We start from the raw sequence: 115,343 nt of genomic DNA on the forward strand, positions 1-115,343 counted from the left end.
ACCATGTCCTGAATCTCTTCCACAGACACGGTGTGACCAGCGCGCTCGCACAGCCACTCCACGCTGTGGGCGGCAAAGGCGATCTGGTCGGCGGTCAGGCGCTCGGGGGCTTCCGCCTCGTTGTTGGCGCCTTCGATGGCGCGCACGATTTTATCGATGTCAAAAGCGACTTCCGAACCGCTGCGCTTGATAATCTTCATGGCGAAATCTCCTGACCTTTGTCCTTTGCCACTTGCCTGCTGCCGGCTTACGCCGACACCGTATAACCTCTTTAGGGCATTGCCTGCCGCTCGATGCCGCCCATCGCCGCGAATCGACATGCCACACGCCAACGCCACCTGGTACCCGTACCGCGTGCCGCAGACGCTTTGCGCAAACCCCAGTTTCTCCTTTATGGAAAGTTTCCAAAAGAAAGCTTTCTGGAGTGCGCAAATATGCTGCCTGCCATGCCCAAGAGCTGCAGGCATCCTCGTCAATTGATACCGGAATGATAGCATTTAGAAACCCCGCTCCAGATAGCGGAGCAAGGTTTTTGGTGCCGTCACATAATAACCCCAAACGGGCACAAGATATTGTGTTTTCTTGCTCAAATGACCACTTTATTATGTTTGTGCAGGTCGGCACGAAAGAAAAACTTTTTTGAGGGCCGCCTACGAAAAAATACACAATGCGGCACCTGCGAAAACATAAAAAAGCGCTCCGTAAAGACTTGACTTTGCAAAAGATTTGCAAGTGTGCATACCGCAAATCATCTGGAATAAAGCATCGTTGCAGGTGGGTACGAATGGACCAAGACATAAAAAATAGGCCTGAAAGAATGACTTGCCCATCATCCCTTCAGGCCTAAAACGGTCGAGCGGCTACCTTGCGCCTATTTCGCGTTGGGGTCGGTGGTTCCGGCAAGCGCCTTCTCGCCGGGCCGCCCCAAGGGCCCCACCAGCTCATGCGCTACATACGGCTCCTCCAGATACGCAACCTCGTCTTCCGTCAGCTTCACATCCAGCGCGGCAACTGCGTCATCGACGCGCGCGGGCTTAGAACATCCCACGATGGGGGCCTCGACTCCGCGCGCCCAATGCCAGGCGAGCGCCACCTGGGCCATAGGCACGCCATGATCGGCGGCGACCTTGGCAACGCGCTCCACTATGGGCATGTCGGCCGCCTTTGCGGCGTCGTATTTGTTGCGAATCACGGCATCGGTCGTGGCGCGGGCCGTGTCGGCCTCCCACGTGGGGCGCGCCAAATGGCCCGAAGCCATGGGGCTATAGGGCATGAGCGCCATGTCGAACTGGCGGCATACGGGAATCATCTCGCGCTCGTCTTCGCGATAGAGCAGGTTGTAGTGGCACTGCATGCTGGTGAATTTCGTCCAGCCGTTTCGCTCGGCGCACACCTGCATGGAGTGGAGCTGGTAGGCGTACATCTCGCTCGCCCCCAGAGCGCGCACCTTGCCCGCGCGCACCAGCCCGTCAAGCGCCTCGAGCGTCTCCTCGATGGGCGTGTCGTAGTCAAACCGATGGATGATGTACAGGTCAAGGTAATCGGTACCCAAACGATCGAGTGTGCCGTCTATCTCGCGATTGATGGCCTCGCGCGACAGCCTTCCCTCGTTGAAGTACACCTTGCTCGCCAGCACCACCTTATCGCGCGGAATGCCCAGTTCGCGAAGCGCCCGCCCGATGAACAGCTCGCTTGTGCCTTTCGCATAGCAGTTTGCCGTGTCGATGAAATTCACGCCCAACTCCCAGGCGCGCCCGATAACCTCACGCATCTCGTCTTCGCCGATGGTCCACTGATGAAATCCCGGATCGGGCTCGCCGAAACTCATTCCGCCAGGCACAGCCTGGAAACCTCAATGCCCGAATGACCGAGCTTCGTATACTGCATGTCGTATCTCCTTCCATCAACCACCCGAAATGTGCGGCGCGGCGCTCGCATCGCGCTGCACAGCCGCTGCATCCACCGGCGCGCTACCCACGCAGAGCGCGCGACACTTAAACATCCAAATCAATAAGCCGGTACGTCTGACTTCCCAGCCCTATAGCCTCGGCGTGCTCGAGCGTATGGGCGCCGTTGCGGCTCTCCATGTGCTCGACGAGCGAGGCGCCGTCGGGCGCGGCACACACCAAATCGACGCATGCGCGGTCAAGGGCCACCGGATCCATAGAAGCCAGAATGCCGATATCCTCCATGTCGGGATCGGCAGGATGGCTGTCGCAGTCGCAATCCACCGAAAGATTGTTCATCACGTTGATGAACGCCATGTACCCGCCCATGTAGTCGTAAACCGCCTTGGTAGCCTCGGCCATAGATTCCAGAAAATCGTCCTGCGCGGGGCTGCCCCACGAGGTGGTAGAAGCGCCGGCGCTGTGGATGAGCACCTTGCCTTCGCTTGACGCAATTCCGATTGAGCAGTTTTTGACCGCGCCGCCAAAGCCGCCCATCGCGTGCCCGAGAGAATTCCGCCCGTCAGAGCCGCCGCACCCACTCCTGCGGCACCCTGCAAAAACGTCCGTCTTGTAATGGTGCTCATGCCTTCCTCGCTTTCCCGCACTTTTCTCGCAATAGTGCTCGCTTTCCCGCTCCAGCGCCGAAGCGTCGACCCTCGAGCCATTCGCCGGTGCCCGCCATGGCGGCCAAGTCCTCAGCGCTCGACCCGATGGGCGAAGATCCCGAGGTGCAGAAAGGAATCACCGTCTTGCCCGTGAAATCATTGCCGGAAACGAAATTGTCCATCACCCACGAGGCGTTGCCCCACCAGATGGGATACCCCAAAAACACGGTGTCGTACGAATCGAAGCCGTCGGGGACGATGCGCTCGAGCTCAATCGAGCGATTGGGGTCATCGCGCTCCCGGCTGGTGCGGCTGTCGGAGTTGTTGTAGCCCAGATCCTCTTCGGTGTAGGGGTCGGTCGGCTCTATGAAAAACACGTCGGCACCAAGCTCATCCGCAATTGCTTGAGCTATGCCCTCCGTATTGCCCGATGCCGAAAAGTACGCCACCAGAATTCGCCCTGACGAATCGCTCGTCTGCTCCTCGGGCGCCGCTTGCTGCTCCTGCGCAGAATCGGCCTCGCTGGAGGCGTCCTGCCCTTCCTGCCCTGTAATATCTGGCGTCCCGTTGTCGCTCGAAGCGCATGAATCTAGAAACGCCGTCATGGGAGTAAGCACCGCAAGTGCCGCCATGCCGTTTGCGAACTGCCTGCGCGTAAGTTTTCCCTGGCTCGCCATGCTTTTTGCCTCCTTCTTGAAACATCATTGCGATACGCAAGGTACATGCTGGAGCGCGCTCAAAGTCAAGAGGTAAAATGACATATTGTCAGAATCCATAGACATTAATTCAGGCTTAAAAGAATGAAGCCTAAGAGGAAGGAAGGAAGGAAGGAAGGAAGGAAGGAAGGAACGCGCGCAGCGGTGAGCGGGCCCGGCCACAACCCAAGGTGCGCAAACGCGGCGCCGAAGACGGCAAGAGGCGCCGCCGGCAGCGAACCGCAGCCCCAGGGCGCAAACGCAGCCATCGCAGCCCAAGGCGCAAACGCGGCCATCGCACCCAGGGACAGGCGGGGCACTCAGAAAAGCGAGAGCTGGCCGCCTTCTCCCTGCGAGTCGGCGCCCGCAGCACGAGCGGCGTCCAAAGACAAGCTCGGCCCCAAGCCGACGCGCACAAACCCATCGGGGCTCTCCCCCGCTTTGGTTCGCGCGGCATCGGGCGACCGTGCGGGCTCGATGCGCAAGCGCACGCCTGCACGGTTGGCGAGCACGGCATAGCCCTCGCCAAGCCACACCCCCGCCTCATGAGGCTCAAGCACAAGTGGCACGCGGTCGTGCACCGCGGCGGCGTCGGGCGTAGGCTCGCACGTGACCACCGCGAAGCGGCCGTCTTCGTAAATGCCCGCAAGCAACGTGAGATAGGCAGCGTTTGATGAAGCTCCGTCGCAAGCCGCCGCCTCAGGACGGGCATCGCGGGCCATTGCCCCAGCGTCACGCGCCGCCGCATCAGAACCGCAATCCCGGGGAACCGAGCCAAATAGATAGGGCCGTTTCACGGGTCGACCCGTTTTAGGGCTGGGCACACGCTCCTTGTCGTGATATTCGAAGAACCCCCAGGTGGGAACAATGCAGCGGCGGCGTCGAACGGACTCGCCCCACATGCCCTCCGGTTTGCCCAGCGCGCTCTCGATGCGCGCGTTGTACACAAGACCCGCTCCGCCCTGCTTCCACGGAGCGGCATATCCCCAGATCATTTCCACCGGACGAAACCACATGGAGCTCGACGGACCGGCGGGCTCCCCCAGAAGCACCAGCACCCCATCGCCGGGAACCGCCTGGGCGCGACATGACAGATCTTCGACCGCAGGCCAAATGGACCCCGACTGGGCGCCGTCGGCCTCAGAGCCAGCGGAGTTCCCCAAGGTCTTGGCAGCAGGCGCAAAACGTCCCGACTCGGACTGGACGGCCGCAGGCCACTCCGCCTGAGAGACCACAGGGGACACGGCCTCCACGAACGCAGCCGCCTGAAGCGCCTCATCCCAGGTGAGCGTAAAAAACCGTCTGCACACGGCCGGTTAGTCCTCAACCTCGAGAGCTCGCGCCAGAATCTGCATGCGCGCCTCCACGTCCTCGATGATACGGCTGCAGTCTTTGAGCTCGTCAGAGGCGTCGATCCCCTGCACCTCGTGGACGGCCTTGTATTTCAAGCTGTGCTCAAGGCTCGCCCAGAAGTCCATGGCGATGGTGCGCATCTGCACCTCGACCGGCACCATCTCTTTTTTGTCCATGAAATACACGGGGATGCGCACGATGGCATGCAGGCTGCGATACCCATTGGGCTTGGGGTTGGCGATGTAGTCTTTGACAGTCACGATCTCTAGATCGTCCTGCTTTTTCAGCGAATCCAAAAGATTGTACACGTCATGGATGTAGGAGCAGATCACGCGCACGCCCGCAATGTCGAAGAGGTTTTCCTCCATACTCTCGATGGTCACAGGGAAACCTTGCCGCTGCAGCTTCTCGAAAATACTCGCCGGCTTTTTGATGCGCGATTCTATATGGTGAATGGGGTTGCGGTTCTTCTTCAGGCTCAGGTCGCGATCGAGCACCTCGAGGCGAACCTCCATCTGGCGCATAGCCGCCTGATACTTCTGGAGCGATTCGCGCATCATCGCCTCGGCTGTGCGAAGGCGCTGCGTCTCCGACTGCGTGACAACGGAAAGCCCCGTGGACACGTTCGCGGCCGCCGCAATCACCGAAGCAATGTCTTCCGCCCCAATGGCGGGATGGTCCTGGGCCCGGACAGGAGCCGATGCAGGGGCGGAGCCAGCGCGCGGCGCGTCGATCACCTCGACGGATGCCACCGCCTTCGCGGCGCTCTTCGAACGCCGGTCTTCGGAAGACGCGTCATGCGCGGCAAGCGCAGGCTGCTCGCGCATTCCGCCATTGGCTGCCGCGCGCGCCTTGCCGCCGCCCGAAACCGCACGGCGCAGGGGCTCATACGCGGCTTTCACGAAACGCTTCGCGCTCGAACGCGCCCCTTTGCTCGATTTTTCCCGACTTTTTGCAGCTGTTTTCTTTGATTGGGAGCGAGCGGATGCCTTCCCGGCAGACGAAGCGCTCCTCTTTTTCGAAGTATCCGAACTAGACCCCGTAACGGCGGCGGAATCGCCCGTCGCATACGCGGGGCGCAACGGCTCCGGCATAGAACTCATGAAGCCTCCTAGACCATAAACGAAGACGGGGCACGCATAGAGGCACTCCATCCGCCGCAAGGCTGCGGCTTATCGTTGGGTCTATGATAGGGCACGCCCCTTTAGCCCGCCCGCCTGCATCCCAATCCGTTACCGAACGGGCATGAAGGCTTCCGAAAAACAGCAAAAGCGTGAACGCCGGATTAACACCCGCCAACCCGGCGCCCCGCATCATGCACGCAACTCCGGATGCCATAAAATGATACAAGGAGCGCGGAGCAGAAGAACCGAACAGAACAGATCCATTGCGGAGCAAGCTCGAATGCCTAAAACAGGTCGTGCGACTCCGTGCCACTAAATTTCAGAATTTTATGTATCTGAAATACACGTTTTTCTTATTTTCGTGTATCTATAATGCATGATTTTCAGAATTTCGTGTATTCTAAATACACTAATTGACGAATAGACCAAACGAGGTACTGCACATGACACTCAAAAGGACGTTCGAAGCCCTTATAGAAAAATGGGCTCTTGCACCAGCAAATCGCCCTCTTTTAGTGCGGGGAGCAAGGCGCGTAGGCAAGACGTTTGCCGTGGAAAAGGTGGGCAGGCGTCTTGCTGGTAACAACTTCGTGAAACTCGACTTCCAAACCGACCTCGATCTCATAGCGCCTCTTTTCGACGGCCCCACCGACGATGTGGATGCAACTATGAAACGTATCGCGGAGTATAAACGCGTTAAGCTCGACCGCGAGAGCGCCTTCATCCTCTTTGATGAGGTGCAGCTGTGCGAACGCGCCCTCAATTCTCTCCGCTTTTTCTCAGAATCAGGATGGCGCATAGCGGCAACAGGTAGCCAACTTGGAGTGGCCACACGCAAGCGAGACCTTCCCTTTCCCAGCGGCGTGCAACAGGAAACAATGCATCCGTTATCATTCGAGGAGTTTCTCTGGGCCATGGGCGAAGACGCGATGGCAGAGGCAATTCGCGTCCATGCCGAATCTCTCGAACCATATCCGGCGCATATCCGCGCATCGCAGCTTTTTCGATATTATCAGGTCATTGGCGGCATGCCGGGCGCTGTTGCTGCTTTTGTTGCCACAAATGACATTGATGAAACTCGCGTACAGCAACGCGAAGTAGACGGAATATACACGGCGGACATGACCGACCCCGATAACGGCATCAGCGCCCTTGCGGCGCGCAAGGTGTGGCGCAGCATTCCCGCCCAACTGCTTCGGTCGTCTACAAAAAAATTCAAATACTCCGAGGTCGAACGCGGCGGCAGACGAACCAAACTGCTTGAACCGCTTGACTGGTTGGCGGGCGCAGGCATGATTTCAATCAACGACCTCACCGAATGCACTGAAGCACCGCTTGTTCCTTACTCGGAAAAAGAAGGAAGCTTTTTCAAGGTATACCTTGCCGACACAGGGCTCATGTTTTATAAGCTGTCAGTCAATCCTCGCCTCTGGCTGGAGGCGGAATCGACCAATCTTCCTCTTTCATCGGATTTCAGAGGGGCTATCGCCGAGAATGCCGTTATGCAGGCATTCACCTCAAACAACCTCCAAACATTCTACTGGATGCCCCCGAACTCTTGGTCAGGCAAGGGAGAGCTTGACTTTCTTCTGCAGGACGACCAAATGCGCGTGATACCCGTAGAAGTGAAATCCGCGCGTAACGTGAGAGCGCGAACGTTAGAAACGTTTATGGAAAAGGCCCATTCGCCCTATGCCGTCGTACTCTCCGACCGTAATTTTGAACGAACGCAAGACGAATGCGGAAACGAAATACGTCAGCTGCCTCTTTATGCAGCGCACTGTCTCGGCGCCGACTGCGTGAAGACGAACGCGTAGCTCGCCGATTTGAGATTCAGGCTCGCAGCGTATTCAATGATGCCCTCCTGCATTGTCCTTGCCCAAGCTGCCAAAAGGATTCTTTGCGGAACAATCTGCGCATCCTAGCGCTCCGGCCATGCTGGCGGCAGAAATGCAAAAGGCCCCGGAGCAATCTCCGAGGCCTGCAAATCAGCACCTGTGCAGAACGGCGCACGCCGCGCAGTGGCCTATGCGTTCACATCGGTGAATTGTGCCAGGGGAATACGTCGAGCCTCTCGGCGCTCAGAATCGAGCTCGCGCGGCTGGGCATAGCCCGCCACCAAAATGCTCACCGGCTCAACGCCTTCCGGAATATCAAACTCGCGGCGCGCCACCTCGGGGTCGAACGCACACACCCAGCAGGTACCGAGCCCTAGGTCGGTCGCCGCCATCATCATCTGGTCGCACACGATGGAGGTGTCGATGAGCGACGAGTTCATATCGTCGTAGGAGCGCACCCATGCGTCTTCGGTCTTCGCGCACACCACAAACGCCAGCGGAGCGCCAAAGATGCTGCCGTTCTTCTCAAAACGAGGCTCGCACGCCGCCGCCTTCGCCAAAAGCTCAGGGGTGTCGCATACCACGATACGCGTGGGATGGAAGTTGTGCGCGCTTGGAGCGATGCGGCCGGCTTCGACAATCGCATCGACCTTTTCCTGCTCCACGGAGCGATCTTCATAGTGACGCACCGAGTAACGTGCATAGGCCAAATCAAGAAACGACATGGTTCCTCCTTCACTCTGACGTATTGCGCGCATGATAGCGCATACGCGGCCGACTATTCCACCGAACTGTCGCTACCATTCATATCTATACGGTGTATAGATATGTGTTTTCGCAGCTCATTGTTTAGGTACTTCATCGGTAATCATTTGCCCTGCCTGAGCTTCTTCGCTGCGCTCCGCCTCGACGGGCCGAACGGATCCGTCGTTTCCCATGTCGTGGACAGGCTCCTCGGCCACCGCGTCTTGGCCGGTCTGGCTTGAGTCCGCGTCTTGGCTGGGCTGGGCGCCTTGAGCGCCTTCGTCTGTCCGGTCGGACCACGCATCCCCGTACGCGTCCCCGCTGGCTCGGCCTGCCCATCCGGCACCCAGCGCCTCGGACAGCACGGCCACATTGCGCTCCCTAAGCGCTGCAAGACTCAAAGCGGCGGCCTCGGAAAGCTTTTTCCTCGGGAATTCGTCGATAATGCCCACATTCACGCGGGCATCGCAGATGGCGCCCAGGCCGTCCTGCATCTTCACCATGCGCTTCGCAACGGCCACGGCGCCCTCGTCCAGGAACATGCCGAAATTCTCGGCGGCGTAGCGCACCCGCTTGGCATCCTTGCGCACATCATGGGTCGCTTCGGCGTCGGCGATATCAAGCGCAAGCATGGCGCATTCAAGATCGCCCACAAGCGCCTCGAAGCGCGCTCTGACGGCCTTGCGAGCAATCCCTTCATGCGCAATCCCTTTACGCCACTCGATGCCCGTCGCATGGGCGCGGGCGTTGCCCAAAAGTCGCCTGCATTGCTTGCTACGCAGCTTTTTGGCTACGCGATCCCTCTCCTCATTGCGCAGCTGAACGATTGCCTCCACGAGCTCCAAAGACCCGCCTTCAAGCTCCGCCGCCTGACCGACAAGCACATCAAGTTCGCGCAGCCGCGACGTCCACCGCACCACCGTGCGAAGGTCGCGTTGTATGGCCTTGTTCTGCGACTCTTTTTGCCAAGGCTGGATAAACGCCACCAAGCTGCGCATCGTGCGGATGGAAACGCGCAGCTTGTGCATGGTTTCAGGATCTTGCTCGTTTTCGAAGAACGCCTTCAAGCGCATCTCCACCGTGTCGGACGCTCGTGCGATCACGTTCTCCAATGCAACGAGGTTGGCGAACCTGCCCGATTTGGGACCCTGCACGAACCACAGAAGGCGCGCCGAGGGCTTAGGGGACGCCGCCCGCCTCTCCAGGCGCAAGGCAACCGCGGCCCCCGGGAAAAACGGAAGCCGCACCCCCGTCAGCCGCGCCGTCATGTCGTCGACGAACGGGTTATGTCCCACGGCGACCACGCACGACGTATCGCTTTCCTCAAGCGCAGCAAGAAATTCCTCTTCGTCCTGGCGCCATAGAAACTCGCATTCCTTGGGTTCGCCGGCCTTGAGCGCATGCGCCACAATACGGGCCGTTTGGACGGTGCGCACCGCCGGGCTCGCCCACACCTGAACGCCGTCGCGCGCCGCGCCGCCCAAAAGCGCCAGGCTTTGCGGGACGGACTCTTCGAGCGCCCGCGTGCCACCCTCGGTCAGAGGACGCAACGCGTCATCCTCGCGCCACGTTTCGCGGGCAGCCGCCTTTCCGTGCCGCATCAAAACCAACGTCTTAGCCATGGCACAACCGCCTTTCACGTCGGGTTCAATCTCGCCTTGATTGTACCCTGTCGCAGGCGCGTTTTCCCAAGCCGTTACCGTACCGTGCATCCCCATAAAAGCGCCGCGACTCAACGATCGAACAACCAGCTCAGGCCTTTCTATTACGCCCGCCATTGTTACGTAGTTCGACATCCTTCCGGCAGCGAATGCTCGTAATCATGCGGGGTAATCGCCGTACGTCGTGCGCCTGAGCTCTATAGCGATGCAATCCTCGTCACATCCGTTCGGTTTCATCTCTTTTCTCGCTGGCGCCGGCGCCGACCTCCTCATATGGAGGAGCCGCGTGCGCACGGCAAAGCGGCACACGCCCCTCCGAAAGCGCCAACCCCGCGATGGTGAGCACGATGCCCGCCGCCATGGCGAGCGTAACCGACTCGCCCAGAATCATCGCGGAAGCCACGGCGGTAATCACCGGAACCAGATAGATATAGGCGCTCGTTTTGGCGGCGCCCAAGCGCGATACCGCCATGCCCCACGTAACAAAGCACCCCGCCGATGCTGCCAGCCCCAAAAACAGCAGATTGCCCGCATTGGCTGCATCGACAAGGCGGGAAAGATCGGGCTGCGCGCCCAGAGGGGCAAGCAGCGGCAGCATGAACAACAGCCCCCAGACAAACGTGCGCTTAGTAGACGCAATGGTCTCGTACCCCAAATCGGCGATACGCTTTACCAGCGTGGAATATACCGACCACATGAGCGCTGCCGCCAAGGCGAGCGCATCGCCCACCGAAAGCGCCTGCACGCCAGCCTCGCCCAAACACACCAAGGCAACGCCCGCAATCGCGACAACCAAACCCACCACAAAGCGCACATGCATCCTTTCGCGCCCCAGAACAAATGCGATGGCCGCCGTGGAAAGCGGCGACACCGCCACCAGCACGCCCACGGTTGAGGCATGGGCAAACGTGAGCGCGATGTTCTCAAGCAGATAATACAGCGTCACACCCGTGAGCCCCGCCGCGATGAAGAGCAGCTCGTGGGAGCGGCGCTTGAGCCGCAAGACGCGCGGTCGCAGCGCGCATAAAGCAACCAGCCCGATAACGAAACGCCCGAACAGCACCTCGATGGGCGCGAAGTCCTCAAGCAGCACCTTGGTGGAGACAAATGTGAAACCCCAGACAAACACCGTGAACAAAGCGAACGCATGCGCCGCCCCGATGGACCCTCCCCTATTCGCCGTGCTTTCAGCCGTCATACCTCGCCTTTCAGATCAAGCATGTTCCGAATATGATTGCTTCTTCCCACTTCGCCTCTCTCGCCTGCCGCATGAGCCGATTGGTCGTTTCCGCATTATGCTACATGCAGCAACCAGAAAGCTCTTGAACAAATTGCCGCGCGGCCCCCAATCGGCCGCATTATTCATTAAGCATTTTTACAGCCTTGCGGTTGCCCAATGTATTTACCTGGCGGCGCTTGACCTGAAGCTTACTCGAGGTCCTACGCTTTCGTTCGTTACCGCGCATTCCCATGCGGAGGAGGACGAAATGAACCGTGACGACGCATATGAGAACCGCCCGAGCAAATCGAAGGGCGACGCGCTAGGACGAGGACTGGAAAGCCTGATGGGCGACCAGGAATCTTGGCAGGCGCACCAGGCGGCAGACGCAAGGCCGAACCGCACCGCGTGCGAACGGCATTCAGATGACGCCGCCGATACGCAAAGCGCCCTAAGCGCATCGGCATTCAGCACGGTAGAAGGCGCGCTATTGCGCGATCGAACCGACGAAAACCAAGATGCATTCGCATCCCAAAGCTTCTCGCAAACCGCAGGCTCCGTTAGCGTTCAGAGCGCAACGCGCGCCGCTGCATCATCCGGCGAGCTGGCGGAATCCGTACGCAGCGCCTTGGAGTCGGCCCAGGTGCCCTACGCCCAAAACATCGAGGAGACGCTACAGAACCCGGAGCTGCCCGCTGGATGCGAGGCGGCATCGCTTGCGGCGGTGCTCAAGAGCATGGGATATGGCACCTCGCCGATAGACATCGTGAAGAACTACCTGACGATAGACCCCACAGCAACCTCGGAGCACGCCTTCGCGGGAAATCCCTATATCGAATACGGCGACGCCGCGTTTCCGCCCGCCATCGTGGACGCCGCCAACGCCTTCCTTGAGGAACGCGATGCCGAGGAACGCGCGCAAGACGTAAGCGGGGAGGCGTTCTCCGACATGATTGAACTGATTGAGCGCGGCTACCCCGTTGTCGTATGGAGCACCGTTGACATGGTTGACCCCGCCTTCACCGGAGCCTACCTAGGACGCTACGCCTGGTATTCGCAAGAGCATTGCGTGGTGCTCTATGGCACGCAGGACGATAGCGTGCTGGTATGCGATCCGCTCGAAGGGCTCGTCACGCGTGACGCGCAGGAGTTTGGGCGCATCTGGGAAGCCTGCGGCTCGATGGCGGTTCTGATTTCGTAGCGCAAAGCCGCCGCATGTATGCGTCTATACGCTAATATGTGCGCATGGACGACTTCGAACGAAAATGGAAACTCATCCGCGAGCAGCTCCTCGCCGAGGCAACGGGCGAGGAGCCCCATGCCATCTCAAGCGGGCGCACCCTCTTCGGCATACAAAGCGAGGTGGAGAGGAAGATGGAGCGCTTCGCCCGAGAAATCGAAGAGGAGACTCGCGCCAAACGGCTTGCCGAACGCATGCAAGGTCAGGACGAAAGGGGCTAGCCTATTCCTGACGCTTGACAATCGCAGGCGCAAACGCGCCCTTTCGCAGCCCTCCCATGGCATATAATGCATGCCCGACGCATTCAGACTCGACCCAAAGGGGGCGCGCGTGAAAAGCATCCTGATGATAGCCACCGGTGGAACCATAGCCTCCGCCGAAGACGGAAACGGCCTTGCCCCTGCTCTTTCCGGCGAGGAGCTGGCGGGGTACGTGCCCGAAATCGCCGAGGTATGCGACCTGGACATCGTCCAGCTGATGAACATAGATTCCACCAACATGCGCCCGCGCGACTGGCTGCGCATGGCTGCCTGCATCCAGGAGCATTACGACGCCTACGACGGGTTCGTGGTGCTTCACGGAACCGACACCATGGCCTATACGGCAGCCGCCCTCTCATATCTGGTGCAAGACAGCCCTAAGCCCATCGTGCTCACCGGCTCGCAACGCCCCATGGCGAACCCCTTCACCGATGCCAAGCTCAACCTGTTCCAGAGCCTGCTGTTTGCCGCAAGCGACACCGCGCACGATGTGTCGGTCGTGTTCGGCGGCGAGGCCATTGCGGGCACACGCGCCCGCAAGCAGCGTACCATGAGCGCAAATGCCTTCGTCAGCGTTAATTTTCCCTCGCTCGCGCTCATACGCAACAGCCGGATCGTTCGCGCCGGAGCCGCCCCCGCATCACCTAGCGGACCGCATTTCTTCAACACCCTCAACGAGCGCGTAATCGTGCTCAAGCTCACCCCCGAGATGAATCCCTCCATTTTTGAGCTGCTCAAGCCCGATTACGACGCCGTAATCCTGGAGACCTTTGGCATCGGGGGCATCCCCGAGTACGAAGACGCCTCCTACGAGCACGCGATCTTCGACTGGGTGGAATCGGGCAGAACGGTGGTGCTCACCACACAGGTGCCCGAGGAAGGGCTCGACCTTGGCGTGTATGAAGTCGGCCGCGCCTACGTTGACCGCCCCGGCATCCTCAAAGGCGACGACATGACCACCGAGGCGCTCGTCGCTAAAACCATGTGGGCGCTCGGGCAAACGCGCGACGCGCAAGAGCTGCGCGAGCTGTTCTACCGCCCCATCAACCACGATCGCCTGCCCGTGCTGTAGGCGCATCGCGAAAGCAAAGGAGCGAGGCGGCGGCTAACGCTGCGCGAGCTCGGTCCACATGCTCATGGTTTGAAAGCGGTTCGTCATAAACTCGTCACCGAAGTACTGGGCAAAGAACTGCCCCGCCCCCGTGGTGATGGGCAGTCCCGCCTGGCGATCAAACCAGAATGAGAAGCTTGCGAGCGTGACCACCACATCAAGCGCCAGAAACGCCGCAAGAAACGCCGTGAGCCACACGCGGGCATTCGGCGGGATGGCGGCAATGAGGCGCATCGCGAGCGGGAGCCCCACTTTGATCCACGCCATGCCGGCGATGCCCCACACGATAGCGATACCAAGACAGGTGTATCCGCCGATATTGAACGGCTGATCGATATAGCTCCATGCGACGATGCCGAAGGCGTTTTTCCAGAACCAGCCCGCCACCAGCTCGAATGCACCACCCACGAGCGCCGCGACCACAAACGACTCCCATGCCGGACGCATGCGCAGCTTATGCAGAGCCATGGTCATCAGCACCGCACCAACGCCGTAGATAGGAGAAAACGGCCCCCAAACCAAACCGGCGCGATTCTTCCACACGCCGTCGATGGGGTAGCTCACCACGGTTTCAACCACGAGCCCCAGCACGCTGCAAATCACGAAAATCCAGAACAGATTGAATAGCGTGACCGGGCTTTCGCGCAATTCGGCACGCGATGCATCAAGGACGCCCCGCGCCGATGCCGCCGCGTCGCCTTCAGGAGATGGTATGTTGGAAATCGTCCGCATTCGTACATTATCCCACCGGCTGATGAAATACGCATACCCTGCGCCAATCGGATTCCAACACGTTACTTTCCACCAAGCCGCTCCTCCGCCAGCCCTTCGCCGCCGATGTCGATTGTCGCGAGACCAACGCTGTTATTCCCCGTCTGTCGCACATCTGCGTACTGCCGCCCGCATCCTTCACGTAGCGTCTTGCTGAAAACGCATTCTCAAAAAATGCCCCTGCTGAAAAAGACGCGTTTAGCGAAAATCGGGCTCCTCGTTGTTGAAAAAGACGCGTTTAGCGAAAGTTCGCCTGTCCGAAATAAGCATGGTCTAAAGAAGGAAATCTTGAATGAGCCTTTCATCAGGCATTATAGAAAACCGCTCTATTAAAGAGCCATGAAACATCAACCCTGGGCACTGCTGGGAATCGCTAAACGCGTCTTTTTCAGCAAAGCAGCCCCCAAATCTCGCTAAACGCGTCTTTTTCAGCAGCATTGCGGTGCAGGCGTTAAGCGCGCCCTCCATCTTTGCCGCGGGCTTTTTCTCTGTCGGTCCTTTTGCCCTTTCGCACGGGAGAGCCCCCGCAACCCCTGCCCTTGCCGTTGCGCGCAGAGGCATCTATGCCACCCTTGCTCTTGCCTTTGCCTTTGCATGCAGAGGTGTCGAGGTTGCCCTTGCTTTTGCGCGGCGCACCATTGCCGTCAGCTGGGATTTTGCCCCTGCCCTTGCTCTTACCTTTGCGTGCGGAGGTGTCGACGCTGTCCTTGCGCGGCGCACCATTGCCGCCGGCTGGGCTTTTGCCCTTGCCCTTGCGCGGTCTGATCAGGCACTCGGGGCCATAGCCCACCAAATCCATTCGTCCCGCACGGCGAAGAGCCTCGAGCACCAGATCATAGTTTTTGGGGTCGCGGTACTGGATGAGCGCACGCTGCATAGCCTTTTCGTGCGCGCTTTTGGGCGCATACACCGGCCGCATGGTACGCGGGTCCACGCCCGTGTAATACATCGCGGTGCTCATGGTAGACGGCGTGGGATAGAAATCCTGCACCTGCTCAGGCATATATCCCAAATCACGACAGAATTCCGCCAGCTCGATGGCCTCTTTAAGGGTTGATCCCGGATGCGAGCTCATCAGATAAGGCACCACGTACTGCTTCTTGCCGCACGCCTTGGTCGCGCGCTCGAACATATCGCAAAAACGCTCATACACCGCGTTCTCAGGCTTGCCCATCACGCGCAGCACGGCATCCGACACGTGCTCCGGCGCCACGCGTAGCTGCCCGCTCACATGATGTTCGGCAAGCTCGCGCACGAACTCCTGCCCATGCGATTCATCCGCAAGCACGTAGTCGAATCGGATGCCGCTGCGCACGAATACCTTTTTCACGCCCGGCAGCTTGCGCAGAGCCCGCAAGACATCCAGGTAATCGGTGTGGTCGGCCTCAAGCTGGCGGCACGGCTGCGGGAACAGGCAACTTTTACGCTTGCACGCTCCGTGCTTGAGCTGCTTCTTGCACGCCGGCGCGCGAAAGTTCGCCGTAGGGCCACCCACGTCATTGATATAGCCTTTGAAATCAGGCTGGGCGCACATCGCGCGCGCCTCTTCCACAAGGGATTCCTTGCTGCGCGACGTGACGATGCGCCCCTGATGAAACGTGAGCGCGCAAAACGAGCACTCGCCGAAACAGCCGCGATTCGATGAAAGGCTGAACTTGACCTCTTTGATGGCGGGCACGCCGCCGTCTTTCTCATAGACGGGGTGATACGTGCGCGCATACGACAGCCGATATACCGCATCGAGCTCCTCGCGAGAAAGCGGCTTGGCGGGCGGATTCTGCACCACGAACACGCCGTGGGGGTATTCCTCCACCAGACGTTTGCCCGTAAACGGATCCGAATTCTCATACTGCACGTTGAAGCTTCTCGCATACTCAAGCTTGTCGGCCTGGAGCTCTTCGAACGAAGGAAGCATCACGGCATCCTCTACGCCTTCGAGCGAGCGCGTGCGATATACGGTACCGTCCACGTAAGTGATGTCGCCCACCGCGATCCCGGACGCCAGCGCATCAGCGATCTGCACTATTGAGCGTTCCCCCATCCCGTAGCTGATGATGTCGGCACCGGAATCCATGAGGATGGAGCGCTTGAGCTTGTCGGACCAATAATCGTAATGGGCGAGTCGGCGCAGGCTCGCCTCGATGCCTCCCAGAATGATGGGCGTATGCTTGTAAGTGCGCCTAATGAGGTTTCCGTATACCGCAGCGGCGTGATTGGGACGTGCGCCCGCGCGTCCTCCGGGAGAATACGCATCGGTGGAGCGGGGCAGCTTATTCACGGTGTAATGGTTCACCATGGAATCCATGTTGCCGGCCGACACAAGAAACCCCAGACGCGGCTCGCCGAATACGCACACGCTTGCCGGGTCGCGCCAATCGGGCTGCGCGATCACGCCCACACGATAGCCTGCCGCTTCAAGCACGCGCGTGATGATGGCCATGCCGAACGACGGATGGTCAACATACGCATCGCCCGACACGTAAACAAAATCCACGGCGTCCCAGCCGCGTTCACGCGCCTCATCGGCTGATATAGGCAAAAACGCCCCGTTCATGCGCGATACTCCAATCCTGCCAAGGCACCAATGCGCCCGTCCGTTCAACCCGCATCCCAAAGATACGCCTCGGTTCCTCATGCGCGAAACGCGGGTTCGAGAATGCTTTTCTCATTCGCAAAAAGGCCACCGCACGCCGGGCGCGCGATGGCCAAAAGATCATGGTTGGTAAAAAGATACGCCGTCCGACTAGGCCTGGCTGTCCTGAGCGCCGCCATCGGAGGACTGGCCATCGCCTTGGGTCTGGTCGCCGTTCTGCTGCTGGTCGCCCGTCGCGTTCTGGATGCTCTGCGCCGCTTGGCCGCCCTGCGTGTTCTGGCCGGACTGATTCGCGCCCGCGATTTCGGCAACCATGGAATCGGCCTTGGAGAGATGGTCGATGCCGCTCTGGTAGGTTTCCTGGACCTCCGCAAGAGCCGCCTCGTCGAACTCCGTGTTGGCAGAGCTTTCGCCGCTCTGCTCGGCAGAATCCGTGCTGCTCGTGCCGTTCGCAACCGAGGAATACAGCTCGATATACTGCTCGAGCGCGGTGCTCAGGTCGGACACGCCGGCCTTGTACTCCTCATGGACCTCCTTGAGAGCGTCAGGAGCCGTAAGATCGGAGATCTTTCCCAGCGTTTCAGCTGCATCATCCGCAGCGATACGCATAGCAGCCAAATCGCCCTGGCTTGCGGCCTGGCTGAATGTGGCCAGATCCTCGGAAGCCTCGTTGCTGATGCGGTTTACGCTTGACATGTACTCGCGATTCAGCTGAGCGGCATCCGTCTGCTGCTGGACGGATCCGCACGACGCGAGCAGAAGCGCCGCGAAGCATGCCGTGCAGGCAGCAACGGCGATTCGGGATACGATCTTGATGGTTCGCATGCAATGCCTTTCTGTTGCGCGCGTCGCACGGTAATGCGGAACGCGCCTATAGCGTACGGAAGACCACAGGGCCGCCCGCCGACGAACAATAATCGACTTCGCACTATAGCAAACATGAGGCGGCACCTGTGGCACCGCCTCGCATTTCCATATTCAAGTTGCCGATACGTTACGTGCGGTAGCCGTCGCTACGCGCCCGCAAACATCCGTTTCTCGCGTTGCCATACGTGCGAACGCGCAGAGCGTCCTGCCCTCCCGCGAACGCCAACGCGGCCCTAGCGGTCTCTCAGCCTGCCGATGATGTCTGCCACCTTGGCCGCGTCGTCTTCGGTGTAGCACATCACGAAGATGGTATCGTCGCCGGCGAGCGTGCCCGCAATGCCCTTGAGACGCGCGGCGTCGAGCGCCACGGCAACACCGCTCGCAATGCCGGAGGGCGTGCGCACCACGAGGAAGTTGTTCACCACGTCCACGCCTTCCACAAGCTCCCCCACCATGCGCTGGAGGCGCAGGTCCTCAGGCAGTACATAGTACCCGTCGCGGGATTTGGCGAGCCCCATGCCGGCGATATCGCGCGAAACCGTAGCCTGCGTGCAGTCATAGCCCTCGTCACGCAGCTGATCCACCAAATCGCGCTGCGTCTTTATTCCGCCGCGTCGAATGATGTCGCGAATCACGTCGTGACGCACTGCTCGCTTCGTCATGGTTTTGTACCTCCTAGAGTGGCCCGGGCGCAACACGGCCCGCATGCATCATTCATTCACGCCCGCCCCTGGCGCGGCACACGCCCGTGCGAGGCGTCTCTTCCAGACCCTCGGTCCAGCGTGTACGCGGCGGGCGTTTCGTTTGTGACAAGGATACACTTTTATGCATGAACCATCAATTGTATCCGCAGAATAATGCAGAATCGACCGTTTTGGTCTTGTGCTATTCATTTTTACGAATAAGATCCGAGGCCAGGCATCATGCGCGATTCACCCGAGGATTTCAACGATAAAGCGACGGCTTGGTGAATGCGACGCATGCCACCTCGATGGCGCGAGGCAATGCGCTACCATGTCGAGCAAAACGAATCGCGAGAGAGGCGACCCATGGATACATTCTCCGATCAACCCGCCCGCGCGCGGAACAAAGCAACAATCCGATCGATTCTCGAAAGCGGCTGCACGAGCACTTCCAAGCGCTTGGGGATAGAGCTCGAGCACATTCTCGTGGACAACACCGGCGATCCCCTATCGTACAGCCAGCCCGACGGCGTGCGCGATGTGCTGGAGGCTCTTTCGGCGCGCTATCCAAATACCACCGTGCACGACGGCGACCTTTTGGGCGTGGCGCGCCCCGGTATGAGCGTGACCATTGAGCCCGCTGCCCAGCTGGAGCTTTCCGCCGGGCCTTTTGGCTCTATCGACGAAGCGAACCGTGTGTTCAACGAGTTTGAGGCCGATGTGCATGCGGCGCTCACTCCCGTTGATGGACGCGCCCTGACCATCGGGTACGACCCGGTGAACCGCGCTGCCAATAAGGAGCTCATCCCCAAGGCGCGCTACGATTTCATGAACACATACCTCTCATCCATCTCGCCATGGGGCCCGCGCATGATGCGTGGCAGCGCTTCCACGCAGATTTCGATCGATTACGCGAGCGAAGAGGACTGCGTGACCAAGGCGCGCGTCGCATGCGTGCTTGCGCCCCTGTTCGCGCTCATGTGCGACAACGCGCCGTACTTCGAAGGAACCCGCCGCCCTCACCCGATGATGCGCACCGAAATCTGGCGCTACTGCGACCCTGATCGCTGCAACACCGTGCCCGGCATGCTCGACGACGGTTTTGGCTTCGACGCCTACGCCGACTATATTCTGGACGTACCCGCCATCGTGGTGCTAGACGAGCAGAGCGAGGCGCGCTACGACACGCGCACCTTCGGCGAAATCTATGCGCACACCCCTATGACCAGGCAAGAGGCCGAGCACGCGCTTTCCATGGTGTTTCCCGACGTGCGCTTGAAGACCTACGTGGAAATCCGCCCCGCCGATGCCATGCCCATCCCCTACGTCATGGCCTACGCGGCGCTCGTAAAGGGCCTGTTCTACTGCGAAGATTCGCTGAATGCACTCGCCGTCTCATGCGCCGGCATTCGCGAAGGCGACGTGGAGGACGCGAAGACGGCCCTTATGAAACGAGGCTATCGTGCGTTCGTGTATGACCGCGATGCCGGAGAGATGTGCGAGGAGCTCATGGAGCTCGCCCGTCGCGGGCTTCTGCAGATTGCCCCGCACGAAAAAGATTACCTCAAGCCGCTCGCCGAGCTCGTAAGAAGCCGCGCCACCCTAGCTGACCTGGCGCTGAGATAGCAGTCAAGCCGAGTAGGGGGCGCCGCAACTCCGCGGTGCCCCCTGCTCTGCCACACGTACTTTAAGAGAGCCGCTGCAGGGCTATACCGTTTTCTTATACACCACCGAAAAGCCGTCGAACAATGCTTCGCACAAACGCGATCCGTCCTCGAGATAGGTGTGCCCCTCATCCACATCGCGCTCGTCAAGCACCTCGCCCGCATCAATCGCCTTCAGGGCATTCGCCGCCTCCTTAAGCTTGACAGGCGGCGCCGTGAAATCACGATGCGAGCACATGAGATAGTCGAGACGCGGAATAAGCTCGGACATACGCTCGAACGAGGCGATGTAATCCGCCATCGAGAATTTCCCGAATTCATCGTTGTCAAAATGCGCGTACAGCGCTCCAGGATAGAACGTATCACCGGTAAACAGAAGCCGATTCTCCTCGTCGAACAACATGATGCCATCGTGGCTGTGGCCGGGCGTGTGGTATACCGTGAGTTTCCTGTCGCCCAAATCGAACACGTCGCCATCCTGCACAGGAATCATATGATACGGAGGAATTCGGAACGAATCCGGCGAGAACCCCTCCGGATATCCATAGCGAAACATGATCTCTTCCAATTGATTTCCCAGCGCCTCTTTTGGAAGGCCCTCCGCCGCCACGCGCCGAACGTACGGATCGTCAAAAGCATACACGGCCTTGAAGTTGTGATTACCGGCTATGTGATCGAAATGGAAATGGCTGTTCACCACAACCACCTCGCCGGGACATAGCTCCTCGATCAGCGGCTTCACTGGGCAGATTCCCATTCCCGTATCAAGAAGAAGCGCCCGCTCTGAACCCGGAATAAGAAAGAAATTCACCTCTTGGAACTGGTTGGGCTCGCAAATCCCCAGCACATTGCCAGGAAGCCGGTACACCTCGTACCAGTTCTGCCCGTTTTGAACAGGCACCCTCTCGTATTTCGCATAGTAAGGGCGCGGCTTGTCGTCGGTCCATTTGCTCTTCATGCGTACACCCCCTGTTACAAGGCGCGAATATGAAAAGAGACGCCGCGCAACGGCGCAAGCGCCTTCGCAGCGTCTCTTTGAGAGGCCGCTTAAGCCGGCAGGCTTAAGCGGTGATTATCGTGCCGGTCTCGCCGCGCAGTCCCGCGGCGGCGCACTCGAGCGAGGTGATGAGCGCCCTGCCCTGGGGGCGGGCCTCCACGTACTCCAGGCACGCCTCCACCTTGGGGAGCATCGAGCCGGGGGCGAACTGGCCCTCCTCGATGTACTGCCTCGCCTGGGCGGCGTCCATGACGTCGATGTCGGCCTGGTCGGGCTTCCCGAAGTTCACGGCCACCTTCTCCACGGCGGTCAGTATCACCAGCATGTCGGCGTCGAAGGTCGCGGCCATCATCGCGGCGGAGCGGTCCTTGTCGATGACGGCGGGCACGCCGGTGTAGGCGTCGTTGGCCTCGAAGACCGGGACGCCGCCGCCTCCCGTGCACACCACCACGTAGCCCGCGTCGAACAGGTCGCGGATCGCGTCGGACTCCACGATGCGGCGGGGCTTCGGGGAGGCGACCACCTGGCGCCAGCCGCGGCCGGCGTCCTCCTTGTAGGTCCAGCCGGTCTCGGCCGCCTTGGCCTTCGCCTCCTCCTCGGTCAGGAACGCGCCCACGGGCTTGGTGGGGTTCTCGAAGGCGGGGTCGTCGGGGTAGACCACGGTCTGGGTCACCACGTTGGCCGTGGAGCGCATGATGTCGCGGCGGCGCATCTCGTTGAGGATGGCCTGGGAGAGCTGGTAGCCGATGTAGCCCTGGCTCATGGCGCCCGCCTCGGGGAAGGGCATCTCGGGGGTCTTGCCGTCGTTGGCGCTCGCATAGGCGAAGGCGTTGTTGATCATGCCCACCTGGGGGCCGTTGCCGTGGGTCACGATGACGTTGATGCCCTCGGCCACCATGTCGACGATGTGGCGGGCGGTGTTCTTCACCAGCTCGAGCTGCTCCTGGGGCGTGTTGCCCAGGGCGTTGCCGCCGAGCGCGATGACGACGGACTTGCCGGATCCTTTCTGATAAGGCATAAGAAGCATCCTTTCGATAATGCGGAATAGGAACGAAACAGCGAGATTCGCCCTCGTGCCTAAGATTCGTGGGGTTTCGTCGGCGCCGCGTACTGCGTGCGCAAATCGGCGAAAGCGCGCAAAAATTTGGTGCGAGGGCGAGCCGCAACGTCGCAGCGCCTCACGCGTGCATTCCGGCGTTCGTCAGAACGCCGGAACAAAAGCTAGCGGCAGTCTTTAACTTCGACTTCCTGATTTACCAGCTTGAACAGCTTGTCCTTCTGACCGGTGAGGAAGTACACGATGTTGCGCGAAGAGAACACCTCGAGGTCGCGCAGCGAGGAAGACGAATAGAACGCGGAATGGGGCGTGATGATAACGTTGTCGCGACCCACCAGCGGATGATTGGCCAAGTCGGGCGTCTCGTCATAGAGCACGTCGGCGCCAAACGAACGAATCTGACCAGAATCCAGAGCTTCGATCAAAGCGGGCTCGTCCATGCACAGGCCGCGGCCCAGATTGATCACGATGGGCTTCTTCTTCATCTTGGCGAACTTCTCGGCGTCGAAGTAATGGTAGTTCGTCTCGTTGAGGTTCATGTGGTTGATGATGATATCAGCCTCGGCGAGCAGGGTGTCGACGTCCGCCTCCTCAACGCCGTTCTCAGCGAACAGGCCCTTATCGATGAAGGGGTCGTTGGCAATGATGCGGCCCACGATGCCCTTGGCCTTGCGCGCAGTGCACTTGCCGATCTTGCCGAAGCCGATGATGCCCAGAGTCTGGTCCTCGATACGAGGAAGTTCAGGGCCGGCAGCATAGTCCCACTTGTGCTCGACTTCGATCTGATGCTGATAGAACTTGAAGTTCTTGTTCAGCGCGAACATGTATGCGATGGCGGCCTCGGACACGTCCCACGTGCAATACTCGCCCACCGGGCACACGCCGATGTTGCGTTTGGTGGCCTCCTCCATGTCAACGTTGTCATAGCCAGTTGCATTGATGGCGATGACCTTCAGCTTGGGAGCGTGCTCCATAGCCTCTTTGTCGATCTTGGTGAAAGCGGTAAGCAGGGCGTCGGCATCCTTCAGATGCTCGTAAAACTCCTCACGCTTCTCGTCGGAATAGGCGTACACCTCGATCTCGATGTCCTCGCCCAAACCCTCTTTGAGCGTCTTGGTCTCGAGCTCATGATCGGGCATCATGGAGTCAATGTAGTCACTGATAAGGATCTTCACTGGGATTCCCTCCTCACAAGAATGGGAAACTATTACCCGCCACGTTGGGCGGTACGCAACTTTTAAGCAGCCTGCCGTAAAAGGCGCGCAGCGCCCAACGCCTCAAGTCTAAGGAGACGCCGCGAACTTCCAATGCGCGACAAAACTGTAAATAAGCTCGCATTCGCAGCAATAACAGCGAGCGGCGGCCCGGTGCCCCAGGTAGCCCCGCCGCAGCACCAAGCGTACTTCGTACGCGCCGAGTGCTGCACAAGGGGCTAGATGGGGTGCCCGGCCGCCGCGCAGCGTCGTAGCGTCTCCCGGAGAAGTGCGCCGGCCGGAAGGCCGGCGCAACGAAACTAGTAGCGCTCGATAGGCTGGGTGAGGCAGTGGGGGCCGCCACCCGCATGCAGAATCTGATCCAGCGGCACGTCGATAACGTCGATACCCAAAGCGCGCATCTTGTCGTTTATGTGCTTGTTCTTCTCGATGGCAACGACCTTGTTGTTGCCGATGCACTGCACGTTGCAGCCGTGCTTGTACATGTCCTCGCTGGCCACGGGAATCAGCTCGAACTTGCGGCGCTTCAGCATCTGCAGGAAGTTGTAAGGCAGCTGGTCAATGCAGGCAAGGGCAACCTGAGGAGCAACGATGTTGAAGATCATGTCCAGATGCAGATTGTCGGGCGGGCAGGGAGCGCCGACCACGGTGTAGCCATACTTCTCGAGCTGATGGCGAAGGCTCTCAACGCCCTGCTCGTCGGTGCGGTCGACCATGCCCCAAACCAGGGTGTGCTCGTCGATCATCCAGAAGTCGCCGCCCTCCATGCAGCCAGCGTTGACGCGAGCGACGATGGGCACACCCATCTCCTTCAGCTTGGCCTCGTAGGTGGCAGCCTCAACCTGGCGGACGGGATGACGGAAGTGGCCGATCACGGCGCCTTCCTTGATCATGCAGCCGTAGTCGCGCGCGAAGGTCATGACCTGGTACTCGGGGTTGGCCTCAACCTCGACGACCTCGATGCCGTTGTCCTTGTAGGCGTCAACGAGCATCTGCCATTCCTTGACCATGACGTCGTTCTTCTCGGTGTCGCCCTTCTTCATCCACTCGGCGGTGATGACGTTGATGCCGTTGAACGTGTAGTACGCCGGCGAGCACATCATGACCTTGTGCAGGGGGCTGGTAGCGTCGACTACGTATACCTTCTCTTCTTCAGCCATGTTTGAGTCCTTTCGCTCGAGTTTGGCCAGGGTATGGAGTGTGCGGATGCTCCGCACGGGTTCCTAAGGGGAGCTCCGACGGCCGGCGAGCCGCCGGAGCCTGAAACTGCTAGATCAGTACGAGCACTGACAGGAAGACGCAGCAAACCAAGAACAGGATGCCTACCATCGGGGCAACTTGCTTGACCCAATCGCCATAGCTCATGTGAGCGGCGGAGGTGCAGGTCATAACCACGATAGAGCACGGCGTGATCATCTTGGCGAGACCCAGAGCCATCAGGTAGATGATGACCATGATGTGCACGTCCACGTTGGCGAAGGTGGCCAGCGTGCCCATGATGCCCATGGTGGCGGCGGCGAGGCCGGTGGAGCTGGGAATCAGGCAGGCGATCAGGAAGTAGCACACCAAAGCTACGATGACGAACGCCACGGGAGGAAGCGACGCCAAGGCGCCTTCGCAGGCATGCAGAATGGACGGGGTAATCTGGCCGTTGTCCATGACGACCTGGATGCCTCGAGCCAGCGGCACGACGAACGCGGTGGAGACCAGACCGGCAGCACCCTTGAGGATGGTGTCGATGATCTCGTCGGCGTTGTAGCGCATGACCACGCCGATGAGGATGACCATGATCAGGGTGATCATAGACAGCTCGGGAAAGTACCAGTTGCCGAACGCGGTCATGTCGGTGCCGAGGATGTTGCGAATGATGGGCGTGGCGGCAACCCAGGCTACGAAGTCATCGAAGAACGTCCAGTCGGGGTTGAGCGACGTCCACGGAGTCAGGCCGATGATCATGAACACAAAGGTGAGGATGAACAGGGCCAAAGCACCCTTCTGACGACCGGTCAGGGACAGGTCCTCGTCGTCGGCGGCGGGGAACTCCAGGAGGTCCTGCTCGCGGCGGAAGAACTGAACGGACTTCTCGGGATTCTTCTTAACCCTGTTGGCATAGCGGCAGATGAGCAGGATGGCCAAGGCGTCGAAGAGCACGAACATGATGATGCGCTCAAGCATGCCCTCGCCCGGGGAGATGCCGGCGATGCCGGAGGCGATGCCCGTTGCGAACGGGTTGACGATCGAGGAGATGCAGCCTACCTGGGTTCCCAGGACCACGATCAAGATGGCGGTCACGGTATCAAGACCGAGCGCCAGGATGACCGGAACGAACATCAGGAAGTACACGATGCCTTCCTCGTAAGCGCCTTCCAAGGTGCCGAAGAACGACATGATGATCACGAGGATGGCGATCAGAACGTTCATGTTGTTCTTGTTCGCGTTGGTGATGCGCTTGATGGCGATCTTGAGGGCGCAGGTCTTGTCCATCATCTCAAGCAAGCTGCCGAACAGCAGGATGGTGAGGGAGATGGCGATTGCGCCGTCAACGGTGTCGGATCCGAGCATGCCCGTGACAGGCGCCATGAAGATATCCCACAGGCCCTGCGGGTTGGATTCGACTACATGGTAGGTGCCGGCAATGGCGTCGCCCTCTTCGGTGAGGTCATACGCGCCGCCCGGAACGAACCAGGTAAGGAGTGCGATGATGCCGATGATCACGAACAGGATCACATAGGTGTTCGGCATCTGGAACTTTTTCTTTTCTTTCTTCTTTTCAGTCTTCGCTTCCACTTGCTCTGCCATGGAAGCCCCCTTCTCTGCGTGGGCCCTAAGCCCGATTTATAGGATGGAGGCGCACACCAGGACTGGGCGCGCAAGGACGCGGCATTCCCAAGATTCGAAGGGTGCAAGAGCCTTGGGACCCCTTATGCCATCAGTTTCGGCGCCCTCGCGCGCCCTTTCTCAGAAGTGCGCGGGTCGCGTGGAGAGGGCCCGCTCGGCGGGGCCGTGGCGCGATCCAGCAGCACGCCCGGCCCGCTTCGCGGCATCCCTTTCGCTACACGCGGGGGATGTAGAGGTTGCCCAGGGTGGCGGCCATGATGGCCTTGATGGTGTGCATGCGGTTCTCCGCCTCCTCGAAGCAGACGGAGTGCTCGCTGTAGATCACGTCGTCGGTGCACTCCATGGCCTCGATGCCGTGCTCCTCCTTGATCTTGGCGGCGTACTCGGTCTCGGCGTTGTGGAAGGCCGGCAGGCAGTGCAGGAAGATCCAGTCGGGGTTCTCGATGTGGCTCACGAGCTCGGCGTTGACCTGGTAGGGGCTCATGAGGCGCACGCGCTCGGCGAACTGGGACTCCTCGCCCATGGCCGCCCACACGTTGGTGTACACGGCGTCGGCGCCGCGCACGGCGTCAACGGGGTCGTTGGTCACGCGGATGGTCGCGCCGGACTCGGCGGCGAACTTCTGCGCGAGCTCGACGATCGCCGGGTCGGGCTCGAGCTCGGCCGGGGTGGCGTTGACGTAGTTCACGCCCAGGATGGCGGAGGTGATCATGAGGGAGTTCTGCACGTTGTTGCGCCCCTGGCCGCAGTATGCGAGCGTGAGGCCCTCGAGCTTGCCGAAGTGCTCCTTGATGGTCATGAAGTCGGCGAGCATCTGGGTGGGGTGCTCGCGGTCGGTCAGGCCGTTCCACACGGGCACGCCGGAGTACTCGGCCAGCTGCTCGACATGCTCCTGCTTGAAGCCGCGGAACTCGATACCGTCGAACATGGAGCCCAGGACCTTGGCGGTGTCCTTGACGGTCTCCTTCTTGCCGAGCTGGATGTCGCCCTTGCCCAGGTACTCGGGGTGGGCGCCCAGGTCGATGCAGGCGGTGGTGAAGGCGGCGCGGGTGCGCGTGGAGGTCTTCTCGAAGAGCAGCGCGATGTTCTTGCCCTCGAGGTAGTGGTGCGGGATGTTGCGCTTCTTGAGATCCTTCAGGTGCTCGGCGAAGCCGATCAGCCACATCAGCTCGTCCTTGGTGTAGTCACGCGTGGAGAGAAGGTGGCGACCCTGAAATACCGATTCCGTCATGCGTTGCTCCTTTCGTCTGGATTATCCCGTCCTTATCCCCGACGGCATTGCCTTCAAACGAAAGGCAACCCCTCCTGGCAGGTAAGGCGTGCTCTAAACGCTTCTTCTGAAGCGATGTAGCCAACCTTGAGTGCGCCCGATGCGCTCGCCAATAGGAAGTGTTTTAAGGTGTATCGCGAAACATCGCGGTCGAGCGCTGCGCGCTCGGGTGGGCTTGGGCCCAACAGCGCTTAGTTTAGACCCCTGTTTTGGCGCCGCCTATGGATGGTCGGACAAATCGACCCGGCATGTTTTGTACGCATTTACAAAGCCTATAGCGCACCCCGCGTTTCATAAGGCGATTCTATGATTGGAGCACGCGAACCGTAGCGCAAAGTTTTTGCGATCAAAAAGGTAGAGTATGGAGAAAATCGCCCCCGAACAGGACTTTATCAAAGTAGAGCAGTGGTGCAGCAAAGCAACAGGCGACGTCCCGTCGCCCCGAGCGATGCGCATGCGGCAGTCTTAACGGACGGGGCCTTCGCCCTCGTTCTCGCGCCCCAGGAACACCAGCGTGAGAAACACCATCAGTTCGCGATCGCTCACCTCGGGCATGCCCATAAGCGCCTTGATCTTGCGCAGGCGGTAGCGCACGGTGTTGGGATGCTGGAACAGTTCGTCTGCGGCAACCTTAATGTCGCCCAACGAGTTCACGAACGCCTCCGCCGTTGCCTCGAGCTCGGAATCGTTCGCGGAGTCGTAATCGCGCAGGCGCGAGAGATATGTGGCGCTCGTGCGCACAAAGAGGCGGTCCTGCTTGGCGGCGAGCGTGAACGCATCCGACTGCGCATCGAACCACTCGAGCGACGCCACTCCCCTCTCGCGCGCCAGCTCGAGCAGAGCAAGCGCCTGGCGTACCGTCAGGTCGCCGTCGGTCAGCGGGACCTCATCGCCGAAACCGCATGAGAGCGGCCCGATAGAGGCCACCAGATCCTTGATTGCCGCCTTGGAGTTAGCGCCCAGCACGCGCGCGTCGTAGGACACGAATAGCAGCAGCACGCCGTGGTAGCGGCACGCGAACACCGAATCCACATCGGAGTGCGACCGCACGAAATCAGGCAGCGCCTGGCGAAGCGCGCCCAACGCAGCATGGAGCGAAAAGTCGTCGGCACCCTTGCCTTCCGTCGCGGTGGTCGCGATCGCCACGCATCGCACCGAAGAGCCCGTCGCGCCCGCGATATCGTACATGGCGCGGCGCACGGCCTTTCCATCGCGCCCCGCAAGCAGCTCGTCGATCGCCTCGCTCTTGTTGGACTCCTGCTCGTCGCGGCGAATCAGGTCGAGCGCCTGATAGGCCACCATCTCGTGGTAGGCGCCATCATATATGTACACAGGTACGCCGAACTCCTCGCTCGCCTTGCGCGCGCGGTCGGTGATGGGCGGGTTGTACACGGTCTTGATGGCGATGGCCGAAACGCCGCGCGTCATCATGGCGATAAGCGCCGTATCCGCCTCGTTGGAATCGCCGTTGGCAAACCCCAGGTTGGTCACGATGAACTCGCCGGGGACATACACGTTGTACCCATCGTACTCAGGAGAAACATCCATAATGCCCACGTTGTGCACCGGTCGCGACCCGGCATGGGGAATGGGCGCAAGAAGACGAATGCGGCTGAATGCAGGCAAGGCGATGATGTCGGCAACGGTGATCATAGAGGAGCATCCTTTCCAACAAAAACATGCGTGCCAAATTGTAGCATCCTCCACTCGCGTCACGGGACGCTCGTTGGGGAAAGCGACAGCCTGCGGCGATGCATGGGCGGGCCATTTATAGACATCTCCAATATGTTCATTCATGCGGTGGTATAATCAACGAATCCAGCAAACTGATCCATGCACGTGTCGCATGGCGGAAAACCATGCGTGTGTTCTCGTGCTCGCATTCGGAAGCTGGAGGTTGTCCCTTTCGGGGGCTCATTCGGCTTCCACATGCGATACTCCCGAAAGGAGAGGCGATGGAAGGCCTGGCATCTCTTTCAACCATCGACTTCGTGATTATCGCGCTGTACTTCATCGTGATTATCGTAGTCGGATTCCTCGGTGCGAAATTCGCTAAAACAAAAGAAGACTACCTGGTAGCAGGCAGGCGGCTTTCGTTCCCCATGTTCTTTGGCTGTATGGCAGCGCTCACGCTGGGAGGCGGCTCCACGCTCGGAAGCGCCGAGCTGGGTTACAACTTCGGCCTCGGCGGCATTTGGCTTAATCTAAGCATCGGCGTGGGATTGATCATCGCCGGCTTCCTCGTAACTTCCAAGCTGTCAAAGCTGCGCGCGCTGAGCGTGAACGAGGTCGTCGAGAAAAGCTACGGCCCGCTCGCCCGCATCTTCAGCGCCGTGCTCACTCTCATCTATACGCTGGTGCTAAGCGTTACGCAGGTCATCGCCATCGGCACCATCATTCACGGCGTGCTGGGAATCGACGCCACCCTGTCTATGGTGGTCGGCGGCGGCATCGTCATTCTGTACACCTTCGTGGGCGGCATGTGGTCGGTCACCATGACCGATATCGTGCAGTTCGTGGTGAAAACCATCGGCATTCTTATCCTGGCGCCCATCTTCTGCATCGCCGCAGCGGGCGGATGGGATGCGCTTGTGAGCGCGGTGCCGCAGGGGTATATGTCGCCCACCAACATGGGCTTCGATCGCAGCTTCGCCTACGTGGTGCTCTATGTTCCCGGCCTGATCATCGGCCAAGATATCTGGCAGCGCATCTTTACCGCCAAAAACGAGAAGGTCTCCAAGACCGGCACCATCTGCGCAGGCTTCTACTCCATTCTCTATGCATTGGCAACGGTGGTCATCGGCATGACCGTATTCGCCTTGCTGCCCGATTTGAGCAACCCCGAGGACGCATTCGTGATCGGCGTGGCGTCGTTCTTGCCCGAGGGCGTACGCGGCATCATCCTGGCGGCGGCGATGGCGGCGGCGATGTCGGTGTCGAGCGGCACCATCCTCGCCTCCTCTACCATCCTCTACAACGATATCTACGTGCGTTTCATCAACAAGAAGCCCACCAAGATGCACGAGGTCAACGTTACGCGCGTATGCGCTCTGATCATCGGCGTCATCGTTATGATATGCGCGCTGTGGATCAACAACGTGCTGGTAGGCATCGATATCTGCTACGGATACCTGTCCGGCGCGGTGTTCGTACCCCTGGTGGCAAGCTTTGTGCTCAAGCGCTTCAGCCCCAAGGCCGGCCTGGTTTCGCTGGCGGTGGGCGGCATCATCGTAACGGCATGCTTCATCACCATGGGCACGTCCGGCTCGACCCCCATCGTTGCCGGCATGATCGGCGGCCTGGTCTCCTACATCATCGTGAATATCATCGACAAGAAGAATCGTATCGAATCGCCCCTTGACGATGAGGAGCTCGACAGGCAGCTCGCCGAGATGGAAGCGGCCGACGCCCAAGCGCAGAAGGAGTAGCGACGGTTTCAGCCAGGGCGCGACAGGCGGAGCTTGGGTAATGTGCGGCGCCAGGCGTCTTGGCGATGCCACGCAAAGCAAAAAGCCCCGCTGTAATCGGAAGCTTCGCGGGCATCTCCAACAATAATCCCAATAGGAAGGGTCTCGCAATCGAACCGCCTCCCATTTCTTGGACGCGAGAAATGGGAGGCGTTCTTGTGACCGACGACTTGAGCTTCGGGCACCCGGAGGCTTTCCACACGAGGCGCTCATTCGAATCCGGGCAGCTTGAGGATTTCGCCGGGCAAGTCCTCTCGTGCCGCACCAGAAGGATGCCGGATAAGACGGCATACGGCCGCCTCGCCCGGAATCCGCCCCGTTGGTCAGGCGGCTGCAACCACCCCATCCGACTTCCGCACGGCTGATCATGGCGGCCTCTTAGCACGGCGCTAGACCGCCCGCATCGCCGGATGAGCGATTTACGCCCAGCGGTTAGATTGCCGCCTATTTCTCGTCTCGTCTTTCGTGAGCGATAGGTATGTTTAACGGCAATAAGACGCCCCGGGAAAGGACCACCCTATGGCACCATGCAACCCGCTCTCGGCCCATGTCCCCAGCATCGTTCGCATGCTCGCCGACACTCGCGACCACTCCACCATCCGCATGCACACGAGCGCCCCCGACCGCCTTCTCGTTCGCGCGCGAACCCCCTCCGCCGTCTTTGCGCCCATCCTCTGCCTCATAGCGCTCGCCCTAGGCACGCTGGCGCTTCCCCACGCCGCGCTTGCTATGCCCGCATTTCCCGGGCTGCAAACCGCCAGCCAGCCCGACGGATCAGAAGTGAGCTATTACATTCACGGCGACGAGAGCTTCGCGTATTTCACCGACGAGAACGGCAACCTCTTGCAGCGCGACCCCCAAACGGGCGCACTCTGCTATGTGGTCGACAACGGCGACGGCACACTCTCGCTCGGCGAGCAAGCTGGCGATGCGACGGCGCAGGCAAACAGCACCCTGCCGAGCGCAAACAACGCACGGCAGAGCGAGCACGTCTCGGCCGCCGACGGCCTTTTCTCCGCCGAAGCGCGTGAGACCTACGCGGCGCTTGCGGGCAAAACCGCCGCTAGCCGCATGACGCACGATTTCCCCCTGCTCTCGCGCAATGCCGCAGGCACGCTCTCCTTCGGGCAGAATACCGTAGCCCTGCCCGACTCCATTCCCCTGCTCACTATCGTAGTGGGCTTTTCCGACATGCCCTACCGCGACAACTACGACTGGTCAAGTCAGATTTTTACGGGAGAGTATTCCACTGCCGCCTTTTGGAGCGACGCATCCAACGGGTCGTTCACCTTTGAGCCGGCGCCCGAGTCGAGTGCCTACGGCATATCCGAAAACACCAACCAATGCGATGCCGAAAACGACGGCGTTGTGCACGTGACCCTTGACGAGGACCATGGGAATTGGGGCGGAGACCAATCGGACCCCATGCTGCTTGACTTCGTGAACATGCTGCAGCGCGCCTTCTCCGCAGCGGAGGGATTGGTTGATTTCGCCTCGTTCGACTCCAACAACGACGGCATCCTCACCACCGACGAACTTGCCGTAAACTTTGTCATCGCGGGCTACGAGAGCTCGTATTCCGGCGAGGACTATCACAGCTTCTGGGCGCATGCCTGGAATATCCAAGATATCGGGGAATGGTTCGTCGCAGACGGCATGAAGGCCTCGAACTACATAGCGATGGGCGAAGTCCAAGGATTCGCGACCGACCCCACCAAGCCCGAAGCACAGAATTCAGCTTCCACCGTCACACACGAGCTGGGCCACTACCTTGGCCTGCCCGACCTATACAACACAACGGGCGAAGAGGGCGCATAGTCAGATTACGTCGTGCACGGGCTCTCGGTGATGGCGAGCGGCGCATGGGGCTCCGACATTCCGATCACGCGCGAAAACATCGACGAGGTCACCGAAATCCCCACGCGCCTCGACCCGCTTTGCAGCTACCTCCTGGGATTTTCCACGCCCATCGAAATCACCGAGGAGGGCACCTATACCGCACAGGCATCGAAATCCGAACCAGGTTACCGGTTCTATTCGATTCAGATTCCCGGAACTGATGAGTACTATTTCATTGAAAACCGCCTGACACAGGGCTTCGACAAGGGGCTTTGCGGCATCTACAGCAAAACGGGAGACGGGACAGACGTAACGGGAGGCCTTGTGGTGTGGCACCTCGACGCCAGCACCTGGGACACCTGCCTTGAAGACAACACCGTGAACACGCCCGACCATCAGCCCGCATACATGCCCGTTTACCTCGAGTCGTATGACGCAATCGGCGAGCGCTCAGTCATGACGCGCGACCCCTTCCGCACCACGGGGCTTTACAGCGAGCTGCAGCGCGACAGCACCGCCTTCACCGATACGCTGCAATGCTTCAGAGGCACCGTCGATGACCCCAACGAGCGCACAGCAAGCGGAATAGGCGTGTTCGCCTTGGATGGGGCGCAAGATGCCGCCGATTTCAAGATGGTTCTCGCCGACATCCCGGATGACGCCGACGCAGCCGATGCGGCAACCATTCTCTTCACGAACGACGTGCACGGCGCGGGGCTCGACCCGGCATCTGAAGGACTCACCTACGCAAGCGTTGCCGCGCTCAAGCTGGAGGCACGCACGTTGGCAGGCACCAGCAATGCGACCCTCATCGATGCGGGCGACGCCGTACAGGGCAACGCGCTTGCCACGCTTTCGAAGGGATCCATCCCCGTGGATGCGATGGGCTCGGCCGACTATGATATCGCGGTGCCGGGCAATCACGAGTTCGACTATGGCGTTGGCACGCTGAAGGAGCTGGAGGACCAGGCGGCCGATTGGGGCATCGCCTATCTGGCAGCCAATGCCGACGATCTGACGCTCGAGGATCAAGGCCCCTTCAGCAGGCCGTTGTTCGATAGGCCCGGATTGGCGATGCATCGCTATATCGCAGGAGGCAAGCCCGTCACCGTGGCGTTCATCGGCATCGCCACGCCTGAGACGCTCACCAAATCGCGTCCGTCGAACTTCCAGGACGAAGAGGGCAATACGATCGTGGGCTTCTGCGAAGATGAAACCGGTCAGGCGCTCTACGAACGCGTGCAGCAAAGCGTTGATGCCGCTCGCCAAAGCGGCGCCAACTACGTGATAGCCGTGGGGCACCTGGGCAACCGAGGCGTCACGCCACGCTGGTCGAGCAAGGAGGTCATCGCCAACACATCGGGCATCGACGTGCTGATCGACGGCCACTCGCACGAGCAGGAAAATGAATATGTCGCAGACGCCCAGGGCAATGATGTGCTGCTGGTGCAAACGGGCACGCAGCTTTCGAGCATCGGAAAGATCACGCTGCGCGACGGCGGCTTTGACGTCGAGCTTGTCACGTCGGCCGACTATGCGAAAAAGGACGCCGATGTAACCGCGGCGCTTGAACGCTATCAGGACGAATTCGCCGAAATCCTGAACGAGGAAGTAGCGAAGAGCCAGGTTATCATGCCGTGGGAAACCGAAGAGGGCCTGCGCTTGGCAACCGTGGGCGAAACCAACCTGGGCGATCTGGCGGCGGATGCCTATCGAAGCGCCATGGGGGCCGACATCGGACTGATGAACGCGGGCGGCCTACGCGCCCCCATAGAAGCGGGAACGCTCACCTACGGCGATATCCTCAGCGTGCAGCCCTTCGGCAACACCATCGTGATGGCGCAGGTCACGGGCCAGCAGCTGCTTGACGCCCTGGAGATGGGCGCACGACTGCACCCCGAAAGCTGCAATGGGCTTTTGCAGGTATCGGGCTTGACGTACCAAATCGACCCATCGGTACCCTCCGGCGTGGTAACCGACGCATCGGGCGCATTCGTGCGCGTGGATGGCGAAAGGCGCGTGAAGAACGTGACCGTGGGCGAAGCGCCGATCGACCCGAACGCCACCTACACCGTAGCCTCGCACAACTTCATGTTGGTGGAAGGCGGCGACGGCATGTCGATGTTCAAAGGCTGCCCCATCATTTCCGACGAAGGCACTACCGACGTGCAGACGCTCATCGACTACATCCAGCGCGATCTGGGCGGCGAGATTGGCGAAGGCTATTTGGATCAAAACGGCGCAGGCCGCATTACCATCGCTCAGGCATCCGAGCCCGACGATGGCCACGAAGATGACTCAAGTGACTCAGGTGACGACATCGCCCCCGGAGGCACGGGCGATGCCTCGAATACCGGCGGCGAGCCTGGCGGCACCGAGCCCGACAACCACATGGAGGGCGAAGCGAGCAACGGCCTTGCCGCGACGGGAGACGGCCCCGCCCTCAAAGCTGCATGCCTTGCAAGCGCGGCGGCATTCCTCGCCGTTATCGTCATAGCCGCTCGCCGTGCCACCCTGTCGCGCAGGCGATAGGCGCCTGCGAGCGATTGAGGCGCAAAGTCATTGGCCGAAGACGGCATGCCGTGCATCAATACGGGCGGCGAAATGTGGTGAAACCCTTCGTACGCGCAACATGCCCCGGTCGCACATCGGAAATGCGATAGAATAGCGCCGTTCAAAGAAGGAGCAGCAACCCCAAGAAAGGACGTGCCCCATGGCAACGCTGGACACCGTCAAGGAAATCCTGCAGGAGAACCTGGACATCGAACCCGAGAACGTGACCGAGGATTCCACCTTTGAGTCGCTGGGCATCGACTCCCTGGATATGGTCGAGCTCATCTGCGAGATCGAGGAGAAGTGCGACGTCGAGTTCGGCGAGCCCGAAGGCCTGGAGACCGTCGGCCAGCTGGTTTCCTACATTGACTCCCTGTAATCGCGTTTCTTCGTGGAGCGCCCGCATTGGCGGGCGCTCTTCTTTTGTCTGACGGCATCAAGGCTTGAAAAGGATACAACATGGATGCAAAGCAATTCGCTCTGGAGCAGCACGAGAAGTGGCAGGGCAAGATCGAGGTCATAAGTCGCGCCGAGCTCAATACTCCCGAGGATCTGGCCGTAGCCTACACGCCCGGCGTTGCCGAGCCGTGCCTCAAGATCGCCGAGAACGTGGATCTGTCCTACACCTATACGCGCCGCAGCAACCTGGTAGCCGTGGTGACCGACGGCAGCGCAGTGCTGGGCTTGGGCAATATCGGCCCGGAGGCAGGCATACCCGTCATGGAAGGCAAATGCGCCCTGTTCAAAGCGTTTGCCGATGTGGACGCATTCCCGCTGTGCATTCGCAGCAACGATGTAGAGGAAATCGTGCACACGGTTGAGCTGTTGGCCGGCAGCTTCGGCGGCATCAATCTCGAGGACATTTCTGCCCCGCGCTGCTTTGAGATCGAGGCGCAGCTGAAGGAGCGTTGCGACATCCCCGTATTCCACGACGACCAGCACGGCACCGCCGTGGTCACGTGCGCGGCGCTGATCAATGCCTGCAAGCTCACCGGCCGCGAGCTCAAGGACATCCGCGTGGTGTTCTCGGGCGCAGGCGCCGCGGGCATCTCCATCGCCAAACTGATGCAGCGCATGGGCGTGACCGATATCATCATCTGCGACAGCAAGGGCGCCATCTATGAGGGTCGCGAGGGCATGAACCCCGAAAAGGCCCAGATTGCCACCTGGACCAACCGAGAAGGCGTCAAGGGATCGCTTGCCGATGCGGTGCGCGGCGCCGATGTGTTCGTAGGCGTTTCGGCTCCGGGAGTGCTCACGCAGGACATGGTGCGCACGATGGCGGCCAATCCGATCGTGTTCGCCTGCGCCAACCCCGTGCCCGAAATCATGCCCGATGAAGCGCTGGCCGCCGGCGCCGCCGTGGCCGCAACGGGCCGCTCCGACTTCCCCAACCAAATCAACAACGTGCTGGCGTTCCCCGGCATCTTCCGCGGCGCGCTTGACGTGCGCGCGTCTGACATCAACGACGACATGATGGAGGCAGCCGCCTACGCCATCGCCGACCTGGTAGATGATGAGCACCGTTGCGCCGAGTACGTCATTCCTGGCGCCTTCGACAAGCGCGTGGCCGCCGCCGTAGCCGCCGCCGTGGCAGAAGCCGCCCGCAAAAGCGGCGTCGCTCGCCTGTAGCAGGCCGGCCCTTCCCCCGCAACTGCTGCATGGGTTTTCCGCCGCGGGAAGAACACTCCGCAACCTGCTTAGCACAAAGGCCCGGGATTGCCTCCCGGGCCTTCTTTGTTCTCTGGGCCTAAATCGCCGATATCCAATCGGATTTCCTATGCGTCACCTTGCTGCGCGGGCGCATGAAGGATTCCCAACGAAGCCCCGTCCGCAGCGGCGCTCACGGCATAGCTCGGGCAAAAAGCATCTTCGAGGTCAAACGGCGAGGCGAACTCCTTTTTGCGACCCGTAGCCAGATCCACGATGCAGCCAGTCCAACGAACAACCGTCACGTCGTTGGCGCATGCTGCGGGTTCAGCAGCCTTTAGGCGAGCATCTCGCACGCAGGAGAACTCCGCCGTTTCCACCACGTAGGTAGGAACGAAGTCTTCCGGGGGAGCAAGGCAGGCCGGCGCCGTACCTTCATTTGCCAGCGCAACCGCAATCGCATCGAACAGCTCGCAGCCGTTGGCGTAAGGCACGGTTCCCAGCATTGGGCCGAACACGCGGGAGCTTTCCTCGTCGACATAGAACGTGCGCGCATACCTTCTGCGCTTACGGTCGCGACGGCGAGAGTCTATGAGCAAGATCGCCATCAGCACAAGCCATGCCGCGACGAACAACGAGTCATACCGTGAAGGGGCGCCGAGCATGCTCGGCACAAACCAGGCAGCAAGCGAGACCCCCGCCACCACGATAAGCAGCACAACGCGCACGAGAGTGGTACGTTTTTGGGGGGAAGTCATGAGCGACGCCCCCTTCCACGTCCACGCAGCTGGGAGTCAAGCGACGAGAGGGCGCTTCCCGCCTGCGCAGCAGCCACGTTTGCCACTACGACGCCCGCCGCCACACCGGCAAGGCCGAGCGCGCCCACCACATGAAGAGCCGTCGAGGCGGCATCAGATATGCCTTTGAGCCGGGGCTCTTCACCGGGCACGGACGGCATGGCGCCAAGCGGGGCTTCATCCTGAGCTATGGAACTTGAAACATCCGCGGATGCCTCTGGCGCCTCGCCACCAATGGCGGGCTCTATGGAATCCGCCGCGCCAGGCTGAGATGCGCCCTCGCGCGAATCGCTTGCGGCCGAGGTCGCACCTGCGGCAAGAGATTCGCCAGAAGAATCAACGGCGTTATTCGGAGCGCCAAGCGGAGAACCGTGCATGGGAGACGGGTTCGAAGTAAGGGGTTTTTCGGATTCGGCCGCACCCGCGTTATCGGGGGCCGGCGACGCAGACTCCCCGTCGTCTGGCCCGGCGGGATCATCCGGTCGGGGATCATCGGGATCAGTGCCAGAATCCGGATCGTCGGGCTGACCCGGATCGGGATCTGGCACGTCGGGATTATCTGGATCACCGGAGTCCGGCACGTCTGGGTCATCCGGATCGCCGGGATCCGGGTCCGGCTCATCGGGCTCACCGGTTCCCGGATTGTCCGGCCCATCGGGTTCATCGGGTTCGCCTGGCTCAGGAGCAATCTCCTTAGGAACAAGAAGGCCGTCTATGTGCCACATGGAATCCCATACCGAATCGGCGCTCTTAACCACGTACCACACCACGGTCTGCGTTTCGGGGTCAAACGCGATGCCGCCCCGCGCACACGCCTCGGCAATCTGCTCCTCGGTAGGAAGTGTCACAATACGTGCCTTGATGGCCTCGCCCGTCAGGTCGTAAAGCTGATTGTCGTACATATCGCCACCGAATTCGGCGAAATCGGACGCATCGAACGCTTGATCAATGTAAATGCCCGGAGAATAGACGCCCGTCAGAATCTGCTGAAGTTCTTCCTCGCTCTGCGGATACGAATCGGTTCCATCTTTGACCACAGCAACGAAAAAGCCCACGTCAACGCACGAATCACAGGTTCCACCTTGCTCAATCGGCGAGCCTTCGCTCAACGGCGCTGCATACGCCCAACCATACGGCGCCGCACAGCTAAGCGTCGCAACAAGCAACGCCGTGGCAGCAAGCGCCACCGCGCGACGCACGCTATACCACATATCAGCACCCACCCTGGCCATGATGCCTTTCGCACACCCGCCTTTATCTATCCATTTGATTTCGTGCCATGTATTGTAGCGAAGACATCGCCAATTGGCACCGGGTGCGCATAAAAGAATCCCTGAGCCTCTTCAACCCCCCAAGCTACGCACGAACGCGTCCTGCTGCGCCGTCTCCACACCTTCCGCGACCACAACAAGACCCTGGCTTTTCACCATTTCCACGACCGAGCGATACAGGGCCCGAGCCGAATCGCCCTCTACCGCAGCCGCAAGCAGCGTCCTGTCGATCTTGACCACGGAAAACGGCAAGCTCAGGATAGAATCAAGGTTCGCGAAGCCTGATCCAAAATCATCCATGCAGAACCGCGAACCGGCATCGCGCAGCGTCTTGATGGCATCGCCCGCCTCAAAACCGTAACGTGTCGAGGCGGTCTCGGTAATTTCGAACTGGAAGAGCGCAGGCGACACGCCCCAACGTTCCATAACCATGAGCGTGTTGAGCCCAAAATCGGCCTCCATAAGCTCGACCGGCGAGAGGTTGACCTTGATGGCATCGATATGCGCCGCGACAAGCTCGTCTGCATGCTCCGACGCGAAACGACATACCGCATCGAATTGCGTGCGGCCCAGCTCGGCGATAAGGCCCTCGCTCTCTGCCGCATCGATGAACTCGTCGGGCGGAATGGCACCCAGCGTAGGATGTTCCAGGCGGCTGAGCGCCTCGAAACCGCAGAACCGATTTTGCTCAAGCGAATACAGCGGCTGAGCATAGGTGCTTACCAGCCCCTCGTTAACCGCATGCGCAAGATAGCGCCGTACCTCGCGGCGGCGTCTGAATTCTTCGATGAGCCCACGCTGTTCCTCGGGCACTTCCGCACCTTCCTGAAGCTTGTCGATGAGGAAGCCCACGTACTGGGCGATATCTTCCGAGGAATCAAAGGCATCGAGCCCCGATGCGCTCGCAACCGCCACTTCGAGCCGCATGGATGTCCCGCCCAATTGCTGCGGCCTTGCGAACAGCTTGGTCAGCTCCTCGGTCACGCGTCGCGACTCGCGGCGCGAAAACGTCACGAACGCGAAAGCCGAGCCGCGCACGCGATACACCTGGCGTGTTCTGCCCGCATGAACCGCCGCCTGCGCGCACAGCTTTATCGCCTCATCGGCCACCTGCGTGCCGAGAAGCGCGTTGAGCATAGGAAGGCGACGCAACGTGATGACGACCACCGAAAACCTGCGACCGCCTTTGAGAAGCTCGGCAACATGAGCCCGAAACGCAGAAACATCGAAAGCGTGCGTAAGCGAATCGACGAATTCGAAGGGGCTGCCCGCCGTGACGAACACCGAGAGCACCGCCATGGCGAACCCAAACGATGCCAGACGAATTTGCGGGTTCAGCGTTTCCACGCATACGCATATAAGCACAAGAATCGACGCGCACCACACCGCAGCGGCATCCAGAGTGCGCAGCATCTTGCGGTAGGCGATCGCGTACACGATGCACATCGCCGGATAGAAGGCCATGCACAAGTGAACCGCGAAATGCAGCGGACCAGGAGAGAGGAAGCCGTCGGAATCGACGTAGAACACCGAATCGGTGAACAGGGAGGAGATGGTGGCGCACGTTGCGAGGATGAAGGGAATAGCCGTCAGCGCTACGCGTTCGAACCTGACATCCCTGCCTTCGCTGCAGCACAACGAGGCGGTATAGGCAAGCATGAGACACGAAGCGACGCACTGGAGCACGGTCACCGCCGCCCTAAACGGAGCAGCCGCTTGCTCAACGCCCAGGCTCATAACCACAATGCCGCGCGCCAGCCCGCACACGACCAGAAGGACGGTCGATACAAAGAGGGCAACGAATAGCTTGAATTGTCTGCCCCGCCGTCCGCGGCGGCCAAATGTGACGTAGAGGAAAACAAGCGAAAGGACCGCGATGGACGCGATATGGAAATCGGCGCTCGGACCCATCCGACCCTCTTTTCGTGTGTGGCATGTGTGGACGCGTGCAAAAAAACTAATCAGTCATTATAGGATAGTTCTCCCAGTTCGGCAGGGAAATTTATCGAAAGCGGCGCTCTCTTGGCGCCTCCAGCGCCTCCCCTAGCGCACGCGCGCAAGAATGCAGATGAGCGTTGCCACCGCGAAGACCGCGGAGCATCCGAACGCCGCATGGTATGCAGCACCGCCCGTGAGCATGGGCAGGCCTTCCACGCACATCACCATGAGGGCAGTGCCAACCGATGCCGCCGTCTGGCGCGCCGCCAACCCAAACGCGCTGCCGTCGGAGGTTTTCTTGCCGCTAAGTCCCATGAGGCTCCAAGACGTGAGCGGGCCGATCAGCGTCGACACGCCCACGGCGCGAATGCCCTGCAGAGTCATGACCAGCCACAATGGAGTCGCTTCGTCCATGAACACCATGCTCACGGCGCCCACGCTCAAAAACAATCCGCCCACCACAGCAACGGGGCGCACGCCTATCTTGTCGGTCAGATAGCCCGCAAGAGGGTTCATGATCAGCGCCGCCACGGTGCCGGGAAGCAACACCATGCCAGCCTCCAACGCCGTGCCGCCACGAAAATCCTCGATGAACAGCGGCACCAGAAGCGTAATGCCCATGAACGACGCGCAAAGGAAGCACTGCGCCCAAAAGCCCACGCGATAGGAGGAATCGCCGAAAATCGTCAAATCGATAAGCGAATCCTCTACCTTGTGCTGCCGCACTGCGAACGCGAGCAGGCAAAGCACGCCCACCACAATCGGACCCCAGATGAAGGGGCTCGTCAGCGGGTGCGACGACGCCTCGGAGCACCCCATAAGAATGCCTCCGAAGCCCAACGTGCACAGCACGAACGAAAGGAAGTCTAACGACACCGAGAGCGAAGCATCGTCATGACGTTTAATCGCGAGCACGCAAAATGCCAGAATGATCGCCGAGAGCGCGGCGAGCAGCACGAAAAAGCTGCGCCACCCGAACGCATCCACCATGGCGCCGCCGATTGTAGGCCCGATATTGGGCGAGAACCCCATCGCAATACCCGAAATGCCCATGGCGGTAGCCTTGCGCCCATCGGGAAAACGCGTCATAGCAATGGTCTGCAGGAGCGGCAGCAGGATGCCCGCAGCGATGGCCTGCACGATGCGCCCCGCAAGCAGCACAGGAAAGCTTGATGCCGCAGCCGCGATCGCAGCGCCCGCGATGAAGATAAAAATGGCGAGGACCGTAAGGTCCTTCAGGCGAAAACGCCCCATCAGATACGACGCCAGCGGCACCACGGCGCCCAGCCCAAACATGTACGCCGTCGTAAGCCACTGCCCCACCCCGGTAGCGATACCCAACTCGCCGCACACAGTGACAAGCATGGCATTGAGGCCCGTCTGGGAGAGGTTGCCCAAGGCCGACGAGAGAACCACCACCGTAAAGATGGCATATGTCCAGCTCTTTCCCGACTTGATGAGCACGCAATCCCCTCCAAAACGCCGACAAAAACGAAAAGGCCGCCCCAGGCGACCCATCAATAATACTCCATCTCCCATTTCCGAGAACTGAGCCAACGCATCTCCGCTCAAAATAGCGGCCGAGTGAAACGAAAGTCACTTACGGGAGGCTTTAAAGCGATTGCGCCCCAGCAAAACCCGGTAGAACGGGCCGACGAAAGCAACGGACGCCGATTTGCTGCAGTTTTCGCACATCTCCTGAAGTAGCCGCTTTTTGCCAGCCCTTTGACCTGGGGAAATGCGAGTATTGAAGACCGGCTAGTCCGTCCTCCTCCAAAAAACTGCAGCAAATCGGCGTCTTTTGCACCTAAGGCAGGCAACGGCAGCGAAAATGCCTAAAAACGGGCGGGCCGAAGGCGATGCCCGCCGCGCGAAGCGCGAACCGAGCGGCTGCGAGACGCCTGACGGCGCCTCAACCCAACCCCAGCCCGCAAATGGCGCGCGAGCGAAGCAAGCGCGCCCCGGCCCCGGTGGGCAATAATGCCACAACCATCCGGTGCCCCATGCGGTCCAAGGCAGTAAACACGTCAGTGGCGTGTTTACTCCCTGATTTCCGCGCGCGAGAGCGCGCCGGGGGCTCTAAAGGGGAAAGGGACTGTAACAGAAGTTCCGCAAACTGCATACTTATGCAAAACAGGACCCCGAGCAGCCGCTCGAGGCCCTGAATATGCAGAAAACCTGCATGGTTATGCGATGGAGAGGACTTTTGCTACAGCCCCTCCCCTTTTTTGAGAAGAGCTATAACTCCATGTTCTCCGAATCCCTCTGCGACTGGGCCTTCTTGGCCGTACGCAGCAAGAACTCCTGATTGTTGTTCGTCTGCTTGAGCGACTTGATGAGCATGTCCATCGCACGCTCGGTGCTGTTCATATTTGCCAGGATACGGCGCACCGCCCAGATAAGCGGCGCCTCCTGCGGATTGAGCAGCAGATCCTCGCGACGCGTGCCAGAAGCCACCGGGTCGATGGCGGGGAAAACGCGACGGTCGGCAAGGGTGCGGTCCAGCTTGAGCTCCATGTTGCCGGTGCCCTTGAATTCCTCGAAAATGACCTCATCCATCTTGGAACCGGTCTCGATCAGGGCCGATGCCAGAATAGTGAGGCTGCCGCCGCCCTCGATGTTGCGCGCGGCACCCAGGAATCGCTTGGGCGGATAGAGCGCCGTGGAATCCACGCCGCCGGAAAGGATGCGGCCGCTTGCGGGTTGCGCCAGGTTGTAAGCGCGCGCCAGGCGCGTAAGGCTGTCCAGCAACACCACTACGTCCTCGCCAAGCTCCACCAAACGCTTTGCACGCTCGATGACCAGCTCCGATACGGCGATGTGATTCTCGGTAGGCATGTCGAACGTAGACGCGATGACCTCGCCCTTGATGGAGCGCTGCATATCGGTCACTTCCTCGGGACGCTCGTCCACGAGCAGGCACATCAGATGCACCTCGGGATTGTTGGCCGTAATTGCGGCAGCGATATCTTTCAGCACGGTGGTTTTACCGGCCTTGGGCGGACTCACAATCAGGCCGCGCTGGCCCTTGCCGATGGGAGACACTAGGTCGATCACACGCGCCGTGATGGTGCTGCGCCCGTGCTCCATGGTCAGGCACTCGTCCGGGAACACTGGGGTAAGATCGCCAAAACGCACGCGCTGACCCAGCTGGTCGACCGGGATGCCGTTGACGGTGTTCACCTGCTGGAGGGCCGCATACTTCTCGTTATCGCGCTTGGGACGCGTTTGGCCGGCAACCATGTCGCCTTTGCGCAGATTATTGCGACGGATGGTGGCGAGCCCCACATACACATCGTTCTCACTGGGCAGATAGCCCTTGGTGCGCAGGAATCCGTAGCCGTCCTGCATGATGTCGAGGACGCCTTCGACCTCGATGAAGCCCTCGGCGCGCACCGATGCTTCGAACACCTTGGACACAAGTTCGGCCTTCTTCAGACCCGTGGCGTCCACGTTCAGCTCGGCGGCCTTCGCACGCAGCTCTGCCACCTTGAGCTTGGCAAGGTCGTCCATAGTGGTCTTGGGGGCAATGGGCTCACGGCCGTTGTGCTGGCGGCGCTGACGGCGCTGCGCATGCTGATCGGCATGGTTCTGCTGCTTGCCGTTCTGCTGCTTGCTTGCAGCACGGCGGTCGCGTTGGTTCTGGCGATCCTGACGGTCTTGGCGATCCTGGCGATCGGCGCGGTTGCGCTTCTCATAGCGATCGGATTTCGCATAGGAATCGCCCTTGGATTCGCGCTCTTCCCGCGAGCGGCGGGGACGCCTTTGGGCGGTCTCGCATTCCTCCGACTGCGCGCCCTCGAAAGCATCGTGCGAGGCAGGCGCATCGGACGCCTCAGCGACCTCAACCGCCTCTTCGCGCGCCGCGTGCACCGCGACGGATTTGCGCGGGCGACCGGGGCGGCGCTTGGGCTTGGCCTCGGCGGGCGCGTCGGACGCAGCGGGAGCCTCGGATGCGGCGTCGCCGGACGCAGTATCGGACTCGGAGGCTTCGGACGCCTCTACCATAGCGCGCAGCTTCGTGGAGCGGCCGGGGCGTTTGCGCGGCTCATCGGATTTGCGGGGCTCCTCGGCTGGGGCCTCCTCTGCCTCGGGTGCAGGTGCGTCCTGGGGGGGGCTTCGGCGGGAACCACCGGAGTCTCGGGCGTGGCTTTTGTCGCACTCTTGCGCGGACGACCCGGCTTGCGCTTGGGCTTGGCCTCGGCGGAGGCCTCTGCAGTGGCGGCCGCTTCAATCTGGGCCGCCGTATCGGCCGGCGCTTCCTCGGCGCGTACCTTGCGCGGGCGACCGGGGCGGCGCTTGGGCTTGGCCTCGGCGGACGCGTCGGACGCAGCGGGAGCCTCGGATGCGGCGGGGGCGGCGGAAGCCTCGGATGCCGCAGCATCAGCAGCATCGGCGGTCGATGCCTTGCGGGTGCGTCGAACCGTACGCTTCTTGGGCGTCTCTTCCGCCGGAGCGGCGGCGGGGGCGGATGCGGCAGAAGCCTGCGCCGCATCCATCTCGGAATTACTGCTCATCTCGTTGGGGCTCATGCGTTAGCGACCTTTTCCCAATCCTTCAGAAATGCCTCGAGACCGCGATCGGTCAGCGGATGCTGAACCATCTTCTTCAGCACGGCGAAGGGCACGGTGGCGATATCGGCGCCCATGAGCGCGGCCTGCGTCACGTGGTTGGCGCTGCGCACGGATGCGGCAATGATCTCGACCTGCTCGCCGTTCACGGTGTTCTCGGAGTAGTCGTAGTTGTTGATGGCGGTAACCACGTCCTCAAGCTGCGCCAGGCCATTCTCGGAAATGTCATCGAAACGGCCCACAAAGGGAGAGATGTAGCGAGCACCGGCACGTGCGGCAAGGATGGCCTGCGGCACGCTGAAGCACAGCGTCATGTTGACGCGAATGCCCTCGTCGGCGAGCTGACGGCAGGCGGCAAGACCCTCCACCATCGTGGGGATCTTCACCACGACGTTGGGGGCAATGGCGGCCAGCTCACGGCCGTCGCGCACGATCTCGTCGCGAGTCATGGCAACGCTTTCGGCGCTCACCGGACCGTCCACGATCTCGCAGATACGCGCGATATGGTTGTGGAAATCGGCCAGCTTGCCGCCGATACGTGAATACAGCGTGGGGTTGGTGGTCACGCCGGCCAGGGCGCCCCAGCTTGCCGCTTCTTTGATCTCATCAAGATCAGCGGTGTCCAGAAAGAACTTCACTTTTCCTCCTTCATACGGAAACGCCCGCAGCCGGGCACACGACACAAATATAAAATGCTTGAAAGTGCAGGAAATTCACCTTAGAACGTCCGGGACCGCGCTTGCATACACGAAAAACCCTGCGCGAGAAGCGCCCGGAAACCTAGTATGTACAAAGGGATTCGCAACAACGAACGCGGCAATAATACCACGTCGCATACAAAAGCGGCGAAAGAAATATCTTTCGCCGCATAAAACCTGGGGATATGCATGCTTCATCCGCTGCGTAGCACGCCTGGAATCACATGCGCACGGAACATCTTACGCGAAATGAGGGTCATCCTTTGCCGCCTCGATAAAGCGCGTGATGGCCTTGTCCAGCACGCGGCGCGGACATGCGATGTTCCAGCGCTCGAAGCCGGCTCCGCCCACGCCGAACATCTTGCCCTCGTCGAAGGCGATCTTGGCATTCTCGAGCGAGAACTTTTCCAGCTCGTCGGCATCGTCGAAGTAGGCACGCCAGTCGGTCCACACCAGATAGGTGCCCTCATGCTCGGACCAGCGCATCTTGGGGAACGCCTCAGACAAACGGCCGATGAGCAAATCGTAATTGCCCTTGAGGTACTCGAGCAGCTCCTCGAGCCACGGCTCACACTCGTCATAGACGCACATGGTGGCGAAACGCGCGAAATTGGTGGGGCCGTTGATGACCAGGTATCCCATCTCGGTGTTGAAGCGCTCGCGCAAACGGTCGTCCACGATCCACACGTTAGAGTTCATAAGGCCCGCAAGGTTGAAGGTCTTCGACGGCGCGGTGCACACCACGGCATTTCGGCGCAGCTCGTCAGGCAGCGTCATAACGCTCGTAAGAGGACGCTCGCCCAGAATCAAATCGCCGTGAATCTCGTCGGACACCAGCAGCACGCCATGACGTTCGCAAATCTCGGCAACGCGACGCACCTCGTCTGCCGTCCAAACGCGACCAACTGGGTTGTGAGGGTTGCAGAAAAGCAGAATACGCGTATCGGGACGCGCGCACGCCTCCTCAAGCCCATCAAAATCGATGTCGTAATGCAGACGGCCGTCCTCCGCCACGCTTTCGACCAGCGGGTTGTTCACCACCATGCGATGATGCAGCTCCGTGTAGTAGCGGAACGGATAATACACCGGCTCCTGGATAATCACGCCGTCGCCAGGCATCGAGAACGTGCGAATGCAGCCGACGAGAGCCTGGACAACGCCCTGAGCGGGCACAAGCCACTCGAACTCGGGCGTGTAGCCCTGGCGGCGCTCAAACCATCCCTGAACCGATTTGAAATAATCCTCATCGGCGTTTTGGTAGCCGAACACGCCATTTTGAGCCAGATCGGTCAGGCAGCGGCGCAGCTCGGGCGGAGCGGTGAACTCCATGTCTGCCACGCTCAAGGGCACGATGTCCTCAAGCTCGCCCTCAGTAAAGGGATTGTGCACCCATTTGGACGCGCCCGTTCCGCGGCGGTCGATGAGCGTTTCGAAATCGTACATGGAACTCCCCTTTCTGCAGAAAGCCGCCCGTATGCAAAGACGCGCGGGCGGCTCTGTTTTAAACCATGTTCGGGACGTGCGCCTTACGCGTGATGCTTCTTCCAGAACTCCGCGGAATCCTCGATGCACTGGTTGGCGGCATCGAGCATGCGGGTGTAGATGACGAATGCATGCAACACGCCATCATAGAGCTTGTATTCGCACGGCACGCCGTTGGCATTGAGCGCCTCGTACATGCACTCGCTGTCGTCGCGCAGCGGGTCGAGCTCTGCGGCAGAAAGGAACACGGCGGGCATAGAGGTCTTGAGGTCGTTGTGGAGCATATCCACATACGGTGCCGCCATCTTCTCGCGAAGCTCGGCTTCGGTTCCTTCCTTCTCGCCGAACAGCCAAATCTTGTTGTAGTACAGCAGGTCTTCTTCGCGCATGCCGTCCTCGAGCCAGCCGTACAGGCGGCGAGACTTGGAGTCGGTCAAGCCGTAGAAGCCGTAGTACAAAAGCATCGTCTTGACGAAGGAGTTGTTGCCCTCCTCGTCGCGCAGCCAAAGGTTGGCGGCAAACGAAAGCACGGCACCGCCGGAATCGCCCGCGAACGAGAGGTCGTTGCCGTCGATGCCCTTCTCGTCACCATGCTCATGCAGATACTTGGCAACCGCGACGACCTCCTGAATGTTGGTGGGATACACCGATTCAGGCGACAGATGGTAGTCGACGCTCACCACGGCGGCGCCGGTATGGGTGGCCAGCAGGCGGCACACGCGGTCATGAGTGTCCACGCTGCCCACCACGAAGCCGCCGCCATGCACGTATACGATCACAGGCAGCTTCTCGGCCTCGCCGGGATAGTAGTAGCGAACCTTGAACTCGCCCATGGGTCCCTCGAGGAACTCGTCGGACACCTTGGCCATCGCAGGGGGCTCTTCGTTCCAGTACGCGCGCTCCTTGACGTAGTTCGCGCGCATTTCCTCGAAGCCCGCGTTCGTATCGAAGGCATCGCCCGCGATTTCCTGCGACTTCACAAGCACGGCCTTCATCTGGTCATTCATGAACTTGTTCAGATCGACCTTGTTGTCCATGTTGGAACTCCTCACTCTTGCGCAGCCGCGACGAATCCCCTCGTTTTTTCGCGGCCGCAGGACGTACAAACGCTGCATATGATGCAGCGAAACGCGGACGGCACACAACCGCCCGCGTTATTTGAAACAAAACCGTTATTCGGCCTTCTCGCCCGCAGCTTCCATCTTAGCAAGGTTCTTCTTGCCGGCGCGCAGGGTGAGCGCCGCAAACAGCATACCGCCCACGCAGAAGGCAATCAGGATCATGAAGATGGTGGTGTAGGCGTCGTTGCCCTGCTGGTCCATGATCACGCCGAACCAGGTGTGTAGGAACGCATCGGGGCACAGGCCGATGATGGAAATCAGGCCGACGCCGGTGCCGAACAGATGCGGCGGAATGTGGGCCTCAGCAAGCTGGCCGGAGGCGATGCCGTACAGACCGTTGGTGGCAAACGAAAGCAGGCACACCAACACAGCGACCACCACGAGGATGGACGGGTTATGCGGCAGAAGGATAAGTGCCGCGAGGCAGACAATAGCGCCGATCATGCCGCAGAAGATGACCTTGGACGGCGAGCCGACCTTCTTGGAGATCCAGCCGAAAATCGGCGACGAGAACACGGTAATGCCATAGGAACGAACGATACTGATGATCGAAACCAACGCGACGGGCGCAGCCAGCACGCCACTCATGAACGGGGTGGAGAACGTAGCACCCACGTTGACAAAGTACACGCAGAACATGGTCAGAGCGGCAAACCAGACGGCGGGAATCTTCAATGCCTGACCGGCGGCGCGGAAATCGAACATCTTGGCGTCTGCCACGATTTCGCCCTCGAACTTGGGGATGAAGAAGAACGCCAGCGCGCCGCAAATAAGAATAAGCACACCGGAGATGATGAGCAGCGCAGTCACACCCATCTGCGCAGAGGGAAACGCCGCGACTACAGCGGCCTGAATCAGGCTCAGCACCAAGCCGATGGCGCCATAGATGCCGTAGGACAGGCCAATCTTCTGGGAATATTCTTCCTCATCGCAAATCATGCGAACGAGCTTGTAGCGCGTGCCCCACCAAATGAGAATGGAGAACACAGCGTACAGGATGAACACGACCACCAACGTGCCGTAAGAAGGCAGCGTGGCGTAGTAGAACGTAAGCAGCGCGACGCCTAGATAGCCAATCCAGGACAGCGTGCGCACACGAATCTTATCGGCGATGACGCCGGAGAAGAAGTAGAACACGACGGCTGCGATGCCGTAGATGGACACGAGCGTGTTGAGCTCGGTGTTAGTGCAGCCCAGGGCCTGCATCAGCGGATCGTAGAACACCATCTTCAGATAAATGGGACCGTAGATGACCGAGGAACCCATACTGACCAGAATCAGCAGCATCCATCGGTGGGGAGCGGAGAGGTCTTTGTAGCTTTTCTCTCCATGAGCGTTACCTGCCATGGGCAGCCCCTTTCTCGAATGCGCCCGACGGTCGTCGCTTAGCACTCCGCGGACGCCCTCATACGCTGTCGGCCGCCCCTCGCGCGCATGCAGTGCCGCATATTCGCACGCGCGTGATTCCCTTGGGCGGGACGCGACTGCATCATTGTGCGTGAGGCGGTCATAATGAGGTATCCTTAGCGAGGCATGAATTCGCACATAATGAATGCACCATTAGCGACGAATTCGATATCGCATCAAAAAAGTGATTCCACAGAATGGCGATTCCGAGTAAAATAGATAAGTTATCGTCGCGAACGCGCACCGATGCGAATGCCGATCCGATCACGCACAGGCGTCGTCATCGGAATCTGCCCAGGCGATTGAAGGCGGTAGTATGAGCACGACTGCACCCAAGAATAAAGTCGCTTCGTTTATGCCTTCAGCGCCCATCCGCATCAAGCGCGGCATTGCATCTGTCTACACTTCCCCGTATTTGAGCCTTGCCCTTATTTCCGCCTGGCACTACAGCCTCTGGTTCGTTCCCAACGCCACAGGCCTGCTTGGCATTACCTCGCTTGACGTCACCTTTGTCTGGCTGCTCACGCTAGGGTTCGCCGGGTTGTTCATGCTCGTTCTCCCGCTTGGCATAAAACGCATAGACACCGGCGAGCATCTGGGCATCGTGCCCTTGTCGGCGGGTGTTCTCTCGGCTGCCACGCTTGTGTTCTGTCTCGTGTTTCCGTTCGTGCATGGAGCGCCGTTCTATGTAATGGCAACGGTCATCGCATGCCTGTTCGGCCTTTGTCAGGCGCTGATGTGGATATTCGGCGGCGCAAGCTGCTCTCGCGCCAAGGCCACGTTTGCCGTGCGCGACGTGGCGCTTACGTTCGCGATTGTCACCGTGGCAGCCATGGCCGCAAGCATGTTGCTGCCCACCCCTGCCGCCGCCGTGCTCGCGGCCCTCTTTCCCATCGCCTCGGCGATCGCCTACCGCAGCACCATGGCCAGGTCGGGCGGATGTCCCGAGCCGGTGCTCCTGCCGCACAAGTCCAGCAAGGCGCTGCGCATGAGCGCCATCGTCATTCTCGTCACAGGCGGCATGATTTCCATGGCCGACACCTTCGCCACCTGCATCATCCCCACCGAGCTCACGGGCGTGCTGTTTCATGCGAATATTCTAGCGTGGACGCTTGCCGGCGGCGTAATCATCATCAGCGTGCTTCTTCTGCTGTACGCCTCGCGCTTCACCGACGGCGAGCCCTATTCGCTCGTCCCCTTCCTTATGGCGCTTTCCATTGTGGCGCTGGCCCTGGTCATCAAGAGCGGCGCGCTTGCCGTGGCGGCCTTTGCCCTGGGCATGGGCATCTGCGTGACCATGGAAATCCTGATGCTTACGTTTTTCGGCGCCCTTGCCACAAGAGGCTACATGGCTCCGGCCATCGCCTTTGGCGTATCGGAAGGAGTTATGCGGCTGGGCAGCGTCATCGGCAACGCATCTGCGGTGTTTCTTGAGCAGAACAACCTGGTAAACAGCAGCCTGACCACCGACACCTGCCTTTTAGGGGCATGCATTATCGGATTCCTCATCATCGCCGCCACCCGCCAGCAGCACGCCATCACCGAGCTCGCCAGCGCTCCCCTCTCCGTCGACGAGGTTGATACCGTGTGCGAGGACGCAGCGGCGGAATTCGGCCTTTCGCCGCGCGAGACGGAGGTGCTCAAGCTCCTGGCGCGCAATCATAGCATCGACTCGATTGCGAAGCGGTTCGTCATATCGCCTTACACGGTGCAAACGCACATCCAGCACATCTATCGCAAATTGCACGTGCACCGCCGTGGCGAGCTGCTGGATTATATTAATCTGCGTCGCGACGCCATCCGGGAGCGTAAAAACTGAGTTCCGGTCATTCGGCCATCCGGGAGCGTAAAAACTAAGCCCCCAAGTGAGCGCTGCTTCACGGCAACAAAAAACGCGCCCGAGCAACCCTCGGACGCGTCGTGATTCGTTCGGCGGCAACCGCCTTGCTCTCATTGTTTGGCGGAAGCGTTTGGCGAAAGCGGACTAGCCCTCGACCTCCACCAGCTCGATCTCGAACGTAAGATCCTTGCCAGCGAGCTCATGATTCATATCGAACGTAGCGTACTCAGAATCAACCTCGACAACTTTCGCCGGGAAGGGGCCCATCGGGCCATTGAAGTACACGGTCTGGCCCACAGGCAGCTGATCGGCGTTGGGAATGTTCGCCACGGGAACGCGCTGGACGGCCTGCGGGTTGTACTCGCCATACGCCTGGGCGGCGGGGATTTTCACAGTCTTCTTCTCGCCAAGGACCATATCCTTAACCGCAGCGTCAAAACCAGGAATCATCTGGCCGGCCATGCACGTGAACTCGATAGGCTCGCCGCGATCGTAGCTGCAGTCGAACTGAGTGCCGTCGTCAAGCGTACCGCGATAATGCGCCTTGACCTTCTTACCTTCGTTGCTCATGAAGGAATCCTTTCAAAGAGATTTTACGGTCGCACCACTATACCCGACTCAAGCCCTCATGGGCACCCACGGCAGGCCAACCTGACATTTTCCGTAAGATTCACCCCTGGAAGAACGGACTACCGCGGTACCGCAATCGTCTTTCTGCCCATGGGACGAAACGATGCCCCCAGAAGGATGGAACCACTGCGGTGGCGCAACGGGCGACGAACACAACCCCGATCCCATCGCCTAACCATGCGAGCGCAAGGCTACCACGCTCGAACGAACCCACAGCCTTTGCCGAGCGCGCAGCTCGCAAAGGGCGGGCCAAGAAGTTGATTAGCTCGAGGGAGGGGCGCGTAGCAAGCCGCGCGATCCAAAAGAGCGCCTAGTTCAAAAGACGCCTAGGCTAAAAGGCACCTAGTCCACCTCGATAAACTTCGGCGGAAGCGGGTCAGAGCCCGTTGCCTCCACCGCCGCCGAAATAGGCTGGATGGTGGGAGACGCAAACAGCTTGGAGGTCGCATGCGCCAAGAGCCTCCCCGATTCGTCGCGCACCTCGGCCTCGGTAAGACTGATAGTGCGTCCGTGTTTGATGACGCGGCCCTCGCACACCACTGTGCCGGCCTTCGTCGAGCGCAGATCGCTTACCGTAAGATCGATGGTGGTATAGCCCATGCCTTCCTCCACGCTGCAGTACAGCGCCCAGTAGGTCACATTGTCCAGCAGCGCTGCATAGGCACCGCCATGGATGCCGCCGAATGCGTTCAGCAAATTGCCTACGGGCATCACCGAGCGCGCGTACCCATCACGCATCTCCTCCATGCGAATGCCCATATGATTGAGAAACGGGCTCTTGTTCGCCATTTCGATAACCCGCTCCACGTGCTCGGGATTTACCTTCTTCATCGACGCACCTTTCCTCATGACACTGCGCTTCATTGTCGCATCTTAGAGTATCTCAGGCATGCATAACGCAGAACGCAAGCACAATCTGCCGCGAACCGTCAAACTCGCATCGAATGGAATGCGAGCTTGGTCGCGAGCCAGCTTCGCCGGGGAATCGGCTTTGGCTGGGAATCAGACGACAACCCCCGCATTGACTGGACATTCTCGTCTGCTTGGCTTTCCCTGTTGTCGCCACCGCCCCATTCCGTCCAGGGAACGAAACCTAGGGGTTGACGGAACTATAGGAACACCCCCCCCGCATTGACTGAACATCCCGCCTGAAAGAGCGCATAGCTAATCTCCAGCCGACCCTCCCCAATGCCACCGCTCTGTAATTGCCTCAGCCTGGAAGGGCTACCTGCCACCATCCTTTCACGGAATGCAGCCCGCTCGCCACATGCAAAAACCACCGCTTGGGCGCCGGACTCGCAACAGGCACCTCAACGGTATAATGAGGTCGCGCGCGGCAAGGGGTCCGCGCCGACGAAAGGGGATGCAATGTCCAAGACAAAGAAAATCCTTGTTGCCCTGATTGCGGCACTAACGCTGACCGCGGGACTCTCGCTTGTCGCCTGCTCTTCGGGAGAGGCGCCCGAGGATGCCATCCGAGCCGACCTTGCTGCGCAGTTCGACCCCATCAAGAACCACGACCAAGAGGTTATGGACGAACTCACTGCTAGCGTCGAGAGCGCCGGGCTCGATGAATATGGCGTCTCCAACAGCGATTTCGTCGCCTCGCTGCTTGATGGCTTCGATTATACGGTTGACTCGATAAGCGTCGCCGAGGATGGTAATACCGCCACCGCCGCCGTAACCATGACCTGCAAGACGTTTACCGACGCCACGGCACGCGCCGAGGAGCTTTCCGCCGAATTCGGAGAAAGCGACGAAGTCCTGGATATGTCCACGGAAGAAATCAATGCGAAAATCGGTGAAATCATGATGCAAGCCATTAACGAGACCGAGCCCAAAGCAACGTCGTGCGAGTTCGGCTATACGCTCGTGGACGGCACCTGGACGATCGATTCCAGCGCCGAAAGCGAGATCTACAACGCGTTCTTCGCATAAGAGTCCGCTTGAAGCTCGCCACAGTTCGTAAGCAAGGAGGCCGATGCAAAAGCCCCTTCGATTGAACAATGTAGCAGAATTCCTGCAAAACAACGCCCCGAGCAGCTGTTCGGGGCGTTGTTTTGCATATGTATGAAGCTTTTGAGGCTTCTGCTGCAGCCCCCTTTGTGGCCCATTCGTCCTCTCTGGCAGTTATCTCAAGTATGTAACCCAAATCGCTGCAGTCGATCAGCAATCAGGTCAGTTTTCTTGAGTATGTAATCCATCGCTGGTTATTTTTGGCAGCACACCTGTCCTCGCCGCCAAATAACTGGCGTCAAAAAGCGCAATCGAAGCCTAAAAACGCCTTATAAGCAGCTCGATAGCGAAAAAACGACCAGCCAATCGTCCTAAAATTCTGGCCGATGGATTACATACTCAAGAAAACTGGCAGAATGGCCTGATTTGCACGCTTAAATGGATTACATACTCAAGAAAACTGTCAAAATCACCGAGCGGCTTCCGACGCTGCCATCCGATGTGTGACTGCCGCGTTTCTGGAGCCGCTATCCAACGCATGATGGAAGCATCCCGAATGCTGGTGCACCTAAATCCGCCTCCCAAGGCGCGCTTCCGGAACCGTTATTCAACGCGTGATTACCGTATACGTTTCCGGAAACATTACCCAACGCGCGATATTGCATTCCCGAGCCCTTCATCCAAGATGTGGATTGACCCGCTTCCGGCATCGTCAACCAACGTACGCGAACGAGGGACGCTCGGGCGCAACGTTTACACGTCAGATTGCGCTTCATAGCCCTCGCGCTGCCGCCCGTCGCGTGTCACGGATGCTGAGTGACAAGCAGCATGATTGTGCCTACAACAACCACGGAGGCAAGCGACGCCAATGCCGTAACGACCCCTATCACCACCCCGCGCCCGCCTTGCACATATCGAACGGCGGGCACAAGCCGAGCGATTAGGCGTTTATCCAACAGGGCGAATGCAAACCCGCACATCATAATCATGATGCCAACGTATTCGACCACGTTGTACCACGCCGGATACGATGCCGCCTCGCCCGTAGGATGAACGATTGTCTGGTCAACGCCAACAATTCCCATGGAAATCAACATGGCTACCAGGCATGCATCCCATAGGACGCCAACCCATACGGGAACCGAATCAAGCCTCAACCGACGGTTTGCCATACGGTTGAGATGCGCCGAATGCCGCTTCGTCTGATCGAACCCCGACTCAGTCGTCTGAACGGGTGGAGCAATCGGCTGGCGCGTCGCTTTTGCAGCAGCAGGCTCAAACTTACGCCGAGCTTCTTGGACTTGCGCGTCTTGATTGGATACGAAGGCTTTTGCCTGATCGGCTAAGACCGTCGCAGCAAGAAATGCCTGCTTAAGCGCACGAACGCTCGCATAACGGTCATCGGGGTCAAACGCGGTCGCACGCAGCATGACCTCACGCACGGACTCAGGAATTCGCGAATCAGAGAACCCCTCTTCTCGCACATGGGCATCGGGCGTCTTTTCAACCAGGCAAAAATATAGCAGCATGCCAAGAGCGTACACGTCGCTTCGCACATCGGTCTGACGATAGCCGAACTGCTCGGGAGGCGCATACGCGCGCGTGCCGAAGCGCACGGTGTCGGCATCGGCATCCTCATGAAAAGCGCGGGCGATGCCAAAATCGATAATCGTCAGACTATCGTGCGAAAGAATAATGTTTCCCGGCTTGAGGTCGCGGTGGATGATGGGCGGATCAAAGCCTTCGTGCAGCTCAATGACGGCATCGCAGAGGCGGCAGAACACATCGATGGCAAGCGGCAACGAAGGATCGCATCGATACACTACGTCGGCGAGCGTTTCGCCGCGCACATACTCCATAACCACCACCAACGCATCATCGGCGTCGTAGCAATCAATTACACGAGGAATGTGCCGGAACCTACGCCCTTCGCGCTGCGCCTCGAAAATCCGCCGATATGCCGAACCCAAGCCCGCATCGCGCTTGATGTACTTGCGAACATAAGGACCCTGCTCGGACCCGTTCGCGCCCACGAAAAACACCTTCTGGGTGGTTTCAAATTGAGACTCTTTCAGCACAGAATCAACGCGGTAGCATTCATCGCGCTTAAGCGAGTTCAGATGTTCTGCCAGTTCGTCAATTTCCATAGATGGCATAGTACCAAACCAGGAAGGACTTCGTTTATTCGGAGGCACGCGGGAAGACCCTTTTTACAACCACGCGGCATGCAGGAACATGATCGCCCTCACATTCGCAGCACAGACGGAACGGAAGCGCTCTTCCATGCTGTCCTGGCGCAAAGCCAAGCAAGGCGACCATGACAACCCCTCTTTTCTTAACAACCATCCCAACGGTTTCTAGCAGATAGTTTCCTCGTTGAAACGATACAGCTCTTCATCGGTACGCTGCAGGGAGTAACCGCGGTCAAGGCAGAAAATGATGATGGCATCGCGACGATTCTTGCAGTAAAGCTCATTGACGCCAGCTGCCTGCAGCATGCGATTTGCCTCTTTGAGCGTGCAGCGCATGGCGAAAGCAATCTGCAGCACCTTGTTACGCTTGGGATGGCGCTGCCCCATGAATATTTGATAGCCGAACGTTTCGTTGAGGCCGGCGGCTCGCACTACATCGGCCCGCTCCAAACCTTTCTCATCAAGCAGCTGCTGCAAGTATGCCGAAAGCGAGCGCTGCGTGATATTGCGCGCATCGGCGAACGACGCCGGATCGGGCGCATCCAGCAATTCTGCGAGCAACTCCTCTGTCAACGGCTCCTTCACGCGGCGCTTCCTTCGCTTTCGCTTTCCTTCACCTGTTTTCATCATTGTACAAAGGCATGCATGAGAAGGAAGTCCCAGAAACGGGACTTCCTGCATACAGTTTAGATAATTCCATGCTAGGCAACGCTGAACGTCGCTTCTGCCAGAACGGTGTCATCGAACGAGATGAGCTCAGACACCTCCACAGTGATGTCGGACTGATCGTCAAGGACATATGCCAGACCATACGATGTGCCCGCCCCGGGCTTCACCTCTGCCATATACCCATCGCCCTCAATATCCTCAGACACGACGGCAGGCTCAAGCTGAACGCCATTCTGGAACACCTTGGCATTGAGCGCCACGGCCGCGCTCGTAGCCTCCTCAGAGTTATTGACCCAGCTATACGTCACAACAACGGCGGGATTGCCCTCGTAATCCTCCATCACTTCGGCGCCGTCAATGGTCACCTCGTAGTCGGAAGCAGGAGCCTCCTCAGCAGACTCCGCAGCCTCGGTGGCACCCTCGGTTTGAGCGCTCTCGTTGTCCGCAGAGGCCGCCGGCTCATCCCCGCCGCAGCCGAAAAGACCCAGGCACCCCGTCAAAGCAATCGTGCTGGCAATTGCGATAACACGTTTCTTCATCCCTAAACTCCTTTAATCAAAATCATGAATCCCGAAGCACGCCAGCTCAGACGCGCACCACGAACCGTCTTTCGTGACTCTTCAAGCTAATGCCCCGCTAAGAAAGCGCTGCGGCGAACAAGCTTTGCGTGGCAAGAACGATAACGCACGCAATGATGTTGATGATGAGCGCAGCAACAGCCAACCCTTTGCCCGTGCTTTTGCCCCGACTGGCAGCAACCGTTCCAATGATTGAAAACACCAGACCCAATACGCCCACGATGAACGATAGATTGTTAACGATGGGCACCCATGAACTGATGAGGGCGAAAATGCCTAGAACAAGCCCTACGACCGCCATTGCCGATACGCCTTTTGGCGCCTGATTAACCGCCGAATTCATCCGAATTACTCTCCTAGCCTACGCGCATTAACCTGCTCCTCGCGAGAACGCATCTAATGCTAGGGAATCGAACGGGCGATTTCATTAGCTGCCAGCTAATATCTGGCGTAAGGTTTTTGGGGATTTCCCATACATGATGAGGCGAAAGAAGCCGAAGCCGCGATTGTGCGCTACGGCTCCAACACATTCGCACGTTCGGAAAGATGGTCGAGAGCTTCTTCCTGCGTAAGAGAGCCCTCATCGACGTATTCCCGCAGCGTCTGACGATAGAGGTCCCAAGGCGTTAGACCGTCTTGATCCTGCGCCGTAATATCGGCTCCCGCAGAAAGCAGCAGGTCGATAGCCGCATCGGTATCGTCGAGAGTCGCACTGCTTTTGTCAGACCCCAAACCAAGAGTGCAAAGATCCGTGCAGGCATTGTGCAGCGGCGTCCTGCCCCATGCATCTGCCACGTTAGCATCGGCGCCATTGTCCAACAACAGTTCAACCATATCCAGCGAGCTGAACGAGATAGACGTCGCCATGATCAGGGCGTATTCGGAATCGGCTGCGTTGCCTTCTGTGTCATATCGCACAAGCGGCTCATTCAGATCGATCGTCCTGCCCTTGTCGTGCGCATCGGCAAGCACCACCTCGGCACACTCCGCATCGCCATAGGTTATCGCCGTACGAAGCAGATTTCGATACGATTCGGCGCCCTCGTCGCCCAGCTGCAAATCGGAAGCGTCGAGCGCTTGATCAAGGCGCTCTAGGTCATGGCCCACGATGGCGACCGAGCAATCGTCATAATCAGTGGTCAGGCCTGCATACGTCGCAGGAATGAATACTGCTACCGCCATAAACACCAGAATCGGAACACTGACCGCATAGAACACTATCGGGAGCGCGATGAGCCCGCCGAGCTTTTTACCTTGCGCCCGACGTTTTTTGGTACGCGCGGCGAACACGATAGTAAGCACGACGGCAGCGAGGAAAAGCGCGACAGCCGCCAAGAAGATGAACGCGAAAAATCCCATTGCGCCCAGCATAACCAACACGCTTATTCCGCCCATGTCAGCCCCGTCCATTCGTCGAATTCGTTGACCGTAGTAAACCATTATCCCACCATATAGGGCAACGCGAATCGGAATAAGCCGATTTCGTGCATGGCAAGCGTCAGCCCGTGACATATCTGCGGCATGAAGTTGGGATCATCGATGCCTATTGCCGGCAAGGCGGCGAGGCATTTTCCGGGGCTTGCGGGCGAAGCTCACCAAGGGTGTCGCACAAAAAGGGTCGACCGAATCCGGTCGACCCGTAACACGCGCATTCAGACGACACGCGCCGCGTGTGCTGTGCCGATTGCTATTCAGCCAGCTTTTTCGCCAACAGCTGGTTGATCATCTTGGGATTGCCCTGACCGCGCATCTCTTTCATGCACTGGCCCACGAAGAATCCGATGAGCTTTGCGTTGCCTTCCTTGTAGCGCGCCACCTCGTCGGGATGTGCAGCGATAACGGCATCGACCACGGCTTCGATAGCGCCGGTATCGCTCACCTGTTTCATGCCGCGCTCGTCCACGATAGCGACAGGGTCTTTATCCTCGTCGAACACGGCGGCAAGCACTTCACGACCCTGCTTGGACGAAATAGCGTCATCGGCAAGCAGGCGCACCAGCTCGATGGCCCGCTCGGGAGTGAGCGGACAATCCAGCAGGTCGAACGACGCATCGGCGTTCATGCGGGCGCTGATGTCGTTAAGCACGAGATTCGCAAGCGGTTTGGCGAGTTTCTTTGCATCTTTTCCGGCAACTCCCATTGCCTGCTCAAAGAAGCCTGCGGTCGCACGGTGCTCCACCAGATGGCGCGCATCATACGGAATGAGTCCCCAGGTCTCCTCGAATCGCTTGGCCTTTTGGTCGGGCAGCTCGGGCAGCTTGGCGCGCACGCCCTCGATGAATTCATCGGTGAGATCGTAAGGCGCCAGGTCGGGCTCAGGGAACAGGCGATAATCGTCGGCCGTCTCCTTTACGCGCATCACGATGGTGCGCTTGGCGGAAGGATCCCAATGGCGGGTTTCCTGATAAATGGTACCGCCCTCTTCAAGCACCTCAGCCTGACGGCAGATCTCATACGCCAGTCCATCGTGGAGGTTCTTGAAGCTGTTCATGTTCTTGAGCTCGGTCTTGGTGCCGAACTCCTTAGACCCGCGGCGGCGCAGGCTCACGTTGCCGTCGCAGCGTAGGCTGCCTTCCTCCATCGAGCAATCGGAAATGCCGATGGCCAGATAAATCTGACGCAGCTTCTGCATGAACAGGCGTGCTTCTTCGGGCGTACGCAAATCGGGCTCGGTCACCAGCTCGATGAGCGGCGTGCCCGCGCGGTTGTAGTCAACCAGGGAGTGCGTGGCACCTGCAATGCGGCCCTCGTCGCCGCCGATGTGCACCATTTTGCCGGCGTCTTCCTCCATATGGATGCGCGTGATGCCCACGTGCGCCACATAGCCGTCCTCGGTGCGCGTGACGTTTGCCGCCGTGGTGCCGGGCGCGCCGCTCTCACCGGGCTTGAGATTGCCCAGGTCGATGCGCTCCTTGGCACCGGGACCATCCACCTGCAAATCGAGATGGCCGCGCATGCAGAAGGCGATAGGCCCCTGCGTGGTCTGAAAGTTCTTCGCCATGTCGGGATACATGTAGTTCTTGCGGTAGAACATCGAGTGCTTTTCGATGTCGCAGTTGGTGGCAAGGCCGGCCAGCACGATGGATTCAATGGCAGCCTTGTTAGGCACCGGAAGCGCACCGGGAAGCCCCAGGCACACCGGGCAGGTGTGCGTGTTGGGCGCGGCGCCGAACTCCAGCTTGCAGCCGCAGAACATCTTGGTGGTGAGCGTGGTCAGCTCGGCATGAATCTCCAGGCCGATGACCGCTTCCCAGTCTTGCAACACATCTTCGAGCTTGCGCATAAGTACGTGCTTTCTACTCGTCCGCGGAAGGCCTCGACATCATTCAGTCGCTCAGACAGTCCTGCTCGCTCGAAAGCCACATTGAGTGGCTTTCGGCTCGTGCGGAACTCGCTTTGTGAACGACGCCGAGTCCTTCCGCTGCGTTAACAGAATCGCTTTAGCCCTCTGTCGGACAAAAGCCCGGCGCGACGGGCGCTTTGCCATAAGTGGCCTCAAGCGCCGCCGCCACGCGGAACATGTTCTCGTCTTTGAACGCGGGCGAAATAACCTGCATGCCCACGGGCAGGCCACTCTCCTCACCCAAACCGCACGGCACGCTCATGCCACCGTTGCCAGCGATGTTGATGGAGATGGTGAACATGTCCGAAAGATACATGGTTGCAGGATCGCTAATCTCGCCAAACTTGAACGCGGTGCGTGGGCTTGCTGGAGCCAGGATGGCGTCGCAACGCTCGAACGCCTGCACGTAGTCCTGCGTGATAAGCGTTCGCACCTGCTGCGCGGGATAGTAATACTGATCGTACACGCCGGCGGAAAGCAGATAGCTGCCCAGAAGGATGCGACGCTTGGCCTCCATGCCAAAGCCCGCCGCACGGCTTGCCTCGTATTGGCTGCCCAAATCCTTGTGGCCCGGGTCGGCATAGCCGTAGCGCACCGAATCGAAGCGCGCCAGATTGGAGAACGCCTCGCACGGCCCTAGCACGTAGTAGGCGCTAATGGCGGCGTTTGCATGCGGAAGCTCAACCTCCACGATTTCGGCGCCCGCGTCCTCGAGCACGTGGGCCGCCTCCTCGAGCTTTGTGCGCACCTCAGGAGCAAGACCGGGGGCATCCATGAACGCGCGAACCAGGCCGACGCGCATGCCGCGCACGCTTTCGGCGCCCTGGGCGATAGCACCCAAGAAGTCGGTTTCAACCTGCTGCGACGTGCAATCGCGCGGGTCATGCTTGCAGATGGCCTGCATGGCGAAGGCTGCGTCCTCAACACTGCGAGCAAACGGGCCCACCTGGTCGAGCGAGCTGCCGAACGCCACCACGCCGTAGCGCGAGACCATGCCGTACGTAGGCTTCACGCCCACGATGCCGCAAAAGCTGGCAGGCTGGCGGATGGATCCACCGGTATCGCTTCCCAGCGTGACGCATGCCATGCCGGCCGCCACCGCCGCCGCGCTTCCGCCCGAGCTTCCGCCTGGCACGCGCTCCAGATCCCACGGGTTGTGCGTGGGTCCGAACGCGGAGGTTTCGGTGGACGAGCCAAACGCGAACTCGTCCATATTGAGCTTGCCCAGCGGGATACCGCCGGCTTCAAGCATATCTTCTACGCATGTAGCCGTGTAGGGCGAAACGTAGTTTTCCAACATGCGCGACGAGCACGTGGTGTGAGTGCCTTTAAGATTGAGGTTGTCCTTGAACGCCACGGGCACGCCGGCAAGCGGGCCCATCTGGTCGAACGTGCCGTTTGACACGGCGGCATCAACCTGGGCCGCGGCATCGAGCGCTGCCTGCTCGGTCACTTCCAGAAACGCATGCACGCGTCCGTCTTGCGCAGCAATGTGGGCAAGCGACTCCTGCGCCAGCTCACGGGCGGAGAAATCTCCTGCTGCAAGGCCTGCGCGAATCTGGCGCACGCCCATCTCAAAAACGTTTGCCATTATGCATCGCCTCCGCCCAGAATCGCCGGAATAAGGAAGCTGCCGTCCTGTTGCTTGGGGGCGTTGGCAAGCGCCTCGTCCTGTGTGAACGAGGGCTGCTCCTCATCCTCGCGCATCACGTTGGACAAGCTTCCAATGGGGTGGAACGTGGGCTCCACGCCCTCAAGATTAAACTGCCTGATAGGCTGTAGCGTGTCGATGATGCTGTTTAAGTCCTCGGTCATCTGGACAAGTTCCCGCTCGTCCAGGCCGACGCGTGCGTAAGCGGCCATGTCACGCACGTCTTTTTCGGTTACATATTGGGTCATGAATAATCCTCCTACGCATGGGTGCGGCTCAAGCGGTAGCGCCTCGCGGAGCACATCGCGTAAACGGGCTGCACTCCCATCGTTGGGGGGCGAACGAAACATTGGTTTCACCCGCCCAGACAATAACCGCTTTATCATAGCAAAGCGAAGCGCCCGATGCGCATCCTTCGGTTAAAGTCGCGCAAACTCCGCGACAAGCGTCCCAGTGCAAAAGGCGGATGGACTATGCGGGCACTCACCATAAGATTGCTCGATGATCGACATGCAGCTCGAATGTCACACGAAACGAATGTCCAGACGCTTTCCCAGCCCCTTCGCAATGCGACCGAGAGTACGCAAGGTTGCCCCGGAGGTGCCCGTTTCAATGCGACTAATGACGCGCTGGTCAACGCCCGAGGCCTCTGCGAGCTGGCTTTGGGAAAGACGAGCGGCGAGACGCGCCTCTATGACAGCCTTTCGGGCAAGGAATTCGGGCTCACCCGCCTCCCATTCCGCGCGAAATCCTGGATCTTGCAGCTGCTTTTCTAGATAGCGTTCAAAATCGTCCATAAAGTTCTCCTCACGAGCATCCACCGCATCCATCATGCCGAGCGCAATAATCACGACGATAACGTTTAGCGCGTTCTATTTCACTGCGCGGAGTTTTTCGACTTTTCTTTTCAAACCCATGGGTGAGAACCGCGCTGCCTTCATGGAAAAAGAAATAGAGCACTCTTCCCGTATCTCCCCCAAACGTAGACCTCGGTTCGAAAATGCCATCTTCCAAATATTTGGATTCCGGCTCGCGAAGAGCATGCCCGTACGCTTTGAGAAGAGCGATGCTCCGCAACGTTTTCTCCCTGAGTTTTCGAGGCAGTCCATCCAGGTATTCTTCCACAGGAGCATTTCCGTTCACATTTTTGTAGAAGCGTATCTCCATAGCGATCACCGCTTCGACACGAACGATTTTACTATTAGATAGTAGTAAAAGCGAGACCGAACGCATAATTTGCAACTCATAATTGCCCCTTTCGCTGCCGACTCATTTTCGACTGTCCCACAAAACGTGGTTAGGGGCTTCCCAGTCATATCTATAATAACGAACATATGTTCTTATTTCAAGGCGCAATATGCCATGCCTTCGCGGCGACCGCACCGAAGCGAGCGCCTGCCACGAAGTGCCGCCCGCTGCTTCATGGTTGACGGAAATGACGAAATTACCCGACAATCGCACGAGCTGAATCGTATTAGGCGCAGAAGCGCAAAGGAGAAAACCTGGCCAGTCGCACCGACATAACGGACATCTATCGCCGCCACGTAAAGATGGTGTATCGGCTTGCGTACTCGTACCTGGGCTCGACGGCCGACGCGGAAGACGCTACGCAGAGCGTGTTCATGAAGCTGATAAACGCACCGCGAAGCTTTCAGAGCGTCGAGCATGAGAAGGCGTGGCTCATTCGATGCACGTCCAACCTGTGCAAAGACATGCTGAAAAGCGCTCGCGTCAAGCGCCGCGACGAGATGCCGGCAGACATGCCCGACGGCAACATTCGTGACGCGCACGAGTTCGACGACGTGACGCAGGCCGTGCTCTCCCTACCCGAGCGATACAAGGACTGCGTATACCTGCATTATTACGAAGGGTACAAAACCGACGAAATCGCACGCATCACGGACACGCCGCCTTCCACAGTGCGCAACCGGTTGCGTGACGCCCGCGGAATGCTCAAAAGAACGCTAACGAAAGAAGGGAGGGATGCGCTATGACCGGACGGTTCGACGACAAGAAACGCCGAGCGGAAGATGCGATGGAACGCGATCGCGCCTTAAGCGACGCCCCCCTGAACGCGCGCGTGCGCGAGGCCTACGAAAGAATGACGCCCAGCGTTCAGGCAGAAGAGCGCATGCTCGCCGCTTTGATCGCAGCGCAAGAGATGCAGGCGGAAAAGAGCGAAGAGGACGCGCGGAGCGCCGCAAATCACCAGCAAGCTCGCTTCGCCGACACGCAAGTCAACGCCGGATACAAAACGAACGGAGCAGCCGCGCATCGCAGGATCCACGCCCAAGTGCGCCCCGCGCGAACGAAAGCCCAGCGAGCGGCGATTGCCCTCGCGGCATGCCTTGCAGCGGCTTTCATCGGCATCGGCGTGCTCGTGACCATGGGCCAGCCTTCCAGCATGCTAGGCGCAAGCGCCGGTTCGAGCCAGTCGGCAGCATCTTCGGCCGAAAACGAGAATCTGGAAGCGGCGCTGGACGGTTCGGCGAACGAGGAAGCAAGCGCACCCGATTCCTCCGATTCAGCCAGCAGCTCGACGAACGCCGAAAGCGGCGAGCCCAACAGCACACTTCTCTCCTCCGACCAGGACGTTCGTTATCCCCATATTGCGCTTGATTCGGGTATCGAGCTTGAAATCGCGCATGACGAGTACGGCGTCGCAATTGCCGCCGCGCAAAGCGATATCGCAAGCAAACCACAAACGGCCACGGCTTCAAACGATCTGGGCGAGACCGCCGAATGCCACGTATACGAAAGTACAAGCGAAAGCCCCTACCCCTACGTGGTGTCTTTCGATGATTCAAGCCAGCTGTTTTTCGCGCAACCCGCATAGCCGATCAAACCCAAACCTCGGAGAAGGGCTGTGGCAGAGCAGCGACCGCCCCAAACCCTGAACAGGCGCTGCGACAAAGAAACAAAACTTAATTCCTGCCCCTCTCGCCCGACAAAATCGCACGCTCAATCGTATTCCCCATAAAGCGGTCAACGCGAAAGGGGATGCCATGAAGTCCGAGAATACGCCCGTCAAATCCCATCGCAGCATAAAAGCCCTCGCCATAGCCGCATGCACGCTGCTTGCTGCAGGCGCTCTTATCTGGCTTGGGTGCTCGGCGCTCACCAGTAGCACCTCCGCGAACGACTCGCTGCTAGGCGCCCCCTTGGGTGATTCCGCCTCCACATCGGGAGGCTCATCGAGCGCTACGGCCAGTGCGACCGAAAGCTATTACGCACCCGAACCCTACACGCCTTTCAACACCGAAGAATACGCCTACCGTGACGAGCCGGGGTTCATCTCGGTTGCCGCACAGCCGCTCTCCACGCTTTCCGCCGATGTGGATACGGCGTCGTATTGCAATCTGCGGCGCATGGTGACCGATGGAGCAACGTGCGATATGGTCCCCGCCGGGGCCATCCGCACCGAAGAGATGCTGAACTATTTCGATTACGACTACGCCTCGCCCACAGACGACAACCTTTTCAGCGTCACGGCGCGTGCAGGCGTGTGCCCCTGGAACCCAGAAACGCTGTTGCTCGTGATGGGCTTTTCCACCGAGGCACGCGAGGCGGCCGACCCGCAAGGCACCAACCTGGTGTTCCTTATCGACACATCGGGATCGATGGATAGCTACGATAAGCTTCCCCTGCTTCAGGAAGCGCTTGGCAAGCTGGTGGAGCAGCTCGACGAACGTGACCGCGTGTCTATCGTCACGTATTCGGGCGATGAAAGCATTGTGCTGGAAGGCGCGTCAGGCGCCGATCAACATGCCATCATGCACACCGTATACGGTTTGGTTGCCTATGGCTCCACCAATGGCGAGGCGGGGCTAGCAACCGCCTACGAAGTAGCGGAACGCAATTTCATCGAAGGCGGCGTGAACCGCATCGTCATGGCGTCGGACGGCGACCTGAACGTGGGTATAACTTCGGAAAGCGATCTGCATGACTTCGTGGAGCAGAAACGCGAAAGCGGCGTATACCTTTCCGTACTGGGATTTGGCAGCGGCAACTACAAAGACACCAAGATGGAGGTCCTAGCTGATCACGGCAACGGCACGTACCACTACATCGATTGCTTGGACGAAGCCAAACGCGTGTTCGGCGAGGACCTGCGGAGCAACTTTGTTCCGCTTGCCGACGACGTGAAGGTGCAGGTGGAGTTCAACCCCGCGCAAGTAAAGGCGTATAGGCTGATAGGGTATGAAAACCGCACGCTCGCGGCGGAAGATTTCACCGACGATGCCGCAGATGCGGGAGAAGTGGGCGCGGGCCACCAGTTCACCGTGGCGTACGAGGTGGTGCCCGCGGGTTCGTCGTTCGAGATAGATGAACCCGCCCTCAAATACGGCGGCATGAGCGGCAAAGACGGCGCGAGCGGCAGCAGCGGCAGCTGGCGCGATGCGAATCCGGAAGCTGCGGCAACCGAAACCGCATTTGCCACCGAAGTCGAGCCCGATTCATCCGCCGCGGCCCGATCTGCCGCCCTGACGCCCAAGGCGGGGCAGGAAAACGCCGAAGCCGCCGGTATCCTTATCGACGGCTCGCTCGAAAGCGAATGGCTCACCTGTTCGGTGCGCTACAAACCCGCCGGTCGAAATGAATCCGTACAGCAGCAAGCCGTAGTGGATGCATCCGCTTTTTCGACCAGCCCCGGCACCGACTGGCAATTTGCCGCAGCCGTCATCGAGTGCAGCATGGTGCTGCGCAATTCCGACTACATGGGCACCGCCACGCTCGACGGCGCTCTTCAGCTCGCGCAAGAATCTGCCAGCGGAGCATTTGCCGAAGAGCGCCAAGGATTTGCCGCCCTCATCGAGCGGATCCACGACAATGCCGCACGGCTCGACGACACGTATCCTTCCTGGTAAGGGATCAAAAGACGGCGCAACGAGTGCATCGTGCGCGACATGAATTTCGGCAGGCAGCACGCATGATGCGCCCTTACGCCTCCTGCAGGAAAGCGGCAATCTCCTCCATGAACGTCTCACCATACCGGGCAAGCTTGGTTTCGCCCACGCCGTTTACCTGGAGGAACTCGAGGCGATCTTTGGGACGGCGCACGCACATGTCGCGCAGCGTACGGTCCGAGAACACCACATAAGGCGGGATGCCGTTGGTGTCGGCGATACGCTTGCGCAGTGCGCGCAAACGCTCGAACAGCGCGTCATCGCCCGCCGAGAACCCTGCCGAGCCGAATGCGTGGCCCCCAAAACGCGCCCCGACCTCGCCCATCGCACGGGAGTCAGGGCTTTTCGCCTTCATGCGTTTCATGGTGAATTCAAAATCATCGGCATCTGCCTCAAAGCAGCGGGGGCCTAAGCCAACCACAGGATACGTGCCATCGGATACCTGAAGCAGCCTCTCCGCCGCAAGCAGCTCTATCACCTCTTTGACCTGCGATATCGAATCGCTCACCGTACCGTAGGAGTCCAGACGGTCAAGCCCAAGCTCAAGCAGGCGCGCCGCCTTGGAGCCGCGCACGATATCTGCCACCATGCTCTTGCCGAACGAACCATTGACCTCGCGCACGCACTGCACGCACCGCCGCGCCGTTTCGGTCACGTCCACCGAGTCGAATTCGCCCAGGCAATTGGAGCAGTTGCCGCACCCGATTGGCGACGGGGCGGAAGAGGCTCCATGCTCAAACAGTCCTGACTCGCACGAACGCCCCACTGGGGCGTTCGGCTCGTGCGGAACTGCGCGTGGAGCCCCCTCCGCCCCGTCGCAGGCCGATGTATCACCCTCATCCCCAAAGTAGTTCAGAATATACCGGCGCAGACACCCCGTGGTATGGCAGTACCCCACCATTGCTTCCAGCATGCGGCGCTGGCCCGCGCGCACACGTTCCGCCTCCTCATCGGTTAGCTCCCCATTGCCCGCGCCTTCCTCAATGAAATAACGGCACGTGTTCACATCTCCGTCGCTCCAAAGCAGCAAGCACTCGCTAGGCTCGCCGTCTCGCCCGGCTCGACCCGCCTCTTGATAGTACGCCTCAATGCTCTTGGGCATGTTGTAGTGAATCACGTAACGCACATTGGATTTATCGATACCCATGCCAAACGCGTTGGTGGCCACCATGACCAGCGCGTCATCATCAATAAAGCGCTGCTGGCTTGCGCGGCGATCATCGGACGCCATCCCGGCATGGTAGCGCGCCACCGAAATGCCCTGCCCGGCGAGCCACGCCGTCAGCTCTTCAACCGCCTTGCGTGTGGAACAGTAGATGATGCCGCTTTCGCTCGAGTGCTCGGCGATGTACCCCGCAATGCGCGAGCGCTTTTGCTTAGGGCTCAGCTTTTCCACGCAAAACCGCAGGTTGGGACGATCGTAACCGGTGATGACCGTCTCCGGATCGCGCAGGCCCAAAAGCTCTGCGATATCGTCGCGCACATTGTCGGTCGCCGTGGCCGTAAGCGCGATAACCGGCGGACGTTGAGGCAGCCCATTGATGAAATCCCGAATCATCAGGTACGAAGGGCGAAAATCCTGGCCCCACTGCGACACGCAATGAGCCTCGTCGATGGCAATCAGAGGAACGGTGATACGAGATGCGAATTCGCGAAACAGCGGGTCAGATAAGCGTTCCGGAGCCACATACATGATTTTATATGTGCCTTCTTCGGCGCGATGCATCACCGTGCGCTGCTGTCCCGGCGTAAGCGTGGAGTTGAGATACGAGCCGCGCACGCCAACGTCTATGAGCGCGCGAACCTGATCGCCCATAAGCGATACAAGAGGAGAGATGACCAGCGCCAATCCGGGCAGCACGATGCCGGGAATCTGATAGCACAGCGATTTGCCGGCGCCCGTGGGCATGATCCCCAACGCGTCGCGCCCCTCAAGCACCGCCTGGATGAGCGTTGCCTGGCCGGGGCGAAACTCGGAATAGCCGTAGAATCTGCCCAGAGCCCCGAGAGCATCATCCATTGTCGCTTTCGCATGCACGCTCACATCCGAAGCGCTTAAACAAGCAGAAAGCTCCATGGATACGTACTCCTTTATTCGAGACAACCGTGACAGATGCTGAACGCGCACCTCACCTTGACGCGCGTCGGAGAGTGTAGCGCAACGACGATGGCCCGTCATCCCGCACGCCACTTTGCAGCACGATGCGACATAAAGAGCAGACGCAAAACGGAATCAGCCGAGTGTCGCAACGAAAGCAATTGCGCCTATCAAAGCTCCATTACATCCTCCATGGAGCAATGCAAAGCACGAGCAAGACGCAACAATGTGGAGCCTTGCGCCTTGTTGATATCTTTCTGGCGCTGCTCATACATCTGGATGGAGCGAAGGCCCACGCCACTTGCCTCCGACAGCTGCGCCTGCGAAAAGCCGGCTGCTACACGAATGCGTTTGAGATTTGAAGCAACCGATGCCTGCGCCATAACACTCTCGCACACACCAATGAATTTGCGCTCGTCTGCCTCGTGAAGAGGGTAATACATTGATTTGATTCGATCGTAGGGCAAGACCTCGAAAATGCTCTTGTACGTCCTGCCTGAAGAAAGCTGATACCATGCGACATTCCACCCGACCCAGTAATCGGACGTTCGCGACAAACGATAGGGCACCTCGTCATCAAGAAGCGTTTCGATTTCGGAATCCATGTGGCGCAGCAGCTCCGCACCAGATTTGCCCGCCACATACACCGGATTGCATCGCTCGAATTGGACGGCAAGACCCGACACGATGAACAAATCTGCCACATATTGCCCAGAAAGCCCTGCTACATTGACCCCTAAATCAAATACCGCAGCCAGCGCATGCGCAGCATCATCGCGATACAAATCGGAATCTTCCAGGTGAATGAATTCGTATTCGACCCTCACAGAACAGCGCCCCTCAATAAATCGATCATGAATATGTCATCGGGCTGAACATCGCCTGAAACCACCAAGGCTTTATAGTCATTACGTGCTCTCCTGTCACGGCTCATGCGCTTCGGGTGCCATATCGACCCATCCACGCTTTCCTCGCGCACGAAAGCAAGCGCATCGAACGCGCGCGGGCTCTTGATGACGACCTGACGCCCTAATTCACCAAACCGCAACGCAGCTTCAAGCTGTCTCAACGAAATCCTGTTGTCCAAAAAAGCACGAGCAAATGAGAAATACGAATCATCCGCACGATAGCCCGTGACCACATCCGCCTCATCGACGCAAATCGCATAACGCTCCAGCATGAAATCCCTTGCTCGAGCCATAACGGGTGTAGTGATATCGAATTTTCTATGAGCAAGCAGAACAGCTATCCAATTAAGCGAGCTGTAGTTGGGCGCATCCAGATCCAAGACCCGCAGGCCCTTCATAGGGAGGTGATATTCATTCACAAATCCGCTCAATAATTCAGGGCACGCCCACTCACGTGCCAAATCAATAAACTCAGTACAGTAGAAACCCAGGCCGTAATCATTGAACGGATTCCCTATGCCATAGCGAGGATGCCTTACCACCATGCGCGATCCATGGTACAGCGTCAACACGGAATCGCTTGACATAACGCTCATGTTGCACCTCCTTATTGCCCAGTAAATATTATATCACCCCAGTGATATAGTCAAATAAGGAAACAGCAGCATGATGCGGGTGCCGTTTGCGAAAGACGGTTTTATGTTCAACCCACGAGCTGCCCTTTGCACATGGCTCCGCCGTAACGGGAGTGCGCGGATTGACGCAAAAAGGGCGCCCGCAACGCGAACGCCCCAACAAAAGGTTTACAACACATTCTCCGAATGAATGCTGCAAACGTGGATATCAAGCCTATTCAAGCCGATGAACTCCGGGTCAAACGCTTATTATCCTATACGTTGAACTTGAAATGCATGACGTCGCCGTCTTGCACCACGTACTCCTTGCCCTCTTGGCGCAGCTTACCGGCGTCACGGCAGCCCTTCTCGCCGCCGAGCGCAACGTAATCCTCGAAACTCGCGGTTTCGGCCTTGATGAAGCCGCGCTCGAAATCGGAGTGAATCACGCCCGCCGCCTGGGGCGCCTTCGCTCCGATGGGGATGGTCCAGGCGCGCGTCTCGGTTTCGCCGCTCGTGAAGTAGCTCTGCAGCCCAAGAAGCTTGTACGCCTCGCGGATCAATCGCTCCAGACCGCTCTCGGAAAGACCCAGCTCCTCCATGAACATACTCGCCTCCTCGGGGTCGAGCTCGGAGAGGTCGGCCTCGGTCTTGGCGCAGATGGGAACAGGAATCTGCCCGTCGATTTCGGGCAGCTCGGCACCCAGCTTATCCTCATCCACATTGGCGATGTAGAGCATGGGCTTCATCGTGAGCAGGCACAAATCCTTGATGGCGGCCTTCTCTTCGTCGGAAAGCCCCAGCGTAAGCGCACGATGACCATCGTTGAGGCCGTCCAGCACCTTCTTGGCCGTTTCGAACTTGAACACGGCGTTCTTGTCGCGCTTGGACTCCTTTTCCAAACGCGGCAACGCCTTGTCGAGCGTGGCTATATCGGCAAGAATCAGCTCGGTTTTGATAGTGTCCACATCGGATTGCGGGTCGACCTTTTTGGACACGTGCTCCACGTTGGGATCGCTGAAGAAGCGAACCACCTCGCAGATGGCGTCGGTCTCGCGGATGTTGGCAAGAAACTTGTTGCCCAGGCCCTCGCCCTGGCTAGCGCCCGCCACCAGACCGGCGATGTCCACGAACTCCACCGTAGCCGGCACGATTTTGGCGGGGTGGTCAATCTTGGCCAGCTCCTGCAAGCGCGAATCGGGCACGGGCACCAGGCCAACGTTGGGCTCGATGGTTGCAAACGGGTAGTTGGCGGCGAACCCGCCCTTCTTGGTGAGCGCGGTGAACAGCGACGACTTGCCCACATTGGGCAGGCCCACAATACCGATGGAAAGCGACATTGCTATCTCCTCATGACGAACATGCCGATGAATCGTTTCAGACAAACACACGTATGATACCAGACGCGGCAGAAAACGGCAGGCCCGCCTGCGTATATCCTCTACGCAGGCGGGCCTTGTAAAAACGGTTGCCAAACCCAGGTGGCCGCATCTCAGCATGGCGCGAATCAGGCAAAGAGTGCATCCCGCCTGTTTGGCACGCTCGACGCACCCCACATGGTGCGAATCAGACGCTACTCGTCGTCCTCGTCCTCCTCGTTGGCGCGGCTCGACGTGGTGAGCCAGTCGCTGTCGGGGCGGCAAATCAGACGCGCGTTAGTGTAGGCCTGGCGCATGGTAAGAATGGTTTGCCCCTGATAGTTGCCCGACGGCATGAGCTGCACCACGAGCGCTGCATCGGCCACCTCATCATCCATCAGGCAGATCGGCAAAAGCAGGCTCATGGTGTTGCCACGCGGGTAATACGATGGGATGGCCGTCTTGAAGTTCCAGCGCACGCGCTTCTTTGCCGTTTCCACCGCCTCGTTCAAACGCGCACGCACGCGCCTGAACAGCCGATCGTCGTCCTCGAGGATGTCTCCGAGCTCTTTGTACAGGCGACGTTTTCCGGCCACATCGGCAGCACGAATCTCATCGATCAAATCCATGGCGTCGTCATCGCCCCGCAATTCCTCGGCCAAAAAGTCGAGAGGCAGGCGGCTCATATTGTCGATGAGCACGTGATCGTCATCGATGATGAGGTCTTTATCAAGGTCGTAGAGCAGATCCTCCTTGCGCGAGAAATACTCCGCCGGTTCCGGCAGCGGGTTGAACAGCTCCACAAGACGCTTTCCCAAACCGCGCCTGCCCGATGCTGTGAAGCCCGCGAACTTCCATTCCCACTCATCGATCCAGGTGCTCGAATTGCGCTCGAAACACGCATAGATGTCATCGTAGCGCTTGTTTACCAGGCCGGTATTGAACGCCGCGAAGCTTCTATCGGGCGCGATGCAAATCTTGCCTTCGGATTCCAGACGGAAGAACGTGGTGCAGATGTAGCTTTTCAGGATGGTGAAGCGAGCCTGGGCGGCGCCGAAACCACCTGCAGGCCCGCCAATCGCAGGCTGTCGAGCGCCTCCTGCTCGGGGCTCACCTCGCACCCCGACGCGTTGATGCGCACGCCCCGGCCGTCGCCATCCTCGAAATCCCACAGTTCGGGAAGAGCGATGTCGGCAAGCTCTCCCAAAAAATCGTCCCACGTACCCAGCCAGGCAAACTTCTCTAGATGCTTGCTGGGATGATTGCCGGCATACGTGTTGCGCTTGGCGTAGGTGTCGATATAGCACAGATACCACGGCTTGTTCTCGGCGTTGCCCTTGGTGGCAACCGTGATGGACGCCTCTATGGGAGACACGCCGTCGGCGCAGAACGCGTTCAGCGGGAACACCACCTTGCCCTCATAGAAGCGCAGGGCGCCTTCCTGACGCGCGGCCATCCAGCTTTCCTCCAGAAGGTAGTCCACATCGACGCCCGACGCGCTATCTTGAATAATCGCGCGCGAAGAGTACGTAGTGAATACGAAGTCAGAATAGCGATCGAGCATCTGGGCCTGGGTGTCGGGAGGAAGCGGCTGGCTGCGGTATTCCTCGGTAGACGCCATGGTGCGCGCCACGGCGAGCGCCTCCTCACTGGGCGCTTCGATCTGTACGCGCGGGCGCGACACATAGGGCGCTTTCGCGTCGACGTAGCACAGATACCACTGCTTGTGCTCCGGGTTTTCGCGCCAGGTGCGCTGGATGGATGCCTCGATGGGCGTTTTGCCATCGGACCGCATGGCGGCTATGGGGAACGTCACCTTGTCTTCAAAGGCACGGAATGCCTCCTCCGCATAGGCAGCACTCCAACTTTCCTCAAGCAGCGCGTTGATGTCGGTCGCAGGCGGCACGTTCGCTCGAAGAATATCCGCAGAAGCATAGGGCACGAACACGAAACCCCTGAAGCTGGGCTCGAGCTCGGCGCGTGTCGCCTCGTCGATGGGAGCAGCGCGGTATTTGTCGGACGCGGCCATGGATTGAGCAATCGACTGCGGCGTAGCGGCATCCGCCGCAGCCGGCGATTCGGAAGCAGGAGCCGCAGAAGCGGAAGCGGCCGGATGGGTTGACGCAGAAACAGAAGCAGCCAGGTGCGTCGGTGAAGCGGCGAAAGCGGAATGGGGCTCCGAGGAAAAGCCAGAGGCGGAAGCCCCGCCTTCCACGGAGTCGGCGCCCAGCGTCGCATTGCTCGATGCGCCATCCGCCGCCATGCCGCTTGTCGCCACGCTGCCTATGGTCGGATTCTCCGTCGACGAGTCCGCCGCTGGTTCAGATGCCGTCGTCTCACGCCCAGTCGTCTCCGCACTCGCCGACGTACCAATCATCTGTTCCACACATGCGCCAACCATCTGCCCTGCAGACGCATTAGCAGAGGAAATTCCCAGTTCGGTATCCCATTCGGGTACGCGATGCAGCACCACCCAACGCTGAGGCACGCCGCCTGCAACTCGGTCGATGAACGTCATGAATTCAGAGAAATGCTCCAGAAAGGGCTTGGGCTTGCCGTATCCGAACCGTTCTTTCATTCCCGAATGCACGAGCGCTGCCCCAACGGTACCGAATGCTATCTCTCGCTCGGTATCAAGCCTCGTAATAAGAGCCTTGTATACAGCCTTGTGATCATCGAGGGAATAAGGGTTGCCTTCGGGAATCTGCATTGGTCGCCCCACTCTCGTTTGCCTCTGTCGCACCTTACGTCTGTCGCATGCCAGAATTGCCACCTGGCCGCCGACTGTTTGTAAACGATATTGTACGACGAAGCGTCATCGCATTCGAGCAGATGCCCGTTTGGCGCAAAACGCAATCCGAGCTGCACAGTTCCGCAACCAGGCATCAGGCACTCGGATGCGCCAAGCGCAAAAGCCGTCGCACAGCGCGCGAATGTCAAGCGTCGGCCTTGAAGTGAGCCCTATCGGGATGAGAGACCCAGCACGAAAAAAGGCGCCGGGCTCAGCCGACGCCTTGACTTCAACAATTCGCATACCCCGCAATCGCGGGTACGCGCGTAGCCGCATGAGCAGGACGGCGCGCACGAAAACAGGCTTACATGCTGAACAAGCCCATGGTCTGCGCGACGTAGGCCACCAGAATAACCACCAGCACAACGGGCGCGATGTACTTGATGAACACCGTCCAGGCCTTCTCGGCCCCGAACTTGGTGGACACCTTCACCTCGTCGATGATTACCTTGGGCTTGATGATCCAACCCACCCAGATGCAGGTCATGAGCGCGGCGATAGGCATCATGACCGAGTTGGAGATAAAGTCGAGCAAGTCGAGAATGGACGAGCCCTCACCCAGCGGCTGGATGAACGAAAGCGAACTGTAGCCCAGGTTCACGATAATGCCCATGACGGTCACGAAAATCACCGTGTACAACAGTGCGCGGCGACGGAAGCAACCCGTAGCGTCCTGAATGATGGACGTGCAGGTTTCCACCAGCGAGATGGAGCTGGTGAGCGCGGCGAACAGCACCAGGATGAAGAACACGCAGCCCAGCACCGATGCCGCGGGACCCATGTTCTGGAACACTTGCGGCAGGATGATGAACATGAGCGAGGGGCCGGAGTTCTCGGCGACGGCCTGCCCGGAGCCCAACGCAGCGAACGTCGCAGGAATGATCATCATGCCGGCGAGCAGCGACACGCCGAATGTGGTCCCGGCGATCTGCACCACGCTCGAGGTGAGCTTGGTGGATTTATCCAGGTAGGAGCCATAGGTCACCATGATGCCCATGGCCAACGACAGCGTGAAGAACGTCTGGCCCAGAGCGGAGATGATCAGCTCGGGAGAGATGGCGGAGAGGTCGGGCAACAGGTAGAACGCAAGACCGTCGAGCGCGCCCGGCATGGTGAGCGCGTAGATCGCCACCGCGGCGGCCATGATGATGAGCAACGGCATCATGACCAAGTTAGCCTTCTCGATACCCTTGTTCACACCCACCGCCACGGTAAAGTAGGTCAGCGCCATGAAGATGAGCATGAACACGATGCTCTGCGGACCGTCGGCAATGAAGTTGGAGAAGAACGCGCCGCCATCGGCCAGCGCCGCAGGGCCATCGGTCACATAGCCTACCAGGTACTTAGTCACCCATCCGCCGATGACGCAGTAATACGGCACGATGATGAACGGCACTGCAGAAGTGAAAATGCCGATAAACGCGTACTTCTTTCCGAACGCCTTGAACGCACCGATAGCCGATTGGCGCGTATGGCGGCCGAGCGCGGTTTCAAGCAGGAGCAGGGCAATGCCGATGGTAAACACAAACACCAGGTACACGAAAAGGAACGTACCGCCGCCGTATTTGGCGGCCAGATACGGAAAGCGCCACATGCTGCCCAAACCCACCGCAGATGCGGCGGCGGCCAGCACGAACGCGAGCTTACCCGACCACGAGGCGCGAGCGGGCGAGGTCGTCTCTGCCATGATCAATCCTTTCGAACAAGCGAGCGCGCCTTTTCGCACGCGCAAACGAGGAATGGCCGGTTCGGTAAAAACTCGCATCCGCCTTGCGCCGCCATGCCGTCATGCAGCCCGTCGCAGAAATGCGCATAACGGCGAGCACCCTGAAGTGCGAAAAGCGGCCGCAGCGCCCTTTCCGCGTACAGATACGACGACGCATATCGTGGACGCGAACCTTTCGAAGGCTCAAACCCTACCGTAAAAAGTTGAAAGTTCATTGTATCCATGACAACCCGACGTCACGCCAGAATTTAACATGCCCGAAACAAGGGCGAAGGCAGACGGGGGCGAAGGACGCGCCATCGGCATTCCCCGCGCTTCGCCATGTCTACCCGCGCGTCCCAATGCATCGCCCTGCGGCACGAGCGCCACGCCAGCGCCCTCCGGCACCGTACTTAATATTGCACGCGCCAGAACACCAGGCCGCTTGCGGGAGCGTTTTGTCCGGCGGCCTTACGATCGCACGCCGCAAGCACCTGGCCGACCCATGCCGGCTCACGCTTGCCCCGCCCTACTTCCACAAGCGTGCCCACTATAGTGCGCACCATGGAATGGAGAAAAGCATTGCCCACCACGCGCACCGTGGCAACAGGAGTGCCCATGACGATCTCGGGATACACCTCGAGCTCCATCACGTTGCGATGCGTGGGCTTTCCCTGTGCGGAGGCCGCCATACAGAAGCTCTTGAAATCGTGTTCGCCTACTAGATATGCGGCGCCTTCGTTCATCGCCCCAAGGTCGAGCTCGACGCCCCCCAAATGCCACACAAGGGGCATGATGAGGGTCGGTCGGGCGGCCTGCGTGCAAATGTGGTAGTGATACTCACGCCAAAGCGCATCGAAACGCGCAGAGAACCCCAACGGGCGCTCTTGAAAGCCTGAAACCGAAATCGCATCATCCACCAGGGCGTTCATGGATCGCTCGAACGAACGCGGCGAGCGCGCTGCCAGCTCGTCGTCGGTTACATCGAAGCTGACAACCTGCCCACGCGCATGGACGCCCGCATCGGTCCGACCGGCGCACACCGTTGGAACCTCGCGGCGGAACAGAAGCGAAAGCGCATTCTCAAGCTCGTCTTGCACGGTTTTCACGTTGGGCTGAGGCTGGCGAGCAAAGCCCGCAAACGGCGCGCCGTTGTATTGCACGTTGAGCGAAAGCGTGTGCGCGAACCCAGCCGCGCTAACTTCCTCGGCCCGCTGGGCACGCAGCGCCGCCAGCTCTTCAGCGGTTTTCAATCCCTCAGCCATTAAGCCGCGCCCCACACCTTGCGTCCGAACAAATCCAGCATCTCCGAATACAGCAGGTTATTGCCCGTGTCCACCGTAACGGGCAGCTCCGCACGGAATTTGCGCCCGTCGGCCTGCTGCACAAACAGCACCACGGCGTCGCGGCCGGGATGACTGCCCAGAATCTGCTGCAACTGCTGCGAGGTGAACGCGTTGAAATCCGACGAGTTCAGACGAATCTCCAGCTGACTGGGGCCCATCTGGCTCTCATCGAACTCTAAACGCTCGATTTCGAACGCCATGATCTGATCGCCGCGATCGGAGTGCTCGAACTTGCCCTTCACCTTCACGATGGCATCTTCCACCAGGTCTTCCTTGAAGTCGTCGTACTTGAAGCACACGCCTTCCATATGCCCCGTAGTGTCCTCCAACGTAAAGTTGGCCATCTTGGTGCCCTTCTTGGTCATCTTCACGATGACGCTGGTCACCAGGCCCGCGAAAATGCCGTTCTTGATATCGCCCTGATGGTCGGGCAAATCGCCCAGCTGGTACTTCGTCACCTTGCGCAACGCGCGCTCGTAGGGACGCAGCGGATGATCCGAAACGTAGATCTTCAGAATCTCCTTTTCGTACGCAAGCAGCGTGCGCTTGTCCCATTCAACTCCATCGGGTTCAGGCACATCCTCTTTAAAGCCGCTGTCCTCCACATCGGCGAACATGTCGAACATGCTCACCTGGCCGGCGTCGCGGTCTTTTTGGCGCTTGGACGCGCTCTCCAAAAGCGGCGTCTCCTCGATGAAGTACATGAGCTGCTTGCGCGTGTAGTTCGTCGAATCGAACGCGCCGGCCTTGATCAGAGCTTCCAGGGTCTTGCGGTTGTACACCTTGGTGTCCAAACGGTTCACGAAATCATGCAGACTCGTGTAGGGGCCGTTCGCGTCGCGCTCAGCGATGATAGCCTCGGCAACGCTCTCGCCCACGCCGCGCACACCCGCCAAACCAAAGCGAATGCCCTCTTCAAGCGGCGTAAACTCCAGATTGGAACTGTTCACGTCGGGCGGCAGAACGGGAATGTTGCTGTGCGTGCAGCTGGCGATGTATTTGATCAGCTTGTCGGCGTTGCCCATGTAGCTGGACAACACGGCGGCCATGTACTCGTACGGGTAGTGCGCCTTGAGGTATGCGGTGCGCATAACCAGCACGGCGTATGCAGCCGAGTGCGACTTGTTGAACGCATACTTTGCGAATTCCTCTGCGTCATGCCAGATGCGCTCAGCAATCTCGAGCGAGAAGCCGTTTTCTACCGCGCCGTTGCACCAGTCGTCCTTGAGCTGCATCATGACGTCGAGCTTTTTCTTGCCCATTGCCTTACGCAGCTTGTCGGATTTACCGGCCGAGAACCCGCTCATCGCCATGGAGATCTGCATGATCTGCTCCTGGTAGACAATGGTGCCATACGTCTCTTCCAGGATGGGCTTAAGGCGGTCGTCGTAGTAGCTCACGGGCTTTTTGCCCTGACGGCGATCGACGTACAGGTCGACGAAGCCGTTCTCCAGCGGGCCCGGGCGGTTCAACGCGATTGATGCCACAATGTCGGAGAACGTGCGCGGCTTCATGCGCGCAAACAGGCTCACGTACAGGGCCGATTCCACCTGGAACAGGCCGTCCATGCTCATGCCCGTCTCGCCGCACATGAGGTCGAACGACGCCTTGTCGTCCAAGGGGATCTCGTCGGGGTTGATCTCGATTCCGTGACGCTCCTTGATGTTGCGGCACGCGCGCGAAAGCACGCCCAGCGTGCGCAGACCGAGGAAGTCCATTTTGAGCAAGCCCAGATCAGGCGTGTAATGGCCATCGTACTGGGTAATCATGCCGCCGCCCTTGGTGTCGCGCTTAACGGGCACGTGATCAACCAGCGGGTCGCGGCAGATGATGGTCGCGCACGCGTGCACGCCCTCGCCGCGCACATTGCCCTCGATGGACATGGCGGCGTCGATGATTTCCTTCGACTCGGGCTCGGTGTCGTAGATCTTCTTAAAATCGGCGTTGTCCTGCAGCGCGCCCTTGAGCGTTATGCCCAGCTCGTCGCCGAGCGTCTTGCACAGGCGGTCGCCCACACCATAAGGATGCCCCAGTACACGCGCCGCGTCGCGGATGGCGTTTTTCGCCTGCAGCTTGCCGAACGTGATCACGCCGGCGATGTGGTCGGCTCCGTAGAAATCGCGCACATGGTCGATGACCTCCTGGCGACGTTCATCCTCGAAGTCGACGTCGATATCAGGCATCTCCACACGTTCGGGAGAGAGGAAGCGTTCGAACAGCAGGCCGTTGGGCAGCGGGTCGAGGTCGGTGATGCCCATGGCATACGACACGATGGCGCCTGCCGCCGAACCACGGCCCGGCCCCACGCCGATGCCCTGGCTGCGCGCCCACTGGATATACTCCTGCACAACCAGGAAGTACGCCGGGAAGCCCTGCTGGATGATGATGCCCATCTCGTAGTCGGCGCGCTCCTGCGCCTCCTTGGGAACCGGATTGCCGTAGCGGCGCACCAGGCCTTCCTGCACCTGCTTGCGGAACCAGCTCTCCTCCGTCTCGCCCTCGGGCAGCGGGAACTTCGGCAGAATGGAATCGCGCTCGAGCACCACATCGCACTTGGCGGCCAGCTCAACCGTGTTGTCGCACGCCTCGGGAAAATCGCGCAACGCTTCGCGCATTTCCTCTTCGGTCTTCATATAGAACTGGTCGTTGGCAAAACGCATGCGGTTTTCATCGTCCACCTGCGAGCCCGTGCCGATGCACAGCATGATGTCCTGTGCGCGAGCGTCTTCCTGCGTGAGGTAGTGGAAGTCGTTGGTGGCGATGGTCTTAAGGCCCAGCTGGTTGGCGATCTTGGTGAGCTCCACGTTCATCTGGTGCTGCGTCATGCCGCCGTTGGTGGTGATGCCCTGATCCTGCAGCTCAATGTAGAAATCACCCGGCTCGTAGAGCGAAGAGAGCTTGCGCGCCCATTCAACCGCGCCATCGAAATCACGCGCATCGATGCAGCGCGGAATGATGCCGGCGATGCAGGCGGAAGACGCGATGATGCCCTCGGAGTATTTCTTCAGCATGTCGAACGTGGTACGCGGCTTGTAATAGAAGTTGTCCATATGCGACTCGGACACCAAGCGCACCAGGTTGTGATAGCCCGTGTTGTTCTTGGCCAGAAGCAGCATGTGATACAGACGCGATTTGTTCTTGGAGCCCACCTCGGGATCTTCCGTGAAGTAGATCTCGCAGCCGTAGATGGGTTTGACCTTCTTGCCGGTTTCCTTCTCCACCGCCGCGCACGCATCGCACAGCTCGGGAACGCCGCACATGACGCCGTGATCGGTGATGGCCACGGCGGGCATGTCCAAATCGGCCGCACGGCGCACCATGTCTTTGATTTTGGTGGCGCCGTCAAGCATGGAGTATTCAGTGTGATTATGCAGGTGAACAAATGCCATTGCGTGCTTTCTCCTTGTGCGTATGCCTTTGAAAAACGTATCGATTAAACGGCCACCATGATACCAGCCGCGCGGCGCTGCGGAGACGCCAAAATCATCCCCACATCGACCCCGCACGAAACCTCTGTATCATGGCAAGGCCGCCGCCGCGCAAGCTCCGCCGAAAGCTGCCGCCGCATGGTCGCCACCACTGACCGGCACGCCCCGCTGCATAACCGCCGCAGATTCGCACGCCCTGCTGCATAACCGCCGCAGAAGACCGCATGCCCCCGCTCTCGCCGAAGCGCACGCCCTTACCTCCTCAGTTTGCCCCCTTGCCGCCAACTTGCATCCCTCATCACGCACGCTTAATCCAAGAAAAGCAAAACTCGTGGACGTTTTTTCGACTTTCCCGGCAAAATCACCCTCTGCAGAAAAGCACCTCACGATGGTTTTCTCCTTGCGAAAAACTCAAGTTTGCTAGATTTGCAGCATCCCCTCTCTCACCTGGGATTATGGATGCACAAGCAAAATATGACCCAATTTCCCGCAAAGCTCGCCACCACAAAACCGCATCATTCACCTCGACCCACCCGGTAAAGTCGAAAAAACGTCCACGAAATCGATCATCTCTGGAATCATGCGCCCTAGCAAGCACCATGAACATCATCCAGCGGATGGAAGCGTGGAGCGAAACGGGGCGGAACGGGTCAGGACGGACGCATGCAAGCATGGAGCGGAGCGAGATGGGCGCGTGGACACTTCAACACTTACAGCCGCAGCGCTTTCAGAAGCTTCGTCTGTCTTTTCCAAAAATCACTTACCCTTGGGCGAATCCGATGCCCACAATAGCGAGCAACAAGCTGAGCAATCGCCCGCAAAGCCAACCGGCTTTTCGTTTGCATATTCGTCACAGTTACAACACGTATGCCTAAAAGCGCCAAATCGCTCCGTCGTTTTGCGTCGGCCGCAATGCGGCTTGGACCCGTATGCCACAGATCGCTATCGTACTCAACGCTCACGGAGCCCTTTTCCCAATACAGGTCGCATCGATAGCTCGATTTCGCCAATGGATTAGCTGTCCTGTTTCGCACCCCAACATTCACTTCACGATTCATTTCCGGCATCCCCAGTCCAAAACCGCCCAATGAACAAGGTAGCCCCAGAACCATCGCCATTTTCGTTTCCATATGCGACGCAGACCCATTCCGAATGTAGCGCAACGCCCTTCGCGCTTCCTGAATCCCCCTCATGCCCCTGCTTCCATCAATGAAGGCGGCCAATCGCGAGGTCGTGGTCACAGGCACCCGATACTCGTTGTCTCCTATCGAATATCCACCGCACAGCTCAAAGCCTAATTCAATAAGATGGTCGATCGAAAACGAAGCGGCCATCTGTATGAAACACATCTCCGGAAGGACAACGCTCAACTTGGAGTCGATTTTCACAAGCCATCTGGAGGGGTGCCCTGATGTAATCGAATGCAGCGTTAACCCTGACCTCGGAGTCTTTGCCGATTCCTGAGAAACAAGCACATGCAGCGGTTCGTTGCCATACGCTTCAAGCATACCTTCGAGCATGACGCCGACCGCAGGCGTAAGTCCCCCAATCCTTTCAGCCTCCGAAAAGACGGTGTCGGCCTTCTTGTCATGACCATCGGCGAAAGCCCAGCCTTCCTCACCGCGAAAGCCGATGCGACAATATGACCAGAAGCGCTGGATTTCGGCATCCATAGGAATATCGCCCTCACTCATTCCTTTTCGAGAATGAACAGGAACGGCATCACTGAATAGAGAGGCGATTCGCCAGTAGAGTAACGCGGATTCATGTGAGACAAGTATCATCGCGCCTCCTGCGCATTCGAGAAAAGGAAAAGGGAGACATCCTGGAAAATCGCCCCCTTCGAGCATAGCTTGCAAGCCTTGCCAAAGCCTTTCCCGAATCTTGCGTATTCCCGACGCGAATTATCTGAATTCTTCCCATCCCTCCTCGATAATCTTGCGATACCCGCTAGAAGCGCATTACCGTTTTTGTGCGTTTGCTCCCCGATTCCTGCCCAAAACCTTGCCGGAATCTTGCCCAAACCTTGCCGGCCCAAGCTTTACGTCGACTTCCGATATACTGATTTCGGATATCGAGGACGAATACATGCGCCAGTGAAGACGATTCAAGCAAATGCACAACTGAAAAAACACGCAAGACATTGAATAACTCGCGGGCGACCGGACAATACGCGAATTGCCGAAGGAAAGCAACGTGGACATTAACCTGCATTACGAAGAAACGGGAGCCGGCAAGCCCCTCATGCTACTGCACGGAAACGGTGAGGACTGCACTTATTTCAAACATCAGCTCGCATACTTTTCCGGCATTCGGCGCGTCATCGCAGTTGACACACGAGGTCACGGACGGTCTCCGCGAGGCACGGCACCGTTCACCATCCGCCAATTTGCCGATGACCTAGCCGGCTTAATGGACAGTCTCCACATCAAACGCGCCGATATTCTGGGGTTCTCCGACGGAGGAAACATCGCACTCGTCTTTGCCGCCAAATATCCTGAGCGCGTAGATAAGCTCATCGTCAACGGGGCCAATCTCTACCCTGCCGGAATGAAGGCGCATATAGCGCTCCCCGTTGTTGTTGAGCATCGGCTTTCATCGCTGCTTGCGCCCACAAGCAAATGTGCGAAAGCGCACGCGGAGCTCCTTGGTCTCATGGTGAACGATCCGAACCTTACCCCCGATGATCTCGCAGCGATTCAGGCCCCCACGCTCGTCATCGCCGGAACACGCGATATGATTCGCGAAAGCCACACGCGCCTTATTGCCCAATCGATTCCCCACGCTACGCTGTCGATTGTGAAGGGCGATCATTTCGTAGCCGCAAAGAATCCATCCGCTTTCAACACTGAAGTCGAGCGGTTCTTGCTAGGATAAGAGGATAAGAGCAAAAGGGCGCGAGGGCAAATGACCGCAAACCCAGTCATTTCCTATGCAGAAAAGGCACTGCGATTTCGCCCCCCTTGGACACACAATGCAATATACCCGCAAAAATGCTGGATTCGAAATACCAGAGCAGCCACAAGCCTACCTTGTGCAAAGCGCGCTGCCAGCAAAATCGGATTTCGTGGACGTTTTTTCGACTTTCCCGATGAATTTGGCAATCCTTTAGACAAGACGATATGCGCTCAGCGTCAGTTCGCATGAACACATTGCCAGCAACTGGTTCCAATATCTTCTCCACCTGGGGTTTCGAAGAAAGTCCCTAAAGCATTGCGCAAGAAAAGCGCATCGGCTTTGGAGAACGGAACGCGTCCGACCCGGGAAACTCGAAAAAATGTCCACGAAGAAGCTGGATTGCGTCCGCAAACGCATTGACGGGCATGCAGATGCGGCACGGCATGAGAGCAGGCGTTGCCCGAGCGCAATCCGATGGGCGCAATTCGACAACGCATTGACGGGACGCAACCGAACATAGCGCGCAGTGGGACGTAACCAGGCGTTGCGCACGAACAGGCGCGTGTGCGCAGTGCGACCCGGCGCAGCAAACGCGCGGCAAACGCCCTCCCTAGGCTCGGCGGCTAAAGTCGCGCATCAGATGCTGTCTATCCTTTTGGCCCGTCTTGCGCAGAATATTGTGCACGTGGACCTTGACGGTAGACGGCGCCAAGCTCATCCCCGAAGCGATGTTTTGGTTATCCTTGCCCGTCAGAATCTCGCGCAGCACTTCGGTCTCACGCGCGGTGAGGCCGTAGAAATGCGCATACCGCGGCAGCGTCTCGTCGATGAACGCGTCCACACGCGAACTGCCACCAATGGGAGGCGTTTTGAAATGAATCGCCAACCTTCCCCAGCAATACGACACAGCACTCACCGCGCATGCAATCATCAGCATGTTCTCGGCAATATTGCGCTCGGGTAAAAACGGCACGATGCCCGAGCGAAACACCTCGGGATCGACCAGGAACATGAGCACGATGTTCTCCGTCACGATAAGCGTATTCAGAACAAGCGCGGCGAAATACAGCGGCATGGCGCTCCGCATGCGGTCGCGCGTGAGCTCGGATGAAGTGACGTAACGAAAACCAAGGTAAACCAGGAACGCATAAATGCACACCTCGCGCACGCTGTAGAACAAGAACTGATGCACCGGCCCCGGGGGAATGGCGATGAGCACCACCACGCTCCACACCATGAAGAACGCCGCAGGGAAAACCAGCACGAGCCGACGCTTCTCGTTGAAGAAGCTGCATATCACAAGCCATGCCGCTTCGATAATGCCGGCCCCCGTAAACACGGCCGCGATGGGCGCGCCTACAAAGTGAACCTGCTTCAGAGCCTCTCCCATGCTGTATAAAATAAAATCGTCCTGAAAGACGATCGCCACATCAAAGAAATAGAACACGAACCCTGCGCATGCGAACAGCAGCGCGGTCTTGCGCGAAACGAGGTAGGTGGAGAAGCAGAGCGCCGCCGCCATAACGCTTATGAGGAGGATGCAAAGGGTGTAATAGAACAGAACAAGATACATGCCCGATATGCTCCTTCCAGACGTGCTCCGAACAACGCAGCCGACTCACCGGGGAAGGAAGGGGCGAACCCGGTTGTACTTCCTGCTGCGCCACGGATGATTATACCTCCCTCTTGTCTAAATGCCTCAACACTGTTTAAGGTTCAACGCCGCATAACCGCAGCTCATGTATATCTAAACCCAACTTACACCCGCATACATCCCAAGTTTCACGTTCCCAGACGCACCTATTCCGGGCTACAGTCCAGCCATCGGGACATCGACCGCAGGACAGCCTTCCGACGAATGCCGACATCCCCGACCTCGCGCGAAGAGAGGACGCGCATTCGGATACGCCTCCGAACCGTCATCCGCGGGAAGGCTCCACCGTCGATACAACCCAGGGGATCCTCAGTCATGCGGGTTCGCCCGCACCACACTCGGACGCACGGCGCAAGTGCTCGAAGCCAGAAAAGCACGGCCCGCCTCGCACACTCTTGAAAACCGCTCGCTCCACCGCACCCTGCGCCAAAAGAGGATTGGCAGCAGCCACACGCGGCAGGCAAAAGGCAGAGGCGGCAAGATAAGGCCAGAGACCAGGGCCACAACGCAAGAGCCTTCGCGCAGAAGCATCCGAGCCTCGCAACCGAAGGAGGGTACAATGGCAGCAGAAGCAACCGCTGGCGCGGCCTCCGCAGCTCCGCCCAAAAAGAAGTTCAAGCTTAAAGTCCCAACCGCATTTACCATTCTGTTCATCATCACGATCCTGGCCGTCATCGCAACGCACTTTATCCCTGCCGGCCAGTATGCGAAGGTCGAATATGTGGCCGACGCAGGAATCTTCCAGATCACCGAGCCTGGCGGCGAGGTGCGCGAAGTAGAAGGCACCGAAGAAGCCTTCTACGCCGATGAGCAGCTGAAGGACATGAAGATCGATGTCAATCAGTTCCTCAACGGCGCTATCACCAAGCCCATCTCGGTGCCCGGTACCTACACCCCGCTCGAGTCGGCTCCGATGGGTCCCTACGACGTATTCACCTCTATGGTCAACGGCACCATCAACGGCGTGGACATCATGGTGTTCATCCTGGTGCTTGGCGGCCTGATTGGCGTGGTCAACGCATCAGGCGCATTCGAAAGCGGCCTGGTCGCGCTCACCCAGAAGACCAAAGGCCGCGAGTTCTTCCTTGTGTTCCTGGTATCCGCGCTCATGACGCTGGGCGGCACCACCTGCGGTCTCGAGGAAGAGGCTGTGGCGTTCTACCCGATTCTGGCGCCGGTGTTCATCGCGCTGGGATATGACTCCATCGTCACGGTGGGCGCCATCTTCCTCGCCGGTTCCATGGGCACCACGTTCTCCACGATCAACCCGTTCGCCGTGGTTATCGCATCCAACGCCGCCGGCGTCCAGTGGACCGAAGGCATCGAATGGCGTATCGCAGGCTGCATCGTGGGCGGCATCGTGGTTATCGCCTACCTGTACTGGTACTGCAAGAAGATCAAGAAGAACCCCGAGGCATCCTACACCTACGAAGATCGCGAGCACTTCGCCAGCCTGTTCAACGTGCATGACTCCAACTCCAACGAGATCAAGCCGTTCACCTGGCAGCGCAAGCTCATCCTGATCCTGTTCGTGCTAGCGTTCATCCTGATGGTCTACGGCGTGGTCAACCTCGGTTGGTGGTTCCCGCAGATGGCAGCCTCGTTCCTCGCCATCGCCATCATCTGCATGTTCCTGACCGGCCTGGACGAGAAGTCCATCACCGACGCGTTCGTCAACGGCGCATCCAGCCTCGTAGGCGTTTCGCTGATCATCGGTCTGGCGCGCGGCGTCAACATGATCATGGAGGAAGGCCTCATCTCCGACACGCTCCTGTATTGGGCAACCAACGCCGTCAACGGCATGCAGGGCCCCGTGTTCATCCTTATGATGATGGTCATCTTCTTCCTGCTGGGCTTCATCGTTCCTTCGTCCTCCGGCTTGGCCGTGCTCTCGATGCCCATCTTGGCCCCCTTGGCCGACACCGTTGGCATCGACCGCTCCATCGTCGTATCCGCTTACAACTGGGGACAGTACGCAATGCTGTACCTGGCTCCCACCGGTCTTGTCATGGCAACGCTGACCATGTTAGACATGAAGTACACGCACTGGCTTAAGTTCGTGCTGCCGATGGTCGGATTCCTATTCGTCTTCGGCGGAGCGCTCCTCGTAGCACAGGTTATGCTCTGCGGAGCCTAAACCCTAAGGATGCGCGTCTTATCTGCCGAGGCGCGCATCCAACCCCGGTTACACCCCGGCATGCGCTAAAGTATGAGGGGTACGAATGTGGCCCACCGCCCGGCCTAATGGGCGGACCACCCAGGCAAGCAGCCGTCACGCGCAGGCGTACGGCTCACCCAGAGAAAGGAATACCATCATGGGCGTCAATCTCTCCGGCCGCAGCTTCATCAAGCTCCTCGATTTCACCACCGAGGAGATCGAGTACCTGCTCAAGCTCTCCAAGAACTTCAAGGACATGAAGCGCGCGGGCGTGCCGCACCGCTACCTGGAGGGCAAGAACATCGTGCTGCTGTTCCAGAAGACCTCCACGCGCACCCGCTGCGCCTTTGAGGTGGGCGGCATGGATCTTGGCATGGGCGTGACCTACCTGGATCCCGGCTCGTCGCAGATGGGCAAGAAGGAGTCCATCGAGGACACCGCCCGCGTGCTCGGCCGCATGTATGACGGCATCGAGTTCCGCGGCTTCGCCCAGGAGGACGTCGAGGAGCTCGCCGCCAAGGCAGGCGTGCCCGTATGGAACGGCCTGACCGACCTGTGGCATCCCACCCAGATGCTCGCCGACATCCTGACCGTCCAGGAGAACTTCAACTACGACATCAAGGGCAAGACGCTTGTGTTCATGGGCGACGCCAAGAACAACGTGGCCCGCTCGCTGATGGTCGTGTGCTCCAAGCTGGGCATGAACTTTACGGCCTGCGGCCCCGCCGACTGCATGCCCGCCGATGACGTGATCGAGGCCTGCAAGCCCATCGCCGCCGAGAACGGCTGCACCATCACCCTGACCGAGGATGCCGAAGCCGCCTGCCGTGGCGCGCATGTCATCTACACCGACGTGTGGGTGTCCATGGGCGAGCCCGACGAGGTGTGGGAGCAGCGCATCAAGGAGCTCACCCCCTATCGTGTGACCAAGGAGCTCATGGCAATCGCCGATCCCGAGGCCATCTTCCTGCACTGCCTGCCCGCGTTCCACGACACCAACACCACCATCGGTGCCGAGAAGGCCGAGCAGTTCGGCATCACCGAGATGGAGGTCGAGGACGAGGTGTTCGAGTCCAAGCAGTCCAAGGTATTTGACGAGGCCGAGAACCGCATGCACACCATCAAGGCCGTCATGTACGCGACCCTGAAGTAACGACCCCCGATATCTCACGGACAAGCTTTGAGATTGAGGCCCCGTCCCTGAGGGGGCGGGGCCTCGCTGTTTCAAAATCACCGATTCCGCCGCGACCGACCGGGTTCGGCGTAAGAGAGGAGCGACCATGCCTTATCAGAAAGGAACCGGAAAGTCCGTCGTCGTTGCCCTGGGAGGCAACGCCCTGGGCAACACCCCCCAGGAGCAGTACGAGCTGGTGCAGGACACCGCGAAGCACATCGTGGACATGGTGGCCGAGGGCATCAACGTCATCGTGACCCACGGCAACGGCCCCCAGGTGGGCATGATCAACAACGCCTTCGCCTACGCCTCGGCGCACGACGGCAAGACCCCCGAGATGCCCTTCCCCGAGGCGGGCGCCATGAGCCAGGGCTACATCGGCTACCACCTGTCCCAGGCGGTGCTCTCCGAGATGAAGAGGCGCGGCATCATGCGCTCCACGGCCAACGTGGTGACCCAGACCGTGGTCTATCCCGACGACCCCGCCTTCGAGAACCCCACCAAGCCCGTGGGCGCGTTCCTGACCGAGGAGGAGGCCAAGAGGAAGGCCGAGGAGACCGGCTGGACCTACAAGGAGGACGCCGGCCGCGGCTGGCGCCAGGTGGTCGCCTCCCCCAAGCCCCGCCGCATCGTGGAGTCCGACGCGATCCGCGACCTGTTCGAGGCCGGCTACATCGTCGTGTGCACGGGCGGCGGCGGCGTGCCGGTGTTCGAACACGACGACACCTACGAGGGCGTGCCCGCCGTCATCGACAAGGACCGCTCCGCCGCGATGATGGCCGCCACGTTCAAGGCCGACATGCTCGTGATCCTCACCGCCGTGGACAAGGTGGCCGTGAACTTCGGCAGGCCCGACCAGGCCGACATCGACGTCATGGACGCCGCCCAGGCGAGGCAGTACATCGAGGAGGGCCAGTTCGCCCCCGGCTCGATGCTCCCCAAGGTGGAGGCGTGCCTGGAGTACGTGGAGGCCTACCCGCAGGGCCGCGCCCTGATCACCAGCCTGGAGAAGGCCGCCGCGGGCCTGCGCGGCGAGACCGGCACCATCATCACGGCGTAGTAGGCACTGGCAAAATCGATATCCGCACCAACCAGCGGGAGGCTCCTTTTGGGGCCTCCCGCTTTCTTACTGCGCCTCGGACGTTTTCCTCGTCAATCGCATCGCGTTATTGTGCCAAGCACCATTGCCATGCAGGAACGATTGATATCTCCCCCGCATCTGCCAGTACGGTTCCTTGCTCCCGAAGCGTTATAATCGTCCCCTTCTCCAACCCCGTATAACGCATTCCTGCTTCAAGGGATTCGATTTCGCGCTTTCGCGTGCGCTCAGGCGACATGTCGTACGTAACTTGCAAAAGCTCGTAAGGCTCCACCCCGAGGGCATCGCCCACAACGAAATCCACCTTTTCGCCACGCACACCTGGCACATTGAGCGATGTTACCGCATCGGTTCTCAAACCTGCTAAACGTCTGCGCAATTCGAGATAGACCAATGTCTCCAATCGTTTCCCGTAGTCCTGCTGATTAGCGCGTGAAACCGCATACGCAAGCCCATGATCTTCTGCATATACTTTGGGAATAGAAGTGGTATCTGGGCGAAGCATGGTGGTGTACTCAGGCAGATAATGGATGAGGTATGCCTGTTGGAGAAGTTCGAGCAATGCCTGCACTTTTTCCCAATACGCCTTGTACCCAATGTCCTTGAGCCTCCTGGCAAGATCGTTTGCGGACACCTCGCAAGCGGTATTGCGAATCGCGAACAGCGCAAGCTGCATAGCAAGCGAAATATCACCGCGTCCGCTTCTTTCTGCAACATCGCGAGCCACCACATCGCGTACATACCCTTGCAGTATTTCAATGCGGTCGGAGGGCAGCTTGCCCTGAATGCCGGGGAATCCTCCCCATTGCAAATATTCGTCAAACATCGACTCGTACTTCGTTTGCTCCCTTGGCGCGAACGAATCTTGCCCTGCCTGCGGTAAAGCAACGCCCTCAAACGTGCAATATTCAGCAAAAGAGAGCGGCCACATTTCGTGGACGTGCGACCGCCCCCGAAACTGCGTAGCTATTTCGCTTGAAGACACCTTAGAAGACGACCCTGTAATCACCAGTGTTACGCATTCTTGTTCTGCAATGCGCTGGCAGAATCCTTGCCACTCGTCGCATTCCTGCACTTCGTCGAGGAATAGGTAGCAGCCCCCCTCGCGCGCAGCAGGAACTTGCCGCCAGTATTCCTCCACCACAGCCTGCATCGTGCCAGGCTCCATAGGAGCCAACCGGTCATCGGAGAAGTCAAAATACAGCATGCGCTCGCGCGGTATTCCATCATCCATTAATCGTCGCATAAGCTGAAATAGATAGAACGTTTTCCCACAACGTCGCATGCCGGTGACAATATGCACAAGGTTGAAACGTGCTGGGAGGGGAATTTCTCGAATGATTTCTGCTCGGTGATAGAAATTGGGCAACTCCTCGGTTAGCCTCTCCCGAACAAGTGGGGCAATGCTAGCGCTGACCATGCTGCTCTCCTATACTTCTCAATATTTTTGAGAAGTATATCATCTAACTTCTCAAAATTTTTGAGAAGTTATGCGCATTGCTTCTCAAATAATTTGAGAAGCAGCACTCATGTCACGCCGTTGATTCTTTCCTCCAAAAGTCAACCAATGCTCCATTTATTCTACTGCTGGATGATGAGATACTTGCCTCAGCGCAGAGGCCTCTCCGTTTGACCGCATCATTGAGAAGCAGGAGCCATCATGCCAGACAGCAAAACCGCACCCCACGAATCCCCCGCAACACGCATCGGAAGAGTCATCGTCCGCTCGCGACGCACCGCGGGCCTCACGCAAGAGGCGCTTGCAAGCCACCTTGGGGTGACCAAGGCGGCCGTTTCCAAGTGGGAGCTTGGCCAAAGCGCACCCGACATAGCGATCATCCCCCACATTGCCGCATACTTCGGCATCACCTGCGATGAACTGCTCGGATATACTGAACAGCTAGACGAGGAGGAACGCAATCGCACAATAATGGAGCTTTTAGCCGCCCTCGAGTCTGACTTTGAGGCGGGGTTCGACGCTTGCAAACGCACGGAGCGTGCCCATTGGCGCGATTGGCCCCTACTCTGCCAAATGAGCGCGGCACTGTTGAATCGCGCACTGTATCACCCCGATCATTTCACCGAAGTCACAGATTACATAGAAGGCGTATTCGAACGCATAGAGGACGAATGCGATGATCCCTCTCGCACGCGCGTGGCACGCATGATGCGCGCAACCGTTCTTATGAACTCTAACCAACCAGACCGCATTGAGGAATGCATCCAGCTCCTTGAATCGCTTTGGGCAGAGGACGCCGTTACGATACCCTCGCTTCTAGCAACCGCCTACGATCAGGCAGGACGCAACGACGAAGCTGCCGCCTTGAGGCAGCGCATCGTGTACATCTCGGGCACAAACGCCGCAAATGAATGCATAGCCCAGCTGAAATACCACGAAGACAATCCGCAGCGGATACGAGCCCTTTCTCGCGCGGCACGCGACATCACGGATGCGTTGCAGCTTGACGCGATAAGCCCTATGTTCTCCATTTCCCAATTCGCCCGCATATCTACCGCCCTGAAGAATGCCGGAGAGGTCGAGGATGCGCTTGAAGCCGTGGAACGCCTGTGTGTGCTGCTCAACGGCAACGGCGATACCGATGCCTCGATTTGCGCCGTTTCCCCTTTAGGCGGCGGGTTGTTCGACGCCCTGAAAGACGAGTTGAACTCAGGCGCCGAGTTTGCCGACCAGATAGGCGGCGTAGGCGCTGACATGCTGAAAAACAGCATCATTGCTACCGTAGTTGCGGGCGCACATTGGGATGATTGCCTTGACGACCCTCGCTATCAAGCGCTTTTAGCGCTGCGCGACGAAAGCTATGACGCAGCCGCCCATTGGGCGCAGCAAGAGCAGGCGTAACAAATAGGCAGGACCCTCCTGGAGGAACGGGGCAACCGCGATACCTATCGAATGCGACGCCCTATTCGATAGGCTCCCCCTTTCCTCCAGGCCCATTCCTTTCTCCCCTATTTTCATGCCACATTCGCTTTAATCATCTTTAATTTAATGTAAAACATTAAATTCTTATTGCATAAGTTTAATTGCATAGTTATAGTGTAAATAGCACGATGCCTAGGCAGCACGCACGAGCTCAGTTTGCGCACTGGATTTCAAGCCCTCTCACTTGCCCGCGGGAATAAAAAGCCTTCGGGCAAACTATGAAGGAAAGAAGGCCGCAATGCCCAATTTACGCGATAAAACCCTCAACCATATGGCCACCCTCTGTCGCATCATGTCCATCTTATTCATTTTCGTCTCAATCATTTGCGCCCTTGCTTTCTTTATTGGCGTCATACTGTTTGCCGCAGGCGCGTTCGGTTACGAATTTCTCACGACTAATGGCGGGTGGAACCCGAGCGAACCTGGCTTCTCCCAACGCGAACTTGTTACCGAAGGCGTCACGTTTTCCCTATTCTCAGCGCTTGCACTCACGTCCTACCTCATCGCGTTTAAAATGTTCCGGTCCATCGCGAAAACGCGTCATCCGTTCGAACGGGCACGCGCCCGTGAGCTCAAAGGCATCGCCTGGGTAAACATCGCTTGCGCCATCTTGCCCGCCATTGCCGCCGCTGTTGTATCTACCCTGGGATTCGGAAACCCATATATACCCGAGGATTTTGGTATAGACTACGACACTCTTTTTAATGCCATCATCCTTATTACGTTCGCCTACATTTTTGACTACGGCTGCATACTTCAGCAGCAAGATGACGAACTGCTGTAAGCGCCTTGAATGCAATGGATCCGCGTTGCGAATTGCTACAATACCGGAACAGCAAATCGCTTCGCTTGCAGCGAGATAGTCCGCCCAAGCGAGCGGCATCGCAATCGCATGGACATCCATCTTTAGGCGCATCGCACCTGCGCAATGGCTCAGATAGGAGGCGGGCATGATAGTACTTCGGCTCGATCGCATGCTCGCCGATCGCAAAATGTCGCTCAACGAACTGTCCGAGCACGTGGGGGTGTCCAACGTGAACCTCTCCCGCATCAAAACCGGGAAGGTGAGCGGCGTGAGATTCTCCACCCTCAACGCCATTTGCAAGGCGCTCGACTGCCAACCGGGAGACATTCTGGAATACATCCCCGACCCAGAAGACGAATAACCCGCCCATCGATTTCCCGCCGACGGGCCCGCCACTCCAAGCATGCCCGTCATCCATTCCTCATCCTGCAGCCAAGACCTTTTTTGCCACCTTTCGGTTGGCCTGGACGCTATACTTGCAGCAACGCAACGTCGTCGAAGGAGCGCGCCATGAAGCTTGCCGTAATCAACCCCGTCGTCAACCTTCCACAGAACGTGTCCGATGCGATGAAGCCATACTTGGCCTCGCTCACCCGCACCGATACCGAAATCGAATATGTAACGCTCAAGCACGGTTTTCCCTCGGTTGAATCCGAGATGCAGGGCATGTTCAACGGCACCGAAATCGTGCGCGAGGCGCTCGCCGCAGCCCAGCGCGGCGCAGACGGCATCTTCGTGAACTGCTTCGACGACCCTGGCGTGCAGGCGCTACGCGAGATGATTGAAGTACCCGTGTTTGGAGGGTACGTGCCCTCGGTGCTCACGGCGCTTTCGCTGGGCGGACGCATCGGCATTATCACCACCGATTACGATGGCATCGCCAATGAAGAACGCAAAGCACGCACCGAAGGCTTCGACGGCAAGATTGCCGCCATCATCCCTGCCGACATGATGGTAGGTGAGGTGTTTGGCGGCGACGGCGTGGACGAGCGCCTGGCAGATGTTTGTTCACAGATGCACGATGAGTACCGCATCAACACCGTGATCTTGGGCTGCACCGGCATGCAGCGGGCAGTTGCAAAGCTGCGCAAACGTCTGGCTGACGCCCACTACCCCGTCACCGTGGTGGAGCCCTTGGCGGCCGGCGTCACCCATCTGGAGCGCATGGTAACGCTCGGCATGACCAACTCCCTCCACATCGGCATCACTCTCGAAGGGCTTGTTGATCAAAACGCACGCCCGCAACATCTATCGAAAGCTCGGAGCATCAAGCAAGCAGGAGGCGCTCGCCGCGCTTGAAGCCCTGCTGTAAGAAGCGCAACCCCGTTTGCCACCCTGAGCTCCGTGCACATCGCCTCCCCTCCCTGGCGATGCAGAAAGGCCGCCGACGATTTCGACGGCCTTTCTTTTTGCTTGCATGTTATTCGCGCATCGCGCATCCGGACCGACATCCATCATGGGCGCTTCTCAGCTTCCATTCAGACGCGCATCTGCAACGATTTTAGCCAGTCGCCAGCGGAGTGGGCGCATGCAACATCATTCGCCTCCTCCGCGTTTTCCAAACTGTTCAACGCATTCGAACAGCCCTTCTCGCGAATGCACGTCAAGCTTACGGTAAATGGCCTTCGTGTGCGCCTTGATGGTGTTTTCCGAAAGCACCAGGCTTTCGGCGATGGACGCAATGGTGCGGCCGCGCACAAGCTCCGCTAACACCTCCCGCTCTCGGCCGGAAAGCCCGTACGCATCGCCCACTCGATCGCATAAGGCAGAGAACAAATCGGGCTCCGAGAAGGCATGCGGCCCAACGGAACCCTCGCCCATCTCGGCGCTATCAATTGCCCCATCTGACACGTGTGCCATATCAAGAAACTCGAAGGAGTATTCATCCTCATGGAAGCTGTTGATGCGGAAGAGGCTGTACGACTTACCATGCAAAAGCGCAAACCCCGTAAACAATATGCAATACGTCACCGCCAGCACCGCAATCGCGGCAGCGCTTTCTCCCACAAGACCGTCGAGCTTACCAAGGAAGGCACCCGCCAAAAGGCCACCCACATTGGCAAGCATGGCGCATGAAAACAGTCGCACCGGATTTGCGTCGGTGGTAGCAACGATGGGCCCTAATGCAAGGTAAACCATGGCAAGAAAAAGGTAATAGCCTGAATACAAGAGCGAAGGAACAAGCACAAGACTCTCGTCGCCTCCCAAAAGATGCACGATCATTGCCGCCGACATGAAAAACAGCACGAAGCTAGGAACAAGCAGAAGCCCGCGCGCCTCGGCCGCCATCTCAAGCAGCGCAACCGCCACTATGACAAACACCGTCACCGCCAGCACGCACGACCAATCACCCGCATTCGCGAGCACTGCCTGCACGTCTCCCGCGCCACGCAAGTAGTTGTACGGAATCGAATATACCGCGATGCACACCAAAAGCAGCAAAGGCGATTTGCGCACATGCGTCTCACCGCGCACGCCCCACGACTGGCGAGACGCCTCAAGCAGCCAGCATGAACGGAACAGGCATGTCACCGCTCCCGCCAAGAACAGAAAGAACGTCGCATCGGAGATACCGCGCGGAAGACTGGCCTCCACCATGTAGAGCGCAACCGAAACCGACACCGCAACCAACGTCACAAACAGCTGCTCGCCCTTGGGATTGAGATAGCGGTACACCTCGCCCCACGCAACGATGAACGGCGTAGTCCCGCATGCGATAAGCACATTGCCCCCGTAAATGGCCGCTTCAAAAATACCGCCTGCAGTGTATCCCACCACAAGCAACGCCGCACCTGCGCACAAGCATGCCGCGGCGCCATACAGGACATACCGGCACGCAAGAAGCGAGCCTATGCGCCGCGCCCCTAAGAACAACGCCAGAAATACCGCAAACGTCACAATGGAGTTCACCAACCAGGCATCCCCGGAGGCAGCAGCACTGCCGCCGCCAAACACCGTATCGCCAAACGTAATACAGTGCAGCGCCGCCCATTGGAGCGCCATGCCGGCCGTGGCAAGAAGAATGCCCTTGATGCGGTTCATGCTGTAGTGCGTCGCGTTTGCCTCGCCGTCCAGCTGAAGCGAACGACTGTATGCGACGGAACCGTCGTCGCCCTCCCTATATCCCATCCGCGCTTCCCTCCTCTTCGCGCTTGATGCTTGATAATCTATTGTCCTTTATGCTCCATTCTTTCGCAAGAAACGCACCTCTGCCCTCACCCGTTACGGGTAATTATTGGGTCACCTGCGGCATTTCTACCTTCTGCGGGTAATAGACCGAAGGCATTCGGCCCCTTACGATGACTTTAGGAAACGCGCCGCACAGGGCGGACGCATTCCGCGAACAAGGAGGGAACCATGGATATCACGAGGCGCAATTTCTTGGGCATCGCAGGAGCAACGGGCATCGCCGCCGCAGCAGCAGGAGCGGGGCTGGTGGGCTGTGCGCCCGCATCCCAAAGCTCGAGCTCAAATTCAGAAAGCCAGGAGGGGTCCTCGCAGTCTGTCACGCGCAACGTTGTAGCCACTTACACCTGCGATATCTGCATCTGTGGAGCCGGCAACTCCGGGCTTTCCGCAGCCGTAGAGGCCGCGCAGCAGGGGCTTGGCGTTGTGGTTCTGGAAAAACACGGCGGCACGGGCGGCGGCGGCATTGGCACCGAAGGCGTGTTTGCCGTCAATTCCACCATGCAGCAAGAAGCGGGCATTCAAATTGAGCCGGCTGAAATCATTTCCACTGAAATGAATTACTCCCACAACCGTGCTAATGGCCTGAAATGGCTCGACCTGGTGCAGGCATCGGGCGAGAACATCACGTGGCTCAAGGAGTGCGGCGTCAACTTCACTGGCGTAGTTGACGATTATCATGGCGGGCAGTTTGAGACGTTCCACTGGTTCGGCGAAAACCGCGCCCACGACGACTTCTCCCCCGCAATGACTCAAACCGCCAAAGACGCAGGCGTTCAGTTCCTCATGAACTGCCCAGCCACCGATCTTATTCAGGATGAGAGCGGCGCCATTACCGGCGTGTACGCGCAGAAGCTCAACGGCGACTACGTTCAGGTGAATGCCAAAGCCGTAGTGCTTGCCACGGGCGGCTTTGCCAACAACGACGAATACCTGCAAGAGGGCGGCTTTTCTGACACCACCAACGTCAAGCGCTTCCTGTACGGCTACGACGGCGACGGCGTGCGCATGGCTATGGAGGCAGGCGGCGCGAGCAATATTCCCCGCATGTCCGGCCTGATGCAGCTTACCGTATCGGGCGCACCGGGCGGCGAGTACGGCACGTTCGGCCGCGGCGACGGTCTGGTTGTGGCCGGCCATAACGCCGCTTCCATGTGGATCAACGAGGACGGCGAGCGCTTCTGCGCCGAATCGGCCGGTGTTGAGAACTGGATGGCCGACATGATTCCTTCGCTCATGCACCAGAAGCTCTATTCCATTTATGACGCCAAGATTTTCAAGGACGCCTACGACGGCATGATTGCGCCGCGCATCGACTGGGAAGCCACCCAGGAAGAGCTTCAGCAACGCATCGACGAGAATCCCTACAACGACTTCTTCAGCGCCGACACGCTGGAAGAGCTTGCGCAGAAGGCATGCGATGCGCTTGAGCTCGATTACGATACCGTGATTGAGTCCATCAATACGTACAACGACATGTGCGATGCGGGCGACGACGCATACTTTGGCAAACCCGCCGAGTACATGCAGAAGCTTGAGAACCCTCCGTTCTACTTCTGCTACATGCCCCAGGCATGCATGGTCACCTTCGGCGGCATTCGCACCAACCGCAAGATGGAGGTTGTGGACAAAACCGGCAAGGCTATTCCCGGCCTTTACTCCGCCGGCGTGGATTCGGCCGATTTGTGGCCCAATATCTACACCATCAACGTACCCGGCGGCACCAACGCGAACAACATCAACTCGGGCCGCTTTGCCAGCAAATTCGCAGCTGAGTACATTGGCACGGAGAAGGTCGGCAGCGTTTCTTCCGAGGGCGATACCAGCGAGTCGGTGCCCGATACCTCTTGGAGCATGCCTGAAGGCGAGCTGAAAGACGGCACGTACACCGACACCCAGTTCGGCATGTTCAGCGACATCACCGTGACCGTGACCATCTCCGGCGGCAAGATTACCGAGATCACGCAGGAAAACGAACTGGAGACTTCCTACGTAGGCGTCGCCGCCATGGAAAACACCCTGATTCCTGCCGTAATCGAAGCGCAAACCCCCGCCGTCGATACGGTAGCCGGTGCCACTCGCACCTCTGACGCCTTCCGCACCGCGGTGCAGAATTGCTGCGAGCAGGCCGCTTCGTAGGCACGGCATTCAGGACGCAACTCCATCTGTCACCTTGGAATCCGAGCACATCGCCGCCCCTCCCTGGCGATGCAGGAAGGCCGCCGATTGATTTCGGCAGCCTTCCTTTTGCTTGCATGTTATTCGCGCTCAGTTTGCGCACTGGATTTCAAGCCCTCTCACTTGCCCGCGGCAATAAAAGCCTTCGGGCAAACTACGAAGGAAAGAAGGCCGCAATGCCCAATTTACGCGAGAGGCCCTTTCAGGCAATGTTCGCATAGCGCAGCACGAGCCGCTTTAATCAAGGTCAAGCCGATCGCTATTGGCATGTGGGGCAAACCGAAAAGGAGACGACGATGGACGCGCTGGACAGACGGGACACAGAAAACCGCATCGTCATTCAAAGCCATATGTTTGAAAACGTGGGCTTATTAATGATGATAGCGCTTGCGGTTGTAGCGGTGCTCTGCATCATCCAAATCATTCTTCTCGCCGCAGGGTCGCCCGCTGGAACGTGGGCAAACGACGCATACTTTTATGGGACGAGCGTCGTGACCTTCCTTCTTTTGATTGTGCCGTTTTATCAGCTTAAAGCCATGAGTCGCCGTTTTTATGAGCAAAGAACTCCGTTTAAGCCGGAAAACGTGAGGTCGCTTCGCGTCATCGGCATAAGCATCATTGTCCTATCGCTTTTCTGGGGGCTCGTCGTTCCGGCGATGGACTATCTTTTCGGATTCGCCCTTGGCAACGTGACAAATTCGCTCTGGGTGTGGGCGGGAGTCATGGTGTTGTTCATCGCGCATGTTTTCAACTACGGCTGTGCCCTTCAGCAGCAAGATGACGAACTGCTGTAAGCGCTTTGAACGCAATGGATCCGCGTTGCGAATTGCTACAATACCGGAACAGCGAATCGCTTCGTTCGCAGCGAAACCCGTTGGCCCGCTCAAACAAGCGACGTCGCAACCGCAGGAATATTCATCTTTCGGTGCATCGCACCTGCGCAATGGCTCAGATAGGAGGCGGGCATGATAGTACTTCGGCTTGATCGCATGCTCGTCGATCGCAAAATGTCGCTCAACGAACTGTCCGAGCACGTGGGGGTGTCCAACGTGAACCTTTCTCGCATCAAAACCGGGAAGGTGAGCGGCGTGAGATTTTCCACCCTCAACGCCATTTGCAAGGCGCTCGACTGCCAACCGGGAGACATTCTGGAATACATCCCCGACCCAGAAGACGAATAACCCGCCCATCGATTTCCCGCCGACGGGCCCGCCACTCCAAGCATGCCCGTCATCCATTCCTCATCCTGCAGCCAAGACCTTTTTTGCCACCTTTCGGTTGGCCTGGACGCTATACTTGCAGCAACGCAACGTCGTCGAAGGAGCGCGCCATGAAGCTTGCCGTAATCAACCCCGTCGTCAACCTTCCACAGAACGTGTCCGATGCGATGAAGCCATACTTGGCCTCGCTCACCCGCACCGATACCGAAATCGAATATGTAACGCTCAAGCACGGTTTTCCCTCGGTTGAATCCGAGATGCAGGGCATGTTCAACGGCACCGAAATCGTGCGCGAGGCGCTCGCCGCAGCCCAGCGCGGCGCAGACGGCATCTTCGTGAACTGCTTCGACGACCCTGGCGTGCAGGCGCTACGCGAGATGATTGAAGTACCCGTGTTTGGAGGGTACGTGCCCTCGGTGCTCACGGCGCTTTCGCTGGGCGGACGCATCGGCATTATCACCACCGATTACGATGGCATCGCCAATGAAGAACGCAAAGCACGCACCGAAGGCTTCGACGGCAAGATTGCCGCCATCATCCCTGCCGACATGATGGTAGGTGAGGTGTTTGGCGGCGACGGCGTGGACGAGCGCCTGGCAGATGTTTGTTCACAGATGCACGATGAGTACCGCATCAACACCGTGATCTTGGGCTGCACCGGCATGCAGCGGGCAGTTGCAAAGCTGCGCAAACGTCTGGCTGACGCCCACTACCCCGTCACCGTGGTGGAGCCCTTGGCGGCCGGCGTCACCCATCTGGAGCGCATGGTAACGCTCGGCATGACCAACTCCCTCCACATCGGCATCACTCTCGAAGGGCTTGTTGATTAGCCTCATGCCGATTATTGAAAACAATTGATGAGTCAGGTGAATGAAGCGGTTTGCTAAATGTACTAAAAAATGAATCTCGCTATTGAAAAAACAGCGTTTTCCCGAATTAAGAGCAAAAGGGCCACCAGAATCATCTGGCGGCCCTTGCCACGAGTTGAATTGTAGTGCCACGCCTGGCATGCAAGATAGGCACAATCGCCGGATACGAGCCTTCGCCCCCATCCGGGGTACCACAAGCCAGTCGCTGGGTGAACGGCTCTAGTTCCCGCCCAGGATGCGACGCAGGGTGCCCGCTGCCACGCCAAACGCCAAAGCGAAGCCGCCTACGAGCGCCGCAACGATGCCCACGCTCTCGTCATTGGTTTTGAGCAGGGTTTCCTTGCCCTCATCGGTCGATTTGTCGTTCTTGGAATCCCTCTGATCGCTTTGGCTGCCGTCCGCATCGCCGGCCTCGTCAGACTTGGACCCATCGCCCGACTTGTCCTCCCCTTGCGACGAGCCACCCTGGTTCTCAGAGGCATTCGATCCATCTGAACCCGAGCCCGTCTTATTGTCGGACCCTTCGCCCGAAGCAGCATTCGAGTTGGACTCTTCCGATCCGCCGGTGTTATGAGCGCCGTCAGTCGAGTCGTTTCCAGACCCTCCGCCCGTCTCTATTCCGGCACCGGTACTGCCGGAATCGGGCGTTTCCTCGGGCTTGTCGTTAGCGCCGGCATTTTCATCGTTGGATGTCGTGTCATCCGTAGCGTCGTTCGAAGGAGGAGCGGGAGTCGGCTCGGAATCCTCGTCGGAGCCGGAATTCGATCCCTCGCCCTCGTTGCTGCCGCCATCGGAGCCGCTCTCGGATCCGTCGTTTGCGGTCCCCCCGCCGCCACCATCATTCGTGCCGGTGTCACCCGAAGGAGCATCGTCCGACGGAGCATCACCGCCGTTTCCGTTGGAGGAGTCCTCCCCCGCACCGGAGTTGCTACCGGAGTCGGGGGTATCTACCGCCCCATCGGTAGAACCGCCAGACTCGCCCCCATTGGAGGAATCGGCATTGCCCGACCCATTGCCGCCCGACGAACCTTCGCCATCCGTAACGGCGTCATCGGACTCCGCAGGCGGCGTGGGCACTACGGTCTGCTTCTTTTTCCACTGCGCGTACAGCACATCGTCGCCCTTGGTGAGCGTGTAGCTGGATCCCGCGGCGTAGCTCTTGCCGGAGCCGTCTTTCTTGGTGTTCCAGCCCATGACCTCGTAGCCGTCACGCGTGAAGCCGCACGCAGCTACCTTGACGCTCTTGTTCACGGTTCCATTGGTGGCGCTCATCTTGCCGGAACCGCCGTTGGCGTTGTAGGACAGGCTATCCGCCTGCTGCGCCTCGTCCTCGGCGATATACGCCAGGCAATCAGCTTTCTCGCTGCGATAGCGGTTCTGCCAGCCGGCATGATACTCAGGCTGCGCCTTGTAGAACACCGCCACGTTATTTACCACGTAGTCACACAGCGTGGTTACGAACTCGCGGTCAGACATGGCGTTGGCCTTCTTGTAATCGCCGTTCCAGGCACCCGGCCATTTGTAGCTATCGTGCCACGTGCCGTTCCAATCGTATCCGCTCGTGTAGCCGCCAACGAACTTTCGCCACCCTCCGGTGCCGAACAGATTGGACATGCCCCAAACGAGCCCCTTAACGCAATCGGCACGCTCAGAGATATCGATACCCAAGCTTTTCAGATACTTTTCGGCCGGAAGATAATACTCTTTGTAGGCCCAATTATCCTGCAAAGCAGAAAAGCCCGCAGGATCGGCCTTATAGGCCGCATGCCAAGAGCTGTTGAGCTTGGTGCCGATGCTGGTCAGCTTTCCAGTGGAAGAGTTATACAAATCGCCCGTGATGTCGGTGGTCAGAACCCACTTGAACATCGAGTAGGTATCGGGGTCGTAGTTATAGCAAGAAATGAGGAAATCATCCAAGCCGTAGCGGTTATCGAACTGGTAGTAACCCATCGCATGATAACCGTCGCCCCACGATAGACCCTGGTCGTAATTGCGACCGCTTTCGTAGGCGGTGAAGTATTTCATCTCGTCGGACAGGGCGACAGGCGCAATCGATGCCGCCATCGGTGCGGCATAAGCGCGTGACATCATCATGACCGTAGGGGCCTCAACGTAAAAATCCTCTTTGTCGTAGGCAGCTGGCTCCTCGACCGTTTCTTCTCCGGCCGCTGCAGAAGAATCTTCTGCAGCCTCTCCGTCTTCGGAAGAAGCCTCAGAGGTCATAGCGTCTTCGGATTCAGCGGTGTCTTCAGTCGCATCGGCATGGGCGGCAGCATCGCCGCCAGCTTCGCCGACAATCTCGGAATCAGCGCTCTCAGCGGCAAGGGCAGCCGCGGGAGTCATGCCGAACGCAAGCGTGAGAGTCATGCCTGCAACGACGATATGGCGCGTAGGTTTCATCGGAAGAGCCCCTCCTTCTGCGCAACCCTCGCAAGCAAACGCGCCGCACCGCATAAGCAAAACATGGCGGAGGCGGCATGCGCGACGTTGCGAGACGTGCCGAGGGGCACGATGCGCGTAGTTCGATTGGTGTGCGTATGCGCTGTTAGTTCGAGCCTATCTAACCACACTCTCAGCTCTTCGTCATCTGTTTCAACTGAATTTTTCAGCCAATTTCGAGGGTTCTTCACAAGCGGTTTTCCGAGGTCAGAGGCCTATACTACATGTAGTGCCATCTCTTCTATGCCTTGTGGAAACCAAGGGATACCAAGCCTCTTTCAACGACCCAACCTCCCTTGAAACACAAAAAGGGCGGCTCCTTAAGGAACCGCCCTTGCATTGCGTATGACGCTCGCGGGTAGCCACATGGACTACGCCACAAAGGCTTAAAAGCCCTTGCCTTCAAGCACTAAGCCTGATGGCTCTCCTCGGCCTTGTCAGCGAGGATGATGACCCTCTTGCCGTCGACCTGCACGTAGCCGCCTTCGATGGCGAACTCCTTGTGCGGGCCGCCCTCTTCTTCCTGGATGCGGACTACGCCGTCGGCCAGGGTGGACACGACGGGCGCATGGTCGTACAGAAAGCCCATCTCGCCCTCGGTGCCGGGAACCACGACGAAGTGGACATCGCCGGAGTAGAACTTCGCCTCAGGCGTCACGATATCGCAGGCAAACTTGGTCATGTTAGTTCTCGTCCTTCTTCATGGCCTCGTACTCAGCGTACACGTCGTCGATGGAGCCCTTCATGCGGAAGCACTGCTCGGGGATCTCGTCGCACTCGCCGTCGAGAATGGCGGCAAAGGAGCGAACGGTGTCCTCCATCTTGACGTACTTGCCGGGCAGACCGGTGAACTGGGTAGCCACGTGGAAGCACTGGCCGAGGAACTGCTGGGCCTTACGAGCGCGAGACACGGTGAGCTTCTGCTCCTCGGTCAGCTCGTCCATACCCAGAATGGCGATGATGTCCTGCAGGTCCTTGTAGTTCTGCAGCAGCTCCTGGATGCCGGTAGCCACGCGGTAGTGCTCCTCGCCCACGATAGCGGGCTCGAGAGCGCGGGAGGTGGACTCCAGCGGATCAACGGCGGGGTAAATACCCAGCTCGGCGATGGAACGCGACAGAACGGTCTTGGCATCCAGGTGGGTGAACGTCGTGGCCGGCGCGGGGTCGGTCAAGTCGTCAGCGGGAACGTACACAGCCTGCACGGAGGTAATGGAGCCCTTATCCGTGGAGGTAATGCGCTCCTGCAGGTCACCCATCTCAGTGGCCAGCGTGGGCTGGTAGCCTACAGCGGAAGGCATACGGCCGAGCAGTGCGGACACCTCGGAACCCGCCTGAGTGAAGCGGAAGATGTTGTCCACGAACAGCAGCACGTCCTGACCCTGATCGCGGAAGTACTCCGCCTCGGTCAGACCAGCCAGACCAACGCGCAGACGCGCTCCCGGCGGCTCGTTCATCTGACCATAGACCAGGCAGGTCTTGTTGATAACGCCAGACTCGCTCATCTCCAGGAAGAGGTCGGTACCCTCACGGGTGCGCTCGCCTACGCCGGTGAACACGGAAGTACCGCCGTGCTCCTGGGCCAGGTTGTTGATGAGCTCCTGGATGATAACGGTCTTGCCAACGCCAGCGCCACCGAACAGACCAGTCTTGCCGCCCTTGATGAAGGGCTCGATCAGGTCGATGGCCTTGATGCCCGTCTCGAAGATCTCGGTCTTCGTGGACAGGGTATCGTACTCAGGCGCGGGACGATGGATGGGCATGTAGCCGGACACCTCGGGCATCGGCTTCTCGTCCACGGGCTCACCGATGACGTTCCAGATGCGACCCAGGGTCTCAGGGCCCACGGGCATCATGATCGGATGACCGGTGTCAACGACCTCGAGGCCGCGCACCATGCCGTCGGTGGAGCTCATGGCGACGGAGCGCACCAGGTTGCCGGGAAGCATGGTCTCAACTTCCAGAACAACGTGCACTTCGCCGACAGGAGTAGTTGCGTCAACCGTCAGCGCGTTGTAAATCGCCGGCAGCTGATCCGCAGGGAACTCAACGTCAACGACAGGGCCGACGATACGCACGATGCGTCCCGTACCGCCCTTGCTGGCGTCGAGCTCCGCTTTGGTAAGCATTTTCTCGTCAGCCATTTAATCCTCCAAAGCAGCAGCGCCGCCCACGATCTCGTTAATCTCGGTGGTGATGGCGCCTTGACGTACACGGTTGTACAACCGCGACAGCGTTTCCACGATCTCGTTCGCGTTCTCGGTTGCCGAGTGCATTGCCGTGCGTCGTGCAGCCTGCTCGCCTGCGGCGGAATCGATCAACGCGTGGTAGATCGAGGTGCGCAGGTATGCGGGCAGCAGGCGCTGGAGCACATCGGCGGGCTCGGGCTCGAACTCAAGCGAAGCGGAAACGGTATCGGCGGACTGATCGGCAGCGTCGGCCGCATCCAAGGAGGATCCGGCGGCAGCGGCCATAACGGCCTGCGTGTCAACGGGCAGGATAATCTCCTCGCGGAGAACCTGCTCAGCGGCGTTCTTGGCGTGGTTGTACACCAGAACGACCTCATCCACGCTGCCCTCTTCATACGCCTTCACGGCGTAATCGGCGATCTGTTTCGCCTCTTCAAACGTAGGGTCGGCAGAAAGATCCGCGAATTCAAGCACCGGATTGATCTTGCGATACTTGAAGAATCCGATTGCCTTCTTGCCGCAGGCGATCACTTCCACCTCGACACCCTGCGCCTTTTTTGCGCGGATCGTCTTCTCAACCGAGCGCAGGACGTTGGAGTTGAAGCCTCCGGCGAGGCCGCGGTCAGAAACCACGGCCACCGCCAGAATGCGCTTCACATTCTCACGCTTTTCCAGCAAAGGATTCTCGCTGGCCTGCACGCGCTCCGCGACGCCTTGCAGCATCTCGGTCATGGATTCGGAGTAGGGCGTGGCGGCGTAGATGCGCTCGGTGGCATGCTTCACCTTCGCGCCTGCAACCATCTCCATGGTGCGCGTAATCTGCTTGGTCGAAGAAATCGACTTGATGCGCTTGTCTATGTCGTGCAGGTTAGGCATGTTCGGCCTTCCTTACGCCGCGAATTGCTTCTTGAAAGCATCGATGGCACCGTTGAGGGCCTCTTCGCTTTCAGGCGTGAACTTCGCATCGTCGTGAATCTTCTTGAGCACGTCGGCATGGCTGGCACGCAGGTAGTCCAGAAGCTCGGTGCGGAAGCGAACCACGTCGGCCACTTCCACGTCGTCCAGGAAGCCCTTTGCGCCGGCATAGATTGCCACGGCCTCTTCCTCGAAGGAGAGCGGCATGTAGCGACCCTGCTTCAGCAGCTCGGTCATGCGGGCACCGCGGTTCAGCTGGTCCATGGTGGTCTTGTCCAGGTCGGAGCCGAACTGGGTGAACGCCTTCAGCTCGCGGTAGTTGGCAAGGTCCAGACGCAGGGTACCGGAAACGCTCTTCACGGCCTTGGTCTGAGCGGAGCCACCAACACGCGAAACGGAGATACCTACGTCAACAGCGGGACGCTGGCCCTGATAGAACAGGTCGGTCTGCAGGTAGATCTGGCCGTCGGTGATGGAGATCACGTTGGTGGGAATATAAGCGGACACGTCGCCAGCCTGCGTCTCGATGATCGGCAGAGCGGTCATGGAACCCAAGCCGTATTCCTCGTTCATCTTCACTGCACGCTCCAGCAGGCGCGAATGCAGGTAGAAGATGTCGCCAGGATAAGCCTCGCGTCCCGGCGGACGACGCAGGGTCAGCGACATCTGACGATAGGCCACAGCCTGCTTAGACAGGTCATCGTAGACAATAAGCACGTGACGGCCGTGGTTCTCGGGGCCAGCGGGCTTGCCGTCTTCGCCGGTGTAGACGAAGTACTCGCCCATTGCAGCGCCCGCCATGGGGGCGATGTACTGCAGAGGAGCGGAATCGGAAGCGGTGGCGGCCACGATGATGGTCTTCTCCATCACGCCGTGCTTCTCCAGCGACTCCATGATGCCGGCCACCGTGGAGGCCTTCTGGCCCACGGCGACGTAGATGCAGATGACGTCGGTGTCCTTCTGGTTGATGATGGCGTCGATCGCGATAGCGGTCTTGCCGGTCTGGCGGTCGCCGATGATCAGCTCGCGCTGGCCGCGACCGATCGGAATCATCGTGTCAACGGCGATGATGCCGGTCTGCATGGGCTCATGCACGGGCTTGCGGCTGATAACGCCGGGGGCCTTGAACTCCACGGGGCGAGTGCCCTCGGAAGTGATGGGGCCTTTGCCGTCGATAGGCATACCCAGCGGGTTCACGACGCGGCCGAGCAGACCCTTGCCCGAAGGCACTTCCATGATCTTGCCGGTGGTGCGAACCTGGTCGTTCTCTCGAATTGCCGTGACATCGCCCAGGAGCACGGCGCCGACCTCCTCTTCCTCGAGGTTCTGCGCCAAGCCGTATACGGTCTTGCCGCCTTCGCCGAGGAACTCCAGGAGCTCGCCTGCCATGGCACCCTTCAGGCCGTCGACGCGGGCAATACCGTCGCCCACCTGGACGACCGTGCCCACCTCGCGAGCATCGACGCTGGTGTCGAGCGACTCGAGCTGCTTACGCAGAGCTTCGTCGATAGACTGAGCGGTGATTTCAGTCACTAGCATTCACCTCCATCGTTTGTTTCCGTAAGCACGTTGCGAGTGCGCTCCAGTTGGGACGCTACGCTCGCGTCGATGCGTTTTCCATGAGTGCTCATGATGATGCCGCCCAGGATAGACTTGTCGATGTGCTCGCGCAGAACGACGTTCTTGCCCAGATCCTGAGACAGCTTCTCGATGATGACCTTGCGGAGCTCGTCGTCGAGTTCCACCACAGTGGTCACGTCGACGACGCACACGCCCAGCTTCTCTTCAGACGCGTCGCGATAGGTGGACACAACCTGGGAGAGCTGTCCGAGGTTTTCGCGTTCCGCCATGACGGCGATGACGCTGCGAATCAAGGGGTCGACCCCCTCGAACACGCCTTCGGCCAACTGGTGGCGCTGCTCAGGGAGAAGAGCCGGGTTGGCCAGGGCGTCACGCAGATCCGCGTTGCCGCGGTAGATGCTGAGCACCTGCTCCAGCTGATCGCGAACCTCCAGCACGCGCTCCTGGCCGCCCGCGTTGTACGCAGCGTCCAGCAGCATGCCGGCATAGGTGGCAACCTCTTCTTTAACGAGCAGTCGGTTAGTTGGCATCGAAACTACCTGCCTCTTCGACGTAGCGCTTGATCATCTTGCGATGCTCCTCATCGGACAGATCGTTGCCGATGAGCTTGGCAGCCACAGCAACCGAGATATCGGCGACGGATGCCTGGAGGTCGGCCTTGGCCGCCTTCTTGTCCGCCTCGATGGCCGCATGGGCCTTCTCGATCATGTCAGCGGCTTCCTTCTGCGCCTTGGCGGTGATGTCGGCCTTCACGTCTTCGCCGGTCTGCTTGGCATCGGCGATGATCTTGGAAGCCTGGGCCTTGGCCTCGGCGAGCTCCTGCTTGTACTCGGCAAGCACACGCTCAGATTCCTGGCGGGCCTCTTCCGCATTCTTCAGGTCATCGCGAATGGTGTTGGCGCGCTTTTCGAGCATCTTGTCGAACATCGGCCAGCCGAACTTCGCGAGGACGATCCACAGAATGATGAAGGCGACGAGCATGGGGATGAATTCGTTCATCTTGGGGAGAATGGCACCGATGCCGCCCTCCTCAGAAGCGAATGCATACGCCGGGCAGGCCAGAGCTGCAGCGCCCGCGATAGCGACCGCGGAAGTGAGCTTTGCTGCCTTGGTCTTGTACGCTTTCAACTCGCTTGCCTCCTGTTCTTTTCTCGTAAGAATCATACGGTGAATCGTCGATTAACCGATGAAGAACAGAACCAAGCCGAGCAGAGCCAGTGCCTCAGACATAGCAGCACCGATGAAGAAGTAGCCCATGAGCTGACCCTTCATCTCGGGCTGGCGGGCGGCCGAGGTGCACAGGCCGTAGGTGGCGATGCCGATACCGATGCCAGGGCCGATGGCAGCGAGGCCATAGCCGACGACCTTCAGTGCGGCGAGCGCGAGGGTGATTTCCACTGTTTCCTCCTTTGACGGGTTTCGCTTGTGCGAAACCTTCTGCCTATACTGTTCAGCTGAGGGGTGCAGCTGCAACACCAAATTCAGACCGCGTTACGCTGCGGCGTGCGGCCAAGTGCGCCTTGACGGGCGGCCGGCCATTCCGGTGGTGCGTCCTCACGACGCGACGCGTTTAGTGAGGATGGACGGCTCCGCCGATGTAGGAAGCCGAGAGGATGGCGAACACGAACGCCTGGATGAATGCCACGAGGCACTCCAGCGCGTAGATGAGCACCAGCAGCAGGAACCACAGGATAGACACGCCGCCGGCGAGGATATCCATAGATCCGCTGAGCAGACCGACCTGGATGAAGCAGGTGGTAGCGATGGCGAAGATGGCGAGCATCATGTGGCCGGCGAGCATGTTGCCGTAAAGTCGGACGGCCAGCGTGAGCACGCGGATGACCGTGGAGAACAGCTCCAGGAACCAGATGATGGGCTTCATCGGGCCGCTGATGCCCGAGGGAGCGAGGCTGGCGATGTAGCCGCCCACGCCGTTAGCCTTGATGCCGTAGACGATGAAGTAGACAAACGAAATGGCGGAAAGCGCCCAGGTGCAGGAGATGGCGCCGGTAGCCGTCTTGAAGCCGGGAATGAGGCTCAAGAAGTTGCAGATAAGGATGAAGAAGAACAGCGTGGCCAGGAAGGGCACGTGCTTCTTGAAGCCATTGCCGATAACGTCCTCGGCAACGTTTTTGTTCACGAAGTCATAGCCGTACTCCACCATGTTGACGAACTTGTTGGTGGGAACCAGCTTGGTCTTGTTGGCGGCGACCAAAATCACGATGAACGTGACGGCCAGCGCGATGAACAGCCAGATGACGTACTGGGTGACGTTCCAGCCGCCGATGCTGAACACCGTCTGCGGATCGAAGTGAGCCGCGATGCCCTGCGCCTCCTCGACGAACTTGTTGAGAGCTTCGCCCATGAGATTCCTTCCTTAGACGACAATTCCCTATTTCACGCGCTTGCGCTTAGCGAGCACGTTCTTATACAGCACGTATACGATGGTGCAGCCCAGAAATACGACGCCCTCGGCGACGACATAGGACACCAGCGACTCACGCGCAAGCATTGCGCACGCGATGAGCCCCGCGATGAGGATGACCATGGAGATGCAGACGCCCACCAGACCGTACAGTCCGATGGTCAGAGCATGGGTGGAAGTAGAACGGCGCGATAGCCTCAGAGACAGGAACAGAGGTAGGAATCCGAGGACTCCGGTCAGAATCCCTAGTGCAATGAGCATATGGCGCTGGTCACTCTCCTTCTCCGTGGCATTTGGGCATGCGCACACAACGGCTTAGCCGAAAACGGGTAGTATGCTAACAAATATTTAAGCCCCGCACGTGAAGATGCGCCGAAAAGCTGAAAAAATCGCGCAAGCGGGGTGATTTTTATGCACTCTTTACGTGCGACCAGGCAACATTATGCCGACATTTGAGAATTTCTTCACAAATGGCGGCGTTAATTGTGGAGCCGGCGCGAAGAAGCGCACGGCTCGCATCGATTCGACAGGCAAGCCGCCACCTCATGCCAAGCCGCGCCCGCTCCGTGCCTTAAGGCTACTCGACAGGCAAGCCGCGCGCTTCTCCGGGCTCTACGACGCGAATCTTGATATCGGTTTCGCCCAGGAGCTCCTCCGCCAGCTTGTCAGGGTAGCCCTCGGCGAACACAATCTCGCGGATGCCGGCGTTGATGAGCATCTTAGCGCACACCACGCAAGGCTCTGTAGTTATATAGATAGAGGAGCCCTCGATGTCGATGCCATAGCGCGCCGCCTGGATAATCGCGTTCTGCTCGGCATGCAGACCGCGGCAGATTTCGTGGCGCTGCCCCGAAGGCACGCCCAGCTGCTCGCGCAAACAGCCCGTCTCATCGCAATGGCGCAGGCCCGACGGCACGCCGTTGTAGCCCGTGGCCAAGATGCGGCGGTCTTTCACGATCACTGCTCCCACCGCGCGGCGCAGGCACGTGGAGCGCATAGACACCTCAAAGGCAAGGTGGATGAAATACTGATCCCAGCTGGGACGTTTGATATCGCGCATACATACCAACCTTTCAGAATGCGCATGAATTGCGCCGCTGCGCGGTCGTAGCGGCGCAGCGTTACAGCGTTCCGAAGATGCGATCGCCGGCATCGCCGAGACCGGGCAGGATGTAGGCGTTCTCATTCAATCCGTCATCGAGGGCACACGTCCAAATGCGCACGTCGGGATCGGCATCGAGCACGGCGCGCACGCCCTCGGGCGCCGCCACCAGCACCAAAAAGCGCACGTCACGCACGCCGGCATCGCGCAGATACTGGAGCGCGGCGATGGCGCTGCCGCCCGTGGCAAGCATGGGGTCGACCAAAAGCGCCGTTCCGTCCACTATGCGAGAAGGCAACTTGGCGTAGTACGGGTGCGCCTCGTGAGTCTCTTCGTCACGCTCCATGCCCACGTGGCCCACGAGAGCAGAGGGCACCATGTCGAGCGCGCCCTCGAGCATGCCGAGGCCTGCGCGCAGAATGGGAACCACCGTGATCGAGTCGGCGGGGATACGTGCGCAGGACGCATCGGCCAGGGGCGTGCGCACCGTCACTTCCTCCACGCGCGCATCGCGTAGCGCTTCGTACGTCTCGATTGCCGCGAGCTCGCGAACCAGCTGGCGAAACTCCGTGGGCTTGGTGGACGCATCGCGCAGGTGCGCCATCTTATGCGCCACCAGCGGATGGTTAAGAACCATCAATCGGTTGCTGCTATCAATCATTATGCATCGCCCTTCTTTATACCGGCGTTTATCATTTCGTTGAAATCCTCCTCGGCGTCCCGCACGCTCGCCGATGCCTTTGCAAGGCTCTCTTTCGATGAGACAAGCTGCGCCACCAGCCTCTTCTGCTCCTGCTTGGACACAGGGTAGGCAATTTCGACAGACTCGAAATCGGCTTGCTGGGTACGCCGCCTATTGCTGTGGCCCGTTGTGATGGCCCTGAACGCACGTTGATAGTAGTCGCTTCTGAGCAGAGCAGCAAGAAACTCAAGGTCTATTTCCTCATCCACGAGACGATACACCGGGTATTCCTTCGTTACGATAGCGCCGTCGAAACTCTCGCACGCCACACCGATGCACCCTTTCCAGAGGTCGATAGACGAGTAGACGATATCGTGCGCATGCACCACATACCATGACGACGAGCTGTTCTCGAAGTACATGCCCAGCCATTCCGGCGGATTGTTCCCCTTGCCCGCCTCACGAGGGCGCATTTTGCCGTCTTGACCGAGGGAAATAACGGTAACGTATTCATCGGGATGCTCTTCAGGATGGATGCGTTCCTCTCTGCGAACCATCAGCTGACCGAGCGGTTTTTTTACCCACCCCGGCGCAAGGCTACGCATGCCTTCCTGAGCCTTGAAGATGTGGTACTTCGCGTCCATGCGGCTTGACCCGTGGGACCGCCACACATCCTCATAGGCAAGCACGACACAATTCTGCATTTCCGGGACATACGATGCATCGCCTTCGAGGAACGCCCGATATTCGCCCAAGATGGTGCCGGCTTGGTCTTGCTCGTCAATGCTGAGCCCGTCGGATTCGCAATACAGATCATTCCGAGAACCAAGCTTTCCCGTGGTGGTGTACCCGATATTGTCCACCTCTGCGAAAAACACGCGATGCCCCAACGAAGAGATCGCCCCAGCGAGGGCGGAAGCTCCCGTATCCAGCAGAATCTCCTCTTTGGCTCCTCCGAGCTCCTGATACGCCGCCATGAACGAATCTGCTTCAGCTTGAGTAAACTTCCTGAAAAAGAGAATTGACGTGGTATTTTGCGCACCCGAGGTTCTGAAGGCGAAATCAGGCAGCGACACCACTGCCTCCACAACGCCTACAGAGGCAAGGTAGCGACGCAATTTAACACAAGAATCCGCCTGATTGTTCAACACGCCATCGGGTACCACCAGCGCGAAGCGACCCCCGGGAACAAGCATCTGCACCGCTCTTTCGATGATGATGTGCTCAGAGGCAATCTCGGAGCAGCCACGCGCCACCTCAAAATTATCAA

Annotated in this window: 95 protein-coding genes and 1 pseudogene (2 of these 96 only partly in view); 27 read left to right on the forward strand and 69 right to left on the reverse strand. The window is 59.1% G+C overall.

The window, feature by feature from the left end:
* The 7 genes and pseudogenes from nrdD to DMP06_RS11655 form a co-directional block, all read right to left on the reverse strand.
* Nucleotides 1–200, reverse strand: the start of a protein-coding gene (nrdD, locus tag DMP06_RS00685; protein WP_123207821.1) for an anaerobic ribonucleoside-triphosphate reductase. 2,023 nt of this gene lie to the left of the window's left edge; only the first 200 of its 2,223 coding nucleotides appear in the window; it begins with the start codon at nucleotides 198–200; its stop codon lies off the left edge, out of view.
* 671 nt (nucleotides 201–871) lie between these two features.
* Nucleotides 872–1,840 carry an aldo/keto reductase gene (locus tag DMP06_RS00690; RefSeq protein WP_220092513.1) on the reverse strand — a complete coding sequence of 323 codons (969 nt, stop codon included), beginning with the start codon at nucleotides 1,838–1,840 and terminating at the stop codon, nucleotides 872–874.
* 154 nt (nucleotides 1,841–1,994) lie between these two features.
* The gene (locus DMP06_RS00695) at nucleotides 1,995–2,444 is read right to left on the reverse strand and encodes a DUF362 domain-containing protein (RefSeq protein ID WP_123207822.1); all 450 of its coding nucleotides are present in this window, start codon (nucleotides 2,442–2,444) and stop codon (nucleotides 1,995–1,997) included.
* A gap of 20 nt (nucleotides 2,445–2,464) precedes the next feature.
* A pseudogene (locus DMP06_RS11850) lies at nucleotides 2,465–2,533 on the reverse strand (twin-arginine translocation signal domain-containing protein); the annotation flags it as partial.
* The gene (locus DMP06_RS00705; protein ID WP_181442999.1) at nucleotides 2,530–3,231 is read right to left on the reverse strand and encodes a flavodoxin; all 702 of its coding nucleotides are present in this window, start codon (nucleotides 3,229–3,231) and stop codon (nucleotides 2,530–2,532) included. The pseudogene DMP06_RS11850 and the gene DMP06_RS00705, both read right to left, overlap by 4 nt.
* Before the next feature lie 338 nt (nucleotides 3,232–3,569).
* Nucleotides 3,570–4,559, reverse strand: coding sequence for an SOS response-associated peptidase family protein (locus DMP06_RS00715; RefSeq protein ID WP_123207824.1), 990 nt, complete (start codon nucleotides 4,557–4,559; stop codon nucleotides 3,570–3,572).
* Between the two features lie 6 nt (nucleotides 4,560–4,565).
* A complete protein-coding gene (locus DMP06_RS11655) occupies nucleotides 4,566–5,504 on the reverse strand; it encodes a GTP pyrophosphokinase (protein ID WP_245962307.1) in 939 nt (312 codons plus the stop codon).
* 665 nt (nucleotides 5,505–6,169) lie between these two features.
* On the opposite strand from DMP06_RS11655, the gene DMP06_RS00725 reads away from it, so the two are divergent.
* Nucleotides 6,170–7,543 carry an ATP-binding protein gene (locus DMP06_RS00725; RefSeq protein WP_123207825.1) on the forward strand — a complete coding sequence of 458 codons (1,374 nt, stop codon included), beginning with the start codon at nucleotides 6,170–6,172 and terminating at the stop codon, nucleotides 7,541–7,543.
* A 209-nt stretch (nucleotides 7,544–7,752) separates the two neighbouring features.
* Here the strand turns inward: DMP06_RS00725 and DMP06_RS00730 are convergent, their stop codons facing one another.
* The 3 genes from DMP06_RS00730 to DMP06_RS00740 all read right to left on the reverse strand — a co-directional run bounded on the left by DMP06_RS00730 (nucleotide 7,753) and on the right by DMP06_RS00740 (nucleotide 11,167).
* The gene (locus DMP06_RS00730) at nucleotides 7,753–8,289 is read right to left on the reverse strand and encodes a nitroreductase family protein (protein WP_123207826.1); all 537 of its coding nucleotides are present in this window, start codon (nucleotides 8,287–8,289) and stop codon (nucleotides 7,753–7,755) included.
* 117 nt (nucleotides 8,290–8,406) lie between these two features.
* Nucleotides 8,407–9,930, reverse strand: a complete 1,524-nt coding sequence (locus DMP06_RS00735; protein WP_161957767.1) for a CHAD domain-containing protein — start codon at nucleotides 9,928–9,930, stop codon at nucleotides 8,407–8,409.
* A gap of 256 nt (nucleotides 9,931–10,186) precedes the next feature.
* Nucleotides 10,187–11,167, reverse strand: coding sequence for a DMT family transporter (locus DMP06_RS00740; protein WP_123207828.1), 981 nt, complete (start codon nucleotides 11,165–11,167; stop codon nucleotides 10,187–10,189).
* Nucleotides 11,168–11,456: 289 nt separating this feature from the next.
* Between DMP06_RS00740 and DMP06_RS00745 the strand changes: the two genes are divergently transcribed.
* The 3 genes from DMP06_RS00745 (at nucleotide 11,457) to DMP06_RS00755 (ending at nucleotide 13,760) form a co-directional block, all read left to right on the forward strand.
* Entirely contained in the window at nucleotides 11,457–12,389 is a 933-nt protein-coding gene (locus DMP06_RS00745) for a C39 family peptidase (RefSeq protein ID WP_161957768.1), read from the forward strand.
* Nucleotides 12,390–12,433: 44 nt separating this feature from the next.
* Nucleotides 12,434–12,649, forward strand: a complete 216-nt coding sequence (locus tag DMP06_RS00750) for a hypothetical protein (protein ID WP_148042469.1) — start codon at nucleotides 12,434–12,436, stop codon at nucleotides 12,647–12,649.
* 109 nt (nucleotides 12,650–12,758) lie between these two features.
* Nucleotides 12,759–13,760 carry an asparaginase gene (locus tag DMP06_RS00755; RefSeq protein WP_123207831.1) on the forward strand — a complete coding sequence of 334 codons (1,002 nt, stop codon included), beginning with the start codon at nucleotides 12,759–12,761 and terminating at the stop codon, nucleotides 13,758–13,760.
* A gap of 33 nt (nucleotides 13,761–13,793) precedes the next feature.
* Here DMP06_RS00755 and DMP06_RS00760 read toward each other — a convergent pair whose 3' ends face one another.
* The 4 genes from DMP06_RS00760 to DMP06_RS00780 all read right to left on the reverse strand — a co-directional run bounded on the left by DMP06_RS00760 (nucleotide 13,794) and on the right by DMP06_RS00780 (nucleotide 18,692).
* A complete protein-coding gene (locus tag DMP06_RS00760; RefSeq protein WP_123207832.1) occupies nucleotides 13,794–14,531 on the reverse strand; it encodes a putative ABC transporter permease in 738 nt (245 codons plus the stop codon).
* A gap of 490 nt (nucleotides 14,532–15,021) precedes the next feature.
* Nucleotides 15,022–17,109: a YgiQ family radical SAM protein gene (locus DMP06_RS00770; protein ID WP_245962308.1), complete on the reverse strand. Its 2,088-nt coding sequence runs from the start codon at nucleotides 17,107–17,109 to the stop codon at nucleotides 15,022–15,024.
* A 204-nt stretch (nucleotides 17,110–17,313) separates the two neighbouring features.
* On the reverse strand, nucleotides 17,314–17,988 hold the full coding sequence (locus DMP06_RS00775; protein ID WP_123207834.1) for a hypothetical protein: 675 nt from the start codon (nucleotides 17,986–17,988) through the stop codon (nucleotides 17,314–17,316).
* A 275-nt stretch (nucleotides 17,989–18,263) separates the two neighbouring features.
* Nucleotides 18,264–18,692, reverse strand: a complete 429-nt coding sequence (locus DMP06_RS00780) for an arginine repressor (RefSeq protein ID WP_123207835.1) — start codon at nucleotides 18,690–18,692, stop codon at nucleotides 18,264–18,266.
* Nucleotides 18,693–19,079: 387 nt separating this feature from the next.
* Between DMP06_RS00780 and DMP06_RS00785 the strand changes: the two genes are divergently transcribed.
* Nucleotides 19,080–20,339: a glutamate-cysteine ligase family protein gene (locus DMP06_RS00785; protein ID WP_123207836.1), complete on the forward strand. Its 1,260-nt coding sequence runs from the start codon at nucleotides 19,080–19,082 to the stop codon at nucleotides 20,337–20,339.
* Nucleotides 20,340–20,420: 81 nt separating this feature from the next.
* Here the strand turns inward: DMP06_RS00785 and DMP06_RS00790 are convergent, their stop codons facing one another.
* The 7 genes from DMP06_RS00790 to DMP06_RS00820 form a co-directional block, all read right to left on the reverse strand.
* Entirely contained in the window at nucleotides 20,421–21,335 is a 915-nt protein-coding gene (locus DMP06_RS00790; RefSeq protein ID WP_123207837.1) for an MBL fold metallo-hydrolase, read from the reverse strand.
* A gap of 103 nt (nucleotides 21,336–21,438) precedes the next feature.
* A complete protein-coding gene (gene arcC, locus DMP06_RS00795) occupies nucleotides 21,439–22,392 on the reverse strand; it encodes a carbamate kinase (RefSeq protein ID WP_123207838.1) in 954 nt (317 codons plus the stop codon).
* Nucleotides 22,393–22,595: 203 nt separating this feature from the next.
* Nucleotides 22,596–23,606, reverse strand: a complete 1,011-nt coding sequence (locus DMP06_RS00800) for an NAD(P)-dependent oxidoreductase (protein ID WP_123207839.1) — start codon at nucleotides 23,604–23,606, stop codon at nucleotides 22,596–22,598.
* 338 nt (nucleotides 23,607–23,944) lie between these two features.
* Nucleotides 23,945–24,805 (reverse strand): dimethylarginine dimethylaminohydrolase family protein, encoded by an 861-nt coding sequence (locus DMP06_RS00805; RefSeq protein WP_123207840.1) that lies wholly within the window; start codon nucleotides 24,803–24,805, stop codon nucleotides 23,945–23,947.
* A 109-nt stretch (nucleotides 24,806–24,914) separates the two neighbouring features.
* Entirely contained in the window at nucleotides 24,915–26,444 is a 1,530-nt protein-coding gene (locus DMP06_RS00810) for a YfcC family protein (protein WP_123207841.1), read from the reverse strand.
* A gap of 253 nt (nucleotides 26,445–26,697) precedes the next feature.
* Nucleotides 26,698–27,714 carry an ornithine carbamoyltransferase gene (argF, locus tag DMP06_RS00815; protein ID WP_123207842.1) on the reverse strand — a complete coding sequence of 339 codons (1,017 nt, stop codon included), beginning with the start codon at nucleotides 27,712–27,714 and terminating at the stop codon, nucleotides 26,698–26,700.
* 504 nt (nucleotides 27,715–28,218) lie between these two features.
* Nucleotides 28,219–29,406 (reverse strand): helix-turn-helix domain-containing protein, encoded by a 1,188-nt coding sequence (locus DMP06_RS00820; RefSeq protein ID WP_123207843.1) that lies wholly within the window; start codon nucleotides 29,404–29,406, stop codon nucleotides 28,219–28,221.
* A 302-nt stretch (nucleotides 29,407–29,708) separates the two neighbouring features.
* On the opposite strand from DMP06_RS00820, the gene DMP06_RS00825 reads away from it, so the two are divergent.
* The 5 genes from DMP06_RS00825 (at nucleotide 29,709) to DMP06_RS00845 (ending at nucleotide 37,244) form a co-directional block, all read left to right on the forward strand.
* On the forward strand, nucleotides 29,709–31,181 hold the full coding sequence (locus DMP06_RS00825; RefSeq protein ID WP_123207844.1) for a sodium:solute symporter family protein: 1,473 nt from the start codon (nucleotides 29,709–29,711) through the stop codon (nucleotides 31,179–31,181).
* Between the two features lie 558 nt (nucleotides 31,182–31,739).
* Complete coding sequence (locus DMP06_RS00830) at nucleotides 31,740–33,038, forward strand: immune inhibitor A domain-containing protein (protein WP_123207845.1); 1,299 nt, start codon at nucleotides 31,740–31,742, stop codon at nucleotides 33,036–33,038.
* 30 nt (nucleotides 33,039–33,068) lie between these two features.
* Nucleotides 33,069–35,591 carry a bifunctional metallophosphatase/5'-nucleotidase gene (locus DMP06_RS00835; RefSeq protein ID WP_161957769.1) on the forward strand — a complete coding sequence of 841 codons (2,523 nt, stop codon included), beginning with the start codon at nucleotides 33,069–33,071 and terminating at the stop codon, nucleotides 35,589–35,591.
* A gap of 181 nt (nucleotides 35,592–35,772) precedes the next feature.
* A complete protein-coding gene (locus DMP06_RS00840; protein ID WP_123207847.1) occupies nucleotides 35,773–35,991 on the forward strand; it encodes an acyl carrier protein in 219 nt (72 codons plus the stop codon).
* An 80-nt stretch (nucleotides 35,992–36,071) separates the two neighbouring features.
* Entirely contained in the window at nucleotides 36,072–37,244 is a 1,173-nt protein-coding gene (locus DMP06_RS00845; RefSeq protein ID WP_123207848.1) for an NAD(P)-dependent malic enzyme, read from the forward strand.
* A 146-nt stretch (nucleotides 37,245–37,390) separates the two neighbouring features.
* Here the strand turns inward: DMP06_RS00845 and DMP06_RS00850 are convergent, their stop codons facing one another.
* The 10 genes from DMP06_RS00850 to DMP06_RS00890 all read right to left on the reverse strand — a co-directional run bounded on the left by DMP06_RS00850 (nucleotide 37,391) and on the right by DMP06_RS00890 (nucleotide 50,487).
* Nucleotides 37,391–38,020: a hypothetical protein gene (locus tag DMP06_RS00850; protein ID WP_123207849.1), complete on the reverse strand. Its 630-nt coding sequence runs from the start codon at nucleotides 38,018–38,020 to the stop codon at nucleotides 37,391–37,393.
* Entirely contained in the window at nucleotides 38,017–39,291 is a 1,275-nt protein-coding gene (locus DMP06_RS00855) for a hypothetical protein (protein WP_123207850.1), read from the reverse strand. Before DMP06_RS00855 ends, DMP06_RS00850 begins: the two co-directional genes overlap by 4 nt.
* Before the next feature lie 111 nt (nucleotides 39,292–39,402).
* Nucleotides 39,403–41,241 (reverse strand): EAL domain-containing protein, encoded by a 1,839-nt coding sequence (locus tag DMP06_RS00860; protein WP_123207851.1) that lies wholly within the window; start codon nucleotides 41,239–41,241, stop codon nucleotides 39,403–39,405.
* Nucleotides 41,242–41,373: 132 nt separating this feature from the next.
* Complete coding sequence (locus tag DMP06_RS00865; protein ID WP_245962309.1) at nucleotides 41,374–42,732, reverse strand: DHA2 family efflux MFS transporter permease subunit; 1,359 nt, start codon at nucleotides 42,730–42,732, stop codon at nucleotides 41,374–41,376.
* Between the two features lie 774 nt (nucleotides 42,733–43,506).
* On the reverse strand, nucleotides 43,507–45,276 hold the full coding sequence (gene rho / locus DMP06_RS00870) for a transcription termination factor Rho (protein ID WP_220092514.1): 1,770 nt from the start codon (nucleotides 45,274–45,276) through the stop codon (nucleotides 43,507–43,509).
* The gene (locus DMP06_RS11550) at nucleotides 45,270–45,800 is read right to left on the reverse strand and encodes a hypothetical protein (RefSeq protein WP_220092515.1); all 531 of its coding nucleotides are present in this window, start codon (nucleotides 45,798–45,800) and stop codon (nucleotides 45,270–45,272) included. Before DMP06_RS11550 ends, rho begins: the two co-directional genes overlap by 7 nt.
* A complete protein-coding gene (gene fsa / locus DMP06_RS00875) occupies nucleotides 45,797–46,477 on the reverse strand; it encodes a fructose-6-phosphate aldolase (RefSeq protein WP_123207853.1) in 681 nt (226 codons plus the stop codon). The genes DMP06_RS11550 and fsa overlap by 4 nt, the downstream gene beginning before the upstream one ends.
* Nucleotides 46,478–46,777: 300 nt before the next feature.
* Complete coding sequence (locus DMP06_RS00880) at nucleotides 46,778–47,980, reverse strand: MalY/PatB family protein (protein ID WP_123207854.1); 1,203 nt, start codon at nucleotides 47,978–47,980, stop codon at nucleotides 46,778–46,780.
* An 83-nt stretch (nucleotides 47,981–48,063) separates the two neighbouring features.
* Nucleotides 48,064–49,056, reverse strand: coding sequence for an alpha/beta hydrolase fold domain-containing protein (locus tag DMP06_RS00885; protein WP_123207855.1), 993 nt, complete (start codon nucleotides 49,054–49,056; stop codon nucleotides 48,064–48,066).
* Nucleotides 49,057–49,191: 135 nt separating this feature from the next.
* On the reverse strand, nucleotides 49,192–50,487 hold the full coding sequence (locus DMP06_RS00890; protein WP_123207856.1) for an MFS transporter: 1,296 nt from the start codon (nucleotides 50,485–50,487) through the stop codon (nucleotides 49,192–49,194).
* A gap of 376 nt (nucleotides 50,488–50,863) precedes the next feature.
* Here DMP06_RS00890 and DMP06_RS00895 point away from each other — a divergent pair, with 376 nt between their 5' ends.
* Nucleotides 50,864–52,366: a response regulator transcription factor gene (locus DMP06_RS00895; protein WP_123207857.1), complete on the forward strand. Its 1,503-nt coding sequence runs from the start codon at nucleotides 50,864–50,866 to the stop codon at nucleotides 52,364–52,366.
* A gap of 165 nt (nucleotides 52,367–52,531) precedes the next feature.
* Here the strand turns inward: DMP06_RS00895 and DMP06_RS00900 are convergent, their stop codons facing one another.
* Both DMP06_RS00900 and DMP06_RS00905 read right to left on the reverse strand, forming a co-directional pair.
* Nucleotides 52,532–52,957, reverse strand: a complete 426-nt coding sequence (locus DMP06_RS00900; RefSeq protein WP_123207858.1) for an FKBP-type peptidyl-prolyl cis-trans isomerase — start codon at nucleotides 52,955–52,957, stop codon at nucleotides 52,532–52,534.
* A gap of 402 nt (nucleotides 52,958–53,359) precedes the next feature.
* A complete protein-coding gene (locus tag DMP06_RS00905; RefSeq protein WP_123207859.1) occupies nucleotides 53,360–53,848 on the reverse strand; it encodes a PaaI family thioesterase in 489 nt (162 codons plus the stop codon).
* A 537-nt stretch (nucleotides 53,849–54,385) separates the two neighbouring features.
* Between DMP06_RS00905 and DMP06_RS00910 the strand changes: the two genes are divergently transcribed.
* A complete protein-coding gene (locus tag DMP06_RS00910; protein ID WP_123207860.1) occupies nucleotides 54,386–54,955 on the forward strand; it encodes a hypothetical protein in 570 nt (189 codons plus the stop codon).
* Nucleotides 54,956–55,776: 821 nt separating this feature from the next.
* On the opposite strand, the gene DMP06_RS00915 is transcribed toward DMP06_RS00910, so the two are convergent.
* From DMP06_RS00915 to DMP06_RS11855, 10 genes are all read right to left on the reverse strand, one after another.
* The gene (locus DMP06_RS00915; protein WP_161957770.1) at nucleotides 55,777–57,120 is read right to left on the reverse strand and encodes a serine/threonine protein kinase; all 1,344 of its coding nucleotides are present in this window, start codon (nucleotides 57,118–57,120) and stop codon (nucleotides 55,777–55,779) included.
* Between the two features lie 210 nt (nucleotides 57,121–57,330).
* Nucleotides 57,331–57,750 (reverse strand): XRE family transcriptional regulator, encoded by a 420-nt coding sequence (locus DMP06_RS00920; RefSeq protein WP_123207862.1) that lies wholly within the window; start codon nucleotides 57,748–57,750, stop codon nucleotides 57,331–57,333.
* Between the two features lie 116 nt (nucleotides 57,751–57,866).
* A complete protein-coding gene (locus tag DMP06_RS00925) occupies nucleotides 57,867–58,373 on the reverse strand; it encodes a DUF5067 domain-containing protein (RefSeq protein ID WP_123207863.1) in 507 nt (168 codons plus the stop codon).
* A 97-nt stretch (nucleotides 58,374–58,470) separates the two neighbouring features.
* Nucleotides 58,471–58,713, reverse strand: coding sequence for a hypothetical protein (locus DMP06_RS00930; protein WP_123207864.1), 243 nt, complete (start codon nucleotides 58,711–58,713; stop codon nucleotides 58,471–58,473).
* 212 nt (nucleotides 58,714–58,925) lie between these two features.
* Nucleotides 58,926–59,807, reverse strand: a complete 882-nt coding sequence (locus DMP06_RS00935) for an ankyrin repeat domain-containing protein (RefSeq protein WP_161957771.1) — start codon at nucleotides 59,805–59,807, stop codon at nucleotides 58,926–58,928.
* Between the two features lie 292 nt (nucleotides 59,808–60,099).
* Entirely contained in the window at nucleotides 60,100–61,695 is a 1,596-nt protein-coding gene (gatB, locus tag DMP06_RS00940; RefSeq protein WP_123207866.1) for an Asp-tRNA(Asn)/Glu-tRNA(Gln) amidotransferase subunit GatB, read from the reverse strand.
* A gap of 157 nt (nucleotides 61,696–61,852) precedes the next feature.
* Nucleotides 61,853–63,346, reverse strand: a complete 1,494-nt coding sequence (gatA, locus tag DMP06_RS00945; RefSeq protein WP_123207867.1) for an Asp-tRNA(Asn)/Glu-tRNA(Gln) amidotransferase subunit GatA — start codon at nucleotides 63,344–63,346, stop codon at nucleotides 61,853–61,855.
* Nucleotides 63,346–63,654 carry an Asp-tRNA(Asn)/Glu-tRNA(Gln) amidotransferase subunit GatC gene (gatC, locus tag DMP06_RS00950; RefSeq protein ID WP_123207868.1) on the reverse strand — a complete coding sequence of 103 codons (309 nt, stop codon included), beginning with the start codon at nucleotides 63,652–63,654 and terminating at the stop codon, nucleotides 63,346–63,348. Before gatC ends, gatA begins: the two co-directional genes overlap by 1 nt.
* Nucleotides 63,655–63,930: 276 nt before the next feature.
* A complete protein-coding gene (locus tag DMP06_RS00955) occupies nucleotides 63,931–64,257 on the reverse strand; it encodes a helix-turn-helix transcriptional regulator (protein WP_148042471.1) in 327 nt (108 codons plus the stop codon).
* Nucleotides 64,214–64,639: a type II toxin-antitoxin system RelE/ParE family toxin gene (locus DMP06_RS11855; RefSeq protein WP_380783337.1), complete on the reverse strand. Its 426-nt coding sequence runs from the start codon at nucleotides 64,637–64,639 to the stop codon at nucleotides 64,214–64,216. The genes DMP06_RS00955 and DMP06_RS11855 overlap by 44 nt, the downstream gene beginning before the upstream one ends.
* Before the next feature lie 296 nt (nucleotides 64,640–64,935).
* On the opposite strand from DMP06_RS11855, the gene DMP06_RS00965 reads away from it, so the two are divergent.
* The 3 genes from DMP06_RS00965 (at nucleotide 64,936) to DMP06_RS00975 (ending at nucleotide 68,274) form a co-directional block, all read left to right on the forward strand.
* Nucleotides 64,936–65,400 carry an RNA polymerase sigma factor gene (locus DMP06_RS00965; RefSeq protein ID WP_274542713.1) on the forward strand — a complete coding sequence of 155 codons (465 nt, stop codon included), beginning with the start codon at nucleotides 64,936–64,938 and terminating at the stop codon, nucleotides 65,398–65,400.
* Nucleotides 65,397–66,242: a hypothetical protein gene (locus DMP06_RS00970; RefSeq protein ID WP_123207871.1), complete on the forward strand. Its 846-nt coding sequence runs from the start codon at nucleotides 65,397–65,399 to the stop codon at nucleotides 66,240–66,242. The genes DMP06_RS00965 and DMP06_RS00970 overlap by 4 nt, the downstream gene beginning before the upstream one ends.
* Nucleotides 66,243–66,411: 169 nt before the next feature.
* Nucleotides 66,412–68,274, forward strand: coding sequence for a vWA domain-containing protein (locus DMP06_RS00975; protein WP_123207872.1), 1,863 nt, complete (start codon nucleotides 66,412–66,414; stop codon nucleotides 68,272–68,274).
* A gap of 73 nt (nucleotides 68,275–68,347) precedes the next feature.
* Here DMP06_RS00975 and DMP06_RS00980 read toward each other — a convergent pair whose 3' ends face one another.
* From DMP06_RS00980 to DMP06_RS01025, 10 genes are all read right to left on the reverse strand, one after another.
* Nucleotides 68,348–70,333, reverse strand: a complete 1,986-nt coding sequence (locus tag DMP06_RS00980; RefSeq protein ID WP_123207873.1) for a RecQ family ATP-dependent DNA helicase — start codon at nucleotides 70,331–70,333, stop codon at nucleotides 68,348–68,350.
* A gap of 248 nt (nucleotides 70,334–70,581) precedes the next feature.
* The gene (locus DMP06_RS00985; RefSeq protein WP_123207874.1) at nucleotides 70,582–71,238 is read right to left on the reverse strand and encodes a helix-turn-helix domain-containing protein; all 657 of its coding nucleotides are present in this window, start codon (nucleotides 71,236–71,238) and stop codon (nucleotides 70,582–70,584) included.
* Nucleotides 71,235–71,915: a DUF3990 domain-containing protein gene (locus tag DMP06_RS00990; protein ID WP_123207875.1), complete on the reverse strand. Its 681-nt coding sequence runs from the start codon at nucleotides 71,913–71,915 to the stop codon at nucleotides 71,235–71,237. The genes DMP06_RS00985 and DMP06_RS00990 overlap by 4 nt, the downstream gene beginning before the upstream one ends.
* Nucleotides 71,916–72,208: 293 nt before the next feature.
* The gene (gene ychF / locus DMP06_RS00995) at nucleotides 72,209–73,273 is read right to left on the reverse strand and encodes a redox-regulated ATPase YchF (RefSeq protein ID WP_123207876.1); all 1,065 of its coding nucleotides are present in this window, start codon (nucleotides 73,271–73,273) and stop codon (nucleotides 72,209–72,211) included.
* A gap of 233 nt (nucleotides 73,274–73,506) precedes the next feature.
* Nucleotides 73,507–74,412 carry a DUF3825 domain-containing protein gene (locus DMP06_RS01000; RefSeq protein WP_161957772.1) on the reverse strand — a complete coding sequence of 302 codons (906 nt, stop codon included), beginning with the start codon at nucleotides 74,410–74,412 and terminating at the stop codon, nucleotides 73,507–73,509.
* A complete protein-coding gene (locus DMP06_RS11390) occupies nucleotides 74,316–76,013 on the reverse strand; it encodes a hypothetical protein (protein WP_161957773.1) in 1,698 nt (565 codons plus the stop codon). Before DMP06_RS11390 ends, DMP06_RS01000 begins: the two co-directional genes overlap by 97 nt.
* 373 nt (nucleotides 76,014–76,386) lie before the next feature.
* Nucleotides 76,387–77,769 carry a sodium-dependent transporter gene (locus DMP06_RS01005; protein ID WP_123207878.1) on the reverse strand — a complete coding sequence of 461 codons (1,383 nt, stop codon included), beginning with the start codon at nucleotides 77,767–77,769 and terminating at the stop codon, nucleotides 76,387–76,389.
* Between the two features lie 431 nt (nucleotides 77,770–78,200).
* Entirely contained in the window at nucleotides 78,201–79,052 is an 852-nt protein-coding gene (gene truA, locus DMP06_RS01015) for a tRNA pseudouridine(38-40) synthase TruA (protein ID WP_123207880.1), read from the reverse strand.
* On the reverse strand, nucleotides 79,052–82,522 hold the full coding sequence (gene dnaE / locus DMP06_RS01020; protein ID WP_123207881.1) for a DNA polymerase III subunit alpha: 3,471 nt from the start codon (nucleotides 82,520–82,522) through the stop codon (nucleotides 79,052–79,054). The genes truA and dnaE overlap by 1 nt, the downstream gene beginning before the upstream one ends.
* A gap of 749 nt (nucleotides 82,523–83,271) precedes the next feature.
* A complete protein-coding gene (locus DMP06_RS01025; RefSeq protein WP_161957774.1) occupies nucleotides 83,272–84,345 on the reverse strand; it encodes a hypothetical protein in 1,074 nt (357 codons plus the stop codon).
* Between the two features lie 412 nt (nucleotides 84,346–84,757).
* Here DMP06_RS01025 and DMP06_RS01030 point away from each other — a divergent pair, with 412 nt between their 5' ends.
* Nucleotides 84,758–85,438, forward strand: coding sequence for an alpha/beta fold hydrolase (locus DMP06_RS01030; RefSeq protein ID WP_123207883.1), 681 nt, complete (start codon nucleotides 84,758–84,760; stop codon nucleotides 85,436–85,438).
* 631 nt (nucleotides 85,439–86,069) lie between these two features.
* Here the strand turns inward: DMP06_RS01030 and DMP06_RS01035 are convergent.
* Nucleotides 86,070–87,032 (reverse strand): helix-turn-helix transcriptional regulator, encoded by a 963-nt coding sequence (locus tag DMP06_RS01035; protein ID WP_123207884.1) that lies wholly within the window; start codon nucleotides 87,030–87,032, stop codon nucleotides 86,070–86,072.
* 640 nt (nucleotides 87,033–87,672) lie between these two features.
* On the opposite strand from DMP06_RS01035, the gene DMP06_RS01040 reads away from it, so the two are divergent.
* The 3 genes from DMP06_RS01040 to arcC (DMP06_RS01050) all read left to right on the forward strand — a co-directional run bounded on the left by DMP06_RS01040 (nucleotide 87,673) and on the right by arcC (DMP06_RS01050) (nucleotide 91,505).
* On the forward strand, nucleotides 87,673–89,250 hold the full coding sequence (locus DMP06_RS01040) for a YfcC family protein (protein ID WP_123207885.1): 1,578 nt from the start codon (nucleotides 87,673–87,675) through the stop codon (nucleotides 89,248–89,250).
* Between the two features lie 178 nt (nucleotides 89,251–89,428).
* Nucleotides 89,429–90,424, forward strand: a complete 996-nt coding sequence (argF, locus tag DMP06_RS01045; RefSeq protein ID WP_123207886.1) for an ornithine carbamoyltransferase — start codon at nucleotides 89,429–89,431, stop codon at nucleotides 90,422–90,424.
* Between the two features lie 127 nt (nucleotides 90,425–90,551).
* The gene (gene arcC / locus DMP06_RS01050; RefSeq protein WP_123207887.1) at nucleotides 90,552–91,505 is read left to right on the forward strand and encodes a carbamate kinase; all 954 of its coding nucleotides are present in this window, start codon (nucleotides 90,552–90,554) and stop codon (nucleotides 91,503–91,505) included.
* A 106-nt stretch (nucleotides 91,506–91,611) separates the two neighbouring features.
* On the opposite strand, the gene DMP06_RS01055 is transcribed toward arcC (DMP06_RS01050), so the two are convergent.
* Nucleotides 91,612–92,964 carry an ATP-binding protein gene (locus DMP06_RS01055; protein WP_123207888.1) on the reverse strand — a complete coding sequence of 451 codons (1,353 nt, stop codon included), beginning with the start codon at nucleotides 92,962–92,964 and terminating at the stop codon, nucleotides 91,612–91,614.
* A 240-nt stretch (nucleotides 92,965–93,204) separates the two neighbouring features.
* Between DMP06_RS01055 and DMP06_RS01060 the strand changes: the two genes are divergently transcribed.
* The 4 genes from DMP06_RS01060 to DMP06_RS01075 all read left to right on the forward strand — a co-directional run bounded on the left by DMP06_RS01060 (nucleotide 93,205) and on the right by DMP06_RS01075 (nucleotide 96,589).
* Entirely contained in the window at nucleotides 93,205–94,404 is a 1,200-nt protein-coding gene (locus DMP06_RS01060; RefSeq protein ID WP_123207889.1) for a helix-turn-helix domain-containing protein, read from the forward strand.
* A 319-nt stretch (nucleotides 94,405–94,723) separates the two neighbouring features.
* On the forward strand, nucleotides 94,724–95,269 hold the full coding sequence (locus tag DMP06_RS01065) for a hypothetical protein (protein ID WP_123207890.1): 546 nt from the start codon (nucleotides 94,724–94,726) through the stop codon (nucleotides 95,267–95,269).
* Nucleotides 95,270–95,435: 166 nt separating this feature from the next.
* On the forward strand, nucleotides 95,436–95,651 hold the full coding sequence (locus DMP06_RS01070) for a helix-turn-helix domain-containing protein (RefSeq protein WP_123207891.1): 216 nt from the start codon (nucleotides 95,436–95,438) through the stop codon (nucleotides 95,649–95,651).
* A gap of 149 nt (nucleotides 95,652–95,800) precedes the next feature.
* Entirely contained in the window at nucleotides 95,801–96,589 is a 789-nt protein-coding gene (locus tag DMP06_RS01075; protein WP_123207892.1) for an aspartate/glutamate racemase family protein, read from the forward strand.
* 237 nt (nucleotides 96,590–96,826) lie between these two features.
* Here DMP06_RS01075 and DMP06_RS01080 read toward each other — a convergent pair whose 3' ends face one another.
* Nucleotides 96,827–98,419: a helix-turn-helix transcriptional regulator gene (locus DMP06_RS01080; protein WP_123207893.1), complete on the reverse strand. Its 1,593-nt coding sequence runs from the start codon at nucleotides 98,417–98,419 to the stop codon at nucleotides 96,827–96,829.
* A 228-nt stretch (nucleotides 98,420–98,647) separates the two neighbouring features.
* On the opposite strand from DMP06_RS01080, the gene DMP06_RS01085 reads away from it, so the two are divergent.
* From DMP06_RS01085 to DMP06_RS01100, 4 genes are all read left to right on the forward strand, one after another.
* On the forward strand, nucleotides 98,648–100,615 hold the full coding sequence (locus DMP06_RS01085; protein ID WP_123207894.1) for an FAD-dependent oxidoreductase: 1,968 nt from the start codon (nucleotides 98,648–98,650) through the stop codon (nucleotides 100,613–100,615).
* Nucleotides 100,616–100,950: 335 nt separating this feature from the next.
* Nucleotides 100,951–101,448 carry a DUF2975 domain-containing protein gene (locus DMP06_RS01090; RefSeq protein WP_123207895.1) on the forward strand — a complete coding sequence of 166 codons (498 nt, stop codon included), beginning with the start codon at nucleotides 100,951–100,953 and terminating at the stop codon, nucleotides 101,446–101,448.
* Nucleotides 101,449–101,619: 171 nt separating this feature from the next.
* Complete coding sequence (locus DMP06_RS01095) at nucleotides 101,620–101,835, forward strand: helix-turn-helix domain-containing protein (protein WP_123207896.1); 216 nt, start codon at nucleotides 101,620–101,622, stop codon at nucleotides 101,833–101,835.
* Between the two features lie 149 nt (nucleotides 101,836–101,984).
* Nucleotides 101,985–102,704 carry an aspartate/glutamate racemase family protein gene (locus DMP06_RS01100; protein WP_123207897.1) on the forward strand — a complete coding sequence of 240 codons (720 nt, stop codon included), beginning with the start codon at nucleotides 101,985–101,987 and terminating at the stop codon, nucleotides 102,702–102,704.
* A gap of 258 nt (nucleotides 102,705–102,962) precedes the next feature.
* Here the strand turns inward: DMP06_RS01100 and DMP06_RS01105 are convergent, their stop codons facing one another.
* From DMP06_RS01105 to DMP06_RS01165, 13 genes are all read right to left on the reverse strand, one after another.
* Nucleotides 102,963–105,143: a VgrG-related protein gene (locus DMP06_RS01105; RefSeq protein WP_161957775.1), complete on the reverse strand. Its 2,181-nt coding sequence runs from the start codon at nucleotides 105,141–105,143 to the stop codon at nucleotides 102,963–102,965.
* A 448-nt stretch (nucleotides 105,144–105,591) separates the two neighbouring features.
* Nucleotides 105,592–105,864, reverse strand: coding sequence for an ATP synthase F1 subunit epsilon (atpC, locus tag DMP06_RS01110; protein ID WP_123207899.1), 273 nt, complete (start codon nucleotides 105,862–105,864; stop codon nucleotides 105,592–105,594).
* Between the two features lies 1 nt (nucleotide 105,865).
* Nucleotides 105,866–107,323, reverse strand: coding sequence for a F0F1 ATP synthase subunit beta (gene atpD / locus DMP06_RS01115; RefSeq protein ID WP_123207900.1), 1,458 nt, complete (start codon nucleotides 107,321–107,323; stop codon nucleotides 105,866–105,868).
* Entirely contained in the window at nucleotides 107,324–108,244 is a 921-nt protein-coding gene (gene atpG / locus DMP06_RS01120) for an ATP synthase F1 subunit gamma (protein ID WP_123207901.1), read from the reverse strand.
* A 12-nt stretch (nucleotides 108,245–108,256) separates the two neighbouring features.
* Nucleotides 108,257–109,822: a F0F1 ATP synthase subunit alpha gene (gene atpA, locus DMP06_RS01125; RefSeq protein ID WP_220092517.1), complete on the reverse strand. Its 1,566-nt coding sequence runs from the start codon at nucleotides 109,820–109,822 to the stop codon at nucleotides 108,257–108,259.
* Complete coding sequence (atpH, locus tag DMP06_RS01130; protein WP_123207902.1) at nucleotides 109,816–110,394, reverse strand: ATP synthase F1 subunit delta; 579 nt, start codon at nucleotides 110,392–110,394, stop codon at nucleotides 109,816–109,818. The genes atpA and atpH overlap by 7 nt, the downstream gene beginning before the upstream one ends.
* Nucleotides 110,384–110,992, reverse strand: coding sequence for a F0F1 ATP synthase subunit B (gene atpF, locus DMP06_RS01135; RefSeq protein ID WP_452586132.1), 609 nt, complete (start codon nucleotides 110,990–110,992; stop codon nucleotides 110,384–110,386). Before atpF ends, atpH begins: the two co-directional genes overlap by 11 nt.
* A 51-nt stretch (nucleotides 110,993–111,043) precedes the next feature.
* The gene (atpE, locus tag DMP06_RS01140) at nucleotides 111,044–111,262 is read right to left on the reverse strand and encodes an ATP synthase F0 subunit C (RefSeq protein WP_123207904.1); all 219 of its coding nucleotides are present in this window, start codon (nucleotides 111,260–111,262) and stop codon (nucleotides 111,044–111,046) included.
* Nucleotides 111,263–111,434: 172 nt separating this feature from the next.
* Nucleotides 111,435–112,229: a F0F1 ATP synthase subunit A gene (atpB, locus tag DMP06_RS01145; RefSeq protein ID WP_123207905.1), complete on the reverse strand. Its 795-nt coding sequence runs from the start codon at nucleotides 112,227–112,229 to the stop codon at nucleotides 111,435–111,437.
* A gap of 27 nt (nucleotides 112,230–112,256) precedes the next feature.
* Nucleotides 112,257–112,550: a hypothetical protein gene (locus tag DMP06_RS01150; protein WP_123207906.1), complete on the reverse strand. Its 294-nt coding sequence runs from the start codon at nucleotides 112,548–112,550 to the stop codon at nucleotides 112,257–112,259.
* 316 nt (nucleotides 112,551–112,866) lie between these two features.
* Nucleotides 112,867–113,349 (reverse strand): deoxycytidylate deaminase, encoded by a 483-nt coding sequence (locus DMP06_RS01155; protein WP_123207907.1) that lies wholly within the window; start codon nucleotides 113,347–113,349, stop codon nucleotides 112,867–112,869.
* Between the two features lie 61 nt (nucleotides 113,350–113,410).
* On the reverse strand, nucleotides 113,411–114,052 hold the full coding sequence (upp, locus tag DMP06_RS01160) for a uracil phosphoribosyltransferase (protein ID WP_123207908.1): 642 nt from the start codon (nucleotides 114,050–114,052) through the stop codon (nucleotides 113,411–113,413).
* A protein-coding gene (locus DMP06_RS01165) for an N-6 DNA methylase (protein ID WP_123207909.1) crosses the window boundary here: on the reverse strand, nucleotides 114,052–115,343 show its 3' portion. It continues 1,387 nt past the right edge of the window; the window shows 1,292 of its 2,679 coding nt (coding positions 1,388–2,679); its start codon lies off the right edge, out of view; the stop codon is at nucleotides 114,052–114,054. The genes upp and DMP06_RS01165 overlap by 1 nt, the downstream gene beginning before the upstream one ends.

The organism is Slackia equolifaciens (genome assembly GCF_003725995.1).
GTDB classification, from domain to species: Bacteria; Actinomycetota; Coriobacteriia; order Coriobacteriales; family Eggerthellaceae; genus Slackia; species Slackia equolifaciens.

Excerpts from the sequence above, each read along its gene's own strand:
- DMP06_RS00990 (WP_123207875.1), bottom strand. The coding sequence starts at position 71,915 with ATGAGCGTTATGTCAAGCGATTCCGTGTTGACGCTGTACCATGGATCG.
- DMP06_RS00805 (WP_123207840.1), bottom strand. The coding sequence starts at position 24,805 with ATGGCTGAAGAAGAGAAGGTATACGTAGTCGACGCTACCAGCCCCCTG.
- gatC (WP_123207868.1), bottom strand. The coding sequence starts at position 63,654 with ATGACCCAATATGTAACCGAAAAAGACGTGCGTGACATGGCCGCTTAC.
- DMP06_RS01085 (WP_123207894.1), top strand. The coding sequence starts at position 98,648 with ATGGATATCACGAGGCGCAATTTCTTGGGCATCGCAGGAGCAACGGGC.
- DMP06_RS01035 (WP_123207884.1), bottom strand. The coding sequence starts at position 87,032 with ATGTATCTTGTTCTGTTCTATTACACCCTTTGCATCCTCCTCATAAGC.
- DMP06_RS00850 (WP_123207849.1), bottom strand. The coding sequence starts at position 38,020 with ATGACTTCCCCCCAAAAACGTACCACTCTCGTGCGCGTTGTGCTGCTT.
- DMP06_RS01055 (WP_123207888.1), bottom strand. The coding sequence starts at position 92,964 with ATGGTCAGCGCTAGCATTGCCCCACTTGTTCGGGAGAGGCTAACCGAG.
- DMP06_RS00835 (WP_161957769.1), top strand. The coding sequence starts at position 33,069 with ATGGCGAGCGGCGCATGGGGCTCCGACATTCCGATCACGCGCGAAAAC.
- DMP06_RS00970 (WP_123207871.1), top strand. The coding sequence starts at position 65,397 with ATGACCGGACGGTTCGACGACAAGAAACGCCGAGCGGAAGATGCGATG.
- arcC (WP_123207887.1), top strand. The coding sequence starts at position 90,552 with ATGCCTTATCAGAAAGGAACCGGAAAGTCCGTCGTCGTTGCCCTGGGA.
- truA (WP_123207880.1), bottom strand. The coding sequence starts at position 79,052 with ATGGCTGAGGGATTGAAAACCGCTGAAGAGCTGGCGGCGCTGCGTGCC.
- atpD (WP_123207900.1), bottom strand. The coding sequence starts at position 107,323 with ATGGCTGACGAGAAAATGCTTACCAAAGCGGAGCTCGACGCCAGCAAG.
- DMP06_RS01090 (WP_123207895.1), top strand. The coding sequence starts at position 100,951 with ATGGACGCGCTGGACAGACGGGACACAGAAAACCGCATCGTCATTCAA.
- DMP06_RS00925 (WP_123207863.1), bottom strand. The coding sequence starts at position 58,373 with ATGAAGAAACGTGTTATCGCAATTGCCAGCACGATTGCTTTGACGGGG.
- argF (WP_123207842.1), bottom strand. The coding sequence starts at position 27,714 with ATGACGGAATCGGTATTTCAGGGTCGCCACCTTCTCTCCACGCGTGAC.
- DMP06_RS00905 (WP_123207859.1), bottom strand. The coding sequence starts at position 53,848 with ATGAAGAAGGTAAATCCCGAGCACGTGGAGCGGGTTATCGAAATGGCG.
- DMP06_RS00885 (WP_123207855.1), bottom strand. The coding sequence starts at position 49,056 with ATGGACAACAAGGTCGATCTGAACAAGTTCATGAATGACCAGATGAAG.
- ychF (WP_123207876.1), bottom strand. The coding sequence starts at position 73,273 with ATGTCGCTTTCCATCGGTATTGTGGGCCTGCCCAATGTGGGCAAGTCG.
- dnaE (WP_123207881.1), bottom strand. The coding sequence starts at position 82,522 with ATGGCATTTGTTCACCTGCATAATCACACTGAATACTCCATGCTTGAC.
- DMP06_RS11550 (WP_220092515.1), bottom strand. The coding sequence starts at position 45,800 with ATGAGCCCCAACGAGATGAGCAGTAATTCCGAGATGGATGCGGCGCAG.
- arcC (WP_123207838.1), bottom strand. The coding sequence starts at position 22,392 with ATGCCTTATCAGAAAGGATCCGGCAAGTCCGTCGTCATCGCGCTCGGC.
- DMP06_RS11855 (WP_380783337.1), bottom strand. The coding sequence starts at position 64,639 with ATGCGTTCGGTCTCGCTTTTACTACTATCTAATAGTAAAATCGTTCGT.
- DMP06_RS00930 (WP_123207864.1), bottom strand. The coding sequence starts at position 58,713 with ATGGCGGTCGTAGGGCTTGTTCTAGGCATTTTCGCCCTCATCAGTTCA.
- DMP06_RS00980 (WP_123207873.1), bottom strand. The coding sequence starts at position 70,333 with ATGGATGATGCTCTCGGGGCTCTGGGCAGATTCTACGGCTATTCCGAG.
- DMP06_RS00745 (WP_161957768.1), top strand. The coding sequence starts at position 11,457 with ATGAACCGTGACGACGCATATGAGAACCGCCCGAGCAAATCGAAGGGC.
- DMP06_RS00695 (WP_123207822.1), bottom strand. The coding sequence starts at position 2,444 with ATGGGCGGCTTTGGCGGCGCGGTCAAAAACTGCTCAATCGGAATTGCG.
- DMP06_RS00740 (WP_123207828.1), bottom strand. The coding sequence starts at position 11,167 with ATGACGGCTGAAAGCACGGCGAATAGGGGAGGGTCCATCGGGGCGGCG.
- DMP06_RS00780 (WP_123207835.1), bottom strand. The coding sequence starts at position 18,692 with ATGACGAAGCGAGCAGTGCGTCACGACGTGATTCGCGACATCATTCGA.
- DMP06_RS00830 (WP_123207845.1), top strand. The coding sequence starts at position 31,740 with ATGGCACCATGCAACCCGCTCTCGGCCCATGTCCCCAGCATCGTTCGC.
- gatA (WP_123207867.1), bottom strand. The coding sequence starts at position 63,346 with ATGGCAAACGTTTTTGAGATGGGCGTGCGCCAGATTCGCGCAGGCCTT.
- DMP06_RS01105 (WP_161957775.1), bottom strand. The coding sequence starts at position 105,143 with ATGAAACCTACGCGCCATATCGTCGTTGCAGGCATGACTCTCACGCTT.
- DMP06_RS01155 (WP_123207907.1), bottom strand. The coding sequence starts at position 113,349 with ATGCGCGATATCAAACGTCCCAGCTGGGATCAGTATTTCATCCACCTT.
- atpA (WP_220092517.1), bottom strand. The coding sequence starts at position 109,822 with ATGCTAGTGACTGAAATCACCGCTCAGTCTATCGACGAAGCTCTGCGT.
- argF (WP_123207886.1), top strand. The coding sequence starts at position 89,429 with ATGGGCGTCAATCTCTCCGGCCGCAGCTTCATCAAGCTCCTCGATTTC.
- DMP06_RS00825 (WP_123207844.1), top strand. The coding sequence starts at position 29,709 with ATGGAAGGCCTGGCATCTCTTTCAACCATCGACTTCGTGATTATCGCG.
- rho (WP_220092514.1), bottom strand. The coding sequence starts at position 45,276 with ATGGTAGAGGCGTCCGAAGCCTCCGAGTCCGATACTGCGTCCGGCGAC.
- DMP06_RS00775 (WP_123207834.1), bottom strand. The coding sequence starts at position 17,988 with ATGCGAACCATCAAGATCGTATCCCGAATCGCCGTTGCTGCCTGCACG.
- DMP06_RS01150 (WP_123207906.1), bottom strand. The coding sequence starts at position 112,550 with ATGCTCATTGCACTAGGGATTCTGACCGGAGTCCTCGGATTCCTACCT.
- DMP06_RS01095 (WP_123207896.1), top strand. The coding sequence starts at position 101,620 with ATGATAGTACTTCGGCTTGATCGCATGCTCGTCGATCGCAAAATGTCG.
- DMP06_RS00810 (WP_123207841.1), bottom strand. The coding sequence starts at position 26,444 with ATGGCAGAGCAAGTGGAAGCGAAGACTGAAAAGAAGAAAGAAAAGAAA.
- DMP06_RS00890 (WP_123207856.1), bottom strand. The coding sequence starts at position 50,487 with ATGGCAGGTAACGCTCATGGAGAGAAAAGCTACAAAGACCTCTCCGCT.
- DMP06_RS01005 (WP_123207878.1), bottom strand. The coding sequence starts at position 77,769 with ATGGCAGAGACGACCTCGCCCGCTCGCGCCTCGTGGTCGGGTAAGCTC.
- DMP06_RS00975 (WP_123207872.1), top strand. The coding sequence starts at position 66,412 with ATGAAGTCCGAGAATACGCCCGTCAAATCCCATCGCAGCATAAAAGCC.
- DMP06_RS01060 (WP_123207889.1), top strand. The coding sequence starts at position 93,205 with ATGCCAGACAGCAAAACCGCACCCCACGAATCCCCCGCAACACGCATC.
- DMP06_RS00860 (WP_123207851.1), bottom strand. The coding sequence starts at position 41,241 with ATGGGTCCGAGCGCCGATTTCCATATCGCGTCCATCGCGGTCCTTTCG.
- DMP06_RS00760 (WP_123207832.1), bottom strand. The coding sequence starts at position 14,531 with ATGCGGACGATTTCCAACATACCATCTCCTGAAGGCGACGCGGCGGCA.
- DMP06_RS00790 (WP_123207837.1), bottom strand. The coding sequence starts at position 21,335 with ATGAAGAGCAAATGGACCGACGACAAGCCGCGCCCTTACTATGCGAAA.
- DMP06_RS00730 (WP_123207826.1), bottom strand. The coding sequence starts at position 8,289 with ATGTCGTTTCTTGATTTGGCCTATGCACGTTACTCGGTGCGTCACTAT.
- DMP06_RS00855 (WP_123207850.1), bottom strand. The coding sequence starts at position 39,291 with ATGGCCAGGGTGGGTGCTGATATGTGGTATAGCGTGCGTCGCGCGGTG.
- DMP06_RS00915 (WP_161957770.1), bottom strand. The coding sequence starts at position 57,120 with ATGGAAATTGACGAACTGGCAGAACATCTGAACTCGCTTAAGCGCGAT.
- DMP06_RS00785 (WP_123207836.1), top strand. The coding sequence starts at position 19,080 with ATGGATACATTCTCCGATCAACCCGCCCGCGCGCGGAACAAAGCAACA.
- DMP06_RS00900 (WP_123207858.1), bottom strand. The coding sequence starts at position 52,957 with ATGAGCAACGAAGGTAAGAAGGTCAAGGCGCATTATCGCGGTACGCTT.
- DMP06_RS01025 (WP_161957774.1), bottom strand. The coding sequence starts at position 84,345 with ATGATACTTGTCTCACATGAATCCGCGTTACTCTACTGGCGAATCGCC.
- atpB (WP_123207905.1), bottom strand. The coding sequence starts at position 112,229 with ATGGGCGAAGCTCTCAACAAGTTCGTCGAGGAGGCGCAGGGCATCGCG.
- gatB (WP_123207866.1), bottom strand. The coding sequence starts at position 61,695 with ATGCGCAAGCTCGAAGATGTGTTGCAAGACTGGGAAGCGGTCATCGGC.
- DMP06_RS00895 (WP_123207857.1), top strand. The coding sequence starts at position 50,864 with ATGAGCACGACTGCACCCAAGAATAAAGTCGCTTCGTTTATGCCTTCA.
- atpG (WP_123207901.1), bottom strand. The coding sequence starts at position 108,244 with ATGCCTAACCTGCACGACATAGACAAGCGCATCAAGTCGATTTCTTCG.
- DMP06_RS00735 (WP_161957767.1), bottom strand. The coding sequence starts at position 9,930 with ATGGCTAAGACGTTGGTTTTGATGCGGCACGGAAAGGCGGCTGCCCGC.
- upp (WP_123207908.1), bottom strand. The coding sequence starts at position 114,052 with ATGATTGATAGCAGCAACCGATTGATGGTTCTTAACCATCCGCTGGTG.
- DMP06_RS00845 (WP_123207848.1), top strand. The coding sequence starts at position 36,072 with ATGGATGCAAAGCAATTCGCTCTGGAGCAGCACGAGAAGTGGCAGGGC.
- atpH (WP_123207902.1), bottom strand. The coding sequence starts at position 110,394 with ATGCCAACTAACCGACTGCTCGTTAAAGAAGAGGTTGCCACCTATGCC.
- DMP06_RS00910 (WP_123207860.1), top strand. The coding sequence starts at position 54,386 with ATGTCCAAGACAAAGAAAATCCTTGTTGCCCTGATTGCGGCACTAACG.
- DMP06_RS00840 (WP_123207847.1), top strand. The coding sequence starts at position 35,773 with ATGGCAACGCTGGACACCGTCAAGGAAATCCTGCAGGAGAACCTGGAC.
- atpC (WP_123207899.1), bottom strand. The coding sequence starts at position 105,864 with ATGACCAAGTTTGCCTGCGATATCGTGACGCCTGAGGCGAAGTTCTAC.
- DMP06_RS01080 (WP_123207893.1), bottom strand. The coding sequence starts at position 98,419 with ATGGGATATAGGGAGGGCGACGACGGTTCCGTCGCATACAGTCGTTCG.
- DMP06_RS00725 (WP_123207825.1), top strand. The coding sequence starts at position 6,170 with ATGACACTCAAAAGGACGTTCGAAGCCCTTATAGAAAAATGGGCTCTT.
- DMP06_RS00820 (WP_123207843.1), bottom strand. The coding sequence starts at position 29,406 with ATGATCACCGTTGCCGACATCATCGCCTTGCCTGCATTCAGCCGCATT.
- DMP06_RS00880 (WP_123207854.1), bottom strand. The coding sequence starts at position 47,980 with ATGTACGATTTCGAAACGCTCATCGACCGCCGCGGAACGGGCGCGTCC.
- DMP06_RS01065 (WP_123207890.1), top strand. The coding sequence starts at position 94,724 with ATGCCCAATTTACGCGATAAAACCCTCAACCATATGGCCACCCTCTGT.
- DMP06_RS00705 (WP_181442999.1), bottom strand. The coding sequence starts at position 3,231 with ATGGCGAGCCAGGGAAAACTTACGCGCAGGCAGTTCGCAAACGGCATG.
- DMP06_RS01070 (WP_123207891.1), top strand. The coding sequence starts at position 95,436 with ATGATAGTACTTCGGCTCGATCGCATGCTCGCCGATCGCAAAATGTCG.
- DMP06_RS01075 (WP_123207892.1), top strand. The coding sequence starts at position 95,801 with ATGAAGCTTGCCGTAATCAACCCCGTCGTCAACCTTCCACAGAACGTG.
- DMP06_RS00935 (WP_161957771.1), bottom strand. The coding sequence starts at position 59,807 with ATGGGCGGAATAAGCGTGTTGGTTATGCTGGGCGCAATGGGATTTTTC.
- DMP06_RS01100 (WP_123207897.1), top strand. The coding sequence starts at position 101,985 with ATGAAGCTTGCCGTAATCAACCCCGTCGTCAACCTTCCACAGAACGTG.
- DMP06_RS01040 (WP_123207885.1), top strand. The coding sequence starts at position 87,673 with ATGGCAGCAGAAGCAACCGCTGGCGCGGCCTCCGCAGCTCCGCCCAAA.
- DMP06_RS00750 (WP_148042469.1), top strand. The coding sequence starts at position 12,434 with ATGGACGACTTCGAACGAAAATGGAAACTCATCCGCGAGCAGCTCCTC.